General features: G+C 47.4%; 86 protein-coding genes, 2 rRNA genes and 12 pseudogenes (2 of these 100 cut by a window edge). 49 read left to right on the top strand and 51 right to left on the bottom strand.

Going from position 1 to position 115,343, the window contains the following annotated elements:
* The 5 genes and pseudogenes from ACIDITHRIX25_RS89900 to ACIDITHRIX25_RS89880 form a co-directional block, all read right to left on the bottom strand.
* A protein-coding gene (locus ACIDITHRIX25_RS89900; RefSeq protein ID WP_201732527.1) for an NAD-dependent succinate-semialdehyde dehydrogenase crosses the window boundary here: on the bottom strand, window positions 1-7 show its beginning. The gene continues 1,385 nt to the left of window position 1, outside the view; 7 of the gene's 1,392 nt are visible here — the first part of the coding sequence; its start codon is at window positions 5-7; its stop codon lies beyond the left edge, outside the window.
* 1,055 nt (window positions 8-1,062) lie between these two features.
* A pseudogene (locus ACIDITHRIX25_RS89895) lies at window positions 1,063-1,488 on the bottom strand (ISL3 family transposase); the annotation flags it as partial.
* A 204-nt stretch (window positions 1,489-1,692) separates the two neighbouring features.
* Window positions 1,693-1,941 carry a helix-turn-helix domain-containing protein gene (locus ACIDITHRIX25_RS89890; RefSeq protein WP_052605479.1) on the bottom strand — a complete coding sequence of 83 codons (249 nt, stop codon included), beginning with the start codon at window positions 1,939-1,941 and terminating at the stop codon, window positions 1,693-1,695.
* Window positions 1,942-3,154: 1,213 nt separating this feature from the next.
* Complete coding sequence (locus ACIDITHRIX25_RS89885; RefSeq protein ID WP_235347549.1) at window positions 3,155-3,757, bottom strand: chloramphenicol phosphotransferase CPT family protein; 603 nt, start codon at window positions 3,755-3,757, stop codon at window positions 3,155-3,157.
* Window positions 3,685-3,948, bottom strand: coding sequence for a Txe/YoeB family addiction module toxin (locus tag ACIDITHRIX25_RS89880; protein WP_082058442.1), 264 nt, complete (start codon window positions 3,946-3,948; stop codon window positions 3,685-3,687). Before ACIDITHRIX25_RS89880 ends, ACIDITHRIX25_RS89885 begins: the two co-directional genes overlap by 73 nt.
* Before the next feature lie 14 nt (window positions 3,949-3,962).
* On the opposite strand from ACIDITHRIX25_RS89880, the gene ACIDITHRIX25_RS89875 reads away from it, so the two are divergent.
* Window positions 3,963-4,328: a hypothetical protein gene (locus ACIDITHRIX25_RS89875; RefSeq protein ID WP_213333398.1), complete on the top strand. Its 366-nt coding sequence runs from the start codon at window positions 3,963-3,965 to the stop codon at window positions 4,326-4,328.
* 787 nt (window positions 4,329-5,115) lie between these two features.
* Here the strand turns inward: ACIDITHRIX25_RS89875 and ACIDITHRIX25_RS89870 are convergent.
* The 4 genes from ACIDITHRIX25_RS89870 to ACIDITHRIX25_RS89855 form a co-directional block, all read right to left on the bottom strand.
* Complete coding sequence (locus ACIDITHRIX25_RS89870; protein ID WP_052604428.1) at window positions 5,116-6,030, bottom strand: hypothetical protein; 915 nt, start codon at window positions 6,028-6,030, stop codon at window positions 5,116-5,118.
* Between the two features lie 730 nt (window positions 6,031-6,760).
* Window positions 6,761-7,147 (bottom strand): (R)-mandelonitrile lyase, encoded by a 387-nt coding sequence (locus ACIDITHRIX25_RS89865; protein ID WP_201732525.1) that lies wholly within the window; start codon window positions 7,145-7,147, stop codon window positions 6,761-6,763.
* A gap of 139 nt (window positions 7,148-7,286) precedes the next feature.
* A complete protein-coding gene (locus ACIDITHRIX25_RS89860) occupies window positions 7,287-8,084 on the bottom strand; it encodes a nucleotidyl transferase AbiEii/AbiGii toxin family protein (RefSeq protein ID WP_052604426.1) in 798 nt (265 codons plus the stop codon).
* Window positions 8,085-8,243: 159 nt separating this feature from the next.
* Window positions 8,244-8,621, bottom strand: coding sequence for a hypothetical protein (locus ACIDITHRIX25_RS89855; protein ID WP_052604425.1), 378 nt, complete (start codon window positions 8,619-8,621; stop codon window positions 8,244-8,246).
* Window positions 8,622-9,207: 586 nt separating this feature from the next.
* Here ACIDITHRIX25_RS89855 and ACIDITHRIX25_RS89850 point away from each other — a divergent pair.
* The 3 genes and pseudogenes from ACIDITHRIX25_RS89850 to ACIDITHRIX25_RS89840 all read left to right on the top strand — a co-directional run.
* A complete protein-coding gene (locus ACIDITHRIX25_RS89850) occupies window positions 9,208-10,233 on the top strand; it encodes an IS630 family transposase (protein ID WP_201732524.1) in 1,026 nt (341 codons plus the stop codon).
* A complete protein-coding gene (locus ACIDITHRIX25_RS89845; RefSeq protein ID WP_201732523.1) occupies window positions 10,230-10,439 on the top strand; it encodes a hypothetical protein in 210 nt (69 codons plus the stop codon). Before ACIDITHRIX25_RS89850 ends, ACIDITHRIX25_RS89845 begins: the two co-directional genes overlap by 4 nt.
* A gap of 204 nt (window positions 10,440-10,643) precedes the next feature.
* Window positions 10,644-11,069 (top strand): annotated as a pseudogene (locus tag ACIDITHRIX25_RS89840) (ISL3 family transposase); the annotation flags it as partial.
* A gap of 561 nt (window positions 11,070-11,630) precedes the next feature.
* On the opposite strand, the gene ACIDITHRIX25_RS89835 reads toward ACIDITHRIX25_RS89840, so the two are convergent.
* Both ACIDITHRIX25_RS89835 and ACIDITHRIX25_RS89830 read right to left on the bottom strand, forming a co-directional pair.
* Entirely contained in the window at window positions 11,631-12,080 is a 450-nt protein-coding gene (locus ACIDITHRIX25_RS89835) for a hypothetical protein (protein WP_052604421.1), read from the bottom strand.
* Between the two features lie 849 nt (window positions 12,081-12,929).
* Complete coding sequence (locus tag ACIDITHRIX25_RS89830) at window positions 12,930-14,801, bottom strand: WD40/YVTN/BNR-like repeat-containing protein (RefSeq protein WP_052604420.1); 1,872 nt, start codon at window positions 14,799-14,801, stop codon at window positions 12,930-12,932.
* 436 nt (window positions 14,802-15,237) lie between these two features.
* On the opposite strand from ACIDITHRIX25_RS89830, the gene ACIDITHRIX25_RS89825 reads away from it, so the two are divergent.
* The gene (locus ACIDITHRIX25_RS89825) at window positions 15,238-17,358 is read left to right on the top strand and encodes a putative transposase (protein ID WP_201732521.1); all 2,121 of its coding nucleotides are present in this window, start codon (window positions 15,238-15,240) and stop codon (window positions 17,356-17,358) included.
* Here ACIDITHRIX25_RS89825 and ACIDITHRIX25_RS89820 read toward each other — a convergent pair.
* Both ACIDITHRIX25_RS89820 and ACIDITHRIX25_RS89815 read right to left on the bottom strand, forming a co-directional pair.
* Window positions 17,330-17,887 carry a transposase gene (locus tag ACIDITHRIX25_RS89820; protein ID WP_052604418.1) on the bottom strand — a complete coding sequence of 186 codons (558 nt, stop codon included), beginning with the start codon at window positions 17,885-17,887 and terminating at the stop codon, window positions 17,330-17,332. The genes ACIDITHRIX25_RS89825 and ACIDITHRIX25_RS89820 overlap by 29 nt on opposite strands.
* A 306-nt stretch (window positions 17,888-18,193) precedes the next feature.
* Window positions 18,194-18,418 (bottom strand): hypothetical protein, encoded by a 225-nt coding sequence (locus tag ACIDITHRIX25_RS89815; RefSeq protein WP_052605506.1) that lies wholly within the window; start codon window positions 18,416-18,418, stop codon window positions 18,194-18,196.
* Window positions 18,419-19,248: 830 nt separating this feature from the next.
* Between ACIDITHRIX25_RS89815 and ltrA the strand changes: the two genes are divergently transcribed.
* Window positions 19,249-20,490: a group II intron reverse transcriptase/maturase gene (gene ltrA, locus ACIDITHRIX25_RS89810; protein ID WP_201732520.1), complete on the top strand. Its 1,242-nt coding sequence runs from the start codon at window positions 19,249-19,251 to the stop codon at window positions 20,488-20,490.
* Window positions 20,491-20,780: 290 nt separating this feature from the next.
* Window positions 20,781-21,038, top strand: coding sequence for a hypothetical protein (locus tag ACIDITHRIX25_RS89805; protein ID WP_035391934.1), 258 nt, complete (start codon window positions 20,781-20,783; stop codon window positions 21,036-21,038).
* 149 nt (window positions 21,039-21,187) lie between these two features.
* Here ACIDITHRIX25_RS89805 and ACIDITHRIX25_RS89800 read toward each other — a convergent pair whose 3' ends face one another.
* The gene (locus ACIDITHRIX25_RS89800; RefSeq protein WP_283770396.1) at window positions 21,188-21,688 is read right to left on the bottom strand and encodes a transposase; all 501 of its coding nucleotides are present in this window, start codon (window positions 21,686-21,688) and stop codon (window positions 21,188-21,190) included.
* A 127-nt stretch (window positions 21,689-21,815) separates the two neighbouring features.
* Window positions 21,816-22,064 carry a helix-turn-helix domain-containing protein gene (locus ACIDITHRIX25_RS89795; RefSeq protein WP_052605479.1) on the bottom strand — a complete coding sequence of 83 codons (249 nt, stop codon included), beginning with the start codon at window positions 22,062-22,064 and terminating at the stop codon, window positions 21,816-21,818.
* Between the two features lie 464 nt (window positions 22,065-22,528).
* Here ACIDITHRIX25_RS89795 and ACIDITHRIX25_RS89790 point away from each other — a divergent pair, with 464 nt between their 5' ends.
* The gene (locus ACIDITHRIX25_RS89790) at window positions 22,529-22,957 is read left to right on the top strand and encodes a PIN domain-containing protein (RefSeq protein WP_200891332.1); all 429 of its coding nucleotides are present in this window, start codon (window positions 22,529-22,531) and stop codon (window positions 22,955-22,957) included.
* A 473-nt stretch (window positions 22,958-23,430) separates the two neighbouring features.
* Here ACIDITHRIX25_RS89790 and ACIDITHRIX25_RS89785 read toward each other — a convergent pair whose 3' ends face one another.
* Window positions 23,431-23,574 carry a carbon storage regulator gene (locus ACIDITHRIX25_RS89785; RefSeq protein ID WP_082058853.1) on the bottom strand — a complete coding sequence of 48 codons (144 nt, stop codon included), beginning with the start codon at window positions 23,572-23,574 and terminating at the stop codon, window positions 23,431-23,433.
* 659 nt (window positions 23,575-24,233) lie between these two features.
* On the opposite strand from ACIDITHRIX25_RS89785, the gene ACIDITHRIX25_RS89780 reads away from it, so the two are divergent.
* The 3 genes and pseudogenes from ACIDITHRIX25_RS89780 (at window position 24,234) to ACIDITHRIX25_RS89770 (ending at window position 26,448) form a co-directional block, all read left to right on the top strand.
* On the top strand, window positions 24,234-25,715 hold the full coding sequence (locus ACIDITHRIX25_RS89780) for a Fic family protein (RefSeq protein WP_052607021.1): 1,482 nt from the start codon (window positions 24,234-24,236) through the stop codon (window positions 25,713-25,715).
* Window positions 25,716-25,808: 93 nt separating this feature from the next.
* Window positions 25,809-25,955, top strand: a pseudogene (locus tag ACIDITHRIX25_RS89775) (IS3 family transposase); the annotation flags it as partial.
* 205 nt (window positions 25,956-26,160) lie between these two features.
* Window positions 26,161-26,448, top strand: coding sequence for an EAL domain-containing protein (locus ACIDITHRIX25_RS89770; RefSeq protein ID WP_052607022.1), 288 nt, complete (start codon window positions 26,161-26,163; stop codon window positions 26,446-26,448).
* Between the two features lie 691 nt (window positions 26,449-27,139).
* Here the strand turns inward: ACIDITHRIX25_RS89770 and ACIDITHRIX25_RS89765 are convergent.
* A complete protein-coding gene (locus ACIDITHRIX25_RS89765) occupies window positions 27,140-27,865 on the bottom strand; it encodes a GAF and ANTAR domain-containing protein (RefSeq protein WP_201732518.1) in 726 nt (241 codons plus the stop codon).
* A 74-nt stretch (window positions 27,866-27,939) separates the two neighbouring features.
* The gene (locus ACIDITHRIX25_RS89760) at window positions 27,940-28,698 is read right to left on the bottom strand and encodes a GAF and ANTAR domain-containing protein (RefSeq protein WP_052606927.1); all 759 of its coding nucleotides are present in this window, start codon (window positions 28,696-28,698) and stop codon (window positions 27,940-27,942) included.
* Between the two features lie 548 nt (window positions 28,699-29,246).
* On the opposite strand from ACIDITHRIX25_RS89760, the gene ACIDITHRIX25_RS89755 reads away from it, so the two are divergent.
* Window positions 29,247-29,438 carry a transposase gene (locus ACIDITHRIX25_RS89755; RefSeq protein WP_052606928.1) on the top strand — a complete coding sequence of 64 codons (192 nt, stop codon included), beginning with the start codon at window positions 29,247-29,249 and terminating at the stop codon, window positions 29,436-29,438.
* 60 nt (window positions 29,439-29,498) lie between these two features.
* Here the strand turns inward: ACIDITHRIX25_RS89755 and ACIDITHRIX25_RS89750 are convergent, their stop codons facing one another.
* Complete coding sequence (locus ACIDITHRIX25_RS89750) at window positions 29,499-29,744, bottom strand: hypothetical protein (protein ID WP_152626160.1); 246 nt, start codon at window positions 29,742-29,744, stop codon at window positions 29,499-29,501.
* Window positions 29,745-30,066: 322 nt separating this feature from the next.
* Here ACIDITHRIX25_RS89750 and ACIDITHRIX25_RS89745 point away from each other — a divergent pair, with 322 nt between their 5' ends.
* Window positions 30,067-30,231 (top strand): hypothetical protein, encoded by a 165-nt coding sequence (locus ACIDITHRIX25_RS89745; RefSeq protein WP_160291902.1) that lies wholly within the window; start codon window positions 30,067-30,069, stop codon window positions 30,229-30,231.
* 584 nt (window positions 30,232-30,815) lie between these two features.
* On the opposite strand, the gene ACIDITHRIX25_RS89740 is transcribed toward ACIDITHRIX25_RS89745, so the two are convergent.
* Both ACIDITHRIX25_RS89740 and ACIDITHRIX25_RS89735 read right to left on the bottom strand, forming a co-directional pair.
* Window positions 30,816-31,049: a type II toxin-antitoxin system death-on-curing family toxin gene (locus tag ACIDITHRIX25_RS89740; RefSeq protein WP_201732517.1), complete on the bottom strand. Its 234-nt coding sequence runs from the start codon at window positions 31,047-31,049 to the stop codon at window positions 30,816-30,818.
* 31 nt (window positions 31,050-31,080) lie between these two features.
* Window positions 31,081-31,287, bottom strand: coding sequence for a ribbon-helix-helix protein, CopG family (locus ACIDITHRIX25_RS89735; RefSeq protein ID WP_052606929.1), 207 nt, complete (start codon window positions 31,285-31,287; stop codon window positions 31,081-31,083).
* Window positions 31,288-31,497: 210 nt separating this feature from the next.
* On the opposite strand from ACIDITHRIX25_RS89735, the gene ACIDITHRIX25_RS89730 reads away from it, so the two are divergent.
* Both ACIDITHRIX25_RS89730 and ACIDITHRIX25_RS89725 read left to right on the top strand, forming a co-directional pair.
* The gene (locus tag ACIDITHRIX25_RS89730) at window positions 31,498-31,671 is read left to right on the top strand and encodes a hypothetical protein (RefSeq protein WP_160291903.1); all 174 of its coding nucleotides are present in this window, start codon (window positions 31,498-31,500) and stop codon (window positions 31,669-31,671) included.
* A 754-nt stretch (window positions 31,672-32,425) separates the two neighbouring features.
* Window positions 32,426-32,803 (top strand): hypothetical protein, encoded by a 378-nt coding sequence (locus ACIDITHRIX25_RS89725; RefSeq protein ID WP_052606930.1) that lies wholly within the window; start codon window positions 32,426-32,428, stop codon window positions 32,801-32,803.
* Here the strand turns inward: ACIDITHRIX25_RS89725 and ACIDITHRIX25_RS89720 are convergent.
* From ACIDITHRIX25_RS89720 to ACIDITHRIX25_RS89705, 4 genes and pseudogenes are all read right to left on the bottom strand, one after another.
* Window positions 32,787-33,023, bottom strand: coding sequence for a hypothetical protein (locus ACIDITHRIX25_RS89720; protein WP_201732516.1), 237 nt, complete (start codon window positions 33,021-33,023; stop codon window positions 32,787-32,789). The two genes, ACIDITHRIX25_RS89725 and ACIDITHRIX25_RS89720, sit on opposite strands and share 17 nt — an antisense overlap.
* Window positions 33,024-33,701: 678 nt before the next feature.
* Window positions 33,702-34,115, bottom strand: a complete 414-nt coding sequence (locus tag ACIDITHRIX25_RS89715) for a tyrosine-protein phosphatase (protein WP_052606932.1) — start codon at window positions 34,113-34,115, stop codon at window positions 33,702-33,704.
* Window positions 34,116-34,147: 32 nt separating this feature from the next.
* Window positions 34,148-34,489, bottom strand: a complete 342-nt coding sequence (locus ACIDITHRIX25_RS89710; RefSeq protein ID WP_052606933.1) for a tyrosine-protein phosphatase — start codon at window positions 34,487-34,489, stop codon at window positions 34,148-34,150.
* 30 nt (window positions 34,490-34,519) lie between these two features.
* A pseudogene (locus ACIDITHRIX25_RS89705) lies at window positions 34,520-35,703 on the bottom strand (thiolase family protein).
* Between the two features lie 109 nt (window positions 35,704-35,812).
* Here ACIDITHRIX25_RS89705 and ACIDITHRIX25_RS89700 point away from each other — a divergent pair.
* The gene (locus ACIDITHRIX25_RS89700) at window positions 35,813-36,562 is read left to right on the top strand and encodes a FadR/GntR family transcriptional regulator (protein ID WP_160291904.1); all 750 of its coding nucleotides are present in this window, start codon (window positions 35,813-35,815) and stop codon (window positions 36,560-36,562) included.
* A gap of 133 nt (window positions 36,563-36,695) precedes the next feature.
* Here the strand turns inward: ACIDITHRIX25_RS89700 and ACIDITHRIX25_RS89695 are convergent, their stop codons facing one another.
* The 3 genes from ACIDITHRIX25_RS89695 to ACIDITHRIX25_RS89685 all read right to left on the bottom strand — a co-directional run bounded on the left by ACIDITHRIX25_RS89695 (window position 36,696) and on the right by ACIDITHRIX25_RS89685 (window position 41,016).
* Complete coding sequence (locus tag ACIDITHRIX25_RS89695; RefSeq protein ID WP_052606935.1) at window positions 36,696-36,986, bottom strand: putative quinol monooxygenase; 291 nt, start codon at window positions 36,984-36,986, stop codon at window positions 36,696-36,698.
* 804 nt (window positions 36,987-37,790) lie between these two features.
* The gene (locus ACIDITHRIX25_RS89690; protein ID WP_052606936.1) at window positions 37,791-39,005 is read right to left on the bottom strand and encodes an exonuclease domain-containing protein; all 1,215 of its coding nucleotides are present in this window, start codon (window positions 39,003-39,005) and stop codon (window positions 37,791-37,793) included.
* 574 nt (window positions 39,006-39,579) lie between these two features.
* Window positions 39,580-41,016: a methyl-accepting chemotaxis protein gene (locus tag ACIDITHRIX25_RS89685; RefSeq protein WP_160291905.1), complete on the bottom strand. Its 1,437-nt coding sequence runs from the start codon at window positions 41,014-41,016 to the stop codon at window positions 39,580-39,582.
* A 1,232-nt stretch (window positions 41,017-42,248) separates the two neighbouring features.
* Here ACIDITHRIX25_RS89685 and ACIDITHRIX25_RS89680 point away from each other — a divergent pair.
* Window positions 42,249-43,350: pseudogene (locus ACIDITHRIX25_RS89680) on the top strand (IS630 family transposase).
* Window positions 43,351-43,857: 507 nt separating this feature from the next.
* Here the strand turns inward: ACIDITHRIX25_RS89680 and ACIDITHRIX25_RS89675 are convergent.
* From ACIDITHRIX25_RS89675 to ACIDITHRIX25_RS89655, 5 genes are read right to left on the bottom strand one after another with little or no spacing between them, the layout of a single operon-like run.
* On the bottom strand, window positions 43,858-44,385 hold the full coding sequence (locus ACIDITHRIX25_RS89675) for a group II intron maturase-specific domain-containing protein (protein WP_201732515.1): 528 nt from the start codon (window positions 44,383-44,385) through the stop codon (window positions 43,858-43,860).
* Window positions 44,348-44,665: a reverse transcriptase domain-containing protein gene (locus ACIDITHRIX25_RS89670; protein ID WP_201732514.1), complete on the bottom strand. Its 318-nt coding sequence runs from the start codon at window positions 44,663-44,665 to the stop codon at window positions 44,348-44,350. The genes ACIDITHRIX25_RS89675 and ACIDITHRIX25_RS89670 overlap by 38 nt, the downstream gene beginning before the upstream one ends.
* Entirely contained in the window at window positions 44,643-44,810 is a 168-nt protein-coding gene (locus ACIDITHRIX25_RS89665; protein WP_200891162.1) for a hypothetical protein, read from the bottom strand. The genes ACIDITHRIX25_RS89670 and ACIDITHRIX25_RS89665 overlap by 23 nt, the downstream gene beginning before the upstream one ends.
* A 5-nt stretch (window positions 44,811-44,815) precedes the next feature.
* Window positions 44,816-45,685, bottom strand: a complete 870-nt coding sequence (locus ACIDITHRIX25_RS89660; protein ID WP_052604222.1) for an IS3 family transposase — start codon at window positions 45,683-45,685, stop codon at window positions 44,816-44,818.
* Entirely contained in the window at window positions 45,685-46,005 is a 321-nt protein-coding gene (locus ACIDITHRIX25_RS89655) for a transposase (protein WP_052604224.1), read from the bottom strand. The genes ACIDITHRIX25_RS89660 and ACIDITHRIX25_RS89655 overlap by 1 nt, the downstream gene beginning before the upstream one ends.
* A 1,169-nt stretch (window positions 46,006-47,174) precedes the next feature.
* Between ACIDITHRIX25_RS89655 and ACIDITHRIX25_RS89650 the strand changes: the two genes are divergently transcribed.
* From ACIDITHRIX25_RS89650 to ACIDITHRIX25_RS89635, 4 genes and pseudogenes are all read left to right on the top strand, one after another.
* Window positions 47,175-49,244 (top strand): hypothetical protein, encoded by a 2,070-nt coding sequence (locus ACIDITHRIX25_RS89650; protein WP_052604227.1) that lies wholly within the window; start codon window positions 47,175-47,177, stop codon window positions 49,242-49,244.
* 1,512 nt (window positions 49,245-50,756) lie between these two features.
* Window positions 50,757-50,948: a hypothetical protein gene (locus ACIDITHRIX25_RS89645; RefSeq protein WP_201732513.1), complete on the top strand. Its 192-nt coding sequence runs from the start codon at window positions 50,757-50,759 to the stop codon at window positions 50,946-50,948.
* A 462-nt stretch (window positions 50,949-51,410) separates the two neighbouring features.
* Window positions 51,411-53,011 (top strand): annotated as a pseudogene (locus tag ACIDITHRIX25_RS89640) (APC family permease).
* 289 nt (window positions 53,012-53,300) lie between these two features.
* Window positions 53,301-54,402, top strand: a pseudogene (locus ACIDITHRIX25_RS89635) (IS630 family transposase).
* A gap of 599 nt (window positions 54,403-55,001) precedes the next feature.
* On the opposite strand, the gene ACIDITHRIX25_RS89630 reads toward ACIDITHRIX25_RS89635, so the two are convergent.
* On the bottom strand, window positions 55,002-55,439 hold the full coding sequence (locus ACIDITHRIX25_RS89630) for a hypothetical protein (protein WP_052604229.1): 438 nt from the start codon (window positions 55,437-55,439) through the stop codon (window positions 55,002-55,004).
* Window positions 55,440-56,106: 667 nt separating this feature from the next.
* Window positions 56,107-57,192, bottom strand: coding sequence for a mechanosensitive ion channel family protein (locus tag ACIDITHRIX25_RS89625; protein ID WP_201732511.1), 1,086 nt, complete (start codon window positions 57,190-57,192; stop codon window positions 56,107-56,109).
* A 570-nt stretch (window positions 57,193-57,762) separates the two neighbouring features.
* On the opposite strand from ACIDITHRIX25_RS89625, the gene ACIDITHRIX25_RS89620 reads away from it, so the two are divergent.
* Both ACIDITHRIX25_RS89620 and ACIDITHRIX25_RS89615 read left to right on the top strand, forming a co-directional pair.
* Window positions 57,763-58,323: a sigma-70 family RNA polymerase sigma factor gene (locus ACIDITHRIX25_RS89620; RefSeq protein ID WP_201732510.1), complete on the top strand. Its 561-nt coding sequence runs from the start codon at window positions 57,763-57,765 to the stop codon at window positions 58,321-58,323.
* Window positions 58,320-58,580: an anti-sigma factor family protein gene (locus ACIDITHRIX25_RS89615; RefSeq protein ID WP_052604233.1), complete on the top strand. Its 261-nt coding sequence runs from the start codon at window positions 58,320-58,322 to the stop codon at window positions 58,578-58,580. Before ACIDITHRIX25_RS89620 ends, ACIDITHRIX25_RS89615 begins: the two co-directional genes overlap by 4 nt.
* A 281-nt stretch (window positions 58,581-58,861) precedes the next feature.
* Here the strand turns inward: ACIDITHRIX25_RS89615 and ACIDITHRIX25_RS89610 are convergent, their stop codons facing one another.
* Window positions 58,862-59,989 (bottom strand): class D sortase, encoded by a 1,128-nt coding sequence (locus ACIDITHRIX25_RS89610; protein ID WP_201732509.1) that lies wholly within the window; start codon window positions 59,987-59,989, stop codon window positions 58,862-58,864.
* Between the two features lie 1,144 nt (window positions 59,990-61,133).
* Here ACIDITHRIX25_RS89610 and ACIDITHRIX25_RS89605 point away from each other — a divergent pair.
* From ACIDITHRIX25_RS89605 to ACIDITHRIX25_RS89595, 3 genes are all read left to right on the top strand, one after another.
* Window positions 61,134-64,346: a DEAD/DEAH box helicase gene (locus ACIDITHRIX25_RS89605; RefSeq protein ID WP_052604235.1), complete on the top strand. Its 3,213-nt coding sequence runs from the start codon at window positions 61,134-61,136 to the stop codon at window positions 64,344-64,346.
* A 101-nt stretch (window positions 64,347-64,447) separates the two neighbouring features.
* Complete coding sequence (locus ACIDITHRIX25_RS89600) at window positions 64,448-65,299, top strand: hypothetical protein (protein WP_152625805.1); 852 nt, start codon at window positions 64,448-64,450, stop codon at window positions 65,297-65,299.
* A 421-nt stretch (window positions 65,300-65,720) separates the two neighbouring features.
* The gene (locus tag ACIDITHRIX25_RS89595; RefSeq protein WP_082058401.1) at window positions 65,721-65,897 is read left to right on the top strand and encodes a winged helix-turn-helix domain-containing protein; all 177 of its coding nucleotides are present in this window, start codon (window positions 65,721-65,723) and stop codon (window positions 65,895-65,897) included.
* A 127-nt stretch (window positions 65,898-66,024) separates the two neighbouring features.
* On the opposite strand, the gene ACIDITHRIX25_RS89590 is transcribed toward ACIDITHRIX25_RS89595, so the two are convergent.
* Complete coding sequence (locus tag ACIDITHRIX25_RS89590) at window positions 66,025-66,456, bottom strand: site-specific integrase (protein ID WP_052604237.1); 432 nt, start codon at window positions 66,454-66,456, stop codon at window positions 66,025-66,027.
* A 454-nt stretch (window positions 66,457-66,910) separates the two neighbouring features.
* Between ACIDITHRIX25_RS89590 and ACIDITHRIX25_RS89585 the strand changes: the two genes are divergently transcribed.
* Together ACIDITHRIX25_RS89585 and ACIDITHRIX25_RS89580 are read left to right on the top strand one after the other, a co-directional pair.
* Window positions 66,911-69,157, top strand: a complete 2,247-nt coding sequence (locus ACIDITHRIX25_RS89585; RefSeq protein ID WP_201732508.1) for an IS1634 family transposase — start codon at window positions 66,911-66,913, stop codon at window positions 69,155-69,157.
* 763 nt (window positions 69,158-69,920) lie between these two features.
* On the top strand, window positions 69,921-70,529 hold the full coding sequence (locus ACIDITHRIX25_RS89580; protein ID WP_052606616.1) for a DoxX family protein: 609 nt from the start codon (window positions 69,921-69,923) through the stop codon (window positions 70,527-70,529).
* Window positions 70,530-70,965: 436 nt separating this feature from the next.
* On the opposite strand, the gene ACIDITHRIX25_RS89575 is transcribed toward ACIDITHRIX25_RS89580, so the two are convergent.
* Complete coding sequence (locus tag ACIDITHRIX25_RS89575) at window positions 70,966-71,718, bottom strand: Type 1 glutamine amidotransferase-like domain-containing protein (protein ID WP_160291876.1); 753 nt, start codon at window positions 71,716-71,718, stop codon at window positions 70,966-70,968.
* Between the two features lie 1,639 nt (window positions 71,719-73,357).
* Here ACIDITHRIX25_RS89575 and ACIDITHRIX25_RS89570 point away from each other — a divergent pair.
* The 3 genes from ACIDITHRIX25_RS89570 to ACIDITHRIX25_RS89560 all read left to right on the top strand — a co-directional run bounded on the left by ACIDITHRIX25_RS89570 (window position 73,358) and on the right by ACIDITHRIX25_RS89560 (window position 77,073).
* Window positions 73,358-75,193, top strand: coding sequence for an APC family permease (locus ACIDITHRIX25_RS89570; RefSeq protein WP_201732507.1), 1,836 nt, complete (start codon window positions 73,358-73,360; stop codon window positions 75,191-75,193).
* A 284-nt stretch (window positions 75,194-75,477) separates the two neighbouring features.
* Window positions 75,478-76,389: an alpha/beta hydrolase gene (locus tag ACIDITHRIX25_RS89565; protein ID WP_052606618.1), complete on the top strand. Its 912-nt coding sequence runs from the start codon at window positions 75,478-75,480 to the stop codon at window positions 76,387-76,389.
* A gap of 234 nt (window positions 76,390-76,623) precedes the next feature.
* Window positions 76,624-77,073 (top strand): hypothetical protein, encoded by a 450-nt coding sequence (locus ACIDITHRIX25_RS89560; protein ID WP_152626111.1) that lies wholly within the window; start codon window positions 76,624-76,626, stop codon window positions 77,071-77,073.
* A 461-nt stretch (window positions 77,074-77,534) separates the two neighbouring features.
* On the opposite strand, the gene ACIDITHRIX25_RS89555 is transcribed toward ACIDITHRIX25_RS89560, so the two are convergent.
* Together ACIDITHRIX25_RS89555 and ACIDITHRIX25_RS89550 are read right to left on the bottom strand one after the other, a co-directional pair.
* A complete protein-coding gene (locus ACIDITHRIX25_RS89555; RefSeq protein ID WP_052606620.1) occupies window positions 77,535-77,741 on the bottom strand; it encodes a hypothetical protein in 207 nt (68 codons plus the stop codon).
* A gap of 219 nt (window positions 77,742-77,960) precedes the next feature.
* Complete coding sequence (locus tag ACIDITHRIX25_RS89550; protein ID WP_152626112.1) at window positions 77,961-78,767, bottom strand: phosphatase PAP2 family protein; 807 nt, start codon at window positions 78,765-78,767, stop codon at window positions 77,961-77,963.
* A 671-nt stretch (window positions 78,768-79,438) separates the two neighbouring features.
* Here ACIDITHRIX25_RS89550 and ACIDITHRIX25_RS89545 point away from each other — a divergent pair.
* Window positions 79,439-82,606 carry an EAL domain-containing protein gene (locus ACIDITHRIX25_RS89545; RefSeq protein WP_160291877.1) on the top strand — a complete coding sequence of 1,056 codons (3,168 nt, stop codon included), beginning with the start codon at window positions 79,439-79,441 and terminating at the stop codon, window positions 82,604-82,606.
* Window positions 82,607-82,892: 286 nt separating this feature from the next.
* On the opposite strand, the gene ACIDITHRIX25_RS89540 is transcribed toward ACIDITHRIX25_RS89545, so the two are convergent.
* A complete protein-coding gene (locus tag ACIDITHRIX25_RS89540; protein WP_082058781.1) occupies window positions 82,893-83,807 on the bottom strand; it encodes a hydroxymethylglutaryl-CoA lyase in 915 nt (304 codons plus the stop codon).
* A 615-nt stretch (window positions 83,808-84,422) separates the two neighbouring features.
* On the opposite strand from ACIDITHRIX25_RS89540, the gene ACIDITHRIX25_RS89535 reads away from it, so the two are divergent.
* From ACIDITHRIX25_RS89535 to ACIDITHRIX25_RS89525, 3 genes and pseudogenes are all read left to right on the top strand, one after another.
* Complete coding sequence (locus tag ACIDITHRIX25_RS89535) at window positions 84,423-84,749, top strand: hypothetical protein (protein ID WP_201732506.1); 327 nt, start codon at window positions 84,423-84,425, stop codon at window positions 84,747-84,749.
* Window positions 84,750-85,078: 329 nt separating this feature from the next.
* Window positions 85,079-86,251, top strand: coding sequence for a MalY/PatB family protein (locus tag ACIDITHRIX25_RS89530; RefSeq protein ID WP_052606626.1), 1,173 nt, complete (start codon window positions 85,079-85,081; stop codon window positions 86,249-86,251).
* 346 nt (window positions 86,252-86,597) lie between these two features.
* Window positions 86,598-87,825: pseudogene (locus tag ACIDITHRIX25_RS89525) on the top strand (ISAzo13 family transposase).
* Between the two features lie 366 nt (window positions 87,826-88,191).
* Here the strand turns inward: ACIDITHRIX25_RS89525 and tnpA are convergent.
* A pseudogene (gene tnpA / locus ACIDITHRIX25_RS89520) lies at window positions 88,192-88,629 on the bottom strand (IS200/IS605 family transposase).
* 295 nt (window positions 88,630-88,924) lie between these two features.
* Here tnpA and ACIDITHRIX25_RS89515 point away from each other — a divergent pair.
* Window positions 88,925-90,049, top strand: a complete 1,125-nt coding sequence (locus ACIDITHRIX25_RS89515; RefSeq protein ID WP_201732504.1) for a zinc ribbon domain-containing protein — start codon at window positions 88,925-88,927, stop codon at window positions 90,047-90,049.
* 116 nt (window positions 90,050-90,165) lie between these two features.
* Here ACIDITHRIX25_RS89515 and ACIDITHRIX25_RS89510 read toward each other — a convergent pair whose 3' ends face one another.
* Both ACIDITHRIX25_RS89510 and ACIDITHRIX25_RS89505 read right to left on the bottom strand, forming a co-directional pair.
* Window positions 90,166-91,365, bottom strand: a complete 1,200-nt coding sequence (locus ACIDITHRIX25_RS89510) for an NAD(P)/FAD-dependent oxidoreductase (protein WP_160291914.1) — start codon at window positions 91,363-91,365, stop codon at window positions 90,166-90,168.
* A 5-nt stretch (window positions 91,366-91,370) separates the two neighbouring features.
* On the bottom strand, window positions 91,371-91,586 hold the full coding sequence (locus ACIDITHRIX25_RS89505; protein WP_052607038.1) for a ferredoxin: 216 nt from the start codon (window positions 91,584-91,586) through the stop codon (window positions 91,371-91,373).
* A gap of 1,597 nt (window positions 91,587-93,183) precedes the next feature.
* Here ACIDITHRIX25_RS89505 and ACIDITHRIX25_RS89500 point away from each other — a divergent pair.
* The 11 genes and pseudogenes from ACIDITHRIX25_RS89500 to ACIDITHRIX25_RS89450 all read left to right on the top strand — a co-directional run.
* Window positions 93,184-93,750, top strand: a complete 567-nt coding sequence (locus ACIDITHRIX25_RS89500; protein WP_052607036.1) for a hypothetical protein — start codon at window positions 93,184-93,186, stop codon at window positions 93,748-93,750.
* A gap of 830 nt (window positions 93,751-94,580) precedes the next feature.
* Window positions 94,581-95,791, top strand: a pseudogene (locus ACIDITHRIX25_RS89495) (IS4 family transposase).
* Between the two features lie 605 nt (window positions 95,792-96,396).
* Complete coding sequence (locus ACIDITHRIX25_RS89490; protein ID WP_152625981.1) at window positions 96,397-96,585, top strand: IS1634 family transposase N-terminal domain-related protein; 189 nt, start codon at window positions 96,397-96,399, stop codon at window positions 96,583-96,585.
* On the top strand, window positions 96,543-98,708 hold the full coding sequence (locus tag ACIDITHRIX25_RS89485) for an IS1634 family transposase (protein WP_201732503.1): 2,166 nt from the start codon (window positions 96,543-96,545) through the stop codon (window positions 98,706-98,708). The genes ACIDITHRIX25_RS89490 and ACIDITHRIX25_RS89485 overlap by 43 nt, the downstream gene beginning before the upstream one ends.
* A 1,089-nt stretch (window positions 98,709-99,797) precedes the next feature.
* On the top strand, window positions 99,798-100,211 hold the full coding sequence (locus tag ACIDITHRIX25_RS89480; RefSeq protein WP_201732502.1) for a hypothetical protein: 414 nt from the start codon (window positions 99,798-99,800) through the stop codon (window positions 100,209-100,211).
* The gene (locus tag ACIDITHRIX25_RS89475) at window positions 100,138-101,295 is read left to right on the top strand and encodes a Mu transposase domain-containing protein (protein WP_201731840.1); all 1,158 of its coding nucleotides are present in this window, start codon (window positions 100,138-100,140) and stop codon (window positions 101,293-101,295) included. Before ACIDITHRIX25_RS89480 ends, ACIDITHRIX25_RS89475 begins: the two co-directional genes overlap by 74 nt.
* Window positions 101,295-102,058 (top strand): annotated as a pseudogene (gene istB, locus ACIDITHRIX25_RS89470) (IS21-like element helper ATPase IstB). The gene ACIDITHRIX25_RS89475 and the pseudogene istB overlap by 1 nt, the downstream one beginning before the upstream one ends.
* Complete coding sequence (locus ACIDITHRIX25_RS89465) at window positions 102,055-102,432, top strand: hypothetical protein (protein WP_201731841.1); 378 nt, start codon at window positions 102,055-102,057, stop codon at window positions 102,430-102,432. Before istB ends, ACIDITHRIX25_RS89465 begins: the two are co-directional and overlap by 4 nt.
* 448 nt (window positions 102,433-102,880) lie before the next feature.
* Window positions 102,881-103,144, top strand: a complete 264-nt coding sequence (locus tag ACIDITHRIX25_RS89460; protein ID WP_201732501.1) for a hypothetical protein — start codon at window positions 102,881-102,883, stop codon at window positions 103,142-103,144.
* A gap of 456 nt (window positions 103,145-103,600) precedes the next feature.
* Entirely contained in the window at window positions 103,601-103,873 is a 273-nt protein-coding gene (locus ACIDITHRIX25_RS89455; RefSeq protein ID WP_201732500.1) for a hypothetical protein, read from the top strand.
* A gap of 204 nt (window positions 103,874-104,077) precedes the next feature.
* Window positions 104,078-104,503, top strand: a pseudogene (locus ACIDITHRIX25_RS89450) (ISL3 family transposase); the annotation flags it as partial.
* A gap of 377 nt (window positions 104,504-104,880) precedes the next feature.
* Here ACIDITHRIX25_RS89450 and ACIDITHRIX25_RS89445 read toward each other — a convergent pair.
* From ACIDITHRIX25_RS89445 to ACIDITHRIX25_RS89430, 4 genes are all read right to left on the bottom strand, one after another.
* Window positions 104,881-105,624 (bottom strand): site-2 protease family protein, encoded by a 744-nt coding sequence (locus ACIDITHRIX25_RS89445; RefSeq protein WP_052606983.1) that lies wholly within the window; start codon window positions 105,622-105,624, stop codon window positions 104,881-104,883.
* 87 nt (window positions 105,625-105,711) lie between these two features.
* A complete protein-coding gene (locus ACIDITHRIX25_RS89440) occupies window positions 105,712-106,059 on the bottom strand; it encodes a TraR/DksA family transcriptional regulator (protein ID WP_052606984.1) in 348 nt (115 codons plus the stop codon).
* Window positions 106,060-106,095: 36 nt separating this feature from the next.
* Window positions 106,096-106,989, bottom strand: coding sequence for a tyrosine recombinase (locus ACIDITHRIX25_RS89435; RefSeq protein ID WP_052606985.1), 894 nt, complete (start codon window positions 106,987-106,989; stop codon window positions 106,096-106,098).
* 720 nt (window positions 106,990-107,709) lie between these two features.
* On the bottom strand, window positions 107,710-108,636 hold the full coding sequence (locus ACIDITHRIX25_RS89430; protein ID WP_283770395.1) for an acyl-ACP desaturase: 927 nt from the start codon (window positions 108,634-108,636) through the stop codon (window positions 107,710-107,712).
* 966 nt (window positions 108,637-109,602) lie between these two features.
* Here ACIDITHRIX25_RS89430 and ACIDITHRIX25_RS89425 point away from each other — a divergent pair.
* On the top strand, window positions 109,603-110,088 hold the full coding sequence (locus ACIDITHRIX25_RS89425; protein WP_052606987.1) for a CBS domain-containing protein: 486 nt from the start codon (window positions 109,603-109,605) through the stop codon (window positions 110,086-110,088).
* A gap of 788 nt (window positions 110,089-110,876) precedes the next feature.
* Here the strand turns inward: ACIDITHRIX25_RS89425 and ACIDITHRIX25_RS89420 are convergent.
* On the bottom strand, window positions 110,877-112,625 hold the full coding sequence (locus tag ACIDITHRIX25_RS89420) for an MFS transporter (protein WP_201732497.1): 1,749 nt from the start codon (window positions 112,623-112,625) through the stop codon (window positions 110,877-110,879).
* A gap of 178 nt (window positions 112,626-112,803) precedes the next feature.
* Here ACIDITHRIX25_RS89420 and ACIDITHRIX25_RS89415 point away from each other — a divergent pair, with 178 nt between their 5' ends.
* Complete coding sequence (locus ACIDITHRIX25_RS89415) at window positions 112,804-113,289, top strand: MarR family winged helix-turn-helix transcriptional regulator (protein WP_201732496.1); 486 nt, start codon at window positions 112,804-112,806, stop codon at window positions 113,287-113,289.
* A 1,604-nt stretch (window positions 113,290-114,893) separates the two neighbouring features.
* Here ACIDITHRIX25_RS89415 and rrf read toward each other — a convergent pair.
* Together rrf and ACIDITHRIX25_RS89405 are read right to left on the bottom strand one after the other, a co-directional pair.
* Window positions 114,894-115,010 (bottom strand): 5S ribosomal RNA (gene rrf / locus ACIDITHRIX25_RS89410).
* A gap of 56 nt (window positions 115,011-115,066) precedes the next feature.
* Window positions 115,067-115,343: ribosomal RNA gene (locus tag ACIDITHRIX25_RS89405) — 23S ribosomal RNA — on the bottom strand (it continues 2,728 nt past the right edge of the window).

Here is a 115,343-nt window from a genome sequence, read left to right as displayed (position 1 = left end):
AAGCCATTTATGCCTCTTTCTGTTGTGCTTGGCACGGGAGGCAGGACATCTATTTCGGTGAGAAGCCCTCAATGCATCTATAGCTTTGACGCTAGTGCCTTCCTGAAATCTTACGTTACCGATGTGCGTGACCTTGGCTTTTACAGTTGGCGGAGAGATCTATCGGGTAGAAAAATATTTACATTTGTTGAAGCGTCAAGAATTGCTGGATTGAAACATTGTCGGTTTCTAAAACCTTCCTTTGGGTACTTATGATTCCACAAAGGCCGCTAACAATCTTTTAGACGCAAATGCCCTTGTATTTGAAACCACCTTTTTGTAATGAATGAGAACATCTATGAGTGAATTCAACCTCGTAAAGCGTTTTCGATAACAACGGAACCAAGTGACTTATGAGCAATATTTCAGCCGAATTCAATCAACGACTGATTCGCCCGAGATCACTCTCATGCTGTTCAAAAGTCCGGTGTTGCCTATATACAAACTAAAGCTGATCATCACTTATTTGTGTAATTCCTGACCAAAACTACCGTCGAGTACTTTTATCGGGCAACCTATAGCAATATACTATCTGGTCATATAGATTCAGATCGTGAGATAAAAGTCCCATAAGATATTAAATACTCTCACCAATATCTAAAAGAATAAACCCACGTCTTCATTACTTCAGATCAACTCAATCTGAGAATTTGACGCTTCCGCGAGCTCAAACTCGCCAACCTATTGATTTAGCTAGCATGTCCGTAAATTTTTTTCCCTCGGATTAAGTCTACCCAGTCAATTCAAATCTTCATAAAAATTACCCATAGGCCCAATCAAACATCATTAAAAATTGCTAAATATCGGTAACTTTATAAATCGCAACTGCTGGTGGGCCAGCAAAGCTACACATCAAATAGTAAACGTAGACTTTCGGGCTCTCCTAACATAGATGTGGATCAAGCAACCCTTTCGTAGGGGAGCTTGAGATCAATCGGACCGCATGAAAGCATCACCAAGCCAAGTGTTGATTTTGCAGAGTGAAGACCATAGCATCTAGCAATGGCGGATCTAATTTATTGTTTAGACCCTCAAGCCTTCCGTTGGAGACACCCTTTTCAAGCTAGGGGGCTCAATAGCAGCCATAATTCCATCTTTATGGGTTCGAATTGTCTTTGATAATCTGACAAAGCTAGGTATCTGTGCTCGTGAAGCACGAGCACACCAGGAATCCAAGAACTCAGCTACTTCGTCATTGGATAATCCACTACCGAATATCCCTCTTAGGGATTCTTTCATCTCTAAGGGCTTTAGAAGTATTGCAGCGGTTGACTTTATTTGACGTAGAGTCTCATTTTGGCGTTGAGTCAAATCACCAGGATTCTTTAGTAATGCCCATCTTGCACTCACAAACCTACGGGCGTAATCTGGAGTAGGAAGTTTTCTCAGTTGGCGCCATAGGTCGCATCTTACCTCCTCCAGGGCCTCAGTGCCCAATTTAACGACATGAAAAGGATCGAGGTTGCGACCTAAGTATCTGGTGTGCGATCAGCGAAAGCTTTAGCAAAAGCTGGTCCCATGTCCATTGTTGCTACTTGTGTGAGAGCTTGGAACGTTGCGAACCAAGCTCACATAAGAACCCATCTAGACTCTTAGCGCTTTTTCCTTCTGCTCCATAGACGATCTTTCCAGTTTCATGATCTGTTACGGGCTCTAAATAACTTGGGTTATGTACTTATGGTGTTTACGATAGGCAATCTCATCTACCCCTATTATTGAGAGCTTCTCTAGTCGCTTTGGATCGATCTCTTTGGCTACTACTCTCTCACAGATCGTACCAACTGTTTTCTGAGCAATCCGGGTGAGCTTCGTAACTGTTGTTTTATCCATCTTTGCGGTTGAGCCGGCAACTAGATGTTCAAAGTCTCTCGTGAAGCGAGATTTACGATACCGGTCACCCAAATGGCACTGACTCAGTGATTACTCCATAATTGGGGCATTTCGGTCTCCGTAGGGCACAAGAGATCCAAGTACGACGTATTCCCATGTCAAGATGTCTCCAGCGAGAGTTGATAAGTTCTGATGTCGTAGCGGTATTTTGTTTTGAATTTACGGCTTATTCAACAACACTTTGGACATGCGAGCTTGGATCGTGCAAGTTTGACATCTACAACAATTTCATCTTTTGAGATAAAAATATCGTTGACAATGACACCTTTAACGTCAAGCAACTGCTTGACTAGAGAGTTAGCGTGCACGGTTAGATCTCCTAAATCTGTGTGTTAGTAACTTCAAATTTAGAGGTCACAAACCGTGCACGTTTCATTCAATGCTTTTAAAGACCCAAAAGTTCTTATCGTGCTGGCGTTACTTATCGGTTATGGGGTCTTGGTGACCCACATGAGGGTTAGGAGAGCCGACTTTCGTCCAGGCGCGTCATGGTGGATCGGTCCAACATGCCTAAACATTTCGCCAGTCTCGATCGATCAATAACCGTAAATGTCTGGATAGTTGACGCATCTGCCTGCTTTCAGATTAATGGTAACTTTGCTATTTTGAGCCGTTTTTGACTCTCCGATTTCTCGGCGACAATGGTTATTTAATCTTCGCCGATCGGTTCGCAAGGGAATATTGAATTGTACATAAACGCGAAGCGCCTATACACCATTCAACAATCTTTGACGACTATCACGAACGGTTTGCTACTGCTGCTACCGACTAAATCAAATAGTCATTGAAGATACTTGATGGAGCTGGCGGGACCTCATTTGATGGTCCAGAATTTATGTTATTTTTGGACCAAGTTGTTTTTAGGGGCTAACGACTCCAGGGAAAACGCTAGAGCAATTTTGTTATTTGGTAATAGCGGATGACTGAAAGAGCCTGTCCCTGGCTTACTCCGGGCGAAACGGATAGCCTTTTGGACTTCACAATAATTTCCTCCATCTACGTTATGGATACCAAGCTCGTATTAATAGCGGATCGTTAAATAGGGAGCCTTCCAATTGCAGTTCAGGAGATTGGTCGCGAGCGCGTAACGACTGGTTATATCGCGGGATGCCTACCAGATTCGAGTCTGGGGAACTGGTACCACCAGAGGTACCGGAAAGCCATCCGTTGTCAGCATTCCTTATGGGCACCAGCACGTGTTGGCAGATCTTTTCGTGTTCAGGCATCACGAAGTGACGCGAAGAGTAATCCGGCGAGCGCATTCCAAAGCGGAGTAATCGGTAGTATCGACTTCGATGTCGCACATGACCTCCTCATGCACTGCAAGTGCCTGTGCCATTGCCATTCCCTGAACGCGATCGGATCGGGTTATTTCGCGCATGGCAGCCGCATTCGGGTCGCAGTGAACTCCGATCCACAACACGTCAAGACCGGTCAATGCGCCTTGCAGTCGTCGTTGCCCTATACCTCCGGTCAGAAGGACTTCATCGAGAATTAACGATGCACCGTTATGAGTCATGAATGCCAGGCCTGCGTACCAGACGTCCTCGAGGGCTCGGAACTCGGGCTGGATGGTCACGGTGCCGTCCGATTCGAGGACCAATCCCGATCGGGGATCGTCACCTCTACCAGGGAGCGCCTCGATCAGGGCGTCCACTCCGAAGGTCAACCAAACTTTGGGCAAGATGTCCTGAAGGGCTCGCGCAATCGAGGACTTTCCTGAGCTCGAACCGCCATTCAGCACGATCACCTGGGTCATGACTTCTCGAAGTGATAGTAGGACTGAAGGAGCAAGAGGTCCGCGTCGAACAGTTGGCAGACGAACCAATGCCCCTTGGTGATTCGCTGCGACCAGGTGCCAGGTATCTCGTGCCTGAGCGGTTCAGGTTCGCCGATCCCGCTTGTTCGGTCGTACAAGGCATCGTCGAGCAAACATTTGATTCGTCTGGAATTATCGCGCTCAGTCTGCTGACAATATGCGTGATCCTTCGAGCCTCGGGTTGTAAAGATCGGCCTCATGCCCGATCGAGTTGGTGGTTGACGCCTTTGCTAGGGAGAGTCGCCTCCTCGGCATCGAGCAGGCGGTAGTGTCGATGACGTTTCCTCCGACAGTGAAAGTCCCAACAAAGGGGCCGGATCCTCCCGATGGCTCCGGACGTAATCTCGGTACCGCGCCTGGCGTTGTTGGAACTGGTAGACGGCATCAAGGAGATCAGTACTTGCATAGTCGGCTTGGGCGAACTTTTCCAGCTGCTTCAGCATTTGGGCTGATTGGACCCCTCTTCCTGCTCATTAAGGGCTGGAAAACGTGTGAGGAGGTCCTCACGGGACCGGCGAGACCGCTTTTGGCCCAGACGGTCATGGTCGGGAGTATAGGTGCTACGACAGTCCTGGTCTAAGCCGAGGTGTAAGCGCGCAGCCAAGGCGAACGCCACAGTGTAAAGCTAAGGTCGATCCGACCTTAGCTCGATTATACGAGAATGCGCTCGACCTAGAGTGGACTGCATGGATTTTTAGGTACCGACTTTTCAACGACTTGCGATCACCAAATCCTAAATCTTGCGAGCATTCTACGCCTAAAGTCACCACCAACATTAATGTACCTGAAATTTAGTATTAGCTCTCTTAAGTCGTCGAATTATATTTATGCATAAACTTTCCATTGCTTCCCGTTTGTAGTCACGTTCGCAAGCGTTGTTAGTCTCAATTTGGCGCATTAAAAGCTTCCGTTAGTTCCTCAACCGGTGAAATCGGCTGCAGATTACCCATCGTACTTTTTCCTTAGCCCGATAATTTGTCCCTTGGGAACCATTAGATCAAAGGGTTGGACGCTCTACGTAAAGAATCTCTTTTACAATAGGCGCACGGTATCAGATTCGGTTAGCGTCATTACCGCCAAGACGAGAGCCACTTCTCCTTTTTGACGCTCTCATAACGAGCTCGGACGATCGTATTTGCAGACAAAGGGCCACGTGTTCTAAATCACCGTGGTCTGCATCACGAGTGCGCCACTAGCCTAAAATATCAAAAGAGCCCCGAGCAATTTCGCTGATCAAGCTCTGGCATTTAGCACCTGACCTATATTGGTAATCTTCTTGAAATACTGCTTGGACTTGTGCCCTTTGGATTTTCAAAGGCTTTTCTACACTTGGGTATGACTGATACGCTCACATAATAGAAGGCCAATCAACTAGGAGCCTGCATTCTAAATGCTTGTTTTGTTTGGTCGAATTGCCAATATTGCGCAGTAACCGTGCCTGAGGCGCAGTCGGGGTTGCAGTTGTTGTAGGTACTTCTGATTTCGGTGCCTACAAAGGATGGATTACGGGCTAAGACATTTGTAGGAGTGGCTTTTCCAAAAGGGTAAAAGTTAGCATATTGCCAGCTTGATATCGAGACAGGTGAGGTTTGGATTACGAAGGCTCCAGGAATATTGTCGGCAAAGTCTAACGGGATCAAAAAGGTAGGCTTTCGATTATTCGTTACATCACCAACCGTGATTCCTGGTGAATATGAGGCAGTCACCATCCACGGAAAGCTGGGGTCAACAGCGGCAGGTTCATCAGAAGGTCGAGCGAGTTCGGCAACTACAGTCCATTGCCCCTGCTGGTAAGCCATAACTTTGACGTTGAGTGAATTCGGGTCATAGGAAAAGGCTGCCAGTGCAACTGGGGTCTGCCCATCAAGTACTGCCGGACTCAATATGAAGCCATGGTAGGTGATCTGTGCCGCACTCGCAGCGCTCGATTCGGTGCCAGACAGATTTCCTACGAACGTCGTCAAAGACTTGGCCACCGACGATGAAGGCGGGAAGGTGGTAATGGTCGACATATTGGTTGCGACAGAGGTAGTTGTAGTGGTAATCAAGGTGGTAGAGGTAGATTTGACGGTATCAGACCTGACAGCGGCTTGATTAGTCGCTTTGGTACTTTGAGCAGTACTTTTCTTTGAACTTTTACTCACCGTTGTTTTCTGTGATTTTGAAGATGGATTCGAGGCGATGATAGCAAAGGTTAGGAGGATGAGTGCCACGACTGAGCCGACAATCATAATCACCACCTTAGTCCCACTGTTGCCCTGCTTTAAAAGTTTAAACGTCATCTCTCTGCCTCCTTGGTGCTCTTTGGGCAACAGTAATATAATAGAGCGGTAACCCAAAGTTGATTTTTAGATCACATGCATCAGCACTGGTGAACCTCCCCGCCCTTACGGACGGGGATTCTGGCTCCGTATGTTTGGTTGGGGTTACCTAACATCGCTTCCATCATGCCACCGCGACCGACTGGTCTGGTGCTAATGAATTAGCACTGGTAGATGAGTTCGCTAGTTTCGGCTTGCTTGTCTGAGATGTCTCAGACAAGGCCCGGTTCTGGGCACTACTTCGGGCTCTGGCCTTACGGCACTGCACCTTTTGGTGTGACTTGCGTTGATTGGGTGGGTATGTTCACGGTGGCAGTTTCGCAAGAAAAGCCGTTGATCACCGAAAGCCGTTCCGGGTCAAATTGTGGGTCACATTCCGGGTCGCACACTTAATCAAACGCTTTGACATCAAACGCTTTGACTCATACCTCGCTTACTGCACCATTTGACTAGTTGGCTACCATTTTCGGTGAAGCGAGGTTACCCGGATTTAGTATTTTGAAAAATTTCCATCGAATCTATATCCCACTCACAAGTTGCATCACTAACGGATACGTCGTTTAAGATACCAAACCCTATGTCGAGTTGCGGTTTGTGTTCCGTTGGTTGATTCAGCTTTGGAGCCCCAAGAATGCAACTTGCAAACTCCAAAGGCCAATTAATTTCGCATTTGTAGCTGCCCTAACCTTGACTACTTAGAAGGACCGAAGTATTGTGCATCCGTGACGTGTTGTCCCCAAGTCGCTTCACCGATTGTCATAGAGATGTGCGTCATATAGTAATCCGGCGTGGCACCATGCCAATGTAATTCTCCGTCGCCTGAAACGACTACGTCACCGGATGTAACCTCTAGGACCTCGCCATCGTGTGCCTGAATGAGACCCTTGCCCTCGGTAACGTATAGTGTTTGGCCTCCGCGATGGGAATGCCAAGCCGTCCTCGCACCTGGGGTGAAGTGGACGGAGCCAACCGATAAAGGCGAGAGTTCACCACCATTAGCAAGACGATCTAGATAGACGTCACCGGTGAACCAGTCAGATGGTCCCTTTATGGTTGGCTGCCTTTTGTTCAATTCCATAGTTTTTCTCCCTAATTAGATGCCCGCTTGTCACATGCGCATCTTGCAACCTTGAAGCGACATATATCTTCTATCGCTAATAGAAGATATATGTCGAACACAGCTTCTAGGCAGCAAGTAGCCTGAACTTCTATGGAACCTATGGGGCGGTCCCCTCGAGTTCACCAATAGCTGCTTCTGCCACACCGATGACCACTTCTAAAATGTCGTGTACATATCGTGGCTCACGGATAAATGTCTGGATTTGAGCATCAAGAAACCGTGACATCTCTTTCTGGAATCCACTAACCGTGAGCGGTTTTCTAAGCAGCGCAACCCTTTCGGCCAACTGTTGGAGAAAACGAGCATAATCGAGATGATAGTCGTTTATCTTGGAGCGCACAAAGTCGCCATTTAGTAGGACTGCATCCTGGGCGAGCATATGAATATCCCATAGGTCCCTAGGCTTGACATGGTCGCGTGCTCCGAGCGCAACGATCTTGTCTGCCAGAATTTCCACTTTAGATTCGACTCTGAGCATGAGAGACCTGTAGCCAAATGAGACATTGTTGGAAATAACTTGAATTGGTCGCACTTCGCCGGTACAGGAAGAAATCCTTGCCACTTCAAGGTGAATGACATAATTCTGTTTCAGAGACCTATCAAAGTTTGGCAGCAAAATCTTTGACTTCCATCGGCTGACATGCACACTGTCATTTCCATTAGGAAGGTATTCATCTACCTCCGCCAATAGCCCATACGTAGCCCCCACGTTGTCTTTTAGCCGTTCCATAAAAGGCTTCATTTGGGAGGGATCAAAATCTAGTCCACCAGCAAAATCTAAATCCTCGGAATAAAGAACTCCGCCGTAGCAAAGGCGCAGTGCTGTTCCGCCCGTCAAGACCAAGGTTGACGCACTCCCACTTTGAAGTAGCGCCTGAAGGATTTCGTAGTGCAAGTTCGATAGTGTCGTAAATACATTGCCGTTGTCCCCTTTGAAGTAGCGCCTAAAGGATTTCGTAGTGCAAGAGTTCCTTCACCACCGCGGGTACGCTCGCCTGCCTTTCCCTTGCGATCTCCTGAGCCATCTCAAGCAATGAAGTAAACTCGGCTGCCATCATGATACCGTGGTTTCCATTAGCTCAACCATCGTTAGGTTGCGCTTGGTGAAACGTAGGTCTTCATATGCACGTTTTGGAGTTGCGACATGAATATCTCTGCTCCTATCGAAAACAATCTCTGGTGATCGTACCTTTCGCGACGTGTGAGTAAATTCAAGCACGCAATATGGTGTGTAAAATACGGAGCTTCGTCCTGTGGACATAAGCGTATATCTCTGCGCTATCTGCGAAATCCATCCTGCATCGGACAGTACCGATTCGAGAGAGAGGTATGAAAAATCAAATGGTCTAATGATGGATGCCAAAGCGAGAAGGGGCTCAGCTGGCATACTTCTTGCTCTGGGATTTACATATATCCCACGAGCGATACGCACGATATTGGGCTCTCCTAACCCTCATGTGGGTCACTAAGACCCCATAACTGATAAGTAACGCCTGTACGATAAGAACTTTTGGGTCTTTAAAAGCATTGAATGAAACGTGCACGGTTTGTGACCTCTAAATTTGAAGTTACTAACACACAGATTTAGGAGATCTAACCGTGCACGCTAACTCTCTAGTCAAGCAGTTGCTTGACGTTAAAGGTGTCATTGTCAACGATATTTTTATCTCAAAAGATGAAATTGTTGTAGATGTCAAACTTGCACGATCCAAACTCGCATGTCCACCGTGTTGTTGAATAAGCCGTAAATTCAAAACAAAATACCGCTACGACATCAGAACTTATCAACTCTCGCTGGAGACATCTTGACATGGGAATACGTCGTACTTGGATCTCTTGTGCCCTACGGAGACCGAAATGCCCCAATCATGGAGTAATCACTGAGTCAGTGCCATTTGGGTGACCGGTATCGCAAATCTCGCTTCACGAGAGACTTTGAACATCTATTCGCATAACACTCTGAAATGCTCCAATGAGCCCTTTTAATTTCTTGTGGGGTGTGTTAATCTTCTCATGACATGCTTACACCCGAGGAACTCGCCACTATTGAAGCATTCATGGCGAAGACTGAAAACATCGACGAATATAAGCGGGCGCTGGCAGTTCTCACCCTTGAAGATGGGAGTCCCCTCAACAGGACAGCCCTCTCTGTCAAGCATGTACAGCGAATTCGACGGTCATTCCGCAGCGTTGGCACTGAGGCATTCAAGGACAAGCGCCATAACAACGCTCCGGTACTTCTCTCAAAGTCTCAAAGAGATGAAGTGGCAATCATGCTCACGACTACAACTCCCAATGACCACGGCTATAGCAGTTCCCCGTTTTGGTCAACACGGATCCTGGCTACAGTACTCAAGCGCAGATACGGTGTTCTCTATGCCTCTAGGACTAGCTATTACGTTCTGTTTCGGGAAAGTAAGTTCAGCTTCCATCTGCCGGGCAAACAGTACGAGAAGGCTGATCCACAAGCGGTAGCTGAATGGAAAGACGAGCAGCAAGAACGTCTGAAAGAGGCATTCTCTGATCCAGATACGGTGATTCTCTGTGAAGACGAGATGGTTCTCACTCAGGCGACAACTACTCAGAAAGTGTGGATACCGAAAGGAACCACACCAGCTGTAATTGAGACCAATGGAACCAGAATGAACCGGAGCATCTATGGGTTTTTAAACCTCAAGACAGGCAAGGAGCATGCATTTGCAACAGAGCGCCAGACTATGCATGAAACAGCGGCCATACTGCTGGCGATCCGCAAGATCTACCCAAGAGAGAAGATTCTGCTTATATGGGATGGGGCAGGATGGCACAGAGGGAGCGTCGCTCAAGAGGCAATTAGGGAGCATCACATCGAAGCAGTCCATTTCCCTCCGTATTCTCCGCAACTCAATCCCCAGGAACACGTTTGGAAGCAAGGGCGCTCTGCTGTAACCCACAATCGCTTCATTCCCAAGATTGAACCAGTCACAAAGGAATTAGTCGACTATCTCAACACGACGACATTCCCATACTCTTTGCTTGATTTCAAGGAGCAAGTCAGAGTGTGAGCTCTATAGTTGCCGGCTCAACCGCAAAGATGGATAAAACAACAGTTACGAAGCTCACCCGGATTGCTCAGAAAACAGTTGGTACGATCTGTGAGAGAGTAGTAGCCAAAGAGATCGATCCAAAGCGACTAGAGAAGCTCTCAATAATAGAGGTAGATGAGATTTCCTATCGTAAACACCATAAGTACATAACCCAAGTTATTTAGAGCCCGTAACAGATCATGAAACTGGAAAGATCGTCTATGGAGCAGAAGGAAAAAGCGCTAAGAGTCTAGATGGGTTCTTATGTGAGCTTGGTTCGCAACGTTCCAAGCTCTCACACAAGTAGCAACAGTGGACATGGGACCAGCTTTTGCTAAAGCTTTCGCTGATCGCACACCAGATACTTAGGTCGCAACCTCGATCCTTTTCATGTCGTTAAATTGGGCACTGAGGCCCTGGAGGAGGTAAGATGCGACCTATGGCGCCAACTGAGAAAACTTCCTACTCCAGATTACGCCCGTAGGTTTGTGAGTGCAAGATGGGCATTACTAAAGAATCCTGGTGATTTGACTCAACGCCAAAATGAGACTCTACGTCAAATAAAGTCAACCGCTGCAATACTTCTAAAGCCCTTAGAGATGAAAGAATCCCTAAGAGGGATATTCGGTAGTGGATTATCCAATGACGAAGTAGCTGAGTTCTTGGATTCCTGGTGTGCTCGTGCTTCACGATCACAGATACCTAGCTTTGTCAGATTGTCAAAGACAATTCGAATCCATAAAGATGGAATTATGGCTGCTATTGAGCCCCCTAGCTTGAAAAGGGTGTCTCCAACGGAAGGCTTGAGGGTCTAAACAATATATTAGATCCGCCATTGCTAGATGCTATGGTCTTCACTCTGCAAAATCAACACTTGGCTTGGTGATGCTTTCATGCGGTCCGATTGATCTCAAGCTCCCCTACGAAAGGGTTGCTTGATCCACATCTATGTTAGGAGAACCCGATATTGCCTGCTCGAGTTTGATGCTTGAGGGATTGCTGAAGGTCGCCAGGTGAGTCATCAAATAGCAATTTGAGTCGAGGCACATCGAAAGCCCAAACCCCATGCCTGTCCCACTTGTCCAGTGTTTGCAATAGCACGCTTGTTTTCACGCAATCAAGCATACAGATAATGATATAAAAATATCATTATCTGTATAGTACTGGCGGCGATTTAACCCTTTGAAGGTGAGTTGACACGGACATCTAAGCTTTCGACTCGTCAAGTGGTTGGGATTCAATTGGAAACTTCGAATCCGCTCGAATGACCAGGAAGGTTCCGCTCCAAAATTCATATACATTAATATACATTTCGTTTCGTTTCTTTTCGCTCTCAAGCAACCCTCGTGTATTCTTTCCTGTCCACAAGAACAGAACTAATGAGAATTGGTAGTTGCCCATCTTACATGTTCGACTTGCGTCGCAATGGTTTGCTTGTAGTCCTCACCTGAGCGGTAGTCTTGACATCTGTTTTGACGTTTTGGCTTTCCATTCGGCGTAGGAATCTCATCAAGGATCTTTTTCACTTCTCTATAAGGAGTGAACCGGCTGATCTGGTGATCTTCAACCCTTGATTTGATATTCATGGATGCTACGTAGTCCACATCACCCAGCCAGTTGCAATCCAAATAAGGATTGCGACAGTGAAACATATCCCCGTTTCGGTTGTCTAAAGAGATATACCCCCACTTTGGATTAGGACATGTTTGGCGCATGTAGGCCGCGTTGACCGTTTTTATGTCGGAACCTTTGACATAGGTATGTACCGTTATGCGTTCTTGGTTCTCATTCCTTGCCAATTGAGAGCTCCGATAGTCTTGTCGCATAATCGATTCCCTGTGTGATGGCCTCTCGCGACGCGATGCTTTTTTAGCTCAATAATGATCCAAGTACCGGGCTACTTAATGCACTATAAGTCAAGAAATGCACTTCCCAAGTTCAGTTGACTGCGCATCACTTCGATTCCATCATGCCACAAGATTTGGATCGGCCTCCATCCATCCCTCGAGGTCTTTTCTGGAGGAATCGATGCGGTTTCAGACGAAAGGACCGTTCATTCCCGATAAGCCATAACGCTGATCCACTCATACCCGTGACCATTCAATTCTTTGACTCCACCAATCCAAAGTCGAGTCACGACTTTGGATTGGTGAAGCATATTCGATCTATACGATATTGAAGTAAACGGGCTGAGCCCGTCCGCCCAAACACCCTTAAAAATGACCTTACAAGGTCTCGTTGCTTGCGAAGAGTAATCACGTCAGCATGGAAGAGTAATCCTCGCACTAACCGATAGCTAAAGGTGCTTCGCGCAGCAATCTCTTCGAGTGGCGCGTAATTGTTCGGACTAATCGATTGAAGCTACGTCAAACCTAGCCTTATTTGAAGACCAAAAAAGGAGCGACAATTAACGCAAGAACTCGATATTAAATTCACTTTCACTAAACAGTACCAAGGATGATCCAACAAATGCACCATAGTAAGAGGTGGGCGACCCACCACCAAATCAGAACAGAGTGATTTCGTGCAACTCGTAGCCGTCGACCACACTCGCCGAAGTCCTTCGCTAGCTTTGCCGCCCAGTTATACCCTTAGACGAAGCCACTCTTGACGATCGGCCTATGGTCTCTTGTCGCAAGAGACCATATTGGTTGGAGATTCAACTGCCAATCTCCTTATGAGATAGCGCTAAAGCTAGCCCCATTGTCATTTGTCCTAAACAGAGGAAGAGAGCCGTCGGTTACCACCGCCGAAGAACTACCAGTCGGAACTAGTCCATGATCTGAAGAGATCTGCAGCCAACTAGGAAGCGGCCTAGCCTTGAATGATTTACCGCCGTCAAGAGTTACTAGTAGTTGTTGAGAGGTCCAAAAATAACCAATCGATGCGCTTTGGAATTTGATTCCGTAGGGACCGAGATTTGACCAATAACTAGAGGTAAACCTCTTCCAGGTTTTCCCTCCATCAGTCGTGTGGTAGAGCGAATAGGTGGTTACCCTTACATTCTTCTTATAGGGATTGTTCAGAAGTGGACCTTGAACGCCGCCGATCACCCACCAATTGTTAGTCGACAACATATCAAGAGAAATTGGCATAAATGGCGCTTGGACGCCACGCCATGTAGATCCTCCATCAGAGGTAGCAACGATCTTGTCTCTCTTCGCAGTTGTCACCAAAATGCCATTATTAGGCGAAAGGAAATCTGAGAAGAGCACTTGCCCCGCATTTGGAATCAGAATATCTTTCCAAGGCCCAGACCGCGTCTTTAGCCAATAATTGCCTCCGGAGATAGCGACCTCACCGGAACTAAAGTCTTTGAAGTAAATCGGATTTGAAGCTGGTATGGAGGTAAAACTAACAGCCTTGGAAGAATCGAGTGGAATTACGACTCCCCAGCCATCTAAGGTTAGGCCACTAAGGATCTGATCGGCAAATGAAAGCTGAGATGGCCAATAGGAGGGAAAGACTTGTTTCCAAGTATTTGCAGAATTGGAACTCCAAACTGCTCCAAAGTTCGTAATTGCCAATGGACCATAAGGTGTCGTATGTCGATAATATGCAATTGAGGTAGATGGACTAGGTGACGCCGGCAATATCTGATCGGTAGACCAGCTAATACCACCATCGGTGCTTGAATAAACTGCACCTCGAGGTCCCCTGGCTACGACGAGGTATCCGTTTGTTGGCGAAGTAAAGGTGACCTCTTCCAAGTACCCAGTTATAGGTAGACCACTCGTGGTATTGGAAAAACCTGCAGTTGATACAACTTTCCAAGTTGTGCCACCATTGTGTGTAGTCAATAGTGTCTTAGCTTGAGAGCCGGCGCCTGGCTGACTAGCGATAGCTAAAAAGCCAACCTCTTGAGAAGGAAAAGAAAAACTGGAACTATTAATGAGAGCGCCATTTGATGATGCTATTGCTAATATTTGAGTCATGCGCCAGTTCTTTCCCTCGTCAGTCGTTGTCTCAATCGCATCACTTGGTGGTTGATCAGCTGTAGAGTTTGTCACTGAGGTAACGCCAACGCCATCTTGGGGGCTGAAGAAGTGAATCTGTGTGAGCAGACCCGTAGAGACCATTGCCCACTTCTTTCCACCATCACTACTTGAATAGAGTGTTGTAAGTGTTGCAATACCAGACGGATTTGAACTTGGGTTTCGAACCAAAGCAAATCCGTACTTTTGACTAGGAAATTGCAACTGTAGAATCTCGCCGTCGATCGTTCCTAGTGCGGCGAAGTTAGACTTGGGCGTTGGTCTTACAAAGATCTGGCTCGTTGACCCATTGAACTCAGCCCGATAAATAGAGCCAAATTTGGTAATATCTACAGCTCCGCTCAGATTCAAATTTGGAGTATTGCCCCAATTCACGTTGACCGGCGAGCCAACGTTGATCTTTGGTGTATAAGATCTCAAAACTTTGCTAAGGGGCACCTCGGTCAAGGAACTTTTCGGTGGAGAAACAGATTTGCTAGATCCACAGCTAGCCAAAACCATAGTTAGAAGGGCGATAAGTACTGACGTTCCTGACAAACGAAACAATTTCATAAATCACCGTACCATATATAGAAAATTGATCAATATCGATCGCAATGATCACTTTGGAAGATTCCCACTGCCTTGACCGCTTCGCTTCTTCTAAAAAGCAATGCCCATGATCACGTCGATAAAAGGATAATCCTAATGCTAAAGTCGCCTTGGCGTATGGGGGGGGGCTTAAACTAGGTATTGGAATTTACAAATTGCAAAAGGATGGCGTTTGATCAGGGCATTAACCGAATCGAACGAAATAAGAACACTTTTGACCATTCGCAATTCGGTCGACCAACTTCAAGCACTGATAGCTGATGATAGATATCACCGAATATGACCACCCATTAAGAGCCTCAGACCTCCGGTAGTTGAGCCACAATCCCCGTTTTGAACAGCGATTTCTTTTATGTTAGGAATTGCATAAGTCGTTCAATAGTGCTATGATAAGGAGATGAGAAAACGCCGAGAACAAATCGAATTGCTTCCGGGTATGCCTGCGCCATTCAAGCTCACTAAGACGATGGTAAACGGCGAGATGGTGGTGAGCTGGGGGCCTCGGGCAGTTTTCGTCTACGATCCAGCGGACCTAGGAATGCGAAACTTGGCCATCGTGGCACTTACTTCGGCAGGAGCCTCGGGCTTAGAGGTGGCTGCTCTCTTTGAGTTGCGACCCGAATACATCTCGAGATTGCGCGGCAGAGCATCCAAGGGCGGTTCCGCCGCTTTGGTCCCACCTATGGGACGACCCCGGCTTCTCAGTGATGAGGCGATTGCTCAGGCCTATGCCATGGCGGATGCAAACCGTCCAGGGACCGAGATCGCCGCTGCAATTTCGGTCTCGACCGCCACTGTGAGCCGTCTTCTGGCACGGCGAGTTCGCCCTGAGTCCGAACAACTACGCCTCAGTGTCATTGATGGGGTTGAAAAGCCCGATCAAGCAAACATAGAAGTCGAATCCGCCATAGTAAAGCCCGATCTTGGAAACAGTAGCGACACCGACAATCTAGTAGTTACCCGCATCAGCGATGGGATCCGCCAAAGTGCCTATGCAGGGGCGATGCTTTTGCATGGCTTTTTTGATCGAGTGGGTGCCAGTGCTGTGTTCGGTGTGTTGCCATCAGGTAGCGCACGCCGCTACGACGTGAGCGCCACGTTGCTTGTTGCAACCTTTGGATTCGCACTTGGTGCATCGTCACTAGAGGGAACCAAGCACCTATTGGACACTGACGCCGGAGCACTGGTCGGCTTGGAACGCTTTCCTCATCTTCGAACCCTGCGCCCCCGGCTCGCTGGCCTTGCCGAGGAGATTGATCCTCTTAGAGTACAAGTAGCTCTAGCCAAGGCAATGCTAGAGGCCGACGATAGCGCTCCGGAAGTGTTCTTTGTTGACGATCACTTCGTTGCCTATACCGGGTCTGCTCCACTGGCTAAAGGTTGGAATACCCGCCGACGACGCGGCGAGCCAGGTAGGAACGACACGTTAATCGTCGATGAGAATTGGCGGGCCATCTGTTTTTCATCTGGAGCACCGTCGTCGCTCTCCAAAACCATGTGGGGTCCTCTTGAACAGCTACGGGTCATCTGTGGGGACCGCCCGGTGATGGTCGGCTTTGACCGGGGTGGTGCCTACCCCAAGGTCTTTGCCGAGTTGAACAAGGCCGGCTTCGACTGGGTCACCTATCGCCGTGCCCCTCTTGAGGTACCTAGTGTTTTACCTAAACACTCATGGGTAACCATAGATGGATATCGACACTACATCCAAGTAGCATCAGAGACTCTTCATCTAGAAGATGTCGGAGCGCTCCGCCAGATCAGCATCTATGAGGATGGTCAGGTGGCATTGCAGATCCTCACCTCTGATTTGGTGAGCAGTGCTGCTCGCCTAGCACACACCCTGAGATCGCGGTGGCGCATCGAAAACAGCTTCAAGTACTTACAAGACCACCACGGCATTGGTTGGTTGTGTGACTATCGCATGGATCGCCGCCCTAATGTAGCCAAGGTAACCAATCCCATGCGCACTCAAGCCCATAACGCACTCAAGAGCGCTGAATTAGCTGTTGCAGAGCTTGAGAGATCTATTGGAAGAAACGCTACTACCCAAACTGCCGACATCAAAGAGAAAAACAACACTCTTGATAGTCTCTCGCGTCAACTCGAGGTGGCACGTGTGGTCTTCGAGGAAGCAAGAGTTGCACTCAAAGCTATCCCCGCCAAGATCCCCGCTACCGATATCGATCCCAACGCCACTAGAGCTTGGCCTGTCACCAATCGCCGGGCCTTACAGATGGTCTGTAGCTTGCTCGCTTACAACGCAGAACTTGACTTGGCTCGAACGCTCAACAACTATCTCTGTGATCTAAATGAGTACCGGAGCATTACTCGTAACTTGCTTCATCAGCCCGGTGAGATCCGCTATAGCCCAAGAGCAATTACCGTTACCATTCGTCAGCCTGATGCTCCCCGCATCAATCGAGCCCTTAGTCTGCTCATAGAACAACTCAACGCTAACCCACCGCGCCTTAGCGGTGACAACCGACCAATTACTTATCAGATCGAGCCAAAATCTTGACATTGATGTAATTCGCTATTACCGGAGGTTTGAGGCTCGGGTCAGAAATGGTATATAGCTCCCTTAGGGCCTCTTTGGCCTGCCAAGCAGTAGCAACCTCATTGCCTGGATCATCGGCTTTGAGTAGTCCAACGAGCTTATCTTTGGCATAACTAGTCAATCGTTCATCTGCCATAGTTAGTAATCGTCGTATTCTATACAAAGGATCACCTGCTCTTGCGCGTGACCCATAGAGCTCGTTCTGAACTCGACGCCTAGTTTCATCGATTCGTTGGTTGGCCAGCTTGATCAGGTGAAATGGATCGGCTACAAGGGTTGTCTTTGGCAGAGCCTTTCTAAATACGGCTTTGTAACCACCAGATAGATCGAGGGTTCCCCATTTAACTCCATCACGCCAGCTTTGTTCTTGACTTTCAATCCAAGCCTTTGGATTGGCTCCGCCTCGACCCGCTACAACATCTAAAGCTACACCACGTCTCACATCTAGAAATAGTTGTAGCCCAATTCTGTTTGTGATACTTACCTTCACGGTAGAACAAGACCTCGTCTAGTCCCAGAGCATCCACAGCACCAAAACGTGAAGGATCATCCACCAATGCAGCTCCATAGGCAACGACTGCGTCATTTATCGTATGCCAATCACAGCCAAGTTCCTTAGCCACACAAGAAACGCTACGACGCTGGGCTCCAACAGCATAAGTTGCCCATCTAGCCGCCCGATCACTTAGGCGAAGACGACCTTGTGGGTATTTGAAATTGAGCTATTTTTGGATCATCATCACTAAAAGAGAAGTTGGGGGCAGTGTTTGTTTGCACATCGCCATCTGTGCTTAGACTAAAAAAGAATAACCTTGCGACCAAAAGACGGTAGGTCTACAACCTCAACAACTCTGAGGCCATTATGGTGAACTTTGCCTTCAGCGGTTGGACATTGCTTTTGTGAATTAGAACACTCAATGTGAACATGGAGCGGTTCACCAAGATTATCTTCAACGCGTATCAAATTAATATCAACTAAACCAACCAAGATTTTAGAAATTGCTTTATGATCTTTTTCCACAGGGGCTCTCCATTGTGAGTTTTGTCAAATCCCATTCTGGCAGAACCCCTGTACCACTTCCAAAGCGACTTCATAAAAATGGAACTTTAACCTCTAGCCACCGTTAAATCCGAAGTGCCGCGATAGCGCTCCCGGGTGATACCTCGTCCCTCGGCGAGCTCAACCCAACTTTCGACGTGCGTCATGAATGAAAGAGGTTGTAAATCATGTAGAAGCTGATAACAATCACACTGCAATGCTACATAGATGATGGAGGTAGGCCCTCCGGGATCGCCTTTTGGGAGGAGATTCCAAACCACCGTACGGGGCATTAGCTAAAGACTGTTGTCCAAAGCGGTACGGAAAAGTTAGAGCAATGACTCTTTCAGGTATGAGTTAAGAAGACGAGTGAAAACAAACCACTGACGAAGCGTTCGAAATTGGTATGGATGATGTCGAAACCGAGGGACGTCGAACTTTCGGGACAACTTGGAGACTAACCCAATTAGTGCTCCTTGGGCATCCGGCGTGTAGGTGGCGTGAGCTTAACATCAGGCGTTTATGTGGAACATGAGAACCCAGTCCTAGACGTTCTTGGCTAAGCCCACATGGGCTAAGCCCAAAGATGAGGAAAAACCTACAAGTTGCAGATCAACAAGAGGGAAAGTACCAAATGCCTATGGATTGGGGGCGGACCATCCCGTAGTAGCTACGAAGTCCTTGTAATGAGGATGTAAGCCAAAGAGATGGAGTAAACAGCAGATCTAGTTGTAATTGGCAAATGAACAACTTCTCAAGGTAAAAGTTGAGGGGGAGGGATCAAATGACAAGACCACGACAAGAAAAAGCTTTTGACAAAAGACAAGTACGTCGTACTTAAAGCATACAAAGAGGCAAAAGCCAATCGAGGAGCACCAGGGATTGATAAGCAGTCCATCTCAGTCTTTGAGATGGATCTAAAGAACAATCTCTACCAACTCTGGAATCGAATGGCTTCTGGAAGTTATTTTCCAGCGGCAACTAGATATGTCGAGATAGACAAGTCAGATGGCGGTAAAAGAATCCTAGGTATTCCAACCGTCAAAGATCGCATCGCCCAAGGGGTAGCTAAAGCCTACATAGAGCCAAGATTGGAAGAGGTCTTCCACGAAGACTCCTATGGTTACAGGCCGAATCGCTCAGCCCATGATGCCATTGAAAAAGCACGCAAGAGATGTTGGAAGTACGATTGGGTCATTGATCTAGATATCAAGGCCTTCTTCGACACAATAGATCATGAACTGCTGCTAAAAGCTGTCTCTATGCACGTATCAGAGCCATGGATAATTCTCTACATCAAACGTTGGTTGAAAGCTCCAATGCAAAACAAAGATGGACAACTAATAGATCGAGAGCAAGGATTACCCCAAGGCGGGGTGATTTCTCCGATTTTGGCGAATCTGTTCTTACATTACGCTTTTGACAAATGGATGGTAAAGAACTTACCCTATGCCCCGTTTGAACGATACGCGGATGACCTTTTGGTACATGTGGAAACAAAGAAACGAGCCGAAGAGATCCTAGAGGCTATAGGTCAGAGAATGACGCAGGTCAAGTTGGAGTTACATCCACAAAAGACCAAAATCGTCTATTGTAAGGACTCCAACCGTAAAGGAGAGTTCGAACAAATACGCTTTGACTTTCTAGGATTTACCTTTGCACCACGCTACGCCCGCAATAAGTTCAAGCAGCAGTTTAACAACTTCCTGCCAGCGGCTTCAGATAAAGCGGTAGAAGAAATGGGCAGAGAACTTAGGCGGTTTCGTATTCACCTCCAAACAGGCCAAACCATAGCCGAACTCGCCAGGCTTTACAACCCGGTGATCTTAGGCTGGATCAACTACTATGGACGCTTCTACAAATCCAGATTAGGCCAACTCCTCCGTCGTATCAATATCTATTTGATTAGATGGGCACGCAAAAAGTACAGGCGACTTAGCATACGAGCAAATGCTTGGAAATACCTATCTCAAATAGCCGAACGTGAACCCAATCTTTGGGCTCACTGGTCATTTGGGGTAATACCAAAAGTCGGTTCGCTAGGAGCCGTGTGAATTGAGAGGTTCACGCACGGTTCTGTGAGAGCGGGGAGGGGAAGTTCCTCCCCGCCACTCGACCCCCATCGAAGAACTCCCGGCTCAGCGGGTTAAGTCCAGTGGATCCTGAATAGAGATGCGGATAACACTTGTGAGACAGGTTGAAGCGGCATTCTGGTTTGGGAAACCATCGCAACGATGGTGTGCTGAGCTAGAGAGGTTGTTCCATGGGGACATTATGAAAGGGACAACCGGGCCATTGACGGTCAGCCCATAAAGCGCTATACTGTGTACACAAAGGAGACACAATGGGCAAACTCAAAAGCGTCGGCGTTCGTGAATTTCGCAACAATGCAAGCACCTACCTTTCCGGCTCCGATCCGGTTGCCGTGAACAAGCACGGTCAGGTGATTGGGTTTTATATCCCGCTCGAACGTGATCAGGACGAAGTGCGTCGTGCTATTGCCAAGTTGGGCGTCACGGTAGAGAAGGTCCTCGAAGACACGGGTATGTCCGAAGAGGAGCTGGCGCAGCTGTTCGACCTCCGGCGACAGTTGCCTGAATGATTGGCTCTCCTAACATAGATGTGGATCAAGCAACCCTTTCGTAGGGGAGCTTGAGATCAATCGGACCGCATGAAAGCATCACCAAGCCAAGTGTTGATTTTGCAGAGTGAAGACCATAGCATCTAGCAATGGCGGATCTAATATATTGTTTAGACCCTCAAGCCTTCCATTAGAGACACCCTTTTCAAGCTAGGGGGCTCAATAGCAGCCATAATTCCAGCTTTATGGATTCGAATTGTCTTTGACAATCTGACAAAGCTAGGTATCTGTGATCGTGAAGCACGAGCACACCAGGAATCCAAGAACTCAGCTACTTCGTCATTGGATAATCCACTACCGAATATCCCTCTTAGGGATTCTTTCATCTCTAAGGGCTTTAGGAGTATTGCAGCGGTTGACTTTATTTGACGTAGAGTCTCATTTTGGCGTTGAGTCAAATCACCAGGATTCTTTAGTAATGCCCATCTTGCACTCACAAACCTACGGGCGTAATCTGGAGTAGGAAGTTTTCTCAGCTGGCGCCATAGGTCGCATCTTACCTCCTCCAGGGACTCAGTGCCCAATTTAACGACATGAAAAGGATCGAGTGCGATTTGAGTATCTGGTGTGCGATCAGCGAAAGCTTTAGCAAAAGCTGGTCCCATGTCCATTGTTGCTACTTGTGTGAGAGCTTGGAACGTTGCGAACCAAGCTCACATAAGAACCCATCTAGACTCTTAGCGCTTTTTCCTTCTGCTCCATAGACGATCTTTCCAGTTTCATGATCTGTTACGGGCTCTAAATAACTTGGGTTATGTACTTATGGTGTTTACGATAGGCAATCTCATCTACCCCTATTATTGAGAGCTTCTCTAGTCGCTTTGGATCGATCTCTTTGGCTACTACTCTCTCACAGATCGTACCAACTGTTTTCTGAGCAATCCGGGTGAGCTTCGTAACTGTTGTTTTATCCATCTTTGCGGTTGAGCCGGCAACTAGATGTTCAAAGTCTCTCGTGAAGCGAGATTTACGATACCGGTCACCCAAATGGCACTGACTCAGTGATTACTCCATGATTGGGGCATTTCGGTCTCCGTAGGGCACAAGAGATCCAAGTACGACGTATTCCCATGTCAAGATGTCTCCAGCGAGAGTTGATAAGTTCTGATGTCGTAGCGGTATTTTGTTTTGAATTTACGGCTTATTCAACAACACTTTGGACATGCGAGCTTGGATCGTGCAAGTTTGACATCTACAACAATTTCATCTTTTGAGATAAAAATATCGTTGACAATGACACCTTTAACGTCAAGCAACTGCTTGACTAGAGAGTTAGCGTGCACGGTTAGATCTCCTAAATCTGTGTGTTAGTAACTTCAAATTTAGAGGTCACAAACCGTGCAGGTTTCATTCAATGCTTTTAAAGACCCAAAAGTTCTTATCGTACAGGCGTTACTTATCAGTTATGGGGTCTTGGTGACCCACATGAGGGTTAGGAGAGCCAATTGATTGTGGTGGTCGATACGAGCGTGCTCGCTGCAGAGCTGCTCCGCAAACGAGGACGCGATTTGTTCCGCCATCCGCAGTTACGCAGCGTCATCGCTCAAGACCAATGGGAAGAGACTCAACACGAACTACCGAAACGGGCCAAGAAGATTGTGGGCCATGGTCATTTGAGCCAAGCACAAGTCGATCTGCTGTTAGGCGACGTTGATGAACTCTTCACCAGCCGCACCATTGAAATCATTCCTTCTTCTGCCTACGAGGAGAAGAAGGAACTTGCACTTCGGCGAGTGCCACAAGATCCGAAGGATTGGGCTCCTGTCGCGCTAGCCATGACCATGGATGCTGGCATCCTTACTCGCGACGGTGACTTTCTCGGATGCGGACTTCCGACGTGGACGGTAGAGACCCTGCGTCTGGAGCTTGAGCACCTATGACTCAGGGACTCAGGGACTAGTCGAGTTGTCAACCGCTATATCGGCGTATCGGGTGGTTACCTCGGATTGCCTGAGAGAGGCGCGGACGAAGTTAGGGGTCAGGATACCGCGGTTTCCAATCTGGGGGTTGATTTGGCATGAGGAATCGGCCTGGACTTGAGAATTAGAACGCAGAGTACACCAAGACATCTGTTGCGTTCTCATCGCTGCAATCGTCCAGGGTCAATCCAGAGCATCTCGAAATAACCGTGCCGGGCGGCTGTGATGGCCGCCCCAGCCGGCAGGTCATGTTGGGCGATCGTCGTTCATGGAAGCCATCGTTGCGATGGTTTGCTGAGCTAGAAAGGCAGTTCAATGGGGATATTATGAAATGGACATGTCGCCAGTCCGAGCCCGACCCAGAACTTGACTTTGATCGACGGGGTGGAAGGCAGGCGAGATCAACTCCATAGTCGCGCCTCGACTGACACTGGTTACTCCTGGTTCCGCTGAACCCTGATCTCGGTGGGAACTTCGATCCCAATTCGAACCGACCGCCGCTTCGACTCCACAATGGTAATCACGATATCGTCGCTAATGACGATCCGTTCCTCCTCTTTTCGGGTGATCACGTGCATCCACGCCTCCTTTGACAACAAAGAGTACCAGGCATGAGCAGTTGGATCAACACGCAGCGCTCCCAGGGCCAGGGAAAGAATTCAGTCATACTGGACTGAGACTTCGGCCGTTGATGAGGCCGAGCCCTGTGGCCCCTGGCAAAGTAATGCCTAGCTTGGTGCCCTGTTCAACCAACTGAAAATAGACCGTGCTGCCCAGCGTAAGTAAGCAGACACTTCCTCCTGCTATGACCCAGCATCTGGGACACCTCCTGGCGCCGCGTCAGGTTTCAAAGAGATTACATACATAAACTCCCTGGTAGTCAGGGGTAATGAGATTTCGGATATTGATCCACCCGGCTTCGACCCGGACATCTCTATCCAAACCGGGGGCTTCTCTAACAAGGACTCTGGCGTCTCCCTGGACCGGACTCTCACCGGCTAGCTATCGTGAGCCTGTCGCTCGGTCTATGTCATCTGACCTCCTTGTTTGCTGCAACATACGTCTGAGCTTCTGGACGCATATGAATCCAAGTTTAGATAGCGCCTCTCATGATATACCGATGACTCTTCGCATTGCCGAAGCCGGGATACGGCGATGTATTCATTCTTAGGATGGGATATTCTTCCACCTCTGCTATGCTAAGCGGGTAATAACTACGCATAATGAAAGTTTAAGCATGGCTAACTCCATCGTGTTCGCTACTGATCAACCAGCGTCGACGCTAAGCCGTCGTGTTCAACGAGGCGAACTTGTCCGTATCGCTCCTGGGATCTACACCCAAGAGGTAAATGATGTGACGGGAGTAGTGGAGCGAGAGTGGCAGACCATCGTAGGCCACCTCATGCCAGATGCCGTGATCAGCGACAGGTCAGCTGCCTCGGGTGGTCCGGTTGATGGAGTACTCTACCTTGTTCGTCCGGTTGAGGCCCGTATAGTACAGCTTCCAGGTCTTATGGTGTTGGCTCGAGAAGGGCCTGGACCGCTAGAGGGAGATATTGAACTCCCTGGCGGTTTGTACCAGGCATCGCGATGGCGAGCCCTAGCGGAGAATACTCGCCCAGCGAGAGCGGTAAGAAATCGCCCGCGACGTGCGTTCACCGATAATGAGTTGGCCGACTGGGTTGATCGACTACTTCGCATAGATGGGGAGGATCATCTACGTAACTATCGAGATCGAGCTAAAGCTATGGCCAGAGATCTCGATGTGCCAGCAGCTGGCATCGATCGATTAGAACAGATGATTGGTGCAGCGATTGGTACTAGGACTATTCGTACGGGTTCTCAAGCGCTAGCTGCTCGACAACGCGGGTTTCCATACGATGCGGATCGAGTTAAAAGGTTCGATCTTTTGGCTCAAGCATTGCATCGCAGCCTGCCGCAAAACCACCCAGCAGACCCCAACGACCCACGCTGGAGCTGTCTTCCGTTTTTCGAAGCCTACTTTTCAAACTATATAGAAGGGACCGAATTCGAACTAGACGAAGCTACTGATCTCGTGTATGAGGGCAAGGTCCCTTATGGCAGAACCCAAGATGGACACGACCTTACTGGTACCTACCAGGTTGTCAACGACCTGATAGAGATGTCAAGCGTGGCAACTTCGGGGGAGCAGTTCGTGGAGTTGCTCCGCTATCGTCACTCAATTATTCTCGCTGGGCGACCGGAAAAGAACCCTGGGAGACTGAAAGAAGTTGCTAACCGCGCGGGCGACTCCGTATTTGTACGACCCGATCTAGCAGAGGGAACGCTACGTGCAGGCTTTGCTCGTCTAGCGGAACTCGATACAGCATGGGAGCGTGCCGTGTTTACCATGTTTCTGGTTTCTGAGGTCCATCCATTCGATGATGGAAACGGGCGAGCTGCAAGAGTAATGATGAACGCGGAACTAGTCGCTGGTAACCAATCACGAATCATTATCCCCATCGTGTTCAGAGATGACTATCTTGGAGCTTTGCGTCAACTCACCCGCTATGACGACCCCAGCGTCTTGATCAAAGCCCTGCGGTTCGCTCATGACTATACGTCCAGTATTGATTTCACTGACAAAACAACAGCAACTATGCAACTTGAGAGAACTAATGCCTTCAATGCAGCTGATAGCCCAAAGCGTCTCGTCTTGCTCGGCAGAAGCCAAAACGGAGAAATAGACCTCAGCTAACCGATACCAGTTTGTCTGAGACCCCCGGTAGCACAACGAAGACGGTTCTCATCTTATCTGGTGTGTTAGCGGCCATGCAATAAAGAACTCGTATACCGAACCGACATTAGCACTCGAGAGGAAGCAAGAACCGCAATCTTTGTTTCGATCCAGTGGTCCAACCAGAAGCGTAGACATTCGAACATCAATCATTTATCGCCGACTCGGTTCGAGCAAACTGCTACCTTACAAGCGGCATAGGTAAGCGGGGTCCAGAGTCCCATTTGGTGAGCAATTCCACCAGTTGGATACGCACAAGCCAACCCTACGGCTCCTATTCGACCTCTCCCGGAATGGTGAGGGTGCTCATCGAGTCATCTCGCTCCCAATCGTTGTCAAAGCCTGGAATCTGCACGTGGACCGGCGCGGCGCTCGTGGGAGACAGAAGCCATAGTTGCGCTCGAGAGTGGCAGAAATAACCGGATTCGAAGCGCTAATTCGTTGGCAACACCCCGAACGAGGGCTACTCAGTCCCCAGGCATTCCTTCCATTCATGGAAGAGACCGGTTTCATTGTGGAGATCAACCGCTGTGTCCGAGAGCAGGCGATACCCCAACTTGGGGATTGGCAGCAAAGCTACCCACGAACTCCCAACATATTGATGAACATAAACCTGTCGGCGAGTGATTTCATGACCCCCAACACCAGCATTGAATCCTCGGTCATGCGTAGCAATTGCAGCGAAGAGGTTTGATCAAGGGGCAATCAGCGACACATGGACACACTAGTGCTTGAAGGAGACCACCTTTCGCTGCATGAATGGATGTGGATAACACCCGACGACCCTCATACCGAAGGGACTCCCCGACCATCGAAACTATGGTAGAACGAAGAACAGATCCAGCTCAGTAACGGTAGGCATAGAAGAGATAACTCAAGTTGCTCGAACTCGTTCATTTGCACCGAAGCACCCCGTCGTTCGAGGATTCGATAGGTAAGAGCAGCACCCGTCGACCGAGCTTTTGGCGCTATGTGGGCTCGAAGACGAGGTGGGTCACTTCACGAGCGAACGGGTCGATCACGGCGCAAGTGACCTCGCCGTAGTCGCAGTCTCGACGCGGGGAACGCTCCGATCGTAAAAAGAGTGACAAATCCATTCACGCGTACCTTCCACTCTCGTAATCCTACAGCCTCGGTTTCTATATTGACACGCCTCGCCCAAGGCGATGGAGCGAACGTCTCATTGCATAGTCGCACTCTGGAGAAGTTCGATGTAAGAAGTGGCGCCTGCATCACAGTTACACAAAAAGATCGGCGTAGCTGAGCCTGCAAGACCAACTCAATGAGACACTAATGCTTGGTCGCAAACTCGTCAATTCGGATCTCAGAGGCTGGCAGTATGATGCGAAACATCTTGCGAACTCTCCACAGTACCCCGAACTTCGTTACGTCGGATTGTCCAAATCATTCGCTTGAAGCGTTCCCGCCACGATGGCCGAGGCGACCAAAGTGATACCTTCGTTGTGATTGCGTGAATGAGCACGGAGTCGCCCAAACGCTTGGTCCATTCTGCACTGCGTCGCTTCGGCAATGATGCCCTTCGCTTGTTCGATGACTATGCGACTGGTGAGAGCGTGATCGAGTTGCTCATTGAGCGAGGTGGCGTCGAGCATCGCGCGGTGTTGAAGGATGGCGATGGTCGCCACGTGAGCGAGGCCTTGCGCGGCGGCAATGTCTCCGTCTTCCATCGGTCCCTGCAATGTTCGAAAGAGATTGAGAGCGCCAATGGTACGTCCCCGCAGTCGAAGGGGAAGGCTGTGCACCGAGTGGAAGCCGTGCTTGATTGCTCGCGGTGCAAAGAGCGGCCAACGTCCGTTCGCCTCGCTGAGGGCCACATTCACTACGGCTACACCGCTCCGGTAGCAGTCCATGCACGGACCTTCATTCGTTTGGATCTGGAAGAGCTCAAGCACGCGCATCGATTCGCTCGAGGAAGCTACGAACTGCAGTTCTCCACCGGGTGAAGCCAGCAAGACCCCAGCGGCGTCCACCTCCAAGGCTTCGACGCAGCGATCACTCAGGGTCGTGAGAATGTTGATGATGTCGAAGCTGTCAACGAGATTGTCGGCCAACTCGACCAGCGTGCTGACTATCAGTGATTCTCTACTCATAATTCCCTCGTCTTGCTGGGTTCCCCCAAGAACGGTCGGCGACCCTTGAGGATGAACTACCGGATGCCTCTACACTAATTCCCATATTCCTCGTATTCCCTGTTTTTCGGGTCTGTTTCTAGCCAGACCCTAGACTGAAAGTCAAACCGAGTGCCACGGTCGATGATTCGATGCGCGAGTTCGGATGGAGATATATCCACAGCAAACGCGTGTGCGCGAAGCATGATCAGGGCGTCTTTCACCGAAAGCTTAGCCTGCACCGAAAGTATCCCCGAGGCTTGGTGCACGGAGAAATCAAAGGTGGACTGGCCCTGGAGTTCGTTGGCGATGGCGCCTCTGGGGACACCGGTTTGCATCACCAGAACAGCGCGGCCGATGACCGAAGCCATGAGATAGGCACTTGAGGACTGCTCCTCGCTGAGCGGCCCCGTGCTGTCGCGGTACAGACTCAAGGCGCCAAAGACAACTGCCCCAATATGGATGGGGAAGCCAAAGACCGCTCGAGCTCCGAGCTTGACCGCCTCGGGCGAATAGAACGTCCAACGCTGCCCGCCTTCGCCCATGAGGTCAGAGACTTCGCTGGCCGTGCCGTTCTGGCTCGCATCGTGTCCCGGTCCCTCATTGAAAGTCATCTCGAGGTCCAATAAACCTTGCGCTACGTCATTGCTCGCGCAAAGTTGTTCTTGGCCGCCGTCCTCCGAAGTAATGGAAATGCCGGCGCCACTCAGTTCGGTTATCTCTTTCGCGACGGAACAGAGTGACGAGCCATGGGGATCTTCACTCTCGTGGTTTGCCATGAGAGTGAAGATATCGATTAGACGTTCAGTAGACACGATGACCTCTCAACGCGACCGTGCCCGTCACGAGATTCTCAATAGCTGCTGGCTCCATCGAGGGAGTCTCCTCATGTTGCAAAAACGCTCGATGAGTGCTTGCTCCAGCGCATTAGGACTTCTGTAAACCATGACTGTAGCTCCTTTGCCTTCTGTGATCCTACCCAGAGAAAGTGGACGATTCAGAACCATATAACGTCGTACTCAAAGACTGACAGATTATCAGGAATAGCTCTCTAGAAGTGACGTGCCTCAAAGCCGGAGTCAAAATGAACATCGCCTTGGCTGGTTTATCAGCATCTCCTGTTTTGGCCACTTCAAGCGGTAAGCGTTTTGAACTACTCAAAGAGAACGACATTCATCAAATAAACCTACCAATCCAATGAAGAAGACAGGCGTGGTCGTAATCTTGCCGTCACGGTTATCATGAATGTCTCTGAAGAGAGATGTGGATGACACTTGTGAGACAGGTTGAAACGGTCATCTAGCTCAGCAAACCATCGCAACGATGGTTTGCTGAGCTAGAAAGGCAGTTCAATGGGGACATTATGATAGCGACAAATCCCCCAACCGCCGCCACTCTCCTCGACAAGACGATCGCCGACTGTCTTGTCGAGGAGGTGCCGGAGATCGTCACTTTGGACAGGACGCTCTTGGGTTGGAGGACCGAAATCCTCAACCACCACCTCACCGGCGCTTCGAACTGCCCAACGGAGGGTCTGAATCTGCTCATAAAGTAAGGCGAAGCGGGCCGACCATGGGTTCCACGAGTGAGATCACTATCGGCCAAGGGCATTGCTCTACACTGGGGGTTTCAACTGGCCGTCCCGACCGTTTTTTCTACGGATCCGAAAGCGTCGTGCCCTGCTTTGACGCGGAGAGTCGGTTTGGTCGGTCGAACTCGGTGGAGTGGGGGCTAGGAATGTAGGCAACGATCCCCAGTCGACCGAAAGAACGGGATGTACGAACTGGTTCCACTGGCTTTGAATCATGCTTTCGGCAGCGTCTAATGACCCGTCGTCGGGAATTATTGTATTTTCACTCATGCCGTCCTCCTCGGTAGAAATCACCGAGGTTCTGGAGTGATAATATTAATTGTACTCTTCCCCAGACATTTTAGCAAGTACCAAGGGTTAAAAAAAGGCATTACGTTTATTTGACGAAGAGGCCATGGGCCGGATTGCTCTGGGGCTCCTGACTTGCGTGCGTGGGCGCAGTACCCTTTCGGTTCTCGCCTATTGGGCGTGTGGCACCTTCGGTGGGTTGGTTTTGGATCACCGATAGATTGCGCCCAAGGCCTTCTGGGATCCATTGTTCCTGAGTCCATTCTACGCCCTCTTAAGGGGTGGCACATTTCAGCGAGAATGGGTGGCAAGTTTCGCAGGAATATGCGCCATTCATCTGCTCATGGTTGGTCTTGCAGACAAACGTCGGATCCCACTTGGAGTAAAGGCTCCTAATTCTACGACTCCCAACGCCATCGCCGACCTCGAAGACAACTCGGCCAACTCCCTCGATAGCATCGATGCATGAATGCGCAGGATTGAGCAAATCATCGATCTTCAAACGCGATTGCTGACTAATCAAGCTTCGGGACCCTGTCAACGCCGACCGAGTCCTACCGAATGCACGCTATCGCAGAGACGACGTCCATCTCTCCCGGACTCAAGCACACGGGTACACCGGGCTCAAGGGGCCGTCTACTGTCCTGTGAATCATCCCGGGCAGAAGCGCCTCCCGAGATTGTGGCGTCATAATGTGGATCGATCAAGGTGGCCCTGACGAGACAACCAAAGTAATCCGATACATTCAACGCTTAGCTAATGGCTTATCTTAGGCATTGGATGCTTGAAGGAACCGGTTCTCCCTGTCTCGGCTATCCTGTCTTGCCCACATTTCTGCCCACATTTTCACGCGTTAAGCTATGCGAACGTGCCTTGGGCGGCCGACCTACAAGGCTCCGACATGGGCTCATGTGTTTAGACACATCGATAGATTGTTGGTGAATGTAACTTTTAGATCAGTGGCTTGAGACTAAGTCGTTGGGAAATTTCTTCAACGTCAAATCTTGAACTTGCAATTTCATAGACAAGCTTGAATGCATCGTCGTCACCAAGTTAGGGTGCGTAGCCGTTCAGATCGCAAAAAACTACAGTGCTGAGCCATGCGAGACGTTTGTTACCATCTGTTAGGGCATGATTCTTTGTTATGGATTGAAGGAGTGCAGCTGCCTTGAAACTAAAAGTTGCATATGCTTCCTCGCCATGAAACCGAGAACGTGGCCTATTTATTGCCGAGTCCAACAATCCCACATCACGAATCGGGCCAATATCGAGCCTTCTAATCATCATGAAGAGTTCCTCAAGCTCGAGGTATTCAAACTCACGATGAACCAAGTCGCTCCAAGACGTCGCTCCAACGTGCCAACAAGCGCTCCGTCGACTCATCAACTCGTGCACGATGACCATTCCTCTCAAGGCGGTCGAGCACTGCCCGACGGATCACCTCCTGACGAGAGATTCCTTCGAGTTCCGAGAGTGCGGTGAGCGCATGCTCAAGAATTGCATCTGTTCTAAGGGTCAAAGCCATATCCCTATGGTACCGTTTCAGTATCAAATTTCAACTTCTAGCCGCAAAATTCGCCATAACACCTTGACGGCCACGCCACTGACTATTAGAGATTCAGACGAACGCACTTGAGACGATCAATTTAATCGCTCGTTGAGCGGTCTATCACGACACTGCACTCCATTGGATCAATCTTGTCTCCTGCTCGAAGAAGTTCGATATTGGAAGCTCATGACTGCCGGACTAATTGAATACGCCGACACTAAATTGGTTCTGCACTCCAAGCCCGAATTAATCACCGATGCTTTTCGAACGGAATCTGACTCTTCCAATCTGGTCGCCCTGGGCCATAAGTCGCAAATTGCGAGTTCAGCGCTTCAAGTTGATCGCACTCGTCGAAGCTAACTACTAAACCGCCTGGCGCGGAGTCGAGGTCGAAGAGCAGGCCGAACTTCACAACAGCCTTACATTCGTCGACGCTCGTTATCCCTCGCCAGTTGCGCTGAGGGTCGGGAATAAACTCGGCGTTACCAAGAACCTAGCGAGTCGGACCACGTTGGTCGCGATGCCTGCTCTCTCTAGGTCGACTTGATCGCAGCCATCGGTTGTGTCGTTGTGGATGACTTCTGCTTGCAAGCAGATCCAACCGGGGCTAATTCGCAGAGTAGCACAAACTCGAGCGCTCTCCAGAGGTGGTACGCGCTTCAGAGAAGCGCTTCCTCGCCAGTTTGTCGGGCCGTGCTAGAGCAGGGAGGATCACTCATAACCGCAGCGGACCTCCTTTGACTACTCTGCCGCATCTTCTCCTCGGACGCCGACCTTCTACAGGTCACCGATAAACAACTAATTATTAATCGAAACATCTACCATGCCGGGGCTTGGACGGTGGCAAATAGCGCTTCGTTACGCCTTTAGAGGTTGATTGAGCATCTGGTAGAGAGACTTTTAGGGGAACTAGTTGACTCTAGACATTGGATCCGTTAAGCTGTTTTCAATAAACTTCTTTAAATCCACGTCGCAGGTTGGTCGCCCTAGGGAATTTCGGTGATCGAATCTGAAGAATTCCCCGTGATTCCAAATACAGTGTCCATACAACGCAGGTCTCAGCTCACTTCAGGGTGAACTTATCACCGATTTGCCCGAAAAATAGGAGGACCATATGAAAACAGAGAACTGGAAGGAAGAGCCAGAGGACAAGGACTATCCAGCAGCACTCAACTATTTGTCTCTCTTGACCGATCCCCGCGAAGCAAAGAAAATCGTAAAGGCATTAAAAGCGAGCTCGCAGATCGACCACTTTGCGGCAAAGGACCTCCTTCGGGCCAGCGGCCTGCCCTGTTTGGGCGCCGATGACCACGAAGTGGAAAAGGATCTGGACAAGGTGAAGTCCGGCGAGAAACTCTCCCCCGTACTACTGGTGCGAGGTGCGCCGCTCTGGGTCGCCGACGGCTACCACCGCATCTGCGCTAGCTATCACCTGTGCGAGGATGAGGTTGTCCCGTGTCTAATAGTTGATCGAATCAAGACTGTCCAATAACTATGAGCAGTCTCTCGGCTATCACGTTCGAACGAGAGATGACAAGCGTGAATCGAGACCGCAGCTGGTCCGTGGCACCACCAGTTGCGAGGACGGTCTGACACCCGCCTAAGAGGCTCCGCAACATGAGACCCAAATCTGGTTGGCGACGATTATGATGTGCATCTTCTTTATCTATTTGGCTCCCCTGTTGGGATGGCGTCTTTTCGCCCACTCGCACAGCATTATCCATTGCTGGCGATCTAAAGATGAAAAAGCATTTTTTAACAATTACATGGCGATGAAAGCTCGTCTATCTCCGTATTACCGAGTGCAGCCGTTTGTCGGATTCTTCTGCTACTACGTCTTGTTGGTAAGACGAGCTTCGATAACTGAGATCTAACCGCATCCAGGTTTCTGGGTCTTCAGATTTAACGGTGGAAAGTTAAACTGTAGTTGCGATTACTGCTCAGGTCCTATACCATAGAGATAATCGTTCCGTTCTTTAATTGTCCGTTGCGCAACGATAGTGATATCGTTATTGGTCTTGCTGTTAATCGAGCAATAACGTCTTATGACCCTAAGGTATAAAAGACCTTCAGCCGAAGAATAGGACAAACGTGCAATCCATACTGACAGTCACCGCTTTCCCGATTGACAATGTCCCAAAATCCCAAACCAAGCTTTCATCGCGTCCATAATTAGCGCAAACCTTTGCATTCACTCAACTAAAGATCAAAAAATTCAGAGTTACAGGAGGCTTCGAAACTCGGCCAAGGCTTACAGCAACCTAATTTGTGTACCCCTAGAAGTCCTACCAGCTGTTAAACAGATGTTGTCCTCCTCAGGTCGCCTAATTGATTGTCAAATTAAGTCTGAAGACCTATCAAAATTGCACAGTCGATGAATTACCCAACATTCAGGTGTACTGCCAACGATCATAACTGCAAAATAGGCAGCTTTCGCTCTCTAAAAAAACAATGAGAAAATCGGAAAGGTAAAACCCAACAGAGTGGCTAGCGCCGAGCTGCTCTATCGCATCCACAGAGACACCCTTTTGTAGTACCCACTCATGTGCTCCACCATAGCGAGAATTTAGCACTCTTAGGAAAGTCTCGATCGTTCTGGGCTCACACCTATCTATCTCCTCAGGGAGATTCTCCATATTATTGGCATAGCGCGGCCAAGTCCTAAATCGTTGAACTACTCGATCCATATTTTCCGCAGTCTTCAAATAATCGAGCGCAGCTGCCTCTTCCGGTACGCCTATCAGAAAGAGTACCAGGGCTACAAGGACACCAGTTCGATCCTTACCTGCCGCGCAGTGAACCACAGTTGGATGTTAAACCAGCGAACCTAATAGGTTTATAGCCAAAACAAATTCTCATCTGACTCCAAGTGATCGAGGTATTGATTTACGGTCAATTCCCCAGGTTCACCGTGAGGGCTATCCACATCGATGAGTGGAAGGTTGACATAACATAATGGTCGCCGCCCAAGTAAACCTCGACCTTCCGATACTGCCTCTTGAGTCGAACGGAGATCGAGAACGCATCGCACTTTAAGATCCTCGCTGACAATCTTGACATCGTTGTCGGTTAGCTCCTGCAAGCTATCGCTACGAAAAAGTTGACCGGAAACAATTTGTCTGCCGTCGGAGGTTGTGATTCCTCCCAAGTCCCGAAAGTTGAAAGCACCCTCAAGCATTATTTAACGCTCCATATCGTCCAAAGTCGATCATTTACCTAACGCCTCAACCAAAGTTGCATTTGCCATTCCTCCACTTTCACACATTGTTACAACCCCTCTTCCTCCGCCGCGTCGAGTAAGGTCATCTATCAGCTGAGCGAAAAGACGAACTCCTGATGCACCCACAGGATGGCCATAAGCAATCGCTCCACCACTGACATTGAGAGAGTCGAGAGGAAGATCTAACTTCTTTTGATAAGCAAGAACCACCGAGGCAAATGCCTCGTTAACCTCAAAAAGATTGATATCTTTTATCTCCAGACCTGCCCGTTTCAAGAGTTTTTGAGTAGCTGGTATCACTCCAGTCAGCATCATGATGAGATCATCGCCCACAACGGAAAAACTAGTCAAATATCCTTTTACGATGAGGCCATTTTCTTTAGCAAAGGCTTCGCTTGCTATCAATGCAGCCCCTGCTCCATCTGAGATCTGCGAAGAGTTACCGGCGGTGAGACACCAAGAGATCTCGGGGAACCGCTCTGCCATCTCAGGTGTATAGAAGGCTGGGCGAAGCGATAACAATGCTTCCAGGGTCGAATTGGGACGAATTCCCTCGTCCTTTTGGACTACACGTCCTTGATTTTCAATTTGGATAATATCTTGTAGTTTAGATCCTTCGGTGATGGCACTTTGAGCCAGGAGATGCGACCGTAGAGAGTACTCATCCAACTGATCGCGCGAGATTTCAAATCTAGAAGCTATGAGCTCGGCTGAAACACCCTGGGGGATAAGTCCGGCCGGATAACGCGTTTGAAAGCGCGGACCCTTTTCGTCTTTTCCCATCCGGTTCGCCTTCATAGGCAAAAGTCCCATCATCTCTACGCCCCCGGCCACTGCCGCGTCATAAGCGCCAGCCATTACTCCTTGTGCTGCAAAGTGTATCGCTTGTTGGAATGAACCGCATTTACGATCGATAGAGACTGTGGGGACATCCTCAGAATATCCGCGGCTAGTACCGCATTTCTCGCGATATTGCCGGACTGCTCAGCCGCTGGTAGAGAACACCCAACTATTACGTCGTCGATCAAATTGGATTGAATACCACTTGGATCAACTATTGCTTCAAGACAGGTTGCTAGCAGGTCTACTGGATGGATACCCTCGAGTGCACCGCCTTCGCGGGCCTTTGCAAATGGAGTACGCACTATTTCAACTATGACGGCCCGCTTCATGAGGAGGTACCAAAAGGTATCGGGTAGTTCATCTACGAGAGGTCCTTTTGCTGATTATCTCCATTGCCATGTGGAGGCTGTAAAGGGCCCGGCAGAGAGAGACATCTATATGAACGTATCCGTAAAGACAATCGAGAAGATTATGGGGCTGATCGCCAACGGGGAATTCTGTCCAGGCCAGCGACCACCGTCAGAGAACGAACTCGCAGCTAAGTTTGGCCTCTCTAGAAGTTCCCTACGTGAGGCGACCAGCGCCTTAGTACAGCTGCGCGTTCTTGAGGTTCGCAAAGGAAGTGGAACTTATGTTTCGGGTCTAGGGCCAGAAGTTCTGATGAGTGGCCTTGGGTTAGGAGTTGACCTAGCTCAAGGAGACTCTCTTATAGAGATATTTGAAGTGCGACGACTCTTTGAACCTGTCGCGACAGCTTACGCGGCCCTCAAAATAAATGAAGAACAAGTCTCAAATCTTCGCCACAGCCTCGAACTTATGTACAAGGCGAATAACGTTGAGGAACTAATCGTCATTGACTTTGACTTTCACGAACAAATAATGGCCGTTACCGGCAATATGACCCTATGTGCACTCATGCGCGGTCTATCCACGAAAGCGCTTCGCGCAAGGATATGGTGCGGAATCTATCTAGGGGGAGTTCAGTCGTTTACCCTCGAGCAACACCGTAGAATAGTTGAAGCGTTGGCCGAAAGAAATCCCACGCTAGCATCGGCCGCATCAACAATACACGTCACCGAATCTGAGCGCTGGATCCGCTCGCTTATCGAGAGCGATCAAGCAGCCTTACACGCCCTTCATGAACACAGTTCTACGGTAAAAGATATCCAAAGCGCTGAACAGCACTGAGCCGAATCTGCGAGAGAGTCAACTGCCTTGGCTATCTTTGTAGCTATCTCTTCATAACTAGCGGCTTGAATCTACTGATCTGCCCTTGGCACTCGCTCGGCTCGCAGGTGTAGCCGAGCGGTACCTTCAAATACTAAATATCAGTGATTTCAAAGAGCGAAATCGCCGGAGGAGCGGAGAAAAACGTTCCCAAATCCGTGGCTCCATCTCCAGCTCTCCATTTTCCATAGGCAAAATAGTGCTCTTTGGATCGCCAGGTCTCTAGCAGCACATAATGAGTGGCATCCTTGAGATCGGCAACTACCTCGACACTCACGCAACCATCAAAAGCCCTGGTATCAACGAGGATTTCACTGAGTTTCTTTTTTCCTTGGTCGATTGCATTTTCATTGAGTTTAAATTCGAAAAGAACTTTTATTGCCATCGTTTATCTACCTTCACTATGGTTTCTTCATATCAAAGGTACTACCTTTCATTCTTAGAATGCACTCGAAATTGCTTTTGTATCAATTCCGAGGTCCTACCAATCTTTGGTCTTGGCCTTCATAATGTTTACGGCCAGAACATGCCTAAGTAGTTTTGTCGAATCCTAGTTTTCTTATACAGCAAGGCTTTTTGGCTTAATGAGACCAATAATCACCAATTTTGAATCCGCACTGTCAGCGTGACTCAATGAGACGTCATCCAGCTACACCCGATTTATTAAAAGATCGGCCATCCATACGATAAAGCAGGTTCATCTCAGCTAGCCAGAATTCAACTCGTAGCCGAAGCCATAATCAATGTCGAAGAAGCTAGCGTTTCAAAAGAGTTAAATAAGCGCGGCAATCGCCAAGACCTTGAACCTTTAGCCAGCACCGCAAGAGAGAACAGACACTACAAAACAACTGGACTTTGCAACTTTACAACTCTTGCATACATTAAAGTAGGGTTAGAGCTAATGGGCTCATCGCCATCGTGAACAAGGCAGAAAAGGGTCGCAAAACAAACGGTTCAATTCCATTTTCTAGAATCTTCTCCTAATGGCGAGGATTGTCAGGGTCTACCTTACTCTTACCTTGCGATTGAAAAGACCCTAGGGTAAATACCCCTAGGAGAGAGCCCTCGCATTGAGAACGGGGCCACAGCCCCACTTCTAAAGCAATAAGTTCCTGTCAGATCACTCTTCGGGACCAAGAAAAAAGGTCAATGGGGCGGCGAATAGCATCGTTACATGCGGGGAAAATAGCTAAAGGCCAATTAGGCCAGCGAACTGATCACCGCTAGCAATTTTGATCCCTAACTGTCGAGCTTTTTCCATCTTCGAAGACTGGGAGTTGACATCTCCCACTAACAACGTGCACCGCTTCTTGGTAACAGTGCCGTCAACCCTCCAACCTGCAGCTAAAGCTAACTGTTCCAACTTTGAACGTTCCACAAAGTGACCCTTTATGAAGATGTCTCCAGTGAAACAAACCGTCGGCGTCAACTCCGCACTTAGTTTACTCATATGAGTTGCGAACATGCTTCGATCGTTGATTCCAAGACGAGGAGCCAGAACCTTCATTAACTGTATCTCTGTCGCAGAATTTCCAGAGCCGACATCAGCCATCAGTGAAGTGAAAGCTTGCTCGTGAGCAAGGCTAATCTGATTGGGACTAAGCCCGAGACTAAGAGCTTCATTGTTCAACTCGCGTACCTCTTGTTCAGTTAGAACAAGATCGTCTAGTGCTAGGCCGAGCAAATCTAAATAAGGTAGTAAGGTCGGATCATCACAGACAATTTCAAGACGGTGCGCCTCTTGCAAGCGAACTACTTCGGTTACCTGCGCAACGTCGTCACGGGTTATCGCCAGGCCATATGTTGGCTTATGAAGATGACCAAGGCTTATGGTTGCCGGCTCACAGGCTGATGATAGTAATTTATTTGCACCCGATTCCAAAGATCTCATTAGGAGTTGCGCCGCAGCACGAGCATCATCTAGTGCTCTGTGTGCACTTTTTAGTGGAATCCCATACTCTTGGCAGGCCAAGTCGAGTCTCATCCTCGACAGTGAAAGTGTGCAAAGGCCCCTTCCAGGCTCGAATATTGCTCCTGCCCGAGTGAATTCAGAATCAATCATTCTTTGGTCGAAGGCAAGGTTGTGCGCCGATAGTATATATCCGTTGAGGCGATCGGCGACTTCATAGACGATCTCATCAAACGAGGGTGCTGCCGCAACCATGGAAGCCGTGATTCCGTGAATCCTAGTTGGCCCAACATCACGACCCGGATTTACCAATGTCTCAAATTCATCGAAAATCTCACAGGTTTGCGAATCCAGAAGAACGATACCAACCTCAACGATACGATCGTCCCTATAGAGGCCCGTGGTCTCGGTGTCAACGACCGCGACCTTCGCGGCAATTTTTTCAGGACTCCTAGTTGGAGAATTCGTATGGCTAATTGGTCTTGCTGTTTCCACGCCGAAATACTAGCGCCTGGAAAAGCCCGATGTAAATTCTAACGGAGAGAGCACCCTGCAACTCCGAAGTCCTGGATTCGGCTTTAAGTGAGACCCCCAAAGTGTACCACTGTCACTAATTAACGTGCGCATCTTCTTATTTATTTAGTGCTCATTTCGCTAGACCGGGCAGTTGTCGATAGGTGACTCTTGATGAATAATTCGCGAGTCATCGTAGGCAAATTACTTCACTTAGGTGTTAAATTATCATCGAAGCTACCCCTGCCACCTAGCTAACGCAAGCGACTGACGATTGTTAGGTCAACTGCAACGCTTCCGTTCAAATGACCCGCCACTGCCAATCTAACTTTTTCATTCCTTAATCCATGAAAGAAGCTGCCCGGCTAGGTGTTGAATACTGAGCTATGCGAGACGATAACTCGCATCGAAACCAGTGGCATAAAGAGGGCTACGTATGATGAGTAAGATCTAAAAGCGAGCATAGAGCATCAATAGGATAACATAAGGCCCCAGGTGTGAGGATGGGAGAACCAATCCGTAACCATTGTATAAATTGAGTCAGCAAAGCATAAATCTATGCCGTATATCCAATACGTAATCCGCCCCAGTGCAATCCATTCACCCATATGGGAGATGACACGTCCTTCATCAAAACATATTGGCCACCTCCCATATGTCGTCTATAGGTCTGCAAGTGCACCAAATCCTGGTTCTTAGCCACTGAAAGTCCCGTACGATCTTTATACATTAATCGATTCCTGCAGTTAGCAGCGTTCCAGATTGGATCAGGTCCTTGGGGTTTTGAGAATTTTAGATTATGGGTTGGCCCGAATCCATTCCGATCTGACGCTGCACAATACGCTATGCGCGCATCCATTTCCAAGGCTCTCTCCTGGGGCGCAACAAATAACTCATCCGTCAAGCGAACAAATTTAGTTAGGTACTGAGGAGGGTTGCTGCCAGCTATTGGAACATAGTCATCATCAAAGACCTCATCCTCACTGATCCTTCCGCTCGCGATAGCATTCTCTAAGAGACGCGACAAATCCGCTGCTGTATCTATCGCCAGCTTAATAAAGGGGGTGTCCACCGTATCGATCGCCGAGGCATTCGCCTTCTGCAACAGTACCTCAACGGCGTCTAGAAGGTCTGAACTCTTAGTTTTAGCTAGAACTAACTCCCTCGAGCTGCTTTCAACTCCTTCAATGAGCATGGACAGAGAACTATTGAATTGCGCCATCTGGCCACTGGAATCTTGGGCCGCACTTGCCATTTCACTAGCGTCCCGATCTACCTCTGAGACGGCGCTAGCTGCACCGGTGATAACTCCCGATATGGAGTTAGTTCCTGTCTCAGTATTACTTGCCCCATGGCGAGCCTTTTGGGCGCTGCGATCGAGGCTATTAACCCGCTCTGTCAACCCAGATAACTTCTCGCCTATAGAACCAGCCATCGAAATGGTCTGATCTGCTAAGTCTCTAATTGAATTTGCAATTACAGCGAACGACACTCCATGGACTCCGGAACGCACGGCTTCAATTCGGGCATTAAGAGCCAAGATATGCGTTTGTTGAGCTATTTGATCGATGCTGGCGGCAACGCTAGCTACAGATTGAAGTTCTACTCCGAGCTCTACTAGTTCGTCACTGGTGTTCGATACCCAAGCGGCTAAAGATCGTATTTCAGATAGCGAACTATCGACTGTGCCTTTTGAAGACTCTAAAAGGTTATCAACATCTTGGGCTACGACTTTAGTCTTCTGAGCAAGCTCAGAGACTCTCTCGTTAGAAAGAACAACATCGTTGGCGACTTCACCAATATTATGAAAATAACTAGTCTGCTCCTCGAGTTTAGTCGCAAGGCTATCTATTATTCCCCATATATCTACAACATGGATTCCGAGTGCCGATGCTAACGAGGAGACCTGGACCACCACAGCCTCTGGGCTTTCGAATTTAATTCGACCCAATTGCGCCCTTGACGCAGCCCTCCTGGTAGTACTCCTTGTCAAAAGTCGCACCATGAAACCACCTTCCAAGCAAAATGAGCTGTAAATCTTTATATCGGCTTAAGTCGTGTTTGATTTAGTTTGATCTTCGCTGAGCTAATGGCCGTAAAGTTGGAGTGTACTTCAATCCAATCTAAGAAAATACAACTCTTTATAGAGACCAAGTCTTCTGTGACTTAAATAATCCAATTAGCCAGAATATGACCGCATGTAAGCTGCTCCTTATCGTTGATTTTTATCATCGCCATTAAAGAACGCTTCTTTAGCATGGCTCGACGTGGGTCAAACCAATGATTTTCCTAAGGCGCCTTACCCACCGACCTCTTTTTGATAACTTCTATACAGTTGTATTCGATCTCGTTGGCGACAACTCGTTGGTTTCGATGAATCGGTAGATTTACCTGGTCCGAGTCGATGTCGAGTTTCCCGCTCTAAATTCACCATCAGAGCTAACATTTTGACAGACACCAGCCAAACAGTGATCCTAGATCCCACATCATTTACTCTTGGAGCAGACTGAGTAATAAAAGTAACTAAGCAAACTCGTTTGCACATCAATGGGCTCTACTAACTAAAATGCAGATGAAGGCCGATTTTAAAAGTAAAAATCGGCATCAGATTCAAGGGAACAACGACGTACCTTTCAGTGATAGCCCACGAAGACCCTAGCTCCTCGAATATCCAAATTTCGAAGGGCCTTAATAGCACACGGCTTTAAAGATAAAAATAGACGAAAGGCTTTTATGTTTAGATGGAATTCAACAAAGCCACGATTGGGCCACTAAGAATAAAGGTGACACTTCAACAAGAGATTCCGGCATCCCAAAGCATCCAACGCCCCGATAGGATACCCTCGCAGAATTAGCAATTTCTAGCATTATCCCAAGCGCTAGATCCATCTAATTCAATTGCGCAGATAAATGGCAAGATCAAGTGATCAATTTCGCCAAGGGCAGAAATCAGCATTTGGAATCCCCGAAATCAAAGACGATAGATCTCTCCATCAACCTATCGTCGACGGCTCACAGGCTGATGATACTAGTTTCTTTACGCCCGATTCTAGAGATCTCATTAGGAGTTGCGCCGCAGCGCGAGCATCATCCAATGCTCTTGTCCCCTCTCATAATTTCCCTGAAACTGAGGAATTAATCCCTTCTAAGGTTGTTCTCCTTGGTAAGGACATAACCTTGCAAGGGAGAACGATGCAAAGTCACACCGTTTCAGAGGAGCCAAACATTGATGCCAACCAGAGCAAGCCGCCCAAGAAGAGATCTGGACGACAAGCTTCGGTGGTTCCGCTCAGTCCCAAAGAACGTAGCGAATTAGAAGCAGTGGTAAGAAAGTCCACAGCTCCCATAGGACAGGTGGCAAGGGCCAGCATTGCCCTATGGAGTAACGAAGGGGTTGGACACCAACGAGATCGCGCAAAGACTTCAGATATCTACAGAGACGGTATGCAAATGGAAGCGGCGTTTTATCAACTACGGAGTGGAACTTCTCGATGACGCACCGAGAAGTGGAAAACCGAGAAGCATTGATGACGAAAAGATCGCCGAGATTCTAAGGATCACTTTGGAAGAAGAGCCCCCGCTTGCTACCCAGTGGTCGACGTCTTCAATGTCCAAGCGGATCGGGGTATCACCAGCGAGCATCTCACGTATCTGGAGAACCTTTGGCCTCAAGCCCCATGTCTTGGGATACTTCAACATCAGTACCGATCCGGCCTTTACCGAAAAGGTCCGCGACATAACTGGGATCTATCTCAATCCCCCTGATGCTGCACTGGTACTATGTATTGACGAAAAGACACAGATCCAGGCGTTGGATAGAACCCAGCCACTGCTTCCCATGAGACCTTTTGTTCCAGAGCGGCAAACACATGACTACAAACGCAACGGCACAACAAATCTCTTTGCAGCACTTGATGTTGCCTCTGGCAAGGTGATCACCAACACCACAAAGGCTCATCGGGCGATCGAGTTCATAGCCTTTTTGGATCAGGTGAAAAAAGAAGTTCCAAAAGAACTCGAAGTCCATATCATCCTGGACAATTATGCAACGCATAAAACCGATGCTGTACGGGCCTGGCTCATAAAAAACCCCAGATTCCACTTCCATTTTACACCCACCTACTCCTCGTGGATGAACCTGGTTGAGAGATGGTTCTCGGAACTGACTACTAAAATGCTCCACACATCCACCCATAAGTCACAAAAGCAACTCGTTGCTTCGATCAACACCTGGGCAGAGCGCTGGAACCAAGACCCAACACCATTTAGGTGGGTAAAGACAGCTGACGAGATATTAGCATCGATGGCAAAGTATCTGGGGAACTAGAACTCAGGGAACTTATGAGAGGGGACACTAGAAGGTCCCTTAATTAATGCCTAAATGGCTCGTTTTCTGATATTTATTTGTCCATAGTCCTCCCGCTGTTGGATTAGAAAGTTGTCTTTCGCTTTTCTGAGGATTACGGACAACTCTAAGCCAGGAATAGCACAATGGGTAGCTGATTCCAATACGTAGTCGGGTAGGCACGACCCATAGCTGAGCCGTGCCCCCCTTTCTTATGTGGCTAATAATTAGCATCAGCGGTTGTTGGGGGAGGAAGCTCCGAAAGTTCGTACAGGATACTGCGGATGGGGTGGAATTGGCCGATCATCCATCCAAGTTCCATCTGATTTGCTTCATCGAAAGTTTTCTAAAAAATAGCTTTCAATGAGATAAGACCGGTCAGATACTAATGCTCTAGGCAAACAAAGACGCTACGTCTGAACCACCACGAAAAGGGCTGGATCCTATCGGGTTCAGCTAGAGGTGATTTCGAGGCGGTGAATGCTTACCTTAGCTATATCGATCTAGAGAGAAAAAGGTTTCCTTGGCAAGGGCATGGCGATGATAGTTCGCCCAGCCCCGGATCACCGGGTTCAGTTGCCGTATGAGACTTTCCTGCTTAGCCGTCTTGTTAGAGGAGATGATCTGGCATATTTTAGATTTAACCGCAGCCATGTTGTCCTTAGAGGGCCTTTGCAGAAGCTTTCCCTTGTACTTTCGGAAGTTCCAACCCAGGAAGTCAAAGCCATCAGCAATATTGGTGATATTGGTCTTTTCCGGTGAAGCCATGAGACCACGCTCCGCCATAAAAGCTTCTATCACAGGTTTCACCTGGTATTCCAACAGCTCTTTAGAGATGCCGGTGACGATAAAATCATCCGCGAATCTTACCATGTTGACCTTGCGACCTCGAAATTGCTGCTTGAGCAGTGTTTTAAGACCATCTAGTGTCAAATTTGCCAATACTGCTGAAACTGGGCTCTCTTTCGGTGTCCCGAGGTCACTCAGAAAGAGCCTTCCTCTTTCTTGAGTATCCAACCTTTGGCCACTTAATCAGAATCGCTTTGTCCATAGGGATATTGGCGATTAGCCAGTCGTGGCTGATATTGTCAAAGAAGCCTTTGATGTCGCCCTCAAGTATCCACTGTGCCCGGTTGCAGTTCGCCAGCACGATAAAGCACTGTCCGGCCGCATCTTGCCTTGAGCGGGCGGTACGAAATCCGCAGCAGTTCGGATCCTCCAATGTCTCTGCGATGGGATCGAGTGCCAGCTTATATAAAGCTTGGAATGCTCGATCACCCATTAGGGGAATTCCCAAGGGTCTCTTCTTTGGGGTTTTTCTTGGCTATGTAGATGCGTCGAAGGGCCAAAGGCTGATAGCCCCGCTGCGTCACCTGTGTTATGGCATCTGTCTTTGATTTGGGTGTTGACCAGATTTGAGGTTGCCCATAAATAATGGACACATTGACTACGCCGCCTTGGCGGACTCCAATAATGTTAGTTCATAACCAACTGGTGAGACGTTACCGATCTTCGAGTACCGCCTTTTATGGTTATAAAAGTCCATGTAACTCCTAATCCCAGCCCTCAATTCGGACATACCTTCAAATACGTGCCGGTAGAAGTACTCGTGTTTGAAGATCGACCAGAACGATTCAGCTGTTGCATGGTCGTAGCAAGATCCAGTTTTACCCATTGACCGGATAATGCCATTCTGTTCACAGAGTTCCACGACGCGACGATCGGTGAATTGGCTCCCGCGATCGGTATGGAAAATTGCGCCTTGGATATCGTCTCCCCTGAGGGAGATTGCCTGCTGGAGTGCTTCAATGACAAGGCTTGTCCTCATGTGGCGATCGACAGAATATCCAAGCACCCTGCCGGAGTGCTCATCACGAATAGCACAAAGGTAGGCAAATCCCTCTCCAACTCGCAAGTAAGTGATATCCGAGGTAAGAACGGCATTTAGATATCCCTTGTCGAAGTCACGTTCGACGAGGTCACTGGGATAACAAGCCTTTGGATCAGCGGTAGTGGTTTTGACCTTGAATGATCTGGGGGATATACCCTCTATTCCAAGATCTCTCATCCGAGTTGCAACGCTGTTTTTACTGATTACCTCCCCGCGATCGTGAAGCTCAGCGGTGATTCTTGGAGCGCCATAAGTTCCATTAGATTCCCTGTGAATGGAGAGTATCTTTGCCTCAAGGTCATTTCTAGCCACCTTGGCATCGGCTGGGTTCTCTAACCGATGTAGCCAGGCATAGTAGCCAGATCGAGACACTTCAAGTAGTCGCGCCATTCGTGCTATCTCAAAGTTAGCGCACTCCGCTTCCATCAGGGCAAATCTTTCTTGTTTGCTTGCTTGGCTGCGAAGTACGCGGCTGCTTTTCCCAGGAACTCATTATCTTTTTTGAGCTCTGCCATCTCACGACGAAGCTTTATGAGTTCTCTTCTTTCATCAGCGCTCAGTGGTCCTTCATTGACACTAGAAGCTGCCTCTAGACGTATTCGTTCATCTTTTACCCACCTATATAGAGCCTCTTGGGAAATAGATAGCTCACTAGCTACCTCTGGAATGAACGTGGCGGAATCTATAACTCGATGAGCAGCTTCAGTCTTGAACTCAAGGGTGAATTTACGCCTTGTTGCTCCCATGATGACATCCTTTCTACCAACAATCTATGTTGGCTTAACAGGTGTCCACTAAATCTGGGGAACCTCACCATCGCTCCTACCAGAGGCAATGAGCAAACTCGTTCCGTAGGATTTTATTCTCAAGGATTCACAACATTGACCCTAAGCCACTGCGCCTTTTTGACTCGCTTGACACGGGACATATTCCGGTTGGCTTTGATTGTGATAAACCCATCCTGAACCACTGACTGGTTATGCGAACTCTCAGAAAACCAGACCACTGCTACCAATCGAACCTGGTTGATCACCGAAGACAGGTGGCGAGCAAGGAACTTGCATTCAGCTCTTCTTTAAGCGCTTTCATACTTCACGCACCTTCGCCAAAAAAATAACTTCGAAACCAGCCCAAAGAGATACCGGCGATTCCGTTGAACCGCTTGGCGGTCGAACCTAGATATCAGAGACAACAGCTATTTCCCATGCGTGCAAAGGATGAGAATGCGAAGGTCGTCTATGTCCACTATGGCTTTGTGGAATCTCCACTGCATCCACTGACAATGTTGAAGTTACTACCTCTAGATATCACGAAGTAGTTCCCAAAAATGACTCCCTAATCTTGGAGGATCAATATGGTATGAAAACTACGGAAATAGGATTGCGCTGAATCACTAAAGAAGTGAATTGCCCTCTCCTTCGAACTTCTGGTCCAAATAGATCCGCAGTTCCTTGGATCGGCGAAGAAGCGATAGCCTATTTTGGCCGCCTGATTAGGAGTTACCATAAAAGAGCCCTCTTTATTATCATTTATCCACCACACGATTATTTGAAATGCGCCCAATCGATATGGCATTCCAGGAGTATGGATCAGTTCGTACCTCAGCAGATGCAACTTGCAAATGGGTCCGCTCTAAAGTTCTTTGAATATGATTGGCGACTGACTTGGTTGCAACTAAATGCCATCAAGCTATCGCCTAAGGCGACAAGTGCCAACCAATCATTGTGCCAACATTTGAACCCAACCAGAATCTTTGATAGCGCCACTGGGCAAGACCCACAAAATACGACCCACATATCCTTAGTTACAATAATTGACACTCCTAGGCCTTGACAAGGGGCCAAGGATGGGCTATTATGGGACGGAAACTATGATTTCAAAGCGAATAATCTAATTTTAAATCTCCTGAGGGCTCTTGGTCAATCTTGGATATCCTGCCTGCAACACTAGAACAGAAGGTGACGATATAGCTTCTAGATCCTATCGACGAACAAGCTCTAGTTTCTCGTGGTCGCTGCTGGCACTGACCCTCGCAGCACTGATATTGGGTGCATGTGGAAATAGCACCACAACTGGCACCACCCCCAAGCAAACAACCAATTCTTCTGCAACAGTCACACTTGCAAACGTTAAAAAGACACCAACCAACCCATCTTTGGTAGCCACTACTTTGCCTGAGGCGGGGTGTTCCTTTGGAGGAATCAGGCAATCGATGAGTGGAGCAATCTCGGGCTGCTATCGAATCCCAAACCTCAGACCAGGGACATATTGGTTAAGTGTCGATCAAGGCATCAACCAAAGAGGAGCCAATGCGACAATTCAAGGCTTTCCAACTACTAACGCGCAAGGCAATTCTGGACCCCATGTTTTGCTCTCACTCGCTCCTTCAAATGGACCGCCTGGATCCGTCATTACCATTCATGGACAAGTCAGTGGAAACCTATCTCCACTCCCCTCTTATGCAAATTTTTGCTGGGCTGGCTGCGAAGTGGGCCTTCAATATGACGGAGTTCCCCTTTCTTGGAGCGGAACACACAACTTTGTGGCAAGCCTTACCCTTCCCTCAGGACCTTGGATAGCGCGAAATAACGACCTCCCTGCATATCCTAAGATTGGAAGTTACGAAGTCTCAGTGCAATGTTTAGTCTCATTTAGAGGGTGCGGACTCGGATCGTCTGAAGGTAAGACCAATTTTTCGATAACCAGCAACCCACCAAGCTCCAAGCAAATTTTGAAGCTGAGTGCAAAAGGCGTTTATCCAGGTCAAGTGGTAAAAATTGCAGGATCCGTTCCCCTGGTCAATATCATAGGATCCAACCAGTCATTCGTCTATCAATTCAACATGACCCCAAAGGCAATCTCAACCTACCATTTGATTAAATACAAGAAAAGTGGAAACCAAGCCGCCTTCGTTGACCTTGGCGCAATAAAAGTTAAAGTAGATGCAGCGGCATTCCTGAGTAGCTATCCACTCAAATCGCCAACAAACCCGCAGTTGGGGGGATTATTGGCGATTGCGATAAACCAATCATTGCCCGGTGTGGTGTTAGGTTGCACTCAAAGTGGCATCACCGAATTGAACCATGGAACTCGATCAAACATACCAGTATCGACGCTCGGAAGCCTGCTAGGGTCTCCTTCGTTTGGTCCTCACGTCTGTAGTACCGTGGTCGATTACAAGACTTCATCGGGCCAGCTTCTCGTAGCGGCTGGGTTTAGCAGCCAAAATAGTTCGTCGGCCGGTCCCCCGTTTATGCTTGTGCCAGTTATTACCTCTAACCTAGGAAAGAGCTGGAGTCAAATTCCAACGCCATCCGGCTTGGCGCCTTCCAGCTTTGATGGATTTGCTCAAAACACAAATGGAATCTCGGTATTCTTTAACACAGCTTCCAACAATCTGGCAGTTGAGACTACCACCAACGCCAAGGACTGGATTACGGGTTCCCTAAAGTGCACACAAAGCGGAGGTTGCGTCCGCTTTGGTGGAGTTACATATGGAAATTGCGCCATGAACGGGAGCTCCCAATCACTCCTATTCTCGAAGTCCTCAACTGCTACGCTAAAACAGATACCGTGGCCTAGCTCTGTCAATGCATGCTTTGAATCCGAACTTTTCAAATCGGGCTCAAACCGGTATCTCCTTTCTGGCTCTTCATCCTATTCTTTGCGCATCTCTAGTAATGGAGGTGCCAATTGGGAGGTGGTCAGTGGAGTTCCAAGCCTGCCAGGCTTACCGCCTTACGTCTCCTCTAATAGCCCTGAAACTATCCTTCCGAATGGATCATTGATTGAATATTCGCCGAATAACGCACTTTATCTGTTGAGCCGACAGCTCAAATGGTGCAAGGTAGGAACGCAAAGTACCTTGAAAAATGTAGGTCCATACCTGGTTCCGGGGCGAAAAAACGTCTATTTTGAGCAATATCTCAAAAGTGGCACAACTCTAGGCTTTCTGAGCGACAGTAAAATTCACTGCAGCAGGTGATTATTGCCTTATGGAACTAGGGCTACCACAAGGGGTTACTTGGCTAAAATATCCAGGGAATACTCCTTTTTCGGTATTGGGTTCAGGCCACGGCGACTGCTACTACACAAAGTACCCATACAAGTTTTAAAGATTCCATCGCGGTAACCCAATTCGAAAGTTATCTCGAAAATAGTGAAGGTAAACCCCAGGTAAGACTATCTTGACTGGTGGCCGCAATAACTATTGCCGAACGCCAGAGGATCTAATCTTGATATCGACACAACATGATTTTGGGGATCTAAGCTGGCGAGACTGAACATTCCTTACCACTCGGCACTTGCTTTGGTCAGACACATTTAAAATCACATCGCGATAGATGACCATAGAAAAAAATACAAATAAAAGACGACTTGGCAAGCAAGTGAATCGACAGGTCACGTCTCGCGCTAGCATTTCGCTGGTTTTGCGATAACCCTCAGTCGCCAACTTTGGCGCGTTGGCGACACTAGGCCAGTAAATTTACCACCGCAAAAAAGTTGATTTAAGTGTTAGCGTCATCGTTAACTAATTCAAAGCTGAATATCTCAAAGCTCAATGAGATGCGGGAACCGCACCTAGCAGCTGTGCCGACCCAAAGGGTCTCTGCCGTGATAATCGTACTAGAGGCAAAGCAAACGACCACTCCAACAGATGATCTTCGATATAGACATTTAAAACACCTTAGGCGACAAGTCGGCCCACGAGAAACTATATGGTGACCTCCTCCAGAGCCAGAGAAATCTGACGTTACGTTAAGAGTCAAGGCTCGCCGACCCAAAAGCCCATTCAAGATCGAAAGTTCCGCTCAAGGATGATATCCGACTTAGACAGTTGCCTCTTTTGAAAAGATTATCGCTTATCAGATGATAACCGCATTCAATCCATCGATAAGGAAAACTTTCGCTGTCAAACCACAGATAACTATGGACGCTATTTCGTTGACACTTCGTCCGCGTGAGTCGGCACTTGGGTTGCCATAAGAGATAGCGCTACTCAAAATTATCTCGATTACCTCTCGTCGAAGAACAATTTCATCTGCGTTAGTTCAATCAATCGCGCCGGTGGCGGGTCCCCATTTAATGGTCCAAAATTATTGTGATTTTTGGATCGGGCTGTTTTTAGGGGTTCGCGACTCTAAGGAAAATTCATAGAGCTTTTTGTTAATTAGTAGTAGTAGTAGCTGGTTGTTGAGCCTGTGGTCGAGATCTGGCACCTGTGTGTAAACGCGAAGCGTTTTCCACATGTGTTAGATTATTTGCGAAAAATGAGCAATGTTAGGTCTGATGCATCATTCAGCATGGTTCGTGATTAGTTCCCACCTGGGAAAACAGTTTTAAGCAGTTCTATAGGAGTTTGTCCATCGCGCACCAAAGCGCTGGTGGGAATGGATATATAACACCTGTAGTCAGTTAGATGCAATAATGATGCATCTAATAAGTTGGGTCGAAGTACATAATGTTGTATCTGATGCCACAACAGGGAGGAGCACGAATGAGACGACCGTCTGGTTCGGCTGCATTGGCTTTGGTGGGTGCTGGAACGCCACTGCGCGTAGAGCCGATGTTATTTGATGCAATGTTGGAGGGATGGCGATGCCAGCATATGGCGCGTCGGCTATCTCCTTCTATGATCCGAAGTCGTGAACGAGTGGTAAGGCGATTCGGTGACTACTGCGAAACCTAGGAGTCTCTAGGATCTTTCTAGCATATCCCTAACTTATATTTCAACAATATGATTGTTAAGTTCGCCACTGCCAGATTAAAAAGCACACCGCCCCAGCGGGCTTCAATCTAAGGCTGCATCGAGAAGATGCTACTAACGGTAACGAAATTCGCTTCATCATTAACAGAAATCTTATGCTCTAGCAGAAATGAAACCATATTAGTAGCTGTCCTTCCAAGCGATAGAGGCCATAGACCATGTGCGGTTTCGCTGAGCCATAGACGGTTACCAATCCTGGGAATCAAGGCCAAGCTGTCACATTACGTCGATTCTGTTGCTCGTATTTAGATATTCCGCCAGGAGAAATCGAATGAATTAGAATTATACACAAATATAAAATTGCTCTAGTGGTAAATATCCTGGACTTTTAGCGGATCCTATTTTAGGATTTGCTAAAGTCCTTTCCTAGAAGATCTAATACCCATGCTGGAGAACGAAATATTGAGCGTTCTTGAAGCAAGGGTGCGGGGTGCAGATCCTTCAAATAGATGGTGTGTAATGGGGCACGCCATAATGTATCAAGGAAGGCTAACTCCTTTGGACACAAATGAAGATATTGTTCCCGGTAAATTGTCTGGAACAGAGGTAGAACCTAGACCAATGGCTCCGGCCGGCCGCCAGCATCGGTTGGCCTCTGGGTCATTGGGCGTAGTTGATATTTCGGCTGCAACAATGGCAAATATTGGGCCGGCGATGAGTTTCTATTTCGGCTTTGGATTCCTAGCGGTTACCGCAGGTGTAGCATCACCGCTCACCATAGTTGCCGCTGGTATAGCCATCGCATTTCTAGCCAATACCCTTTCGGAGTTCTCTAAAGCTCAACCATCTGCTGGAGGTTTTATAACTTTCGTCGGAAAGACATTTGGACCAACTAGTGCAGTTACCACTGCTATTTTGGCTGGTGTTGGCTACATAGTAGCCATGGCCTCGGTAATTGCAGTCTCGGGAGGGTTTCTATCTATCATCCTCAACCACTACTTAAAGTGGAACGTACCTTGGGGTATCCTAACGGTAATCCTTACCATACTTGCCGTGATCTTGATGATTAGAGGTGTCTCGGTTTCGACCAAAGTCGCTGGATTCTTCTTCGCCTTCGAAATAACAGTTCTCATAATCGTGGCAGTGGTAGCGATCATCCAAAACGGTGGCCACCTTTCGCTAACTCCGTTTGAACCAAGCCATATAACAAATGGGATGTCTGGCCTTGCGGCTGGATTTCCGCTAGCAATCTATCTTTTTATCGGTTGGGAAAATTCCGCAGCCCTTGCTGAGGAGACAAACAACCGAGGAAGAATGTCCCTAAAGCCGTATTTACTTCGGTCGCAATTATGTCTATTAGCTATATCGTCTTTGCGTATGCAACCGTGACAGGCTTCAACTACAACGTTACCAAGCTAGGAAATGCTGCGATACCTTTTATCACTGTCGCAAATGGGACAATAGGAATTCTGGCATTTCTTGCATACCTAGCTGGTATGACTTCTACCCTCGGTGCGCTGGTGGCAGGGACAAACTCTCAAGCCAGGCTCATCTTCTCAGCGGGCAGAGAGGGACTTTTGCCTTCAATAATTGGAAAGGTGCATCAAGAGCGGCGTACTCCAATGAACGCCATTTTGACCTTTATAGGTATCTCGGTCCTACTGATCGGCGGATGGGCGATCGCGCATTTGTTGGGTTCAGGGACGATGGACCCAATCAACTTCTTCGCGGAGTCATCCACAATGGGAACGATTCTGGTACTAATTGTCTACCTTTTGGCCAACCTAGCTCTGCCCTTTTATTACAAGAAATACCGACCGGCAGACTTTAGGGTTGTCCGTCACGGTGTCTTGCCGATCTTAGGTGCTTTATCAATAGTGGTACCTCTTTACTACCTTGCTAAGCCTGGACAACCAACTCCCTATAACTGGTATCCCTACATCGCACTCGCAATCGTTGTTTTAGCTGTCATCTATGCCGCTATTCTTTCAAAGCGAAACCCTGGGCTTGGCGACAGAGTCGGATCAATCGTTGCCGACGAATAGAAACTGACGATTTTTCACCGGATGGGCTCAATGGGCCAATGCCATGCTCGCTTGAGCCCATCCTCCCCCCCTTTTTTTTTTACTTTTCAAACCCTAAAAATGGCGAATCTAACTGCCAAATATTGACTTCAAGGGCACCGTTTCGCCAACTATAGATAGAGCTAGTGTCCCCTCTCATAATTTCCCTGAAACTGAGGAATTAATCCCTTCTAAGGTTGTTCTCCTTGGTAAGGACATAACCTTGCAAGGGAGAACGATGCAAAGTCACACCGTTTCAGAGGAGCCAAACATTGATGCCAACCAGAGCAAGCCGCCCAAGAAGAGATCTGGACGACAAGCTTCGGTGGTTCCGCTCAGTCCCAAAGAACGTAGCGAATTAGAAGCAGTGGTAAGAAAGTCCACAGCTCCCATAGGACAGGTGGCAAGGGCCAGCATTGCCCTATGGAGTAACGAAGGGGTTGGACACCAACGAGATCGCGCAAAGACTTCAGATATCTACAGAGACGGTATGCAAATGGAAGCGGCGTTTTATCAACTACGGAGTGGAACTTCTCGATGACGCACCGAGAAGTGGAAAACCGAGAAGCATTGATGACGAAAAGATCGCCGAGATTCTAAGGATCACTTTGGAAGAAGAGCCCCCGCTTGCTACCCAGTGGTCGACGTCTTCAATGTCCAAGCGGATCGGGGTATCACCAGCGAGCATCTCACGTATCTGGAGAACCTTTGGCCTCAAGCCCCATGTCTTGGGATACTTCAACATCAGTACCGATCCGGCCTTTACCGAAAAGGTCCGCGACATAACTGGGATCTATCTCAATCCCCCTGATGCTGCACTGGTACTATGTATTGACGAAAAGACACAGATCCAGGCGTTGGATAGAACCCAGCCACTGCTTCCCATGAGACCTTTTGTTCCAGAGCGGCAAACACATGACTACAAACGCAACGGCACAACAAATCTCTTTGCAGCACTTGATGTTGCCTCTGGCAAGGTGATCACCAACACCACAAAGGCTCATCGGGCGATCGAGTTCATAGCCTTTTTGGATCAGGTGAAAAAAGAAGTTCCAAAAGAACTCGAAGTCCATATCATCCTGGACAATTATGCAACGCATAAAACCGATGCTGTACGGGCCTGGCTCATAAAAAACCCCAGATTCCACTTCCATTTTACACCCACCTACTCCTCGTGGATGAACCTGGTTGAGAGATGGTTCTCGGAACTGACTACCAAAATGCTCCGCAGATCCACCCATAAGTCAAAAAAGCAACTCGTTGCTTCGATCAACACCTGGGCAGAGCGCTGGAACCAAGACCCAACACCATTTAGGTGGGTAAAGACAGCTGACGAGATATTCGCATCGATGGCAAAGTATCTGGGGAACTAGAACTCAGGGAACTTATGAGAGGGGACACTAGCTGGAAGGTATCAATTGCACCCGTGGTCATTCTTCAAGAGAAAAGACGCTTATACGGGCTCGCTAGGCAGGCCAAGGAAAAACCATTGAATCTATGGATAAGTGCCAAATGACAACACAAGATTAAATAGCACCTGGTTTAGAATTCACTTGAAAGACCGGCACTTGTAGACCCAAGGAAAAAACCAGTTTCACAAGGACGGCGATAAGGGTCTGTCGTTAATAGTAAAGTTGAATCGCGACAGATCCATATCCGTCAATCTTCTTTATTCCAGCGCACAATTCTATCTTCCAATTTATCTAAGTCAAAGGAGAATTTGATTCGATGGCAGGACTGATAACCTCTAAAAAATATTTGGATGTATCCTTTTGCCAACTTCGACCTAGAGGACTGATTCTGTAGGAACAATTGCTCGAAGTAGCAGCACAAAGGGATCGTATCATCGCATGCCACAGCGAAGTTTGGATAGACTCCATTTGTTAGGCGCAAAATTTACGATCACCGCTACAAAGCACTTTTCCCATGAGAGCTGCAATCGGAATGGTTCGCGGTTGCTCCAAATAACAACTCAAAGCTTTACGGCGACGTTTTGATAGTACTTTCGATGCATAAAAATTGCAACGGAAATGGGAGCTAGGATCAACAAGGCCAAGGCAAAAAGAGCTATAGCGGAACTAACTATTCCTGTTGTGATGCAATGGACTACAACAGGTCCTTGATGGCTAGGACCAACCAACCCTGTGGAGCAACTCGATGATCCAGAAGGCATCCCCAAAAGGGTAACGGCAGGCAGTAGCCCTCCGGGCACTATTAGAGTCGCAATCAATTTTTGGGCAGTAGTCCATCCTTGATCCATCCAAAGTCTCCAGATGCCAACGAACCATCCAATTCCAAAGACAAATGCGCCAAATAGGATCCACATAAGCGTCGCCGTGGGAGAGACATATCTCCTTTGGCGAGATTCCATTGGATTGCTATCATCTCGATTCATTGACCTTGGATTCATGATGGCTCCAACAACATAATCATTAGCATTGTCTGCACACTTCCTAAACTTGAGATAATGGGGTCTTGTTAGTTGCAGTTAGCAAAACCTAGACCTCTATTCACTTGACAGCCAGGGCCCTTGACTCTTGAGACTATCTGAAAATCTACTTTAACTCGGAGTCCAACTTTGACTAATCGACAAATTACAGTTCTTGGATGCGTCTTTGGGCGGCTGATAGGCCCTCGTAACCAAAGGTTAAAGCATTCCATTTATTCCAAAGAATATACCCATGGACGATTCGGCCGCAATAGCGACTCCCAATAGTTGAAAAAAGGGGCACATGTAAAAGCGATGTGTAGAACATCATGAATAGAGATGGCCACATGTATACATTCTTCGTGGCCGCTAGCTTGGTATTCTCAACGGCCTTTGGCATCGCGAAGGAACTAAACACCTACCAACCGGACCGCTTTGGTTCTTTGATCAAAAGACAACCGCCATAGAAAAGCTAACTTTGAAGTAAAAATCTACGATTCTTGCCTAGTGGCACTCCGACACTATCAAAATGCCCATAGGTGCCGAATTGGTTACACTTGAATGGAACTGAGAGATTTTTAGCCCAAAGGAAAGAGGAGCGATTTCGTCCCGTAATGGTCTAGGGCTAAATCCGCTAATGTCAGATCGTCTAGTTCTGCGTCGTATCCTTGCCCGCGGCCGGCTTTGCAACGTCAATATGCACCCTGGGAAGGCTGCCAGGGTTGTTATCCATTAGATAGGTGATCAAGTGCTCGCGTACGTCACAGCGTAGATTCCATGAATTTCCCGAAGTTGATGATGAAACTAAAGCTCTAATTTGAATAGCTAGTTCAGTTGAATTGACAACCTGCAAGGTCACTACTCTCTTATCCCATAGAGGATGGCTAGATACGTAGTCGATCAATTCCTTACGCAATTCAGGGATAGAGACCGAGTAATCAACGAAGATCAAAACAGCGCCGAGGAGCTGGGAAGTATCTCTCGTCCAGTTCTCAAAGGGAGTATTTACAAAATATGAGACAGGCAATACCAGCCTGCGTTCGTCCCAAATCTTTACCACCACATATGTCAACGTGATAGCCTCTATCGTGCCCCACTCGTTTTGGACTACAACGACGTCGCCAATCCGCAGTGCACCCGAAAATGCGATTTGAATCCCGGCAATCATATTACCTAGCGTTGACTGACCAGCGATTCCAGCAACGATACTCAAAACGCCAGCTGAAGCCAAGACCGTAGTCCCAAACGTCCTAATCGCTGGCAAGGTGGTGAGCGATACCAGGATGCCGATGATGATTATCGTGATCGATATCACCCGATGGATCAGGCTTACTTGGGTAACTGTGCGTCTCGCGTCTCTGTTGTCGACCACCGTAATATCAAATCTCTCCACCACCATGGTGGATACGACGGCCAATATGTTTACAATAATCCAGACAATTGTAAGAATTACCGCTATTTGAGCAGCGTAGTTAAGGCCAAGTCGCCATCGAAAAGGGGCGAATCTAATCGACTCAGTGCCAGAGAGCGCAAAGGAAAAGGCGATAACAGACTTTCGGGTGCTATTTATAACCATAACAAAGTGTTTGGAATGTCTTCGTTTGGATAGTTTTGAGAGAACTCCATAGACGACAACCACCAAGACAACAGAGCCCACCATCGCAATTAGTGCTCTGAGCCAGTTGCTAGAGAGAACGTTGTTAGTAAAAGACGCAAAGATTTGAATGGCGGTCATTGTCTTAGATCCTATCGGGAATACCAAAGAGTAAACGAAGAGTGACGAGATCTCTGAGCGTGCTAAAGCCATCTATCTATCGGTTTGAACCTAGCGCCAACAAAAAAGGATTCTTATTGGCGCGATAAATATCGAGACCCAACCTGTTGCTTTGAGGTAGGCAAAACGCAACAACGAACCAAACCCCAACCCTAGGTGTCAATGAGCCAGAGAGACCGGCTAGGTAAGCCCTATGGAATGCATGGCAGGTCGATATGGTACATTCCGACCGAGGAGTAGGCTCGGTCCATGCATTCAATCCTGCCCTTGAGGGCGCAGATGGCGTCTCACTCGAGTTGACTTTGGCTTGATCTTGGATCATCAAAGTGTGCGATACGGCTTATAGGAACTATCCTTCCTAAGCCTGCACCATCGGTAGTGGATTCAAGGAGAACTAACCATCGCAAAACTCGCTTCTTCATCATTGGTTTGGCTAGTTCTTCAAAATCAAATGGAGCTGCGAGCCAACTCCTCAAAAGGCAATCTTTAATTATTTTGGAATAGCTCAACTTCAAAGAGGGTTCCTCAAACGTGGCAAACGCGAGTGATCATGATCAGCTAAATATTTCATTCGATAGATATGTCGTGCCAGAAATCGAAGTACTAACGCGCGTCGCATTATCCATTACTCGAAATCACAGCGACGCAAGCGACCTTGTCCAAGAGACTTTGTTAAATGCCTACAAGGGCCTTGGCAACTTTGATGGCTTATACCCTCGCGCTTGGCTCTTTACTATTATGCGAAATACTCAAATTAAGCGTTACCGCAAGCGACGGCCTTCGCTTATCACAAAAGAGGAGCTTGAGGCATTTGAGAATTCGAAGAATCCCTCCCATTCCGGGGGCTCCGCCGAGGATGCATTTCTCGCGAGCCAATTTGGAGAGGAAGTTCTAACCGGCCTAAACGCTTTGGTGCCAGCTCAACGCCTCGTCATTGAACTTATAGATGTGGTTGGCCTATCTTACGGAGAAGCCGCGGAAGCCCTTGGCATTCCGCAAGGGACGGTAATGAGCCGCCTACACAGAGGTCGATCGTCAATTCGCCAACACCTTAGCGATGCTGGCCTTGCACCAAAGAGAGGGTTGCGATGAATCCATTTATCGAAACCGCAAAGCGGATCGAATGTATGCACAACATACGAAGACTGCAGCAATATTTAGATGGAACTTTGCCTGAACCATCCCGCCGAAAGACAAAGGCTCATCTAGAGGTTTGTCGTCGTTGTGGCCTTGAGGCGACCGTCTACAGCGACATAAAAAAAGCTTTGAGACAAAGCGCTCCTGAAATAGATTCAGTACTGCTCAACGAATTGAAACTACGCGGTGAGCAACTACGTAACCAACCATGAAGACCAAGAACCACTAGACAGCCTTGTCTTGGCAGGCACTTTAGTCTCTTTCGAAAGAGCAAAGGGTCAAGGTTCGAAATAGTTTAGCGCTTGTTTGCAACCACGAGCTTGGTTACAAACCATCCTGAGACATCTTCGCTATGGCCATTATGGCGAAAGTGAAACTTCAAGGTCATCGCAAACGATGCCAACCTTGAAATGGGTTGTCATCAAAGAAACCAACAATGCAACCGACGTAAAAGAACTACTTATCGCTCAAAAACTATTGGATCGACAAAGAATCAGGCGCCAAACGTCACATTCGTGATAGAGAGTTCATTGTTAGATATCGATTCAGTTACCGAAACTAGCCGATGATTCAGTCCCCCCGAGAGGGTTACGCCCGTCGCAGTTGTACCATCGATGTCTTCTGTAATTGAGAGCGCCGAGGTAGACGACAAGTTCACCCCAGATAACGAAGTTGGATAGGTAACTGAAGGCGCGAGCGATCGCCACCAACTTTGAGAAGAGGCCTCCAATGCGTGAATGACACCAAACCACCCCTGTAACGCTGTTGCCTCAATCACAAGGGGCGCATTCGACTGCTCAAAGTAGCTTGATGGGGTTCCGCTAAATTGCATCTCACCCATCATCTGAGTGTTATTTCCGAGAATGAGTAACGCAGGGTTGAGACCTTGGGGAATGGCAAAGCCAATCTTTACAGTTGGTAGAGATGGAACAGTTGAGCTGGTATCAATGGAGCCTTGAGGCTTGGTTCCAACGTATCGCGCTGTTACTACGTATCTGTCCGGGGTATACCAAAGGGCATTGGGCGGCCAACAGGTATCGAGAACCACTCCGCCGCCTTTGGATATCGGTACCGAAGCACCCGGTTTTGTAACCACTGCACCCGTTACAGCGAAGGTATAGGTGGCACAGGGCACGGTGTAGGTAATAGTGTCGCCGGGTTTGAGCTGAGAAAGATGTGAAAAGAAGCTTACATCATGAGCCGCAAATAGGGCTGTCGTCGTGGGTCCCGGCCATGGCGTTAGAGGGTCATGACCAATCGAGATATCCAAAACCGAGTTACCTAGCCCTTGTTGAACGGGAGCAGTTAGCGAGATCTTGGCAACTTGCAGAACACCGGGTCCTGGTGAAGCTATGCAATCCTGTCCCAGCCTTTGACGATATGCGGTTGCAATTAGTTGTTTCGAGGTGTTTTTTAAAAGTGCAGCAGCTCCGCTCGAAGAACGATTATTCCACCACAAGGGATAACCCACACCAATCGCCGCGACGGCTAAAAGGCTAAAACCAATGGATACACGAATCTTACCTCTGGGACGCCTAGGCATCCCATGAAGCGGCTGACGCGAAGGCTTAGGCATCATATGAAGCGGCTGACGAAAGTGCTTGCCCTTTTTTACAAACATATAGTGATCTGTCCTACTTTTTTGCCGCGCAAATTATTCGTTTTAAGTCCTATAGTTAAATCGACCTAACTACCAGCTAGTTTGAATTGAATTTCATCGAATTTTTTACCATTCCCAACTCTGAATCTACCAGCAATTTCAAGCAAGTACAAGACTCCTGTACCACTCTAAGCTAAATCAAGGTTCGAGGCACTGCCCTAAATTACTATTGGCGGCTCACTCTGTATTTGTCGGCGTCTACCCCAAAAAGAAAAAAGTTCCAGGGTTGTTGGTAGCACCTGGTCCGATATCGAATCCAAGTTAGCAATCCACAATAGAACAATCGAATGCATATCTACCTGTTGAGAAGTTAGCAATCCCAACAGGTAGCCAGAGTTGCATCCGAACGGGATGAGCATCTCCGACAAGAATTCCACCCATCTGTCAAGCTTCACGTGGTGACGCTTACCTGGCGCCAATCATATTTCTTATTTGAATCTCTAGATAAGGCGCACTATAGAAGATACTTCAATTAAGCAGAATAAAAGTAGACGAATTGGGCGTCTACCTTTGCTTTCTCGAAGTAGTAGATCGTTGAGGAAAATCTTAAATCCTATCGATAAGTAAGGTAAATTTCATCACGTAACGATGCCTCAAGTCACTAACGATTGGGGGTTCGCCCGAGCTTGTCCTTGGTATGGCGCTTGATTCGCTCATTTTCCAAAGTCTGATAAGCGGGGTATTTACGATCGAGTGGCAACCAAATAGCTCCAGCACCTCCAAGACATCCTCGTAAAGCCAATAGTAACGTTTATGCTAGATTTGGTTGCTGAATGGTAGTGTCCAAGATGGATCGCCGAAAGAGTCGTCTTGCAAGGTTACAAGGCGCAAAAACCTCTAGTGCATCGCGATAGCTCTGGCCCAACATTCACTACCTTCAGCTTATGAGCGCGGACACAAACCACGCAAGCAAGCTAATGGATCGGTTAGCTAAAGTGAGGTAATCCAATCATTAGCCCTGCCAAAACTCACTATATACAAGATTGAACCGATCACTAGTTGATAGTTTCAACGCCTTCAATCTTGGCTAAACTAGATGGGTCTAGTGAATCAACGAGATGATTGACGCCATAACTAAGTGCGATCATCCCATACGACAGGAGCAATGCTGTCTTTTTTCATCCAAAGTTTTATTGAGCCAAATGGACGGATCGTCTTTTGGTTCGAACAGACCCGATGGTCCGAAACAAGCGCTATCAATACTCAAAGCGCACGGCACCCTTTCTCTTGGTGGCCAACCAAGACCCGATCGGGACTCAGAACAGCAATAGAGGGCTGTTTTAGTGGAGTCGAAATCTTTCTGGCCGAAGATAGCCTGCGACTACCCATTTGCGCAAAAGGAGTCCCAAAACCATCGCCAAATAATTGGATAGAGATACCTTCGGACTTTCCTAAAAAGTCCGGGCTATCGAATTTCTCGATTCCTATCTTGGGAACAATGCCTCTGCTTGGCGCAAATCAGATTCTCACGGTCCTAGACAAGCTAGGCGAGTTGGAAGTTTCTGTCAGTGGTTCAGATGAGACCCTTCGTTTCATGCAGTCACCATCTACCCAAACCCTTGCCATAATCGCTGAATTTGCCCTCTCGTTGGTAAAGCGACAGCAATTTATTCCTTACGCTTCGCCGATAATTGGCAACCCGGGTGCCGCTAACGGTCGATGGAAGAGTATTTTGGGACGCCAAGATGTTCAGTTCGTTCGCCACATTCTCGAAGAGGGAACCGGCGAACTATTCGCAAAAGTCCTATCTACAAGGGATCAAAGTGCAGCGCTACCACCCAAATTGCTTCGTATCGCCATCGACATCATGCTGGATCAAGAGATTCGCGAGGCAATTAGCGATCCGATTTGGTTCTCGTACTACCACGCCACAGGTTCCAAACCACTAGATCACTTCTTGGCCAAACTAGCCGATAATCCACTTTCGCCTATTGTATCTAACTTCACCCTTCAAGGTCGACTCCCCGAGATATTAGATGAGTGGCGAGAACGAGTAAAAGGCGAGCTCGCTCCATTACGACTAGCCCTAAGGATCTCTCCACCTGGATATTACGAAGCCGAAACAAGTGACGAAGACGCCGACCCAACAGAGGACCTATGGGAGGTTGCATTTGGCCTCTCTCAACGTAATGCGCTAGGAACCTTCCTGGATCCAAGCTCGCCGAATGACCTTGAATCGGTTCTCGACGAACTCAAAATCACCCCGGATGAAGCTGAGCTAATCTATCTGAAGTCCCTCACTCGCATTGCCACCTATGATCCTTTGATTGAGCAGGCTGCCCAACTTGGTAAAGGTGGTCGGATCTTAATTCCAAGCAACGATGTAATTACATTCGTGCGCGGAACCGCCGCCATCCTCGCAGAAAAAGAGGGCGTTGCACTCCTGCTACCTCGCACGCTCCGCGATGCGATAAAGCCCAAGGTGCATATTTCTAGCGCGCCTGTAAAGTCCAAGAATCCCAAGATGGGCCTTGAAGCGCTCTTTACCTTCACCGCCAAAGTTAGCATTGGCGAAAGGGAGCTCTCGCGGGAGGAGATAGAGTCGCTGCTAGCAAGTCAAAGTCCGATAGCCAAAGTCGATGACGATTGGTTCTTCGTAGACAGGCGTGGATTGACCCGGGCTCTGTCGTATCTAACACGCCACGAGCAACAATCCAAGCGAACACTCGCATCAATCCTCTCTGAGACAATCGGCGATATAGATGACGATGATCTCATCTCTATCGAGCGACCAGACCCCCAAACACTTATCGATGCTATGGCCAAGGGACGCAAGCGAGCACTGGAGTCTTTCGTAGAACCCAAAGGCTTCACACTCCCCCTTCGAGACTATCAAAGGCGCGGGGTGGATTGGCTAGCTTCCTTAGAGGCAATAGGCCTAGGCGCCTGCTTAGCTGACGATATGGGCCTTGGAAAGACCGCACAGATAATAGCGCTCTTAGCCCAGGAACATCAAGATTTACTATCGGCGGCAACCTTTGAAATTTCAGAGTCCCCATCATCGACATCTTCCTCTGATTCTCCTTCCACAGAGATCACCGAGACTCATGCAACTCTAATAATTGCTCCGGTTTCGGTCGTTGGAAACTGGAAGAGAGAGCTCGCACGCTTTTACCCCGCCCTCTCGGTAATGGTTCATCATGGATCCAATCGGTCAGATGGAGTCGAATTCACCGAGAGTGTAAAAAAACACGACGTCGTCATAACGAGTTACTCCCTATTGGCTAGAGATATCTCAACGCTATCTGCGCTCAAATGGCACCGCGTCGTCGTTGATGAAGCCCAGAATATCAAAAATCCCTCCGCAGCCATGACAGTTGCTGCGAATTCTCTTATCTCTAGCCGCAGGATTGCACTAACAGGCACGCCGGTAGAGAACCACACCGGCGAACTCTGGGCGATTATGAACTTCATAAACCCAGGCCTTCTTGGCTCTAGAACTGGTTTTAGAACTAAGTTTTCGATTCCCATTGAAAGGGAGAACAACCAGACGGTTGCAACCCACCTTGGCAAGGCTATAGCTCCCTTCCTCCTTAGGCGGCTAAAGACAGATAAATCCATTATTGCTGACCTCCCAGACAAGATCGAGATCAAGGAGTACTGCGGCCTCTCTCAAGAACAGGAAGCACTCTATAAGAATGCAGTTTTAAGACTACAAGAGTCGTTGGAATCAGCGAGTCAGATGCAGAGACGCGGAGCGATTCTGGCTTCGATCACCAGGTTGAAGCAGATCTGTAACCACCCGACCCTGGTAAAAGAAGCCACCTCGCTTAGAGGTAATTCGGCCAAAATGCAAAGGCTAGAGGAGCTGCTAGAGGAGATTTTAGAAGGTGATGAAAAGGTAATCATCTTTACTCAATTCACGACATTTGGCAATCTCCTACACGAACACCTCCAAGAACGATTTCGACAAAGAGTCTTATATCTACATGGCGGGTCAACAATGCCACAACGTGATTCGATGGTAAGTGAATTTGCCACCCCAGGCGGGCCATCAATCTTTTTACTTTCTCTAAAAGCAGGTGGTACTGGCTTAAATTTAACAGCGGCCAACCATGTGATTCACTACGATAGATGGTGGAATTCAGCAGTAGAGTCACAGGCCACAGACAGAGCATTCCGAATAGGACAACGTAAAGACGTCGTGGTTAGAAAGTTGATCTGCGAAGGTACTCTCGAGGAGCGAATTGATGCCATAATCGAATCGAAGAAGGCTCTGGCGGATAGTCTGATCTCAACTGGAGAGACCTGGATCACCGAACTAGATGACACCGCGCTAATGGACCTCCTCAGCCTCACTCCATCCGAACAAGATTAGACAAAGAAACAGGTGCAGTTGAATTGGTTTCGTCGCCTTTAAACCTGATATCACAGATCCTCTATTCCAAAAACTTTCATTCCTTGAACCTCGAGGAGCAGATGGCCGTCCTTGCAAATGTGCGTCGAACTCCAGAAGCCCCCTCGAGAAGTAACGCCAAACGAAGTTGGTGGCTCCAGATAATTCTAGATAATCTAGAGCGAAGTTCTGGAAAAGATCGGGCCGCTCGAGGACGATCCTATTGGCGCAAAGGCGCCGTATCCAAGCGATTGACGATCGAAGATGGTGCTGCATTGGGTCATGTACGAGGGTCCAATTCAGAAAGGTACAAGGTCGCCGTCGGAGTAGACGAAAGCTTCTCCGCTCATGCTGAAGTTCTAGCGAACGCAATCGCTAGCGACGCAGCTTGCTACGTAGACTTTCGTGAAGGACGTCTTAATGAGGCGCTAATGGGAATCACATTGAGTGATGGAACTAAACTCTTCCTCGACCATCTCGCCATGGAGGGAGTTTGTAACTGCTATGACTGGGACGCAACCTGCAAACATCAGATTGCTTTGGCAAATGCGATCGCTGACAAGATAGAGAACGATCTCGATCTCGCGCTAACTTTTCTTGGAATCGAGCCAAATGAGCTACACGCTCTTGTTTCGCAGCTGAGAGATGGTGATGAAAGGGACTCTCTTTCTAACGACCCAGACAACATCACAGACACATTTGGTTGGCCAGACTTCCATGATGTAGTTAGATTTACCACTGTGAAAAGGTACGGGAAGAGTCCAATCGCATTGGCTGAACACCTCGGCGAACTTAGCAAAGAAATCCTCGATCCGATAAGCCTCATACCTAAAAATAGAATTAACGGCACCCTCGGCTCCCTCAATTCATTCTTTGACGAGATGTATGAGCTGGTTAAATACCACCTGAACGGAAACGAAGAGCCCGACTTTTAATGACCCCAAACGCGAAAGCTGGATACAACTATCCCCGTTTTATCGATAAAGAGATAGTTATTATCGGCTGTCGATCTAACGCTCTATCCAATAGCCAAGTAGCATAAGGTGAGAATGCGCGTAAAAAAACCAAAGTCTTAAGTCGTCGAACCTATGCGTTAGTCGATAGAGGGTGGGCCCAGTAAAGCCATAAACAAAGCCGGGAAATCTTTGGGTGAGACGGTAAGCGCAAAGAACAAACGTCCCTAGCTCCTAGCAAGAATCAGATAATTAGGCAGTGTTTGTGGAGCATTCAAAGACCACTGACTTTTCGTTTATCTTTGGACCACCTCGCCGGAATCTTTGGACCACCTGATTCTTTATCTGATTAACTTGCTTTGGCGTCTTAAAAAAGCGGACACCAAAGGAGGAATCAACATAAATGGCTTCAAAGAAATGGAAGGTGGATATGAAGGATATCCGTAAATTATTGGCTCTTGTAACCAAGGGTAGTTACAGCAATAGAGAGATAGCAACATCGCTTGGTATATCACACCAAAGCGTAAGTCGACAGCTCGATAGGCTCGCCAAAGCAGGCGTTATTAACCAAGGACCATGAGATTATCCCGAGGTTTTAGTTATCTCGAATCAATTGCCAAAGTCCTGTTCAGGGTCTCAAGAGTAGGCAAACCTTCGGAATAACCAAGTTCGCGTATTTCAACCCAGATACCTGCATCAACAGCATTTCATCGTCTTACCACAGTGGGATCTCTCGAGGGGCATCGCCGTTTACAAACTTTTTTTAGAAGTGCTTGTTTCATCATCTTCAAGTCAACAGCGCCGTAGCTGTCGGTAGCATTGACACATACATGGCCGAGAAAGTCCTTGATGCACGAGAGCGGCATACCTCCTTGGTACAAGTGCACTGCCCGGGTATGACGAAATAGCTTGAATTTCCATATCTTTGGCGCATCTTGTTTGTCGGTTACCCTGGCCTCATCAACATAACGACCTGCCAGGTCAATCAAAAATGAGTCGTAGCCATGGGCAATAAAATAAAAGCGCAGTTCTTCCCAGCCGTAGTTATATTGCCACAGCGTTGACTTGCTGTGGTTAAGGGGAGCAATCGCTTCTCTTCTACGAACGATCAAATCCTCAAGTGAAAGCTGTTTCTCCATCTGGTTCTCCATAGCTCGAACCGGCGTTGTTGTCGGTGTCATAAGTATGGATGATGTTGTGATTTGGGTAAATGCACTTGGGGTTTGATCTTTTGGTTATCCCGAAGATTTGCCTACTCTTGAGACCCTGACCAGGACTTGGGCAATTAATTCGGGATAACTAAAACTTCGGGATAAAAAAGACAAACGACAACCGGAAAAGCAGCAGGTGAGATCCAGGTGATAGCTAGACATCAGGGTCTATATCGCTTAGCCCATCTTTCGCAGATTTCCCGAAAAATCGCCCTAATTGGTCCCTTTTGAGGGGATTTTGGGCGATTTTCGACTTGGGCGATTTATAGATGCCCTGGTAGATGGGTATTAGGTCTTTTTGGGTCGCGAATGTAGTGTCCTAATTTTTGAGTAGTTTTGATTATGACTTGCATTAGCTCTGACATGGTGCTATTGTCTTGTTGTGTTTATCCGTGAAACTCCAACAGTTAATAAAAAGACCGGCGTTAGCTACAGTAAGTACCAACTCGTTGAGTCCTACCGCTGTGAAAAAGGTCCCCGTCAACGTATAGTAATGACCTTGACCGAACTGGACCTGGATAAGTCATTGTGGCCAGCTCTGGCCAATGCTATAGCCCAGAGACTCTCTGGAGTAACCTCACTCTTTGAATCAGATCCTATTATTGCCAGATACGCAGATCTGGCAATCACTAAGTATGCAATTCGTTCCGAAGTTGCAACCGCTAAAGAAACAAGAGCTACTGAGGCTGACCTTGAGATGGTAGATCTCTCTAGTGCTAAGACTATCAATAGTAGAAGTATCGGTCCAGAACTCATAGGAAACTCGTTCTATGAAGCTCTTAGCTTCGATAAGATCCTAGAGAGTGCAGGTCTATCGGGTGAATCTCTTGGCATTGCCAAGGCAACGATAATAGCTCGTCTTATTCATCCTGGATCTGATCGAAAGACCTATTCGTATATCAACTCCAACTCTTCACTACCTGAGATATGTGGTATCGATCTCTCTAAGTTTCACAAGGATAAGGTCTATGCAATTGCAGATAAGCTCTATGACGCTAAAGGCGTCATAGAGCCAGCACTCTATAGAGCTAGCTCTGATCTCTTTAGGACGAATACCAGGCTCTTTCTCTTTGATCTAACTAACACCTACTTCGAAGGTTCTACTAAGGGGAACTCCCTAGCTAAACATGGACATTCCAAAGAGAAGCGTTTTGATTGCACATTAGTTTCTCTGGCACTACTTGTTGATCACAGGGGACTACCCATCTACTCAGAGATACATGAGGGCAATACCTCTGAGCCTAGAACTCTCATTAGCGTACTTGATGCCTTGGAGTCTCTATCGGATGGATCTCTCTTTGGGGATGTTGTTCCTACCATTGTGATGGATAGGGGAATTGCTACCAAGGCAAACCTAGAACTTCTTATTAAGCGCAATCTCAACTACGTAGTAATTGAGAGAGCTAACAAAAAGAGCCTCTATCGAAGCCATTTCATGGAGATGGAAGGCTTCACCGAGATCTACGATGCCCAAGGATCCCCAGTACTGGTGAAAAAGCTACAAGTGGAACCACAAAAGCCACACGGGCGAGTGAGAACACAAGTACAGGGACAAGTGCAAACGCTAGAAGAAGACACCGGCACTGACGACAATAACAGTTACACCACCTCCGGCAACACTAGCAACAGTATCAGCAACAGCGACAGCAGCAACGACACCAAAATCATCAAGAGCGACAGCAGCACCGGCACTGACGACTATATCCGTAATGGTGTCACCGGCAAGAATACCGGCACCGATGACACCAAAATCACCAACAGCAACACCACCGACACTGATACTAACGCCACCTCCACCTCCATCTCCTCCTCTTCCACCTCCATCTCCACCTCCATCTCCTCCTCTTCCACCTCCATCTCCTCCTCTTCCTCCAACAACAACACCACAACCGTGGTGTTGTGTCGTTCTTTGGGGAGATCCAAGAAGGAATCAGCGATCTCTAGTCAAGCTAACGAGAGATTCTTAGTAGATATCACTTCGTTGAATACCTCAATCACAAAGGGTTCTATATCTAAGACCACAGTTGTCTCAGAGCGTATCGGACGCATCAAGGCCAAGTACCCAAGTATTGCTTCCAAATACGAGATATCCCTTGAATATCATCAAGACCATGGCAAGATCATCAAAAAGAGACGCTTTGACAAAGTAATCAATCTCACTATTACAGAAAAACCCACTAAAGCCAAAGATGATAATCTCCAAGGAGCCTACGTCATAGACACCAGCCATAGCGAGCTAGATGCAGGTGAGATCTGGAATATCTATACGACTCTCACTAAAGTAGAAGATGCCTTTAGATCCCTCAAGAGTGATCTTGGACTTCGACCGGTCTATCATCAACTAGCTAGCCGAACTGCTGCTCACCTCTTCATCTCAGTACTTGCCTATCACCTCCTTAGTGCCATTGAGCTGACCTTGAGGCAAAATAACGATAAGAGAAGATGGTCAACCATTAAAGAGCAACTCAACAGTCACCGCCGAGCCACCATAGTTCTTACATCAGATAAAGGCGTTGTCTATCACATCCGCACTAGTGGTGTTTCTGAGCCGGTTCACAAAGAGATCTACCGTCTCTTAGGAGTTAGTGATCCCCTTAAACGGATAAAGACCATTGCGACGCATTTGTAGTGTCCCAACGTAAGACCACATACTCAACTAGCTGGGAGAATAGGTTGATTTTCGGAAAGATGGGTTAGTGTTGCTGGCCCGAAGAATCAAGGCAACCTTGGGCGACCATAATTCTAAAAGAGACAAACCTATCTGTTTTTGGTCGGTTTGAGATAGATCCATTAGAAACCTTTAGGGGCTCCAGAAAAAGAAAACCCCTAAAGCCCGATCAATGATGCAAACTCAGACTATTGCGACAATAAGGACCAAGCCATACTTATTGCGGTTCTATCTAGTCAAAGGCCTTGCCTAATGACATTCTAATCGATACAAATTCCAATAATTTATTCCGAGGTTGACTTATTATATCAAAACTGAAATTAAGAATATAAATAAACTAATCGATATCAATGAGGAATTATTACCGACCGATCTTAGCAATTCACAATTTTGCCTGCTCATAATAATTAGATTTATTAGTCTATTTAGATAAGCAATATCTCTGGTGGGATTGAGCATTCCATAGATATAACTTAACTGCCCAATCGAAAATGTGGCGTTACAAACAGGAGTCGATACGTAGCTTTAAACTCGCACCCCACATGCGTCAAGAGATCTACAAGGCATTAGGGCCATTTCGAGACCTGGGTCACACCAGATAGGTGCAAAGGGCCCTTGTCTAAAGATAAGCAATTTATTAGATTACTAATTAAAGCCTCTGATAGAGAGCAAGAGATAAATGATCTCATACCTATCGAGGTTAATATCAGGGTAGGTGTTTTAGATGAAGAAAATTCAACTAGTAAATGTTTCAACTTTACGACCTTTTAGGTGGCTATATCAAAGCAAGGGAGCCAGCTATATTTGGCTAGTCGCGAGACTTTGGCTCGGTTATAAGTGGCTGGATGCCGGTTGGCAAAAGATGTTCGGTGCAGAATATTCTAGCTTCTGGAATGGAGGTAAAGGCGTAGCCGGATTCGCGACATCAGCTCAAGCCCATTCCACTGGTGCACACGCATCTGTCGTTTATGGGTGGTGGGTCTCCTTCATGACCAACTTCGTGGGACCTAACCATGCGATCATCGCCAAGTTGGTAACCTTGGGAGAGCTCGCAATCGGCCTTGGCCTTATTATTGGCCTCTTTACCGGAGTTGCAGCCTTCTTTGGAGTCGGCCTGAACATCATGTATCTCCTGTCCGGAACCATCGGTGTAAATCCTATTTACCTGCTCATCGGAGTCTTCCTGATCTTCGCATGGCAAAATGCTGGAAATCTTGGAGCTGACCGATACGTACTTCCTTACCTACTTGAACGACGAACCAATCAATATGACGTAGATGTCGCAAAAATTATTTCGACCCCTCAAACAAAAGAAGCAGCAACTCAAAAGTAACTTCCTAAAAAGGCAGTTTGAAAAGAATTAGCCCAGTCACAAAAAACCCCTTTGACCCCATTCAAAGGGGTTTTTTGTGTTCATTATCAAATAGGAGGGTCACAAAGCGAAAAAACGGAATTCTCACATCATCTGGGCCAAGAGATCACACGGCGAGCTTACCAAAACCTACTAGATCCTTCATGACTGGTTATACACCACCTCCAAGCATGTGAAATCTCTAAACCCGCAAATCACAGCTATAGTTAGTTTCAGAACCGTTGAGGCTCAATTAACTATTTATCCATTGATTTCGACCACTTCCCGAGAAGTGCTCGCTTTTCATCATTGATCTTCAAGGACAAAAGCAATGTCCGATTGCTATACTTCTAATAATATGGTCACGCCGTGATCTATGAACATTGGATTCCTTCCGCCTAGATACCAAACAATTACCTCAAGGATTCAAGGTCAACCTTGGCATCGGTAGCTTCCAAGTCGCCAAATCTTGGCCACGACCGAGACGGTATCGCTCCCCATCGCGAATCAACCAGGCACTGCGGACACCTTCAACCCTCCAAGATCCATCCTCCCAGATCAGAGCAGTCTCTTCGTCGACTCCAACTATGTCGATTCCATTAGATGTTTCCAATCCAAAATTCACCAATCCTTGAGGTAAGCGTCCGACTAAACGATCAAAATGGGGGATCACGGCTAGATCAGGAATAACTCCAAACCCGTGACGCTCCTTATGAGTAGGTCGGAGCTTAGGGATCCAACCAGCTAAGGCCATTGCTCCCGCGCTACATCCCGCCAAGGCACTTCCGCCTAGCCATGATTCAATTGCTAGGTGCAAAAATCTCGTTCCCGACAAAGTTTCAACGAGGAGGCTAGGATTGCCGCCTGAGAAATAGATCAACCCGGCTTCAGCTAGTACCCCGTCGAATTCACCGTTATCCGCCTGCATACGATTGCCAATTGGCACAGCGACATCCTGGACCCCAAGCCTCCTTGCTTGTGCCCTGCCGAGTTCGATCCAATATGCAAGGCGTTCGGGCCCTTCTGCGGAAGCTGCAGTAGGAATCTGAATAAAATTCGGTTTACGTCCATCGAGTAGTGATGCCTCAATCAATGCCATCGATTCCAGATATTCACCAGAACCGATTAGGGCTATTGGACCAGGACTCATCGAAGAGTTGTCATCTTGCAAAGTTCCACTACCCTTCATTTGCGACTATAAAAACAAAGCTAGACCCATAAGAGGTCTACTATAAAGTTAGCCCATTTCAAAGAAAAGATTTCCCTAAAGCGATATAGGTCCATGCGCTATCAGTCCTGAGAGAAAATCGACCAACGTCCTCATGTGATCACTGCTTTTGGCTGCTGAATTGGCTAGTCCGCTACAGTCGGTTCGCCTGTGCTGCCAGCAACATCCTTACGCCTTTGCTCAAAGTTTCATTATAAGACCAACGTCGCCGCTACAGCTCACTCCTCCCCGCTGCGTAGCATCCGGTACTCGTACCATTAGCTTTTGGCCTCGGTTTATTTCGTTTCGGGGATTCCCTTAGGGAGAAAATGCACGACTGATTCGCAAGTTCGATAGGAAAACCGCTACCCCTGCCATTGCTGCGCCACTACTGGGCCCCTACCCCGCCGCTACTGCGCTCATGCCAACTTTAACAAGAGACACCGTCTAGCCAGTAACGAGGCAACCAGCCAGGCAAACCCATAGCATTGATTCTTCCTGGGTTGTGATATTCTGCATAAGGGGTTCTATTCGTCATAGCATCGTTGACTTTTGCTCATGTTCGTAGCACTTATCAAATGGAGGTATCTCCGCCTTTCAGCTCAACGCTCATCACCCTGGCTCGCTACCAACGCAGCTTGTGCCGATTTGATATCCTTTCTAGTAAATTAATATCGAAAGAACCACGGAGCTAGAGGCTTCTTTCCTCATCTCTGAATTTGCATTACTTGGCCAGGAAGCTCAAAAGGTCAAACTATGGTTAGCATTCAGCGCACATGGCACCCAAGAGAGCATTGAGTTCAAAAATAGTTTCAAGTCATAGTCATTGATTCCTAACAGCACTCGTGCTTCTTAGGTGCTGCCTGATAGGTCGCCGTTTTCAAGTTCATCTCCTTGGGCTCATATTCAAAGATTCAGCTCGGGAAGTCAATTGTGTTGCGGCGCAATGGAGATCGATCGGATAGACATAAGGGTTATGCCGATTTCAGGAGAGCGGGACTTAAAAGATGGACTTACTATCCACTAGCAGACCTCATAATGCTGCGATGATCGTCTTCATACATTTTTCATGGCGCTGGTTTGCAGCGCTTGATGGCCTTTAACCCCTTACGATTGCATCATGGTCAAGAAACTCTTCGTTGAACGTCTTGTACCCTTCGGCGACCTTCCTCGGCACCTTGTTCTGGATATGCTTTTTTGGCTTCAAAATGATTTTCTCCATCTGTATCATAGATACAAACCTCAAATTAGGAGGGGATTAATCAATTGAAAGCCTTCCAACCAGCCCAAACCTAAAGAACTGTTCTTTTAGCAAAGAGAAGCTTCCCAAAAAACACAAGTAGTAGATCTTGGTGATATGTCGATGGGTATTCATCAATCCCAAGCAACTTGTCGGGCGTTGGTAATTTCGCAACTCGACGATATCGAGATATCAGATATTCATTCGCCGGACTAGCATTAGGTGGCAATGGTTCATCGAAACAAATGGCGGACAGGAAACAGCGCCTCTAATTCCACCACTGTACAGGATGAACCAGCTCAACGGGAATTAAGATTTACCACGACCAGATCGGAAAAAAGTCCTCTCAACCTCTGGAGATTGTTGATCGGTCGACCACTGCGCACATCCGAGTCGGCAAAAGAACGGATCAATCCGATTGAGGGCCTCTCGGCTCTATCGCTAGATGCGCTCACTTCGGTAGCCTATGGTCCAGAAGCTCTCCTAAGTGTCCTGGTGGTTGGTGGGGCAACTGCATTGAACGCCATGCTACCAATTACGATTGTAATCGTAATTCTGCTCGCTATCCTGGTCACATCCTACCGGCAGGTGATCGAAGCATACCCTACCGGCGGAGGAGCATACGCGGTCTCAAAAGCCAACTTGGGCAAAAACATCAGTCTCGTCGCAGCAGCTGCGTTAATAGTTGACTATACGCTGACAGTGGCAGTCTCAATTGCGGCTGGCGTGGGGGCGCTCACCTCAGCCTTTCCGCAACTTGCACCCCAAACAGTTCCCCCATGTCTCGCTTTTCTCGCAATTCTTACCTTAATGAACCTGAGGGGACTTGGCGAAACAGCTAGGGTCTTCTTACTTCCGACTGCACTTTTCATTATCGGCATCTATGCCGTCATCGTACTGGGGCTAATCCATCCCCTGGCGCTTTCGGCCAAAGACTTGACATTTCACATCACATCGAAGACCACACAGACTCTGGGCATTTTATTAATTCTCAAAGCCTTTTCAGCCGGCTGCAGCGCGCTTACTGGCGTCGAAGCGATAGCAAATGGAGTACCGCTTTACAAGGAGCCCCGAGTGCCAAGGGCTAAAAAAACCGAAATGCTTCTTGGCCTGATCTTGGGTAGCATGCTAATTGGTCTTGCCGTACTCGCGAATCGCTTTCACGTTGCACCAAACGCCACCCAGACAGCATTAAGCCAAATCATGGCTATTACGATGGGTCGCAATTTCGCTTTTTTAGCACTCTCAATAATTATCACCTTGGTGCTGGGTCTCGCCGCAAACACTTCATTCGGAGGACTGCCGATACTAGCAAGTCTTCTGGCTCAGGACAACTTCTTACCACACAGATTTGCTCTCAAAGGAGAACGCCAAGTTTTCTCCACAGGAATCTGGACCCTCTCGTTTTTCTCAGCATTGCTGCTTATCGGAGTCAATGGCAACACAAATAATCTGATTCCCATGTTTGCAATTGGTGTTTTCACAGGATTCACCCTTTCGCAGATAGGTCTCGTGGTTCACTGGAAACGAACAAAGCCGAGTCGATGGAAACGCAAAGCTGCAATCAATGGATTCGGGGCGACCGTGACCGGAGTCTCCACCTTGATATTCCTCCTCACAAAGTTCCTCAACGGTGCATGGCTCGTAGTGATAGCAGTTCCACTTATCATTCTTCTTTTTTTACGCATCAAAAACTACTATCTAAGAGTAAGCACATCGCTGCAATTAGGCACGATTCCTTCGAAGCCGAAATCACAAGAAACAACCGTAATAATACCTATTTCTCAAATCTCAAAACTAACCCAGTACGCAATTGGTGAAGCGTTATCTCTTGGGCAAAAGGCGATCGCCCTTTATGTATACAACACCGACCCGACTCTTGATGAATCTCAAAAATTGACTCCTACGAAAAAGGACGATCTCGCCAAAGAATGGATGAAATGGAATCCTGGAATCCAGCTAGAGATAATTGAGAGCGACTACTCATCCATTGTCAAACCGATTGTCGACTATATCGATCAGCTTCGCAACTCTATAGACAATCAGATAGTAGTGCTCATCCCCGTGATCATTCCTGATAAAGGTCGTTACCGAATTCTACATAATCAAACTGACCTGCTGCTGTCCGCCTCATTGAGCAAGCGGAGCGACCTAATAGTCGCCAGAGCAAAATATCGCCTTGACCGGACGGAGCGTTAGATGATCCAGGACGATAGCAAGTTCCGATGTTTTACATGGATTTCTAACTTATCTTTGAGCTCTGGGTCTGCTCTTTCCGTTAGGAATTATACACATTCAATTGTGTTTAAGGATCCAGGGCACGTGGAGCATGGAACCATTATCGAGCAAAACCCCTCGATCTCGCTTTGATCTTGAAATCTCAGATAATTCAATACAATTTCAAATAATTATCGATGGATATTATTGTGATATGGAGTAGATATTCACAAAGATACACTCTGATCTAGATGGTGAAAGTATAGATGGATACCTCTTTTAGAGCCCACGTAGCACGTCAAGTTTTACTTATAAAAAAACAACAAAACCGAAAGAGACCACTTGATCTGACCAAACTCCCTAAGAGGCCAAAAGGTGAGAGCGCTCTTCGAAAAGCCGTAATTTCTAGGATTCTAGAGATTGAAACTGAAACCAGATACTATGGCGGCGTTGAATGTGAATGGGTAGTCCCCAAAAAAAGACACAGTGAGATGGTCTTATACTATCTCCATGGAGGCGCCTACATTGGTGGTTCCCCGGCGACGCACCGTTACTTCATCTCCCAAATCACCAAAAGAGCGCAGTGCTCCGCCGTCGTAATCGATTATCGACTCGCCCCTGAAAATACCTTTCCAGCTGCAGTGATAGATGCGGTAAAATCTTACAGGGGTCTTTTAGAATCAGGCGTCGAAGCCCGCAATATTGTCCTAGGTGGCGATAGTGCCGGTGGGGGCCTAGCTCTTGCATTGGTTCAGGAATTAAAGAAGCTCGGACTAGCGCTCCCCCGTCGCATCTTTCTTTTGAGCCCTTGGACCGACTTGACCGGTTCAGGTTCTTCGGTAATGACTAATTCCAAGATTGACCCATGGCTAAATAGTGACGGCATCTCACTTACCGCAAAACTCTATCTAGGAGAAAATGACCCAAGTCACCCCTTGGCTTCTCCGCTCTTTGGCAACCTAGATGATTGCTCAGAGACGATTATCTTCGTTGGAAGTGATGAGATTCTATTTGACGATTCGCTTCGTCTCTATGACAACCTCGCACGCATAGGCATAAGGTGCAAGTTGATCATTGGAGAACACCTTTGGCATGTATGGCCCCTATTTCCCATACCAGAAGCCAAAGCTACATGGAACGCTATTGCATCTTTTTTAAATTTCGGTCTCTCAACCTAGGTGAAGGCGACTTGGAATAGCTAAACCGACGCAATTTAATCTAGCATTTCTAGAGCGGAGGCAAGATGGTGGTCTAAGGTCGTAAACAAATAAGCACGTTACCGTTGCTAGCATTCATCTTGGGGCCATGTCGACCTATAGATGGAAGGCAATTTCGGGAATTACCCTACGGCGGCAATAATTCATCTATCATTAAACGTTAGATCTTGTATCTAAGGTAGATCTAGGGGTAACATGATGGTACAGACAATCGATGACACTGAAAAGGTTGACGACGCTTCAACGGAGAAATTCTTTTCTAAGAAAGATCTTGTTCCTATGCTTGCCGGAACAATCGATATGATCATCTTCGGAATTGGTGTAATTGTCACGATATTTTGGCTAGGATCAATTCACCATCAACCGCTCCCGACCTCATCTAAATGGGTTCCTTCTTCACATGCAGCAGCGGCCCTGGCGCTACAGACAGCGCAACAATCCACACCTACTACGGCTAACGTCCCCACTCAAGTTACAACCTACGTCTGTTCCATCCTGGTACCACAAACGCTAAACAGTGGACAGGTTCATTACGTAGAATACAGGGGAAGTTGTAACACTATCCATGCCATTGCAGCACAGCACAAATCTGGTGTTAGGTGGCTACCAGTTCAAAAGTTTGTCCACACCCAAAGTGGGAGCTAGCTAGAGTTTCCTCTGCCCATCTCAATATAGAGACCTCTTGCCAAGCGATTATAAACATCGCTAAGCAACATCGAAAGCATCGAGTGGTAACCTTTTCTGAAAGATTAACTCCCCGACGATTTAGCACCATCGAAATGGTAGAGCCAACCTCAATGGAAAAATAGCTTAAAAGTCAAAGGGTTTGATCTTGCCTTTGTCACCGAACCCCAGCACAAAGATAGCTAATCTCTCACGATCTGGCTTCAGTAGGCTAACAGTAGTAAATCAATCGCCAAGAATCGGCTCTTGGCGATCAAAGACCTAAATTGGACAGATAAACAGCTCAGTCACCGCCATGGAACTTGGTCTGAAACAGCCGGACTCGACAGTTATAGATAAGCTTCACATCGCCACAAGTATCCTTCTTATTGCTGGAGATCCTCTAGGCACAAAAGAGATTCCGCTCCAAGATACATATACATTTATATGCACCTCTTTTGCTTTCTTCCTCCAGCCGCCTTTGTGTCTTTCTTTCTATCCATAGAGACAGAACCAAGGCGAGTCGGTGATTGTCCATCTTCCACGTCCAAACTGCATCGTCGTGGTTTGCTTGGAGTCCTCACCGAAGCGGTAGCCTTGGCACCCATTGGGACGCTTTCGGCTTTCCATTTAGCGTAGGAACCTCTCATCGAGGCTCTTTCTCACTTACCGATAGGGAGTGAACCGGTTGATCTGGCGATCTTGGAACTTTGACTTGATGTTCATGGAGGCTACGTGATCTGCATCACCCTGGCTGTTACAATCCCAGGAGGGATTGTAACAGCCAAACACATAACCGTATCGGTTGTCCAAAGAGACATACCGACAGATTGGATCAGGAGATGTTTGGCGCATGTAGGCCGCGTTGACTATTTTGATGCCCCTCGCGTGGTCAGCGATTGCAAATCACTAAATCTACCTCTCTCGTTCCAAAACTCAAGTTTTCTTCCTCCAGCGATGAAATAGGAGATGTAAAAATCGATAAAGCCACCGACCAAATCGATCCAAAAGTGATTTGCAGTGACAATTACTACGAATATAGTAATAATTGGATGGAGAAGTAAAAGAACCTTCAGCCACCTCTTTCTTACCACGCAAACGATTGCGAAGGTGCACCACAACGCCCAGGCCATATGCAAGCTCGGCATTGCGGCGTAAAGGTTACCTGCGTCTTTCATCAAAGTCGCGTCTAGCGTACCAGCACCGCCAATTACAGCTTGCGTATCGACAAAATGATAGCTACGAGGAAGAAGGCGCGGTGGCATGACAGGCAAGACGATAAAGACAATGAGGGCAAATCCATTTAGAAGAGCCATGGTGTTTCGCCATAGGATGTAACGGTGTGGATAACGCCAAAATAGCAAAACGAGTACCAAAACCGGGAGCAAGAAGTGGACGGTAGTATAATAGATATCTGCTAACTTGATAAGCCAAATGGCGTGGTCTAAAAAGTACTTTTGGAAAGAGCTTTCAAAGAAGAAGCCAAAAAACTTTTCAATGTTTACTTCACGAATCGCATTGGTTCGAGCCACCGATGTAGCCCCAGAGGCCAGCGATGATGTCAATTCGTAGCCAAAGTAAATAACCAAGATCAAAATGAGCTGATTCCAAAAGCGGATTGTCTTACCATTCACTACTTTTCTTGGAGCCAACTTTGAAAATCGCGATTCAGCCATGTATCTCCCGTTAACTGGACTTAGGACAGAAAAAAGGCTAGCCACCCTATAGCGATTCAAAGCTCACGTGATAAATCTTTTACGTTCTACCAGCAAAAGTAGCAATAAATGAGAAGATTCCGCGCTCACCTCCACCATTATCACCCGATGGTTCGGTCCAATTGGACCCCTTAGGATGTGTCGCCACCCAAATAGGGCAATTAGTTGAAGTTGCACAACACGCTTGGCATAGCCGCCTTCGGTAAAGTCATGTTGATAAAGATAATTTCACCCGAGCCCCTCTGGATACCTACTAAAAATAATTTGCTAATAAGGCACAGTCAAAGCAGCACACCCATCCTGAACTAAAATATTTGAAAATTCCAGAAACGTTCTATCCTGTCCGGGTGAATCCAAGGCTGCGATTGTTCTACCGAAAATTCGGCCACTAAAGGTAGCTCGATTTCGATCTCCAATCAGACCAATTCGAGCAAAGCGAAATCGTATATGTGAAGTTCGCAAGACTTCTGTCCGATAAAAGATCACATAGAATTAACGACTCCATCTAGGAGCTCTAAGTTGAGATAAGAATTGTACAGAACAACGGTCGCCTGTGATCCTGGAGAAATAGCCCAAATGACCCTAAAGAACACAAAGAGTTTGGACGGACGTCTCGTGACGCGATGGGCGTTATGAACGACTCTAATTATTTTCCCGATTCAAAAGGTGAGGACTTGCTAGCCGGCAGAATAAATTCCCTTCTACACCTCTACGAGGCACTCTCGCAGGTAACAATCGAGGTGATCAACTCCTCTACCATTGGTGAGCTATTTCAGTCGGTCTGCGATTCAATGGTGCTAAGTGGAGAATTCAACCTTATCTGGATCGGAACATTAGGCGAGGATAATGTCTCGGTTCTACCAAGAGCGCGAGCTGGTAGAGACCTAGGATACATAGATTCGATTAAGACTGACATCACACAAGGTACAAAAGGACGAGGACCATCTGCACGGTCGATTCGTAATCAAGTGACCACAGTCGTCAACGATGTAGCATCTGACATGAAGATGCGTGCATGGCGACGGGAAGCGCAACAAAATAACTTGGCATCTTTGGTAACGCTACCGATCATGGTTGACCGGAATAACCGTGGCACGTTAGCTGTATATTCGCCAATAGTCGGCTATTTTGACGAATCCAAGGTGGAGATTCTCGAACGAATTGCAAAAATCATCTCACTCAAATGGAATAGTTTCGTCGAGGAGACTAAGGCAGGAGTCGAAAATGATTTAATCACCTCCAAAGAACGAACCCTAGCCATGGCAATAACACATTCCCCGATGGGAATCTGCCTACTCGATCAAGACGGGAAGGTCGTTGTTGCAAATGATTCCATCTGTCAGATTCTTGGCCGAAACCAGCAGGAATTAATCGGTATTCGAGCAGCCCTGTTCATCGAGGAGAGCGAACGGTCTCTTGCAATGGCCCAATGGTACGAAATCATGAACCAGCCCTCCTCTACCACGACCAACAATCTGAGATTAGTGCATAAGGACGGATCCAAACGTTGGGTACGAGTCCAACTCTCAGTACCGAACCCCGAAGATTCCAAATATCTGCTCCTCCAAATCGAAGACATACACGAAGCCCATTTAGAACAAGAGTTACAGCAAAACTTTGGTCTGAACATGGAAAAGCTATTAGCAAATGCACCAGTAGCACTGTTGGCAACCGACTCAGATGGCGTTGTTACTATGAACGCAGGGGGGTTGGCCTCAGCGCGCCCTGAATTTTCATTCTTTAAAATAGCCAAAGGTAACACATTGGCATTGGAGTCTCAATCTGACGGTGCAAATGAAGTAGTTCGCCTACTGGAAAACAAAGCGTCATTTGACGGATCTGTCCAAATCCACGAGACACAGATCGATCTCCATATCCAGGCACAATCAGGCCGGGATGGATCCATCGAACAGTTGATGGCGATCGCCATTGATACGACAGAGATGTTCCAAGCCAAGACACGTCTAGCCCTAAAGGCTGCCACCTCCCAAGCTCTATTAGAGCTAGGGCAACGTCTTATGATCGCTCAGGATAGTCAATCCGCTATTGATGAGGCAATAGCGGTGCTGAAAAACGCCTGCGGCGCGCGTTTCGTCCTTTTCGCACCAATACTTGAAGACTCTGGCATATTAGTGGGAGCTACTCACCAAGACGCAGAGCCATTTACCATTCGAGTAAATGTCCGTCGAAATACCGCTGTCGCACAGTCATTAGATGCGGTAAAAGTCGCCCTGCTACGGGGGGCTGAAATGCTTGGTGGCTTTGAAATTAGCGCGATATCACAGCAGTTCATCGAGGTAGCCGTCTTGCCGGTCATGGGACGAAATCAGATCCTGGGAGCAATAATAATAGTTCCTCGGAACGACGTTACCGTACGGCAAGATAATTTGGAATTCCTCAACGGCGTTATGACTAGCTTGAACACTACGATTCAGCGCACTGAATTAGAACATGCCCATTTAAATCAAGCACGCCTCGACCGCCTAACCGGCCTTTGGAATCGTGATTCATACAGGGAAGCATTAGCTATTGCCCTAGAAGAAAACTACAACTCTTCTTCTGGGGGCCTCTTGGTCGCAACACTAGATGTCGACCGATTCAGACAGATTAATGAAGCACTAGGCCATGAAGTTGGAGACAAGGTCGTCTTTAAGATCGCAGATGTACTTAGGACATGTGTGGTAGACGGCTGCACGATTGCAAGGATTGGGGGAGATGAGTTCGGAATCTTCGTCTCACTAGCTCGTGAGACTCTACAAAAAGATGCTCAGGCAATCCTCGACGGCATCCTCGATGACATTACCTATCCTATGCAGTTCTCAAGCGTTCGCCTTTTAATTTCAGCTTCCATAGGTGCGACGATTGTTCCCTGTGGCTCCATTCCCGATCAGAAAAAGACTCTAAGTCAAGTTGACATGGCAATGTATGACGCAAAAAGCTCCCAAGTTCGTGTCAAGTTCTACGTACCAAAGCCAAACGATCCCACCACGGAGACTTTGATGCTTCTGTCTGATTTGACTGAAGCGATCGACAACGGCGAGATTGAAGTCTATTTACAACCTAAGATGGCCATCAAAACTAGCAAGATTACCGGCTTTGAGGCTCTAGCTAGATGGAAACACCGTGTACGAGGCTTTGTTGCACCAGATCAATTCATCAGGCTGGCAGAGCAAACCGGTCAGATTAGGACGTTGACCGAGACGGTCCTGGAAAAATCAATATATCAAATCCAAACCCTTTGCGCACTTGGATACTGCCTTCCAATAGCAGTAAACCTCTCTCCATCGCTCTTTACCGATGAAACTATCGCTGAGACAATAGAGACGATGTTGCGCGCAGGAAACGTACCCTTTCCCTTTCTAGAATTGGAGTTCACCGAGACGATGTCGCTTGCCGATCCTGACAATGCCCTGCGTGTCTTTAGGCGTCTATCCGAACAGAACTTTCGCTTTTCAATTGACGACTTTGGAACGGGCTTCTCATCCCTAAATCATCTCCGAAATGTCGCGGCATCGGCTATCAAGATAGATAAAAGCTATATCGAGAATATCACAACCAGCGAAAAGGACTTCTCTATCGTAAAGGGCGTCATCGAACTAGGTCACGCACTCTCTTTTTCAGTCGTAGCTGAAGGCGTGGAAGATAAGGAAACTCTCAAATCGTTAGATAACCTAGGTTGCGATGAGATCCAAGGATTTCTCCTTGGCTATCCAATGCCCCTAAATGATCTCTTGACGTGGCTAGATCAAAATACATACTCAGATTGTGGCATGACCTTTCACAAAGACCTTAAACCATAAGAGTCCATTGCAAACTTGAAGTCTCGGCATGAAAATGATTTAACTACCAGTCGATGACCTACTCCAACGAACCCTATAGGCTTTAACGCATTCAGGATAAAATAAACTGCCAACCTAGACGAACCCGGCACTAGAACCCGGCACTAGCACTAGATAGCTCTCCTGTAAGATATCAACGAGCAAAGCCAAAGACCAAGTGCTGCCCCTTCTGGTACCTCTACAACAACCTAAAATCATCTAACGGCATCCCACTCGCCGCCAATGAGTTCCACCCTTTGCGAAATAGCTATTGAGGCGGAAAGATTCCAGCACGACCCAGTAGTGCAGGCACTGGGCGACCCATCTTCTGTGATAACCACTCCGAGATTTCAATAGCAGCTCCAAGGTCTACCCCAGTAGAGATTCCGGAACGCTCAAGCATAAAGCACAGATCTTCTGTCGGGATATTACCAGTTGCTCGAGGTGCAAAGGGGCAACCACCAATTCCCCCAAGCGATGAATCCAATGCATCCACACCCGCTATAACCGCAGCATAGGCACTAGCCAACCCAGTATTTCTGGTGTTATGGAAGTGACACCTAATCTTTAGGTCACTAGGTAGCAACTCTTTGGCGAGCGCCACTCGCTCTTCAACCATCGGTGGAACTGCTACACCGATGGTATCGGCGATAGCCACCTCGTCAATCTCTAGTTCCGCAATGGCCGACAATACGCTAGAAAATCTATCGATGCTAACTTCGCCCTCATAAGGACATCCAAAAGCCGCCGAGAGAGAAACCGTCAATGAAAGTCCATTCGCCGCTGCTCGAGGGGCTATCCTATAAAGCGCCTCGAGGTTCTCAGCGACAGACATACCTTGATTTTTCTGCGAGAAAGTCTCAGTCACAACCACCACATAATTGATCTCTCGGACCCTCGTCATCAGTGCACGATCGAGACCGCGCTCATTTAGGACGAGCCCAATAGCACCTTGCATGGCACGCTCGGAGAGACTGCGAAGAACCTCGTCTCCATCAGCCATCTGAGGTACTCGCTTAGGATTTACAAAACTGGCAACCTCAATGCGGTTTAGCCCTGCATCAATGGCGGACTCGATCAGAAAGAGTTTTTCGCTGTTATTAAAATTTACAGCCTCATTCTGCAGTCCATCCCGAGGGGACACTTCGACTATCTCAACGCTTCTTGGTAACAAACTACTCACAAAGCCACCTTCTAACAGAATTCCAAAAGATCAAATACAAAACTACCGACTCGAGCCTGAAACGACTCCGGTGTATAGATATCGACCAAGACTTCTTAATCTATCACCACCAGGCGCCATGGCCAATGTGATTTACCATAAAACGCAACCGTAGCCACAATCCAACAATCTGTGCGTAGCAGCCCTAGTGGGGGCGCTAACAAGTGATATCGAAGCCAGCGTCGAGTCAAATCTAAGCCACGGCACTATAAAGAGTAAGTCGCTCTGCATCTAATCGGGAAACAAAATACAAACTCTATTTCACCCATTGAAATACAAACCAAACGTCTAAATGTAAAAATTAGCACGCAACACCGCCATTTAAATCCATGCGATTATGTCAAAGCCTGGTAGCACCCCTGACCCTTAAATATTGCAGCAATTTGCAAAATACAATCTAACATTTCTGTAATATATAGATTTAGTATGTAAATTAATGAAACAAAAAAGCGACGATTAAGAGGGAACTGGCTTTGACCGGGGCAAATTTATAAACAATCACTTGTTTGTTTAAAGGTTCTATCAAATAATGGAATTGGAGTACCTCCACATTTTCTAAAGACGAAGAGGACCCGCGTGACTGCCGTAGTACCATTTATAGGATTTCAGATTGCCTTAGAACTCTTACTCCTGATCATCGGCCTTAGCCTTCTAATTAAATTGGCTTGCCAGAGACGAAGGGCAGCGCGACAATTAGATTCCCCGAAGGCGTCTTGTGAGGATGACATTCCACCTCCAAAGAGCGATAATTTATTCTCTGAACCCCCGAAACTACCAAGGCTTCTACTAGATCCAAAAAATAGCGAGATCGACGAGTCCACCTCTCAGTTTACCAATTTGGCAGATATCATTTCATCTCTGCCAAATGATAACAACGAGTCGGCAGCTAAGATTGAACTCTAAATACTAAGGCATGAGTGCATGGCTCTTTCGCCATGTTCCATTTTGGTAGTTTGGCCGATTTGAGCTGGAAAGATTTAATATTATCGACTATTTTGGCAATTGGTCTGCATTCAAATCATCTTTGGGCCATAGTTAACAAAAAAAACGACCAAAGCCTCCAGAATCCAGCTAGATACAGTGTCGTTCATAAGCTAAGGTTGTTTCGGCCAGACGCTAGAGTTGTTTCTGCCAGAAACTAGATGGAATATCAGACCCCGAAGAGGTCTAGATATGAAGTCCATCTATCGTTATGACTACAAAGTCAAATCGAAAGAATGAGAAGCTACGCCATGTCCGACACCTTTAACGCATCCTCAGAGCGGTTGTTACAACTATTACGTAATCCATATGGAACCAAATGGAATCGATACGAAGATGACGTTATCCCAATGTGGATCGCCGATATGGATTTCGGATCCGCTCAGCCTGTAGTGGATGCAATCTCAAAGGCGGCTGGTGGATTTGGCTTGGGCTATTCCAGACAAGAGGTATACGACGACACAATTGGGGCATTTCAGGGTCGTTACCTCGATCAATTCTCATGCGAGGTCGACCCATCGTTAGCACTGCTCACCACTGACGTAGTGCAATCGATTTACTTCGCTATCTCCCTCTTTAGCGAAGCTGGCGACAGCGTAATCATCCAAAGTCCCATCTACCCTCCATTCATGCATGCTACTAAAGAGTTGGATCGCCAAGTCGCCTTCAACCCCCTAGTTGAATCCAATGACACTATGCAGTTCAACTTCGAACAGCTAGACGAAATTGCTTCGGATCCAAAAGCTAAAATTCTCCTGCTTTGTAACCCTCATAATCCAAGCGGTCGAGTTATGACTGAAGTAGAGATCAGGGCCACCTTGGAGATCGCTAGTCGCCATAATTTATTAATTGTGGCAGATGAGATCCACGGAGAAATCACCTACCCTAGGCGTTCACACCTCCCAATTGCTAAATTTGTCGACGACTATGACGTCTCATTGATAACACTGACTTCGGCGTCGAAAGCCTTCAACCTTGCTGGCTTGCGATGCGCAGTTGCAGGCTTTTCATCTATGGCACTCAAGAGCCGCTTTGAGAAGATCTCATTTCATATGCGGGGAGCCATCTCTAATTTAGGAATGGTTGGAACCACAGTGGCTTGGCGCGAATGCGACGCCTGGCAAGACGAAGTTATGGGGCAGTTAGAAAAGAATCGTCAAACGATCAGCGATTTTATAAACCATCACGATCTACCCATTGGCTACTCAATGCCTGAGGGAACATATCTGGCCTGGCTCAACTTCGAAAATTCTAGCTTAGGAGATGATCCAGCCAGTATCATCCTACAAAAAGCAAAGGTGGCCCTAAGCTCAGGCTCTGATTTCGGACCAGAGTCATCGACCTTTGCGCGTTTAAATTTCGCGACCTCAAGTCAAAACCTACTAAGAGCCCTTGAGGCTATTGGTGAGGCAATTACCAAGTAAGTCAAATGATGAGCCCACTACAACCCTAGCCAAAGTGAGACGGAAGGCAGCGTAAAGGTTAGGTGTCATAAGCCAACTCCTTTGGCCAACTTATTTAGCGTGATGAAGATCTCATAGCTGGACATGAAGTCACACCTGAAAGCCATAGATCTAGTGAAGCACATGCGCTAGAGATAATCCAAGGGGTCTCCATATTGCCATAACAACGCTCTCGTCGTATTTTGTCATCTTCAAAAACTGTTCTAAAGACGGCGAACCCTCCGCAATTGTTAAAAATGTCGCATTAGATCGACTTGAGACTTGTAATTAAATAATGATTACATGCTTGTAATTTGTCCGCTATCGTATGGGCGTAGGCGAAGAACCGTCAATATCTAAGCGTTACCAACTGATCTCGGGTATCTTGAACGAACGTCAGCGTCGGCTGTATTTGGCAGCGGAGGCTCAGGTGCTCGGTTATGGTGGGGTCTCTTTAGTATCACGAGCAACGAATATTTCACGTCCGGCTGATCTATACAGGACTCAAGGAGCTTGCGGGGCTGGATCTTTCCAAGGGAAAGCAAGACGACCGTATTAGACGACCAGGTGGCGGTCGCAAAAGAACAGTTCTAGTTGATGATACGCTGCCAGGCGATCTAGAACCACTCCTTGAGTCAACAACTATCGGTGATCCCCAATCGCCGCTTCGATGAACCACCAAGGCCACCAGACCACTAGCAGATGAGTTCAGGGCTCAGGGCCACCAGACAAGCCATTCTATAGTGGCCAACCTATTGCACGAACGCAACTACAGCCTGCAATCAAATCGTAAGAATCTAGAAGGTCCCCAACACGCTGATCGTAATGCACAGTTTGAATTCATAGCGTCTTGTGCAAAAACTCTTTTAGATGAAGGTGAACCTGTCATATCGGTAGACGCCAAGAAGAAAGAACTAACTGGTGTATTTGCTAACAGCGGTAAAACATGGAGACCAAAGGGTGAAGCTGAAGAAGTCCTGGTAAATGATTTTATCGATCCATCCCTTGGCAGGACCAATCCTTACGGTGTCTATGACATCGGTCGCAATAAAGGCTGGGTGAGCGTCGGGATAGACCACGATACCGCAAGCTTTGCAACAGAGTCTATTCTTCGGTGGTGGCGGAAGATGGGATCTCTGGCATATCCAGCTACCACCAAAGTCATGATCACAGCTGACGGCGGAGGTAGCAACGAAAGCAGGATTCGCCTTTGGAAACTGGAACTTTAAAAGCTCTCAAACGAAATTGGTATACCAATTTCGTTTTGTCATCTACCACCTGGAACTTCAAAGTGGAACAAGATTGAACATAAGATGTTCTCATACATCACAATGAACTGGCGAGCAAGACCTCTTGTCTCGCATGAGGTAATCATCAACTCAATTGCTAACGCGAAAACAACGACCGGACTCAAAATCAACGCTGAACTTGACGCCAACAGTTACCCTCTTGGGGTAAAGGTCAGTGACGAAGAGCTGCGTCAGATAAATATCGATCGGGCTGAGTTTCATGGTGAAAGGAATTACACCATCTCTCCGCAGGACCAATCACCTTGACAAGATTATTTCGTTACGGGGCCTTGCGTTTAATTGCAGAGTTCGAAGATTCGCTTACCAGATAAAGCGTGGTGTTCAAGCACGCGGTATCGATTCCCTTTGGAAATCCCTTGTGAAATCGCTACAAGCCTCCATGAAGTAAGGTGTCTTCGCCTGAAATGATATTCGAAATGGTTCACACCCGTCTTTCTACTATTGGCTCCGCCAACTTCATTTGAACCAACGGGAGCGCAATCGGTTTCCGTGAGGGAGGGGTCAAGCGACCTAATTCTTTCTCGGTCTACCTGATTTACCTCTTGGGAGTTTCTGGTTTTCTATGTACTTCTTCACTTCCTCTAATGGGGCTCCACCACAAGACACTATCGACTAGGAGGGCGACCAAAAGTGCTCCCCCCACAAAGCCTCTCGGACTTCCGGCCAGTTCTTTGCCCTTACTCTCATGGCGATAAGTGTCTTCATGGACATCACCAGTCTCGACAGGGCAACTTTAGCTGCGTTGGTGATCAGTAGGTGGGTAGGTGATCAGTAGGTGGGTAGGTGATCAGTAGCTGCGTTGGTGATCAGTAGGTGGGCATGATCGCCGTCTGTCTCAAAAGCATCAAGGGTGGAATCGAAACGAGTACACACCTCAAGAATCGCAGATCTGATCTCGTCACTAACTCTCTCGGTTATGACATTACGTCGATATTTAGGTACCAAGACGATGTGTGCATGTAATTGATATACCACATGCCTTCCATTGCGCCAATCATCGTCATGTAGTGAAATATAGTCCTTAGTAGATAATGCTATATTAGTTATCAAATGGCTAGTAAAAGCGCAGAGTATACAACAGCTATCGTGTCCGTCACTCTGACAGGGGCCTCTTATCGTCTAGCCCATGACTCGTGCCATGGGGCAGCATTGTTATGGAACCAAGCGGTCAATTGGGTCCATGGCGAATGGAAAGCCAAGCGCTCTCCTAATAAGTACGACATTCAAGGGTTTCTCAACTCGATACCTCGCCAAGACCGTCCATTACACGCCCATACCACTTTAGACAATCGCTCACGATCTCTCAGAGGCCATAACCACAGCTAGGGTAAACCGCATGCAGGGTATGAAGATCCGATCTCCTTGGCGTAAGAAGAACTACCGGCCTCTATCGTTCTCGAAGAACTCTGGCTGGCGTATCTCCAAAGGTCAACTCCACCTGTCACTAGGTAGGGGCCGTCCGCGTATAGATCTTTCTATTCCCACCGTTTTAGATTCTGCAACTGGCGAAGAGGTTGACCCTGGGCTATGGGGTGAGATTCAACTGTGCTGGGATCGAGATAAAAGACGATTCAGTCTGCATATCCCTTATGAGACTCTCCGAGAAGTCTCGGTGGGTGATGCTTTGAGTGCCATCGACGAAGGAATCATCAACTCTATGGCGCTAGCTACTTGGGTAGATGACAAGACCATAGACGTAACGATTATCAATGGACGCGAAGCTCCAGCTATCAAACGACAAAGAAACAAGGCCGTCGGTCAACTACAGCACAAGATCAGCAAGTGCAAGAATGGATCTAAGAAGCATAAAAGGCTGGTAACTGCGAAGAAGAAGATCAACTCCAAAGCAAAGCTATCGCTTCGTGACTTTGATCATCAGGTTTCCAACAAGGCGGCCAATCACGTCATTAGCCACAACACCGCCAGAGTTATAGTTGGTGACGTGAGGGGTATTGAGAAGGAGACCAAGTCCAAGCGGCGCATGGGCCGCCACGGTCGTCAACAACTCTCCCAGTGGTCAAGGGGTCGACAGGAACGCTACCTCAAAGACAAGACCGGATTAGACCTAGATTTCCTGAACGAATCAGGTTCAACCAAGACCTGTCCAGCGTGCTTGACACGCAATCGACCATCAGGTCGGCCCTACCGATGCAAGAACCCTATTTGTGGTTTTACTTGTCATCGAGACGCTGTAGGAGCGATCAATATCCTCCAGAAGGCGTTATGCGGGGAATACACTCCAATTGGACCGGACATAAAAGTCCGAGTCACGTATCTCCGGGCTGTCGAGCGCTGGTCACTTGATCAACGTGAAGCACACCCCAAGGTGCAGTGCCGCAAGGCCAGAGCCCGAAGTAGTGCCCAGAACCGGGCCTTGTCTGAGGCAACTCAGATTAGCAAGCCGAAGCTAGCAAACTCATCCACCAGTACCGATTCATCGGTACCAGACCAGTTGGTCGTGGTGGCGTGACGGGAGCGATGCTTGGTAACCCCAACCAAACGGCGGAGCCAGAAGCCCCGTCCGTAAGGGCGGGGAGGTTCACTAATTACTCCAAGAAGTTGGCGGAGATTACCACTGACGACCTCTTAACGTGACTTTAGAGACTTCTCAACTTCGTCTCTGTATTTCATATGGCTCTGTCCCAATCCGATCAAAACTACGCCAACCATGGTCTCTTCTTGGAAGTAGCCCATTGCTACTTCGGTATCGATATCACCTTCCAGAATCCGAATTTGACTAGGGTCCACGACTAATCCGGGAATTCCAAAAGACTGAATCCTAAGATCAAACTGATCGGACCAAAATGCCGGCATCGGTTTAAATGACGTTGGAATGGTTCCCGATGTCAAAAGGCTTACCATTGCCTTACCGAGATAGCGACCGGAGTCCACCGCAATTCCCCAATGTTCGATTCGACGTGGAACCTCATCGAAAGCTAAATTTGGAAAGCGAGCCACATCTCCAACCGCAAAGTTCGCTCCACCATGGCCAAAGCGTAAGGTCTCATCACAGAGAACACCGTTACCCAAATCAAGGCCATTCTGCTGCATCCATTCCACATTTGGTATCGAACCGATCGCTTCTATAACCAGATCCGCCCTAATAATAGTACCGTCATCGCAATAAAGGGTAAAACCATCGGATCCACTCTCGATCTCTAGCGGGAGGCGACCAAGACAAAGCTCCACTCCTCTTTCTCGATGATGACGTCCTATAGCTCCTCCCAAAACGTTGCCCAACGGCCTTTGCATCAACACCTCTTCGGGTGCGACTATAGTTACCATATGGCCCAAATTAGTAAGGGTACCAGCCAATTCAGCACCAATAAATCCTGCACCAATAATTGCTATTCGCATTCCAGCTCGGATCAAAGCACCTTTTATAGCTTCCAAATCGTCAAAACTCCGAAGGGAAAATATGCCATTCTTGGGTTTTGGAATCGCCAGAGCACGACTGCGCAAACCTGTAGCAACTACAAGACCATCAAACTCTATGAGAGTATCATCCTCAAGGATTACCGTCTTTTCCTCTAATTGCAACGCTCGTGCCCCAACGCCCAAAATCATCTTGTATGAATCCGGCTTGGTCGAAGAACGAAGTTTGATCGCATCAAACCCTTCTGACGATGAAAGTGCCTCTTTCGAGAGTGGGGGCCGATTGTAAGGTGGATGCCTTTCGTCACCGATCAAGATCACCTCACCCGAATATCCAGCCCGCAAAATTGAATCCACCGAGCGAAGCCCAGCAAGCGAAGCTCCGACAACGACGACCCTTGATCTTTCCAATGACGTCAATCCTCTATCTCGATTGCTTGCATTGGGCATACATCTATCGCCTCTTCGATCGAGTCGCGAAGATCCTCATCGAGCTCACCTGAGACATAAGTACCTTTCGCGACGTCCCTAAAGGTCAATTCGCCTCTCGAATTAAGGGCAAAGACATCTGGAGCCGCAAAGACACACTGACCATGATCCGAACACTTATCAAGATCGACTGTTACCTTCATTATTCTTATTCTCCCTATCTTTATAGATCCACCCAAGAAGGGCAATCTTCTCTAACTAATTCAAAAACTAAGGTGCCAAGATGCATATGACTTTGAATCGTCAACTTCTCTTATGAAAATTATCGACATAACCTGGTAAATCAATAGTAATTTGCTCAAAATTGCCTCCTGAGGACTATGGCTTGTGGCAATGACCCACCTTTTCCAATATGGCCCAATGGCAATACCGTCAAACCAGAAACCAAGGCTCCACAATCCTAAAAGATGGTTGACTTATTTAGCCAATGCCTCATCTTGGGCGATGGGCTAAGCACTTCACCACTTAGGACAACTTTCCTACTTGCTAGCTATTTCTAACTTTTACCACCTTGGACTGAACCGCAACCCACAATGCCATCACCCACGCGCTATCGCCCGTAATTGCTGTACGTAGAGGACTCACACAAAGATCGCACGTGTATAAGCACTTCTAATAATTATCAAGGACTTATACACTTAACACTCATAAATTTTACGCCCGATAACGGTAGCCATCTCAGATCAATAATCGCATCCATCATTGACGTCCCTAATCATATTCGAGAAATCGCATCTAATTGATTTTGTATAAACCTCAAAACCACCATAAAGATCTGTCAGCGAATTAGGAGAGAAGCTCCCGGCTGGCAAAATTCGCTCGCAAATTAAATTAATTATCATTACCTAAAATAAAGACGGCATTAAACCAGTTAAGATTAAATATAAATGAGAATTTTCCTATAATTCATCGCTCCTATGCAGCCAGTCCATAGAACCAAGAGAATCTATCCAGTTCCAATTCACGAAGACTTATTAGAATCCATGCTACTCAAGCACAGGAATATCGACTTAGACCAATAGATTGATCTGATGGCTAATAGTGCCACCTTAGAAAGTTCCAGTGAACCAGTCTTACTCCCACTTGCGCATTAAGTAACCTAGGCTACCACTGCCTTTTCAGATGCATCATCCTAAGTAAGCTCCCAACGACAACCTCCAGTAAAAAAAATGGGTCACTAAAGTAGTTCCAATAAATCCTTATTATGGTTTGACTGAAAGATAGACACAACGCATTCTCGTATCTGGGATCTTTAAATGATAAATCCCAATCTTAAAACTCCCCTAATAAGTTGGTGACTAATTGAGCGAGCTAGAAATATTCAAGTCGATGATCGAGATTTTAGGAACGGAATAGTTTGTATCGATTCGAACGATGGCTCAAAACTGCTCTCGTTTTTTAAAGATAAAGCCCAAATTCACCCTCGAGATATTTTATTAGATGTAGCCACCACTCTGTCTCGGATCCAATAACTTACTAAAATAAGAACTATCGAAAGATAACACTTTTCAATGGATAATCCGTTGTAGCATAAGCAATGACCTGGGAACTATAACTGCTTATAGCTGGAATATTATAGCTCTGAACCCCAACTCGAAAAGACAATAGAAACACGTAGGATTTTAAATGAAGTCACTAATGGGTTCACGGAAAAAGTTAATATTACTCTACGTGACTAATAATATCTCGTAACCGCCAAAGACAAAAATTAATGGGGATTAGTTCTCAGAGGAAGTTCAAATGAGAAAAATTAAACTAAACGCAAAGATAGCAAGTGGTCTTACAGTTTTGGCGATAAGCGGTGGATGGCTAGCAGGTGCAACACTTGGAACCCCAGCGGTATCATCTGCGAGCACAACCCCATCTACATCGATACCTGCGGCTCTCTCTTCATTCACAACGACGAGCCCAAGTGGTGGACACCATGGTGGTCTTATGAGAGCTGTTGCTGGAGATCATCTCTTGAAAACTGCAGCTAGTGACCTAAAGACAACTACATCTGCTCTCAAAGCAGACTTGCAAGCTGGAAAGACCCTAGCCGCAGTAGCAACGGCAGCTAATATCTCTCCATCTACCTTGATCTCAGAGTTGGTAACTAGTGCTACAGCAAATATCAACTCCGCTGTAACCGCTGGAAAGATAACCTCTACTCAAGCCACTCAGATCCTGTCTCATCTAAATACAGCTATCACCAACTTCGTCAATAACCCACGTCCCGCTGGTGGCCCTGGCTTCGGTGGTCTTGGTGGACCCAGCTATGCTCAAGGTGGAGCCACCAGTGCCTACCCAGCATCGCAGGCTATCTAAGTGCTCAAGTAGACTCAACACACCCAAGCGATAATCCCAAATCGGACCAATGAGTCTTCTTGCTTGGTCTGGCTGACTATAAAGAGTGATTGAACGTTATATGAATATCGAAGCTGTCCATATAACGCCTTTGCAAAAGCCCATCAACTTGCATCTTCTAGGGCTTTTGAACTCCCAACTTCAACTTAAGCGACACCAACCTAAACGTAGATGGCTCTTAATCGGCTGACCTACACAGGGATGCTCTTTAACCCTTCCTCTCACGGAGTTCTTTGGCCCAGAGCTTTGACTCACTGAATGACACTGCAAGCCAATCATGAGATCCAAAAGGTGCACGATAGAGATGAACTTTTAAGGGCTCTCCTAACCCTCATGTGGGTCGCCAAGACCCCATAACCGATAAGTAACGCCTGTACGATAAGAACTTTTGGGTCTTTAAAAGCATTGAATGAAACGTGCACGGTTTGTGACCTCTAAATTTGAAGTTACTAACACACAGATTTAGGAGATCTAACCGTGCACGCTAACTCTCTAGTCAAGCAGTTGCTTGACGTTAAAGGTGTCATTGTCAACGATTTTTTATCTCAGTGCGACATGAAGTCACCGAATTTAACTGTTCCGAAAGGAGGAACCTGTCATTCAGCTGACAAGCCCACCGACACATGCGAGAGGAGTAATTCTCTGGTGTGGAGCTGTCGGAAAAGTACCCGCGGGAAATCTCATAGGCCAAACCGTGAGGTGAAGCCGACACTGCCAGCAACAAGGCCCTAAGGGGCGAGGGCTAGCTGCAATACCGTTCAGTTAGCGTTACAAGCGTGTAATACGTGCTTATCCCACGTGCTGGATGGGTAAAGCCGGTTACAGACCGCCGGTTGTCGGATTTAGTATCGGTCGGAGTATTGACCCGGGTCTTTCCCGCCGATCTCGTTGATAAGGTGATCGCTGCTGCAGGCCGTACCGAGCAGCGCAAACGAACTTTGCCAGCTCGGGTTATGGCCTACTTCGCCATCGGGATGGCGCTTTATTCCGATGGCTCTTATGAAGAGGTGATGGCCTAGCTGACCGACGGTCTTTCTTGGGCGACCGGATGGGATGAGACCTGGCAAGCGCCATCGAAGTCCGCGATCTTCCAAGCCCAGGCTCGCCTTGGCGCCCAGCCCCTTCGCGAACTCTTTTCGAAGGTAGCTGTTCCACTGGCGCCCAATGATGCCAAGGGTGCCTTCTTGGCAAATCGGCGGATAGTCGCCATCGATGGTACCTGTATCGAGGTCGCCGATACCCAGGAGAACTCCCAGTATTTCGGCCGAGCTCATGTGAGCAGAGGTGAGCGGGCTGCCTTTCCCCAAGCTCGGATAGTGGCTCTTGCCGAGCGTGGAAGCCACGCAGTCTTCGAAGCTGTCGTTGGTTCTTATTCCATTGGGGAGATAGAGCTCTCCAGAGAGCTTGTCAGTCGGCTTAGCCCGGGAATGCTCGTACTTGCCGATAGTTGCTTCTACGGGTTTCACCTCTAGACCCAGGCGGCTGCTCCGGAGCGGATCTTGCCTGGCGAGTGGGATCCTCCCTGAAACCCCGCTACTTAGAGACCCTCGCCGACGGATCATGGTTGGCCGAGGTAAGGCCATCGGATAACCAAGGACGAAGAGCGCAGCCGGCAGTGGTGAGGGTAATCGACTACAGCATCGACGATGGACGTAAGAACCCCGAGTCCTATCGCTTGCTTACCACCATTCTTGATCAGACGGTCGCCAGCGCAACCGAACTCGCTCTGGCCTATGCGAAGCGCTGGGAGATCGGCTCTGTCTTTGACGAGCTAAAAACCCACCAGCGCGGTCCGCGGATGGTGTTGCGTTCCAAGTCTCCCGAACTTGTAGAACAAGAGATCTGGGGACACCTTTGCTGTCACTACGCGATTCGCACCATGATGTACGAAGCCGCAGCTCACGCAAACAAGGAGCCCGAGAGGATATCTTTTATCACAGCGCTGCGTATAGCACGCCGATCTTTGGCCCAACAGGGCGCCTTTTCCCCCTCACGACCCTGAGGGTAACGCACATCTCTGGACGTGGGCAATCACTGCACTTCTTCGGAGGCTGAATCCACTTCGCCGCAGAAGATCCAATCCCCGGGTAATCAAGCGCAAGATGCCTAAATGGCAAGTGAAGCGTTCCCATCATGCCGACTGGCCCCAACACAGCGGTCCGCCACGCGCGACAATCCGACCACCTAGCTGAACGGTATTGGGGCTAGTTGGGTATGAGCAACATTTGTGAAGTGCTGGTTAAAGATCGTTATTACAAACAAGCCAAAGTTGCTGATGAGCTTGGACCAAAAGCTACCTGCGACGGTCGCATCTTTTAAGATTGGATGCGCGCTGACAATAACTCCCACCGGTGAAAAGGCAGGCCCTAACCCCAACGTATGTTATTTCAGTGGAACATTTCTCAGCCCTTCTTTCGCAGATTTCCCGAAAAATCGCCCCAATTGGTCCCTTTTGAGGGGATTTTGGGCGATTTTCGGCTTGTGTGATTTATAGATGCCCTGGTAGATGGGTATTAGGTCTTTTTGGGTCGCGAATGTAGTGTCCTAATTTTTGAGTAGTTTTGATTATGACTTGCATTAGCTCTGACATGGTGCTATTGTCTTGTTGTGTTTATCCGTGAAACTCCAACAGTTAATAAAAAGACCGGCGTTAGCTACAGTAAGTACCAACTCGTTGAGTCCTACCGCTGTGAAAAAGGTCCCCGTCAACGTATAGTAATGACCTTGACCGAACTGGACCTGGATAAGTCATTGTGGCCAGCTCTGGCCAATGCAATTGCCAATGCTATTACCTAGGACTCTCTGGAGTAACCTCACTCTTTGAATCAGATCCTATTATTGCCAGATACGTCGATCTAGCAATCACTAAGTATGCAATTCGTTCCGAAGTTGCAGCCGCTAAAGAAACAAGAGCTACTGAGGCTGACCTTGAGATGGTAGATCTCTCTAGTGCTAAGACTATCAATAGTAGAAGTATCGGTCCAGAACTCATAGGAAACTCGTTCTATGAAGCTCTTAGCTTCGATAAGATCCTAGAGAGTGCAGGTCTATCGGGTGAATCTCTTGGCATTGCCAAGGCAACGATAATAGCTCGTCTTATTCATCCTGGATCTGATCGAAAGACGTATTCGTATATCAACTCCAACTCTTCATTACCTGAGATATGTGGTATCGATCTCTCTAAGTTTCACAAGGATAAGGTCTATGCAATTGCAGATAAGCTCTATGACGCTAAAGGCGTCATAGAGCCAGCACTCTATAGAGCTAGCTCTGATCTCTTTAGGACGAATACCAGGCTCTTTCTCTTTGATCTAACCAACACCTACTTCGAAGGTTCTACTAAGGGGAACTCCCTAGCTAAACATGGACATTCCAAAGAGAAGCGTTTTGATTGCACATTAGTTTCTCTGGCACTACTTGTTGATCACAGGGGACTACCCATCTACTCAGAGATACATGAGGGCAATACCTCTGAGCCTAGAACTCTCATTAGCGTACTTGATGCCTTGGAGTCTCTATCGGATGGATCTCTCTTTGGGGATGTTGTTCCTACCATTGTGATGGATAGGGGAATTGCTACCAAGGCAAACCTAGAACTTCTTATTAAGCGCAATCTCAACTACGTAGTAATTGAGAGAGCTAACAAAAAGAGCCTCTATCGAAGCCATTTCATGGAGATGGAAGGCTTCACCGAGATCTACGATGCCCAAGGATCCCCAGTACTGGTGAAAAAGCTACAAGTGGAACCACAAAAGCCACACGGGCGAGTGAGAACACAAGTACAAGGACAAGTGAAAACACAAGTACAAGGACAAGTGCAAACGCTAGAAGAAGACACCGGCACTGACGACTATAACAGTAATGGTGCCACCGGCAAGAATGCCGGCGACAATAGAAGTGACAGCAGTAACGGCGATACCACCGACATTGGCAACGGCAGCAGCAGCAACGGCAGCAGCAACGGCAAGATCGCCAATTTCACCAGGAGCGACAGCAGCAACGACACCAAAATCATCAAGAGCGACAGTAGCACCGACACTGACGACTATATCCGTAATGGTGCCACCAGCAAGAATACCGGCAACAATATCAGCGACAGCACCGACACTGATACTAACGCCACCTCCACCTCCATCTCCTCCTCCATCTCCTCCTCTTCCACCAACAACAACACCACAACCGTGGTGTTGTGTCGTTCTTTGGGGAGATCCAAGAAGGAATCAGCGATCTCTAGTCAAGCTAATGAGAGATTCTTAGTAGATATCACTTCGTTGAGTACCTCAATCACAAAGGGTTCTATATCTAAGACCACAGTTGTCTCAGAGCGTATCGGACGCATCAAGGCCAAGTACCCAAGTATTGCTTCCAAATACGAGATATCCCTTGAATATCATCAAGACCATGGCAAGATCATCAAAAAGAGACGCTTTGACAAAGTAATCAATCTCACTATTACAGAAAAACCCACTAAAGCCAAAGATGATAATCTCCAAGGAGCCTACGTCATAGACACCAGCCATAGCGAGCTAGATGCAGGTGAGATCTGGAATATCTATACGACTCTCACTAAAGTAGAAGATGCCTTTAGATCCCTCAAGAGTGATCTTGGACTTCGACCGGTCTATCATCAACTAGCTAGCCGAACTGCTGCTCACCTTTTCATCTCAGTACTTGCCTATCACCTCCTTAGTGCTATTGAGCTGACCTTGAGGCAAAATAACGATAAGAGAAGATGGTCAACCATTAAAGAGCAACTCAACAGTCACCGCCGAGCCACCATAGTTCTTACATCAGATAAAGGCGTCGTCTATCACATCCGCACTAGTGGTGTTTCTGAGCCGGTTCACAAAGAGATCTACCGTCTCTTAGGAGTTAGTGATCCCCTTAAACGGATAAAGACGATTGCGACGCATTTGTAGTGTCCCAACCTAAAACCACATACTCAACTAGCTGGGAGAATAGGTTGATTTTCGGAAAGATGGGTCAGCCCGTATCCCAGCCCAAGCAATTGGGCAAGCCAAAGCTAAGGAAGGCCGATGGGGATGCGGGAATACCGATTGGTGGAATATTCAATTGGAGGCAAAGCGAAACACGCTCTTGTAAAGAGACGGATACACCTTGAGACATTACCTGTTGAGACATTACCTGGTGCGAAGCCAAGCAGACTTCTCCTTGGTCGCAGTTGTGAAATAGGCAGAGTTACGAGATGGTTCGTAGAACCTCATAGGCTAGGAAGGCAAACGAACATGGCTAACGCCACGTGTGGCCCTACTGACGAAACGCATTGGGAAAAGATCGATTGGTCGGAACTCAATAGTAACGTCAAGAGGCTGCAAGCCCGCATCGTAAAGGTTGTAAAACCGGGTTCCGAAAGGGGCCTTCATAAGGCTTGAGCCTAGTGCGATGAAAGTTACCAACTGGGTTCTTAGGGGGGGGCACGGCTCAGCAATGGGCCGCGCCTACCCGACGGAGATGAAATTGTTGTAGATGTCAAACTTGCACGATCCAAGCTCGCATGTCCACCGTGTTGTTGAATAAGCCGTAAATTCAAAACAAACTACCGCTACGACATCAGAACTTATCAACTCTCGCTGGAGACATCTTGACATGGGAATACGTCGTACTTGGATCTCTTGTGCCCTACGGAGACCGAAATGCCCCAATCATGGAGTAATCACTGAGTCAGTGCCATTTGGGTGACCGGTATCGTAAATCTCGCTTTGTCAACGGCCATTTGAAAATGCATGAATATGGCCATTTGGCATGAATGAATATAGCCACGAAAATTGCATACAGGATGACCGCCTAGCGTGACGGCCCACTCTCGGGTCTCCTGGACCCGAGAGTGGGCATGCAAAGGCGGTCTGGCTATCACTTTTTGAGAAAAAAGAAGAATGAAGGCCCTTATCTTGGGGCATTATGGATTTATCCAGTTCCTAATGCCGAGAAAGGGCCCAAAGTGAAGGATAGCAAAGAATCCATGGAAATTATTGAGGCTTACGATCTTTTTGGATCGTATAACGGAGCAGCGCAGTTCGTTGGCTGTTCTCCTAATACCCCTAAAGAAGTATGTTCAAGCAAGAAATGCCGGACAACTGATACGACAGGGTCAATATGAGAGGCGTCCTAAGGCCACCGATAAGTTCGCTGGCGTAATTGAGGAAGCCGTTGACAAGTCTAAGGCTAAGGTCCGGGCTAAGGCGATCCATGTCAGGCTGGTGGCGCTAGGTTATAACGGTTCAATTCGAAGCACTAGAAGAGCTGTAGCTACAGCCAAGGTCGCCTGGAGGAAATCTACGCAAAGAATCTTTTGGCCTTGGATTGCCGAGATGGGGAAATGGGCACAGTATGACTTTTCTTCATGGTCCTGTGATCGATGGGAAAAAGACCACACTCTTTCACTTCTATCTCCCTTTCTCTAAGGTGAGGATCGTTAAATGGATCCCGGATCAGTCACTGCCCAATGTGATTATGGCCTTAGATTACTGCTTTAGGTACATAGGGGGTATTCCGGCTTATGTACTCACCGACAACGCTAAGACTGCCGCGGTGAAGCATATCGCAGGGGTGGCTGTCATTAACCCCAAGATGGTCTCCTTCGCTAGTGCGTATGGCTTTAGTATCCAAACTTGCGTTGTCTATGATCCAGCATCAAAAGGTGGAGTAGAAGCTGCAGTTAGGGTGGCAAAAGAAGATATCTGCCCAAAAGACACCAACCTCGTTCAAAACTACAGGAACATCGCTGAACTTGAAGCTGCATGTGCCGCCTATACCACTTCTATCAACTCCGTTGTCCACTCAACCTCAGGCAAGATCCCATCAGTGGTACTTCAATCTGAGGCTATGACATTTCATAGCCTTCCTAAAGTGCCTTATCTCGGTGCTTATGGAGTGATGCGCAAGGTAGAGCCAAAGATGCCCATCGTTAGGTTCAACCACTGTGGTTACTCGGTACCAGCGAAATATCGTCGCGAAGTAGTCTATGTTCGCAGCGTTGGGGAAGAAGTGGTCATCGTAGCCCAGGAAGAAGCTGGTGGATATGTTAACGAAATAGCTCGCCATGCAAGAGGAGAAGCTTTCAGCTATGTCATTGACGATTCTCATAAGGAACCAGATCATCCCAATGGCCCACTTGTGAGGATGCCGATTCCGACCAATGAAACTCAGGCTAAGTTTCTTTCAATTACACCTGATGCTAGCCAATGGCTCATTAGGGCTTGTAATAGTGGAGCCAGCGGTATTGAAACCTCGATAGCAGATCTAGTGGGCTACGCCAATAATGAAGTCTCCTCTTCAATAATTGAGGAGTCACTTCGTCTTGGAGCCTTCAATCACTCGGTAATAGCTGATCTCTTGGTAATTCACAAAAGGTCAGCTCGTAGTGGAACTAAGGCCACTTCACCACAGAGTTCCAAACCACAGAGTTCTAATGGTGCATCTAGCTCACCACAGGGTCCCTATGGTGCATCTACTGACGCCTGGTCCAAACTTGCGGCGGTGTCATAATGGCCGATAATATAATCCAAGACGAGATCGAAGCTATGACCAAGCGTCTTAGGCTTCCTCATATTAGGCGGAGCTACTATGATTTAGCTCTTTCGGCCCGAGCACAGCGATGGGATCCCATGGAGATGATCCGGCTGCTATTGGAAATCGAGCTAAAAGGCAGAAATGCTTCTACGTTAGAGATTCGCCGCATAGCAGCGAATCTCCCCTCCAATCGAACCCTAGAGGGGTTTGACTCATCCATATCATCGATTCCAAATAGAACCATTATGGGATTGTCCAACTTGGAGTGGGTAAGACTAAAGAGAACTTACTGGTTCTTGGTCCTCCTGGAACGGGTAAGAGCTTTCTGGCGGAGGCACTTGCAAGTGCTGGAATCGAAGCAGGTTTCAGGGTAGCTTGGTACACCCCTGAAACTCTGTGTCGTTATATGGATATAGCTAAGGCCACTGACACCTTGGCGAAGATGATGCTCAAATTGATGAGAATGGATTTGATTGTCATTGACGACCTAGGAATACTTCCTATGAACTCTATGGAATCAGAGTCTCTCTATCGGGCGGTCGATGCTTGTTATGAGAAGACTTCAATGATTGTGACCTCGAATTACCCTATAGCGTCCTTCGACGAGATCATCACGCCTAGATCTCTCGCTGCAGCACTTGTTGATCGTCTGGCTCATCATGGCCATCTCATAGAAACCAAAGGAGACTCTATTCGCCTTAGCCAAGCTCTTTCGGGTAAAGGTGTGGTGCCACTATGAGCCAGAGACCAGCGTTAGATGATCCCTCCTATCACAACGATAGAGAGGCGTTAGATGATCCCTCTCTAAAGAAGTCCTGTCCTATCTGTGGAGGTCAATTTGTCTCAATCGGTCGACGCATCTATTGTTCGGCAACTTGTAAACATAGAGCCTATCGAAGACGCCATCAAGGATTGGTGAGCAATGCCATAGTTGGAATAAGTAAACCTCGTCGAAATATCAGTATCTATGAGTGTCCTTCTTGTGGAGTGCACGAACTCGGCATACAACGCTGTAGCGATTGTGGAGTCTTCATGACTCGCGTTGGCATTGGCGGGCTGTGCCCTCACTGCGACGAGCCTCTCGCAGTAGGCGAACTCATGGGAGAGATATAGAGATAACACTCTTAGAAACCCAGTAATAATCAAATAAGAGCCCAACCAAGGCCTAACATAGTCCTTGGTTGGGCTCTATCTATATAGGACTCTATCCGTGTAGTGCTCTATCTATATCGGCGACTATCAGGACGATTGATACATCCATTCGGTTTCTCGATTGATAGCTGCTGGTGCCCTACTGTCACCAGACTCGGAGAAATCTCCGTTCCTCATGAATCAAATGACCACACATGGATCTCACGCTTTAGACCCCACACTTTAGAGAACTAATGACGATATGTCTTAGCTCTTGACCAAAGAGAACCAACAAGGATAGCGAATCGTCACCATATAGACAAAGCCCACGGGATCCAACCCTTGTCGCGAATGTTCCACGATCTCATTGATTCGCCATGTCAACTGATTCGCCATGTCAACTTCATGCCCAAGAGCTGATGGGGCCAATTTGTTCGATTGCAAGCAAACCTATCGTCGCTCTATCGTCGCGCAACGGGCCATTGGGGTTCACGATGGGGCCTCTTGGTTGGGTTGGGTGATGGTCTATCGTCGCGCAACGGGCCATTGGGGTTCACGATGGGGCCTCTTGGTTGGGTTGGGTGATGGTCTATCGTCGCTCTATCGTCGCGTAACGGGCCATTGGGGTTCACGATGGGGCCTCTTGGTTGGGTTGGGTAACTTGCGGTGCCGTCAATACTCGCTAGATCTCTAGAATCTAGAATCTAGAACCTCCACCTATCCAGGAACGTAATGGGGGTTATTGAGTTGTGGACGATTGCTACGCAAACGAAAGTTGAAATGTGGAAAACGCTTCGCGTTTACGCATAATCCAACGATCTTCGCCCACAGGCTCAACAACCTGTAGCTACTACCCATAAAAAAGAATAATAAAGAGATCTTTTCCAAGTCGCCCTCAACGAAATCTCAACCCTATCTAAAAATCACACTGCGCCTCGATAGAGCACTTTCATCTAATCGACAATTAACTGCTCTTGGATGCAAGTTGGAGTAGTTAATAGACCTTTGCGACCAAAGGTTACATTATTTCACCTCCTCGACAAGAAATGCCCATAGAAGGACCGAATGAAATAGCTACTGTAATAGTAAAAAAAGCGGCCTCAGATAAACGCGAGCTGTGGTAAAATGTGCAAAAGTGATGGCCACTTGTATGCATTCTTCGTGTCCACCAACTTGCAGTTCTCAATGGCCAGTAACACGCTTCACGAGAGACTTTGAACATCTAGTTGCCGGCTCAACCGCAAAGATGGATAAAACAACAGTTACGAAGCTCACCCGGATTGCTCAGAAAACAGTTGGTACGATCTGTGAGAGAGTAGTAGCCAAAGAGATCGATCCAAAGCGACTAGAGAAGCTCTCAATAATAGAGGTAGATGAGATTGCCTATCGTAAACACCATAAGTACATAACCCAAGTTATTTAGAGCCCGTAACAGATCATGAAACTGGAAAGATCGTCTATGGAGCAGAAGGAAAAAGCGCTAAGAGTCTAGATGGGTTCTTATGTGAGCTTGGTTCGCAACGTTCCAAGCTCTCACACAAGTAGCAACAATGGACATGGGACCAGCTTTTGCTAAAGCTTTCGCTGATCGCACACCAGATACTTAGGTCGCAACCTCGATCCTTTTCATGTCGTTAAATTGGGCACTGAGGCCCTGGAGGAGGTAAGATGCGACCTATGGCGCCAACTGAGAAAACTTCCTACTCCAGATTACGCCCGTAGGTTTGTGAGTGCAAGATGGGCATTACTAAAGAATCCTGGTGATTTGACTCAACGCCAAAATGAGACTCTACGTCAAATAAAGTCAACCGCTGCAATACTTCTAAAGCCCTTAGAGATGAAAGAATCCCTAAGAGGGATATTCGGTAGTGGATTATCCAATGACGAAGTAGCTGAGTTCTTGGATTCCTGGTGTGCTCGTGCTTCACGATCACGGATACCTAGCTTTGTCAGATTGTCAAAGACAATTCGAACCCATAAAGATGGAATTATGGCTGCTATTGAGCCCCCTAGCTTGAAAAGGGTGTCTCCAACGGAAGGCTTGAGGGTCTAAACAATAAATTAGATCCGCCATTGCTAGATGCTATGGTCTTCACTCTGCAAAATCAACACTTGCTTTGGTGATGCTTTCATGCGGTCCGATTGATCTCAAGCTCCCCTACGAAAGGGTTGCTTGATCCACATCTATTTTAGGAGAGCCCTTTTAAGATCGCCAATGGGAAAAACTCGACCAACTCAATTATAAGGGAAAAGGCAAAGAGATACGTACCAAAAAACGACTTTGACGCCCATCAAAGAGTTGGGCCGCTACGTTCCAAGAGGTTCAAATGGCCCTTAGTGCCTTCATCTAAGATCGAACAATCCACACTCACCAAAATTTGCAACCCCGCTATCGTCGACCTCCATCGAAATGGAGATATGGCTCTAAAATCATAGGTAAGCGGTCGAAGGAAGAAAAACGTCGAGCCATAATCGTACGATTGGCGCAAATATCGAGCTCAGCGCCCCTGGGAAAATAAAGACTACCAAAAGTAGAATCGGTATCAAAAACTTTAGATTAGCCGTAATTGCAGCAAACTTATACTCACCTATAACGCGACGAAGAATAGCCGAACCATCAAGAGGCGGTATAGGAAGAATGTTGAATATAAAGTAAATAGCGTTTATTATGCCGAAATAAACCCAGAAATAGCCAATTAAGCTAGTGGTATTTATGGACCCACCCAGAATCGGAGTCGTACTGCCATAGGAGTTCGAAAAGACAAAGATTCTAAGAATGATCCCGGCTAATATCGAGAGAATCAAATTCGTAACTGGGCCCGCTAAAGAGACCACCAAGGATGAACGTCTTGGATTGCGCAAATTAGCGGCGTTTACGGGCACCGGCTTGGCGTATCCAATCGGGGTAAGCCCTAAAAGCATCAACATACCCGGTAGTATCAATGTACCAAATGGATCAATGTGAGCCAGTGGGTTTAGACGGAGGCGACCCGCTTTAGCTGCAGTATGATCGCCATAATAAAGAGCCACCAATCCATGCGAAATCTCGTGCAAGACAAGAGCGATGATCGCCGCAAGAAAATTTATACCTAAGTAGACATTCAAGATTCCTTTTGAGAGAGCAATAAATGCCACAAGGGCGATACCGGCATATATTAGAACTTTACGGTTCAACTAATTAGCTCCACGTCTACACATATTTGTTACCTATCAATGATATGCGAATTGTGGTAACTACAACTTTCGCCCTTGTAATTGAAGCTAGGCCTTATGGTTTGATGCGCAATCACGGCAATACCGAGTGGTAGGGATGGCCTCTAGCCGTTCGGTGGCAATCTCTCTATGGCAACTCTCACAGATGCCATAGTTATTCGAATCCAACTTGGTGAGTGCAACCTCCACCTCGGCAAGGGCAACCTCTAAATTAGCCAATTGTCCCTCGGCCTCAACCCGTTCAGCAATCACAACTGACGAGTCGGCAAAGTTAGGATCATAGCCACCATTAACCGTTGCGTCTTTGCCAAGTTCTTGTACCTTGGCCGTCAATATCTCACGCTCTTGGTTTAGAAACTCCTTGATTGACTTATTTTCAGCCTTAATTTCTTCCATGCTAAGATTATAGAGATCTTTCCCCCGATAGATAAACTACGCTCGCGGATGCGAAGCTCGATAGACCTCCAGCAACCTAGTTGGAGTTATATGGGTATAGATCTGAGTTGTGGTAATCGAAGAGTGACCAAGTAGTTCTTGCACACTTCTAATATCGGCTCCTCCTGCTACCATGTGAGTCGCGCAGCTATGGCGTAGGGTGTGAGGATGAATCGAAGTTCGAATGCCCGCTAAAAGTGCATATTTCTTCACTATCTGCCATAGCGCTTGACGCGAAATCCGCTTGGACCTAGAGGAGTAAAAGAGAGCCGAGGAGCGAGAATGGCCCTCCAAGTTCGAACGAGCTCCTTCGTAGATGTACCTCCTCAACATGGACACGCTAAGGGGAGTTAGAGGAACAATGCGGAACTTATCTCCCTTGCCGCGAACTCGAGCAAGTGCCTCTTCCAAATCCAGATCATCAACGTTGGCTCCTATTACCTCTGAAGCCCTAAGTCCTGAGCCATAGGCCAGTTCCAACATTGCTCGATCCCGAACTCCATAATCTGTACCAAGATTAATTACATCTAGGAGCGCTTCCACTTCGTGGATTTCCAATACCTCTGGGAAATATAGCGGAGCCTTTGGAACCTCCAACCCCTCAAGCGGAGAGAGATTGATCGCTCCGATGTTTAGGAGATACCGATAAAAACCCCTAGCGACTGAGATAAGCCTCACCAAGGAAGTGGTTGCTAAACGGCTGCCAAGTTGGTCAATGGCGATACCGATTACTCTAGAGTCCGCGCTCAAAAGGTTAGAGCCAAGATTTTCTAGAACCGCACTCAGATTCCCTAGATCCTGATAATATGCGTCTATAGTTGCATTAGCCCTCCCAAAGACAAGGCGCAACTCCTCCAAATATCCCTCAATATAACTTGTGGATTCCGTCACAGACGGCCCCCAAAACTACAGCACAAAAATAGAACCACAATCTTCTGATATCCAATTTTAACTAGAAGATAAAGCTATCAAATACCCAAAAATCTAGGTGCACAATACTTAGTCACTAGCCTAGCGAATAAAGTCAACCGAAGGACTCCCTAATGCCCAAGGTAAAAAACCATTCAATACAATGTATTTTAGCCAATGCATTTGGATCGGAAAAACCACACCAGATCAATCAATATTGGACCGATAAAAAAGGATAAACCTGAAGCTATCTATCAATTGGAGCTATTTCTTTATCGCTAATTATTTGGAGCTAGTTTGATGGATCCATAAGTACTTATGGATCCATCAAACTAGCTAGGAGTGCTACGACCACCACCAACTCCCCTCACAAGCAGAAGTAGCCCTGTCCCGAGTGGGTGATCACCCAAAGTGCAAAACCTCCCGAACATAGTTTAGAATCGCATTACAAAGGCGTCAAAAGCACAACCTACTTGGGCTAGGTCGTAAATTGTATCGTCGAGGAAGTTCAAAGGATATGAAAACCCAAGTAGTAAGGGGCGCCGCTTATGCTTTAGACCTCGAGATAACTGACCTTCTCTTAATTCCGGACTAAAGCGACCACAAATTAAACGAATTCGCAACAAATCGCCTTAAATCTAAAGTGATATCACAGGTTATGACACATAGACCAGGCCTGTGTCTATATTGTCGACGAGCGCCCTATGATCGGTCCATATTAGATTGAGCCGCACCCTCAATATCGTCTCTGCGTGCTCTGGTTCGTCGAGCTGCCACCTCAAGGCGGGCGATAAACTTCATTAGTCGCTCCCGAGCAGCATCCGCCTCCGGTGTAAGGCCGCTCAGTTCACAAATTCGCCAATTCCTAAGGACAACTGGAACTATGATTTGGTCGTAATGAAGGCTAAAGTCGTAAATACCCTCTTTTGCGATATTCTTAGAGTGCTCCGTAAACCCATCTATTCCAGTTCCAGGCATGGAAAAACTTCGGACTTGCCGTTCGATCGCCTCAAGCGTCTCGCTGGGATTTCGCTCCAGAGCAGCCAGGGTCAAGTCACGATAGAAAAGATGATGGAGATTCTCATCGCTAGCAACGCGAGCCATAATAGCAAAGCCAACTTCGTCTCCGATTAACTTACCCGTATTTCGGTGGGCCACCCTAGTTGCGAGCTCTTGAAGAGTAACGTATGCAATTGTGTCGACAGGAGAGACAGGTTCCGGTACGATACCATTCGACACTTGGTTCATTCGACTACGTTCCAGGGTAATTGGATCAATCAAACGAGTGACCGTCAAATAGTCACGAATTACGATGGAGTGACGGTGCTCCTCGGCTGTCCATCGACGAGCCCAGGCTCCCCAGCTATCATCACTTCCGAAAGCCGCAAGCAAGGCATTGAAATAATACGGAAGGTTGTCCTCTGTAAGTAAGTTGACAAAGAGTGCACTTCTTGTTCCCGGACTAATGGTCGAAGAAGAACTGTCCCACTCCTCCCCAGCCACAAAGTCACGACCTCTAGACCATGGTACCAATTCATGAGGAAACCACTCCTTGGACATTCCGAGATGCTTTGTCATAAGCGACCCTACGGTCGGCTCAAGTTCCTTTAAAAAACCCTCGAAATTCATTATCCCAAACTACCGTACATGGGCGAATTACAATCCTATTAATCAATAAAGTCTTATGATTATATTCACACCAGGGTTACATTAAATTGCTGGAATGATCCGATATCGTTAGATGGAAAATTAACCCACGTACCCTTCATTGAAAAAACCACCGATAGCGAACTGACTAGCGCTGCCGATGGATCGATTTGGAGGACCATCGAAATAAATAATTCACCACCAGCCAATAAGGATCTTTACACACAATTGCCCCTAACCCATAAAAAGCTCGGCGCGCCTCCTTGTTCCAGACAATCCCACACCAATGGATACAGCTTCCAAGGTACCTATTCCCTAAAAACTCATAAGTCTGTCAAAAGTAATCGACCATAAATACGCTTGCCTATCCGCATATAACTGGACAAATAACAACGTTATTGGACCAAAGGCAAAACATTTATCCCAATTGAAAACCAGTATCCAATAGAGGTTCGATAGCAAACTTTGCCTACATGGCCAGAGAATCCCAACCATAACTAGCTAATATGAAGCAAATTGAAAACCATAGTCGAAGGACCTCCAAGGAAACTGCAGATCTATCTCCTACTGACACCGAAGCAGGCTGGATGATTTAGGGCACATACGACTACTTTGATTCAAGACATTGAACTCCTTAGGCATGGTCTGTCGGTTGCTTAGTTCATCTCCAAAGAAACTAGTCATCCTCACCTTCGGTAAGCATTTGTCGCCGCAAAGCAAAAGCGATGAGTGCAGTGAATAACCAAATCAGCATTGGAACCAGCGATCTTCAAAAAGTACCTACCCTCGCTATCATATTTTGCGGGATGCGAGATCATTAGCACTAAAGTAACCTTTGGTAGCCATTCCTAAAGGAAAATGGAATATCATCTCGAATAGGAGTAGATTGTAGATATAAATGCCACAATATCTAATGTGACCTTGATAAAGTAAAAGGAGATCATAGCTATGGCAACCACTAAACGTGATCCATCGAATACCGCAGTTTCCTCAATAATGTCAACCAGCCTGATATATGTCGAGCCACAGGAGTCAATCCAAGAGGCGGCAGCCAAATTAATCAAAAACAACGTCTCAGTACTGCCAGTACTTGATGACAAAGCAGCGCTCATTGGAATCTTTAGCGATGATGATCTATTAGTCGAGGGTGTTCGACTACACCTTCCCACGGTATTTGGGATATTCGCTGAATTTGGCGCGTGGCCACCTGCTGTCAAGCATTACGAGACGCAGCTCCGCGCCGCATACGCATCCAAGGTCGCCGATGCAATGGAGACCACGAAGACAGCCTCGGTAAAGGTCAATGACACTATAGAGACCGCAGCGACAATTATGCACGATCTCAAGTTGCGTACCCTAGCTGTTACCGATGGCCCCAAAGTTGTAGCCGTTGTCACTAGATCTGACATCTTGAAGTTTCTCTTTGGTGAATGATGGCCCCATTCGGCAATGCAAATGCGTCTAAGCCCAAGCGACACCTCGTCGTTTCAGAGTTGGCGTAATTACCAGCTAAATAAGTCACCAAAACAAGACCTAATTCCATTTGATTTAGCGTAAAGCTAGGAGCGCCTGAGGCTAACATATTTGAGATCTGGTACGCAAACTAATCTAATAATATAGCTGCCGCTAACACCCTATGTTTAGTTAATAAAATTATCAACACTAATGGCGCTAATAAGATCGCGCGAACTAAATCTCAAGCAATGTATAGCAATGTATGATCTTCAAGCAAAGCTTTACATTGTCGATAGCTCTGCTGCGAAATAGGAACAAGGCCCAAATTTAGCTAGGGGGTAGATTATCGGCATAAAAACGACATCAAAGACCAACTACGCACCATTTACCATAGGCTTATGGACTTTGAATAGCTAAATTTACTTTAATTATAAAAAGATCTCTTGAAAAAAACCTTACCATAATCTACAATCAAATGAACAATCAATAACTCTTGGCTTATCCACATAACTATCACTATCACAATAAGTAGTTGAGATTAAATTAACTATTAAATCAATCATTACGACCCCAAGCCCACCAGCCTAAACAACAACACCTACAAAAAGATCACTTTAGCCAAAAGCTAGCACCATCTAGATGTAATTACTGATACTAAATAGCACTTAATCAAGTTCGGTAACGTCGACCAATCATTTAGAGTTGGCGACTCTTTTAATTATCTTCCTATTGGCAACAGCACAAACTACTTTAGCTCCCAAGAGCCCTTAGATCCCTTCGACATTTATCTCAATCGGCCAGTCATCATTTAGTTCCGACTTGAGCGCAATGTTGTCACCTCGACCCCGACCAGCCGAAATAACGGCAGCTATGATGCAAGCTACGATAGCAAAGATGAAAGCTTCACGCAGCCCTGATGCAAAAGGAGCTGAGATTAACTTCGGGAAGAATGTTCGACCAGTCAAAACGGTCGCGGCATGATGTGAAAGCAATGACATATTGTGGGGACCCAGAAGCTTAGCTATCGGATTATACCCTAAGAGTGCGGCAAAGAGCACGGAAACAGGAGGCACATGAGACAGCGTTACAGCTGTAGCGTGTGCTACTCCCTGAGAACCCAATCCACTAACTAGCGCACCAGGCAAAGAGATTGATAGCCCTGCGATCATGAGAGAGAAGAAAATTCCGATAGAAAACACCTGCGCAGAGTTTTGAAAGGTCGAATTCATCGCACCACCAACTCCTCGGTTTTCAGCCGGAAGGCTATTCATAACCGCAGCACGATTCGGCGCCGCAAACACCCCTTGAGAGAGGCCCGAGACAAACAAGATAAGGCCGAATGTCCAATACGAGAAGTCGACAGAGAGTTCTAGAAACCCCACAAAGGCTAACGCTGTTCCGATCGGACCAATCGTTGCGAAGATTCTAGGACCATATCGGTCTGACAGGTAGCCTGACATGGGCCCCGCAATTAGAAAGCCCAGAGTTAGAGGGAGCATATATATTCCCGCCCACAATGGAGTGGCGGAAAAACTATAACCATGGAGGGGAAGCCAGATCCCCTGCAACCAAATAATTAGCATAAACATTAAGCCGCCGCGAGAAATCGAGACTAAGAATGTAGATATCGTACCAAAGCTAAAGGCCCGAATTTTGAACAAGGAAATTCGAAACATTGGATAGGCGCTCTTGGTTTCAATAAATCCAAAGATCGCAAAGAATGCAATGCCGCTGATCAATTCTCCAAGAACCAATGGGGATGTCCATCCAGTGGCGCTCGTACCGTGCGGTTGGATGCCGTAGGTAATACCAACCATAATTAATATCAATCCAATAGCGAATGTAACGTTGCCAAGCCAGTCGATCTTAGCTGGCTTTCTGATACCCCGTTCCTCTAGCTTTAGATATGCCCAAATGGTCCCAAAAAGTCCAATCGGGACTGAAATTAGAAAGATCAATCTCCAATCGATAGGAGCTAGTAAACCTCCTAAAATCAAGCCGATAAAGGAACCCGAAATACCAGCGACCTGGTTGATTCCAAGAGCCGTACCTCTTTGGTTTGCCGGGAACGCATCGGCCAAAATCGCCGAAGCATTAGCCACCAAGAAGGCCGAACCTAACCCTTGCACCAAACGCATAACGATCAAAAAGAGGGCTCCTGACCTTCCCTTATAGGGGTCTATGGTCAATAGCAAAGAGCCAACCGTATAGATAACAAAGCCCAGGTTATACATCTTAACTCGACCGTAGATGTCACCCAAACGGCCAAGACTCACCACCAAGACGCTTGTTACGATCAAAAACCCAAGAATCATCCAAAGCAGATAAAAGCTATTACCCGGTCCAAGTGGGTTGAGGCCGATTCCTCGAAAGATATCTGGAAGCGCAATAAGGGTGATCGATGAATCTATCGTCGCCATCAATACGCCTAGAGTAGTATTGGAGAGAGCAATCCATTTATATCGATCATTCTGCGATACAGATTTACCGTTAGTTGACGCTAGTAAAGCGGCCATTGGCGACCTTTCCAAAATGCATATGAAGGGCAATTGACTACCCACCTGTCGCGTCCCTAACTCCGCCGAAAAAGGAGATACAAGCGATATCGAGACCGATCGAACGAAACCAATTACCTAACGCAGAATTTTGAGACCTTCAGGAGATTTATTTCTGTTACAGAATAAACTATAGTCGATGAGCGAAGCAAATGGTGACACTAACGAAGTTGCGGTGGAATTAGCACAGGCCATTGGCCAACTTCGGCGTACCCTTCGTCGAAGCCAAAGAGAGTTATACACAGATGGCGTCTTCTCATCACCTGAATATGAGTTACTTCGATATGTCTATGATCACCCCAATGTGAGAGTAGGCGTAATGGCCAATGCACTCTCTATTGCTCCAAATACAGCCTCCACCTTAATCAAACGATTGATGAAACTGGGCATCCTCAATCGAGCCACCTCAGATAATGACCGAAGAGTAGGCACCCTCTGTCTAACTCCATATGGAGAGGAGACTATCTCCACTCTTAGAGACCACCGCTTGTCGCTCTTGGTTAGGGGACTTGACGACATCAATCTAGATGCCAAGGCTGCCATCATATCCGCCATTCCAGCACTGCTTGAACTAATTAAAACAATCCAGGATTTCGAAGGTTCGCCTTCATGTCCTTTTGAGTAAAGCTAACCGACATGGGACGGTGGTGTTAAAACTCATCAGCACGATCTAACACCGCCATAGCGCGCCGTATTCTCACCTTTGATCCGAAATACAGGATCGCTAGCCAAATTATCTCTGGTACTTGATTATCTCGCCCCCTCATCGAATTAACGCCGACGCATTAGCGTTAACCAAACGAAAGATCTAAGCGGCAACGAACCACTATCAGATGCACCTACCATTGGGTCAATCCCACCTCCACACATCTATCGTGACGAAAACGCTAAACCAAAAATGGTCCCAGCACATTTAGGTTACTGGCCCACTCAACTTTCAATTATCAAAACGCACCATGAGAGATCCAGTAGCAATTCAGAGATAATTAGGGATCTCTGAATTTAGGTTAGATTCAGTTGTTAGGAGTTCCGTTTGAGCTTGCCAATTGGATAGTTCCTACCCATCTAAGCGAATCCAAATTGACCCACAAAACTAAACCTACTTACGTTTATATTGACAATCTAAAACAACTAGCCTCCAGGACAACCGAGTCAAGCTAGCATGAGCCAGCTTCTCTGGCTTATGCACCGTGGGATCGATCGACTTTCTAGGAGAAATTGCGCAATTCATAAATCGACTCTTTCGGGTGGTATTTTTTGACTGCGAATGGGTTTGCTATGCCGTGTTCGGCATTAAGTACGGAGATTAAAATCCAAAACGGATAAAAATTCAATTACGAAGTTATCTCCCAGGAGACAACTGCACGGCGTATCCCAACCCAATTTTGGCTTTGTACTCCGAAAAAAGAAGGATTAGAGATAGTAGGTAAATGGTCAACTAAAAAATAGAACCAGACTTAGCCAATCCTTAAATGGTAAAACAATCACATGGACTAAACCAATCCTCAAACCTCTCCATCCTCCACCATCGAAGTACCAAAGATCCTAAAATCTGATCGCCAAAAAATAAACAGAATCAACCGAAGAACGCACCTCTTCACCAACCTTGGGAAAAAGAAAAAACAGTGACTAATCATCTCGACCACCCTCAGGAGATGGATCTCGGAAAGCTTCGACTAAAAGCAAGGTCGAAAACACGAACCATCTAAATTAAACGACTAAAGCATATCCAGTAAGTCGCAAAGACAGAACAATGATAAAAGAAAGCATCGAACCTTACAGTGACCAAAAGCCAAGCCAAAGCCTAAAGGACTGAAATCACTCCCAAGCCAAAGCACCCAAAAACGACAGCAGTGGATAGAAATCGCGCAAATGCAGGGATTTACCCTAGCTCCAAAGGCTCAATTGCATAGCAACCATAAACTGCCAAAATATGTAACCCAAGTGGATAATGACGCACTCTTATGGTTCCTCTGGGCTAGTAATGCAAAAAAACAAACAATTCACCAACCAAGCAATTCGTCCATAAACAATAACGACTATCCAGCGTTGTTCCCTTTGACAGAGAAACCGCACGCTAAATCCGCCAAAACGCTAAATGCACCCAAAAAGCAATTCAACCGAACCGGAGAAACACGCCTAGCCAAATCGGAAAGTGACACTGCAAAAACGCATTAAACCAAAATGAGCGAAGCTACCAATGTAGCTTCGCTCATTTATCAAATATATATCCGGCGGCGTCCTACTCTCCCAGGGAGTTGCCCCCCAAGTACCATCGGCGCTGGCAGTCTTTACTTCCGTGTTCGGAATGGGAACGGGTGTTTCCCCGCCGCTATGGCCACCGGAATATCTTGGTTGCTCGAATCATCGAGCTACCTATAGCGAGCACGAGCTTTATATTTAGCTCCAAGCCCTCGGCCGATTAGTACCGGTCAGCTGAATGTGTTGCCACACTTACACTTCCGGCCTATCAACGTGGTAGTCTGCCACGGGCCTTACCAGGTTAACCCTGTGGGAGACCTCATCTTGGAAAGAGCTTCGCGCTTATATGCTTTCAGCGCTTATCCCTTCCGTAGGTTGCTAACCAGCCATGCCCCTGGCGGGACAACTGGCACACAAGAGCTACGTCCGTCCCGGTCCTCTCGTACTAGGGACAGCCTTCCTCAGGTCTCCTGCGGC

This window comes from Acidithrix sp. C25 (assembly GCF_904848545.2).
This window is presented reverse-complemented; position numbering and strand designations above follow the sequence as displayed.

What these genes read in the sequence shown, in the direction of transcription:
- ACIDITHRIX25_RS89880 (WP_082058442.1), bottom strand. Translation starts at nt 3,948, where the DNA reads ATGAGGCCGATCTTTACAACCCGAGGCTCGAAGGATCACGCATATTGT.
- ACIDITHRIX25_RS89870 (WP_052604428.1), bottom strand. Translation starts at nt 6,030, where the DNA reads ATGACGTTTAAACTTTTAAAGCAGGGCAACAGTGGGACTAAGGTGGTG.
- ACIDITHRIX25_RS89865 (WP_201732525.1), bottom strand. Translation starts at nt 7,147, where the DNA reads ATGGAATTGAACAAAAGGCAGCCAACCATAAAGGGACCATCTGACTGG.
- ACIDITHRIX25_RS89850 (WP_201732524.1), top strand. Translation starts at nt 9,208, where the DNA reads ATGCTTACACCCGAGGAACTCGCCACTATTGAAGCATTCATGGCGAAG.
- ACIDITHRIX25_RS89835 (WP_052604421.1), bottom strand. Translation starts at nt 12,080, where the DNA reads ATGCGACAAGACTATCGGAGCTCTCAATTGGCAAGGAATGAGAACCAA.
- ACIDITHRIX25_RS89830 (WP_052604420.1), bottom strand. Translation starts at nt 14,801, where the DNA reads ATGAAATTGTTTCGTTTGTCAGGAACGTCAGTACTTATCGCCCTTCTA.
- ACIDITHRIX25_RS89825 (WP_201732521.1), top strand. Translation starts at nt 15,238, where the DNA reads ATGAGAAAACGCCGAGAACAAATCGAATTGCTTCCGGGTATGCCTGCG.
- ACIDITHRIX25_RS89805 (WP_035391934.1), top strand. Translation starts at nt 20,781, where the DNA reads ATGGGCAAACTCAAAAGCGTCGGCGTTCGTGAATTTCGCAACAATGCA.
- ACIDITHRIX25_RS89800 (WP_283770396.1), bottom strand. Translation starts at nt 21,688, where the DNA reads ATGGACATGGGACCAGCTTTTGCTAAAGCTTTCGCTGATCGCACACCA.
- ACIDITHRIX25_RS89785 (WP_082058853.1), bottom strand. Translation starts at nt 23,574, where the DNA reads ATGCACGTGATCACCCGAAAAGAGGAGGAACGGATCGTCATTAGCGAC.
- ACIDITHRIX25_RS89780 (WP_052607021.1), top strand. Translation starts at nt 24,234, where the DNA reads ATGGCTAACTCCATCGTGTTCGCTACTGATCAACCAGCGTCGACGCTA.
- ACIDITHRIX25_RS89765 (WP_201732518.1), bottom strand. Translation starts at nt 27,865, where the DNA reads ATGAGTAGAGAATCACTGATAGTCAGCACGCTGGTCGAGTTGGCCGAC.
- ACIDITHRIX25_RS89755 (WP_052606928.1), top strand. Translation starts at nt 29,247, where the DNA reads ATGATAGCGACAAATCCCCCAACCGCCGCCACTCTCCTCGACAAGACG.
- ACIDITHRIX25_RS89750 (WP_152626160.1), bottom strand. Translation starts at nt 29,744, where the DNA reads ATGAGTGAAAATACAATAATTCCCGACGACGGGTCATTAGACGCTGCC.
- ACIDITHRIX25_RS89740 (WP_201732517.1), bottom strand. Translation starts at nt 31,049, where the DNA reads ATGATGATTAGAAGGCTCGATATTGGCCCGATTCGTGATGTGGGATTG.
- ACIDITHRIX25_RS89735 (WP_052606929.1), bottom strand. Translation starts at nt 31,287, where the DNA reads ATGGCTTTGACCCTTAGAACAGATGCAATTCTTGAGCATGCGCTCACC.
- ACIDITHRIX25_RS89730 (WP_160291903.1), top strand. Translation starts at nt 31,498, where the DNA reads ATGACTGCCGGACTAATTGAATACGCCGACACTAAATTGGTTCTGCAC.
- ACIDITHRIX25_RS89725 (WP_052606930.1), top strand. Translation starts at nt 32,426, where the DNA reads ATGAAAACAGAGAACTGGAAGGAAGAGCCAGAGGACAAGGACTATCCA.
- ACIDITHRIX25_RS89710 (WP_052606933.1), bottom strand. Translation starts at nt 34,489, where the DNA reads ATGCTTGAGGGTGCTTTCAACTTTCGGGACTTGGGAGGAATCACAACC.
- ACIDITHRIX25_RS89700 (WP_160291904.1), top strand. Translation starts at nt 35,813, where the DNA reads ATGAACGTATCCGTAAAGACAATCGAGAAGATTATGGGGCTGATCGCC.
- ACIDITHRIX25_RS89695 (WP_052606935.1), bottom strand. Translation starts at nt 36,986, where the DNA reads ATGGCAATAAAAGTTCTTTTCGAATTTAAACTCAATGAAAATGCAATC.
- ACIDITHRIX25_RS89660 (WP_052604222.1), bottom strand. Translation starts at nt 45,685, where the DNA reads ATGGAAGCGGAGTGCGCTAACTTTGAGATAGCACGAATGGCGCGACTA.
- ACIDITHRIX25_RS89655 (WP_052604224.1), bottom strand. Translation starts at nt 46,005, where the DNA reads ATGGGAGCAACAAGGCGTAAATTCACCCTTGAGTTCAAGACTGAAGCT.
- ACIDITHRIX25_RS89645 (WP_201732513.1), top strand. Translation starts at nt 50,757, where the DNA reads ATGAGACGACCGTCTGGTTCGGCTGCATTGGCTTTGGTGGGTGCTGGA.
- ACIDITHRIX25_RS89630 (WP_052604229.1), bottom strand. Translation starts at nt 55,439, where the DNA reads ATGAATCCAAGGTCAATGAATCGAGATGATAGCAATCCAATGGAATCT.
- ACIDITHRIX25_RS89625 (WP_201732511.1), bottom strand. Translation starts at nt 57,192, where the DNA reads ATGACCGCCATTCAAATCTTTGCGTCTTTTACTAACAACGTTCTCTCT.
- ACIDITHRIX25_RS89615 (WP_052604233.1), top strand. Translation starts at nt 58,320, where the DNA reads ATGAATCCATTTATCGAAACCGCAAAGCGGATCGAATGTATGCACAAC.
- ACIDITHRIX25_RS89610 (WP_201732509.1), bottom strand. Translation starts at nt 59,989, where the DNA reads ATGTTTGTAAAAAAGGGCAAGCACTTTCGTCAGCCGCTTCATATGATG.
- ACIDITHRIX25_RS89605 (WP_052604235.1), top strand. Translation starts at nt 61,134, where the DNA reads ATGCTGTCTTTTTTCATCCAAAGTTTTATTGAGCCAAATGGACGGATC.
- ACIDITHRIX25_RS89600 (WP_152625805.1), top strand. Translation starts at nt 64,448, where the DNA reads ATGGCCGTCCTTGCAAATGTGCGTCGAACTCCAGAAGCCCCCTCGAGA.
- ACIDITHRIX25_RS89595 (WP_082058401.1), top strand. Translation starts at nt 65,721, where the DNA reads ATGGCTTCAAAGAAATGGAAGGTGGATATGAAGGATATCCGTAAATTA.
- ACIDITHRIX25_RS89590 (WP_052604237.1), bottom strand. Translation starts at nt 66,456, where the DNA reads ATGGAGAAACAGCTTTCACTTGAGGATTTGATCGTTCGTAGAAGAGAA.
- ACIDITHRIX25_RS89580 (WP_052606616.1), top strand. Translation starts at nt 69,921, where the DNA reads ATGAAGAAAATTCAACTAGTAAATGTTTCAACTTTACGACCTTTTAGG.
- ACIDITHRIX25_RS89565 (WP_052606618.1), top strand. Translation starts at nt 75,478, where the DNA reads ATGGATACCTCTTTTAGAGCCCACGTAGCACGTCAAGTTTTACTTATA.
- ACIDITHRIX25_RS89560 (WP_152626111.1), top strand. Translation starts at nt 76,624, where the DNA reads ATGATGGTACAGACAATCGATGACACTGAAAAGGTTGACGACGCTTCA.
- ACIDITHRIX25_RS89555 (WP_052606620.1), bottom strand. Translation starts at nt 77,741, where the DNA reads ATGAGAGGTTCCTACGCTAAATGGAAAGCCGAAAGCGTCCCAATGGGT.
- ACIDITHRIX25_RS89550 (WP_152626112.1), bottom strand. Translation starts at nt 78,767, where the DNA reads ATGGCTGAATCGCGATTTTCAAAGTTGGCTCCAAGAAAAGTAGTGAAT.
- ACIDITHRIX25_RS89545 (WP_160291877.1), top strand. Translation starts at nt 79,439, where the DNA reads ATGAACGACTCTAATTATTTTCCCGATTCAAAAGGTGAGGACTTGCTA.
- ACIDITHRIX25_RS89530 (WP_052606626.1), top strand. Translation starts at nt 85,079, where the DNA reads ATGTCCGACACCTTTAACGCATCCTCAGAGCGGTTGTTACAACTATTA.
- ACIDITHRIX25_RS89515 (WP_201732504.1), top strand. Translation starts at nt 88,925, where the DNA reads ATGAAGATCCGATCTCCTTGGCGTAAGAAGAACTACCGGCCTCTATCG.
- ACIDITHRIX25_RS89505 (WP_052607038.1), bottom strand. Translation starts at nt 91,586, where the DNA reads ATGAAGGTAACAGTCGATCTTGATAAGTGTTCGGATCATGGTCAGTGT.
- ACIDITHRIX25_RS89500 (WP_052607036.1), top strand. Translation starts at nt 93,184, where the DNA reads ATGAGAAAAATTAAACTAAACGCAAAGATAGCAAGTGGTCTTACAGTT.
- ACIDITHRIX25_RS89475 (WP_201731840.1), top strand. Translation starts at nt 100,138, where the DNA reads ATGACTTTTCTTCATGGTCCTGTGATCGATGGGAAAAAGACCACACTC.
- ACIDITHRIX25_RS89465 (WP_201731841.1), top strand. Translation starts at nt 102,055, where the DNA reads ATGAGCCAGAGACCAGCGTTAGATGATCCCTCCTATCACAACGATAGA.
- ACIDITHRIX25_RS89455 (WP_201732500.1), top strand. Translation starts at nt 103,601, where the DNA reads ATGCATTCTTCGTGTCCACCAACTTGCAGTTCTCAATGGCCAGTAACA.
- ACIDITHRIX25_RS89440 (WP_052606984.1), bottom strand. Translation starts at nt 106,059, where the DNA reads ATGGAAGAAATTAAGGCTGAAAATAAGTCAATCAAGGAGTTTCTAAAC.
- ACIDITHRIX25_RS89430 (WP_283770395.1), bottom strand. Translation starts at nt 108,636, where the DNA reads ATGAATTTCGAGGGTTTTTTAAAGGAACTTGAGCCGACCGTAGGGTCG.
- ACIDITHRIX25_RS89425 (WP_052606987.1), top strand. Translation starts at nt 109,603, where the DNA reads ATGGCAACCACTAAACGTGATCCATCGAATACCGCAGTTTCCTCAATA.
- ACIDITHRIX25_RS89420 (WP_201732497.1), bottom strand. Translation starts at nt 112,625, where the DNA reads ATGGCCGCTTTACTAGCGTCAACTAACGGTAAATCTGTATCGCAGAAT.
- ACIDITHRIX25_RS89415 (WP_201732496.1), top strand. Translation starts at nt 112,804, where the DNA reads ATGAGCGAAGCAAATGGTGACACTAACGAAGTTGCGGTGGAATTAGCA.